86 protein-coding genes and 1 tRNA gene (1 of these 87 running past the window's edge) are annotated in these 115343 nt (G+C 38.2%); 37 read left to right on the forward strand and 50 right to left on the reverse strand.

Annotated elements, in window-relative coordinates; translation table 11 throughout:
* Positions 1–11183 (reverse strand): DUF8202 domain-containing protein (locus LVD47_RS01995; RefSeq protein WP_236973847.1); only part of this gene is annotated, 11183 nt, incomplete at its 3' end.
* Between the two features lie 285 nt (positions 11184–11468).
* Here LVD47_RS01995 and LVD47_RS02000 point away from each other — a divergent pair.
* A complete protein-coding gene (locus LVD47_RS02000) occupies positions 11469–14510 on the forward strand; it encodes a sensor histidine kinase (protein WP_236973848.1) in 3042 nt (1013 codons plus the stop codon).
* Here the strand turns inward: LVD47_RS02000 and LVD47_RS02005 are convergent.
* Positions 14498–15142 carry a response regulator transcription factor gene (locus tag LVD47_RS02005; RefSeq protein ID WP_236973849.1) on the reverse strand — a complete coding sequence of 215 codons (645 nt, stop codon included), beginning with the start codon at positions 15140–15142 and terminating at the stop codon, positions 14498–14500. The genes LVD47_RS02000 and LVD47_RS02005 overlap by 13 nt on opposite strands.
* Positions 15143–16408: 1266 nt before the next feature.
* On the opposite strand from LVD47_RS02005, the gene LVD47_RS02010 reads away from it, so the two are divergent.
* From LVD47_RS02010 to LVD47_RS02040, 7 genes are all read left to right on the forward strand, one after another.
* The gene (locus LVD47_RS02010; protein WP_236973850.1) at positions 16409–17518 is read left to right on the forward strand and encodes an efflux RND transporter periplasmic adaptor subunit; all 1110 of its coding nucleotides are present in this window, start codon (positions 16409–16411) and stop codon (positions 17516–17518) included.
* Between the two features lie 42 nt (positions 17519–17560).
* On the forward strand, positions 17561–20680 hold the full coding sequence (locus LVD47_RS02015) for an efflux RND transporter permease subunit (RefSeq protein ID WP_236973851.1): 3120 nt from the start codon (positions 17561–17563) through the stop codon (positions 20678–20680).
* A 1-nt stretch (position 20681) separates the two neighbouring features.
* Complete coding sequence (locus LVD47_RS02020; protein WP_236973852.1) at positions 20682–22145, forward strand: efflux transporter outer membrane subunit; 1464 nt, start codon at positions 20682–20684, stop codon at positions 22143–22145.
* An 822-nt stretch (positions 22146–22967) separates the two neighbouring features.
* Positions 22968–23339 carry a helix-turn-helix domain-containing protein gene (locus LVD47_RS02025; protein WP_236973853.1) on the forward strand — a complete coding sequence of 124 codons (372 nt, stop codon included), beginning with the start codon at positions 22968–22970 and terminating at the stop codon, positions 23337–23339.
* Positions 23340–24082: 743 nt separating this feature from the next.
* Positions 24083–25333, forward strand: coding sequence for an RNA polymerase sigma factor (locus tag LVD47_RS02030; protein ID WP_236973854.1), 1251 nt, complete (start codon positions 24083–24085; stop codon positions 25331–25333).
* A 147-nt stretch (positions 25334–25480) separates the two neighbouring features.
* Positions 25481–26188: a dihydrofolate reductase family protein gene (locus LVD47_RS02035; RefSeq protein WP_236973855.1), complete on the forward strand. Its 708-nt coding sequence runs from the start codon at positions 25481–25483 to the stop codon at positions 26186–26188.
* Positions 26189–26475: 287 nt separating this feature from the next.
* Positions 26476–26874 (forward strand): YciI family protein, encoded by a 399-nt coding sequence (locus LVD47_RS02040; RefSeq protein WP_236973856.1) that lies wholly within the window; start codon positions 26476–26478, stop codon positions 26872–26874.
* A gap of 77 nt (positions 26875–26951) precedes the next feature.
* On the opposite strand, the gene LVD47_RS02045 is transcribed toward LVD47_RS02040, so the two are convergent.
* The 13 genes from LVD47_RS02045 to secA all read right to left on the reverse strand — a co-directional run bounded on the left by LVD47_RS02045 (position 26952) and on the right by secA (position 40671).
* The gene (locus LVD47_RS02045) at positions 26952–27155 is read right to left on the reverse strand and encodes a hypothetical protein (RefSeq protein ID WP_236973857.1); all 204 of its coding nucleotides are present in this window, start codon (positions 27153–27155) and stop codon (positions 26952–26954) included.
* Positions 27156–27336: 181 nt separating this feature from the next.
* Positions 27337–28086 carry an MbnP family protein gene (locus tag LVD47_RS02050; RefSeq protein ID WP_236973858.1) on the reverse strand — a complete coding sequence of 250 codons (750 nt, stop codon included), beginning with the start codon at positions 28084–28086 and terminating at the stop codon, positions 27337–27339.
* Positions 28087–28152: 66 nt separating this feature from the next.
* The gene (gene gldD, locus LVD47_RS02055) at positions 28153–28752 is read right to left on the reverse strand and encodes a gliding motility lipoprotein GldD (RefSeq protein ID WP_236973859.1); all 600 of its coding nucleotides are present in this window, start codon (positions 28750–28752) and stop codon (positions 28153–28155) included.
* Entirely contained in the window at positions 28745–30160 is a 1416-nt protein-coding gene (gene gldE / locus LVD47_RS02060; protein WP_236973860.1) for a gliding motility-associated protein GldE, read from the reverse strand. Before gldE ends, gldD begins: the two co-directional genes overlap by 8 nt.
* Positions 30161–30237: 77 nt before the next feature.
* On the reverse strand, positions 30238–30696 hold the full coding sequence (locus LVD47_RS02065; protein ID WP_236973861.1) for a single-stranded DNA-binding protein: 459 nt from the start codon (positions 30694–30696) through the stop codon (positions 30238–30240).
* Positions 30693–31802 (reverse strand): A/G-specific adenine glycosylase, encoded by a 1110-nt coding sequence (mutY, locus tag LVD47_RS02070; protein ID WP_236973862.1) that lies wholly within the window; start codon positions 31800–31802, stop codon positions 30693–30695. Before mutY ends, LVD47_RS02065 begins: the two co-directional genes overlap by 4 nt.
* Before the next feature lie 86 nt (positions 31803–31888).
* Positions 31889–32425 (reverse strand): RNA polymerase sigma factor, encoded by a 537-nt coding sequence (locus LVD47_RS02075; RefSeq protein ID WP_236973863.1) that lies wholly within the window; start codon positions 32423–32425, stop codon positions 31889–31891.
* A 177-nt stretch (positions 32426–32602) separates the two neighbouring features.
* Positions 32603–33688 (reverse strand): LptF/LptG family permease, encoded by a 1086-nt coding sequence (locus LVD47_RS02080; protein WP_236973864.1) that lies wholly within the window; start codon positions 33686–33688, stop codon positions 32603–32605.
* Between the two features lie 52 nt (positions 33689–33740).
* The gene (gene tgt / locus LVD47_RS02085; protein ID WP_236973865.1) at positions 33741–34874 is read right to left on the reverse strand and encodes a tRNA guanosine(34) transglycosylase Tgt; all 1134 of its coding nucleotides are present in this window, start codon (positions 34872–34874) and stop codon (positions 33741–33743) included.
* Positions 34875–34880: 6 nt separating this feature from the next.
* Positions 34881–36275, reverse strand: a complete 1395-nt coding sequence (gene rodA, locus LVD47_RS02090) for a rod shape-determining protein RodA (protein WP_236973866.1) — start codon at positions 36273–36275, stop codon at positions 34881–34883.
* A gap of 2 nt (positions 36276–36277) precedes the next feature.
* Positions 36278–36697 carry a hypothetical protein gene (locus LVD47_RS02095; protein ID WP_236973867.1) on the reverse strand — a complete coding sequence of 140 codons (420 nt, stop codon included), beginning with the start codon at positions 36695–36697 and terminating at the stop codon, positions 36278–36280.
* Between the two features lie 7 nt (positions 36698–36704).
* A complete protein-coding gene (gene deoC / locus LVD47_RS02100) occupies positions 36705–37334 on the reverse strand; it encodes a deoxyribose-phosphate aldolase (protein WP_236973868.1) in 630 nt (209 codons plus the stop codon).
* Positions 37335–37362: 28 nt separating this feature from the next.
* A complete protein-coding gene (gene secA, locus LVD47_RS02105; protein ID WP_236973869.1) occupies positions 37363–40671 on the reverse strand; it encodes a preprotein translocase subunit SecA in 3309 nt (1102 codons plus the stop codon).
* Positions 40672–40801: 130 nt separating this feature from the next.
* Between secA and LVD47_RS02110 the strand changes: the two genes are divergently transcribed.
* The gene (locus tag LVD47_RS02110) at positions 40802–42538 is read left to right on the forward strand and encodes a T9SS type B sorting domain-containing protein (protein WP_236973870.1); all 1737 of its coding nucleotides are present in this window, start codon (positions 40802–40804) and stop codon (positions 42536–42538) included.
* Here the strand turns inward: LVD47_RS02110 and LVD47_RS02115 are convergent.
* The 9 genes from LVD47_RS02115 to LVD47_RS02155 all read right to left on the reverse strand — a co-directional run bounded on the left by LVD47_RS02115 (position 42527) and on the right by LVD47_RS02155 (position 50446).
* Positions 42527–43201 (reverse strand): hypothetical protein, encoded by a 675-nt coding sequence (locus LVD47_RS02115; protein ID WP_236973871.1) that lies wholly within the window; start codon positions 43199–43201, stop codon positions 42527–42529. The two genes, LVD47_RS02110 and LVD47_RS02115, sit on opposite strands and share 12 nt — an antisense overlap.
* Positions 43202–43465: 264 nt before the next feature.
* A complete protein-coding gene (locus LVD47_RS02120) occupies positions 43466–44359 on the reverse strand; it encodes an NAD kinase (RefSeq protein ID WP_236973872.1) in 894 nt (297 codons plus the stop codon).
* Positions 44360–44361: 2 nt separating this feature from the next.
* Complete coding sequence (locus tag LVD47_RS02125; protein WP_236973873.1) at positions 44362–45726, reverse strand: BamA/TamA family outer membrane protein; 1365 nt, start codon at positions 45724–45726, stop codon at positions 44362–44364.
* Between the two features lie 235 nt (positions 45727–45961).
* Positions 45962–46618 carry a CBS domain-containing protein gene (locus LVD47_RS02130; protein WP_236973874.1) on the reverse strand — a complete coding sequence of 219 codons (657 nt, stop codon included), beginning with the start codon at positions 46616–46618 and terminating at the stop codon, positions 45962–45964.
* A gap of 37 nt (positions 46619–46655) precedes the next feature.
* Positions 46656–47618 carry an NINE protein gene (locus LVD47_RS02135; RefSeq protein WP_236973875.1) on the reverse strand — a complete coding sequence of 321 codons (963 nt, stop codon included), beginning with the start codon at positions 47616–47618 and terminating at the stop codon, positions 46656–46658.
* On the reverse strand, positions 47615–48832 hold the full coding sequence (locus LVD47_RS02140; protein WP_236973876.1) for a PP2C family protein-serine/threonine phosphatase: 1218 nt from the start codon (positions 48830–48832) through the stop codon (positions 47615–47617). The genes LVD47_RS02135 and LVD47_RS02140 overlap by 4 nt, the downstream gene beginning before the upstream one ends.
* A 22-nt stretch (positions 48833–48854) precedes the next feature.
* Positions 48855–49193 carry a nucleotide pyrophosphohydrolase gene (locus tag LVD47_RS02145; RefSeq protein WP_236973877.1) on the reverse strand — a complete coding sequence of 113 codons (339 nt, stop codon included), beginning with the start codon at positions 49191–49193 and terminating at the stop codon, positions 48855–48857.
* Positions 49194–49373: 180 nt separating this feature from the next.
* Positions 49374–49826, reverse strand: a complete 453-nt coding sequence (gene dtd, locus LVD47_RS02150) for a D-aminoacyl-tRNA deacylase (protein ID WP_236973878.1) — start codon at positions 49824–49826, stop codon at positions 49374–49376.
* A gap of 5 nt (positions 49827–49831) precedes the next feature.
* Entirely contained in the window at positions 49832–50446 is a 615-nt protein-coding gene (locus LVD47_RS02155) for an SOS response-associated peptidase family protein (RefSeq protein ID WP_236973879.1), read from the reverse strand.
* A 493-nt stretch (positions 50447–50939) separates the two neighbouring features.
* Here LVD47_RS02155 and LVD47_RS02160 point away from each other — a divergent pair, with 493 nt between their 5' ends.
* Complete coding sequence (locus tag LVD47_RS02160) at positions 50940–51986, forward strand: COX15/CtaA family protein (protein WP_236973880.1); 1047 nt, start codon at positions 50940–50942, stop codon at positions 51984–51986.
* Between the two features lie 11 nt (positions 51987–51997).
* Positions 51998–52783: an alpha/beta fold hydrolase gene (locus tag LVD47_RS02165; protein WP_236973881.1), complete on the forward strand. Its 786-nt coding sequence runs from the start codon at positions 51998–52000 to the stop codon at positions 52781–52783.
* 545 nt (positions 52784–53328) lie between these two features.
* Here the strand turns inward: LVD47_RS02165 and thrC are convergent.
* The 6 genes from thrC to LVD47_RS02195 all read right to left on the reverse strand — a co-directional run bounded on the left by thrC (position 53329) and on the right by LVD47_RS02195 (position 62753).
* Entirely contained in the window at positions 53329–54627 is a 1299-nt protein-coding gene (thrC, locus tag LVD47_RS02170) for a threonine synthase (RefSeq protein WP_236973882.1), read from the reverse strand.
* 11 nt (positions 54628–54638) lie between these two features.
* On the reverse strand, positions 54639–55574 hold the full coding sequence (locus tag LVD47_RS02175; protein ID WP_236973883.1) for a homoserine kinase: 936 nt from the start codon (positions 55572–55574) through the stop codon (positions 54639–54641).
* A complete protein-coding gene (thrA, locus tag LVD47_RS02180; RefSeq protein WP_236973884.1) occupies positions 55574–58036 on the reverse strand; it encodes a bifunctional aspartate kinase/homoserine dehydrogenase I in 2463 nt (820 codons plus the stop codon). Before thrA ends, LVD47_RS02175 begins: the two co-directional genes overlap by 1 nt.
* Before the next feature lie 347 nt (positions 58037–58383).
* Positions 58384–58827: an rRNA maturation RNase YbeY gene (gene ybeY, locus LVD47_RS02185; RefSeq protein WP_236973885.1), complete on the reverse strand. Its 444-nt coding sequence runs from the start codon at positions 58825–58827 to the stop codon at positions 58384–58386.
* 48 nt (positions 58828–58875) lie between these two features.
* On the reverse strand, positions 58876–59271 hold the full coding sequence (locus LVD47_RS02190; protein WP_236973886.1) for an ATP-binding protein: 396 nt from the start codon (positions 59269–59271) through the stop codon (positions 58876–58878).
* A 5-nt stretch (positions 59272–59276) separates the two neighbouring features.
* Positions 59277–62753: a DUF4175 family protein gene (locus tag LVD47_RS02195; protein ID WP_236973887.1), complete on the reverse strand. Its 3477-nt coding sequence runs from the start codon at positions 62751–62753 to the stop codon at positions 59277–59279.
* 238 nt (positions 62754–62991) lie between these two features.
* Here LVD47_RS02195 and LVD47_RS02200 point away from each other — a divergent pair, with 238 nt between their 5' ends.
* From LVD47_RS02200 to LVD47_RS02235, 8 genes are all read left to right on the forward strand, one after another.
* A complete protein-coding gene (locus tag LVD47_RS02200; RefSeq protein WP_236973888.1) occupies positions 62992–63204 on the forward strand; it encodes a PspC domain-containing protein in 213 nt (70 codons plus the stop codon).
* Positions 63205–63893: 689 nt separating this feature from the next.
* On the forward strand, positions 63894–64205 hold the full coding sequence (locus LVD47_RS02205; RefSeq protein WP_236973889.1) for a DUF3467 domain-containing protein: 312 nt from the start codon (positions 63894–63896) through the stop codon (positions 64203–64205).
* Positions 64206–64222: 17 nt separating this feature from the next.
* Positions 64223–65428, forward strand: coding sequence for a pyridoxal phosphate-dependent aminotransferase (locus LVD47_RS02210; RefSeq protein WP_236973890.1), 1206 nt, complete (start codon positions 64223–64225; stop codon positions 65426–65428).
* A 419-nt stretch (positions 65429–65847) separates the two neighbouring features.
* Positions 65848–67485, forward strand: a complete 1638-nt coding sequence (locus LVD47_RS02215) for an ABC-F family ATP-binding cassette domain-containing protein (protein ID WP_236973891.1) — start codon at positions 65848–65850, stop codon at positions 67483–67485.
* Between the two features lie 87 nt (positions 67486–67572).
* Entirely contained in the window at positions 67573–67821 is a 249-nt protein-coding gene (locus LVD47_RS02220) for a hypothetical protein (RefSeq protein ID WP_236973892.1), read from the forward strand.
* Positions 67814–68236, forward strand: a complete 423-nt coding sequence (locus LVD47_RS02225; protein WP_236973893.1) for a type II toxin-antitoxin system VapC family toxin — start codon at positions 67814–67816, stop codon at positions 68234–68236. Before LVD47_RS02220 ends, LVD47_RS02225 begins: the two co-directional genes overlap by 8 nt.
* An 88-nt stretch (positions 68237–68324) precedes the next feature.
* The gene (locus LVD47_RS02230) at positions 68325–69296 is read left to right on the forward strand and encodes a coiled-coil domain-containing protein (protein ID WP_236973894.1); all 972 of its coding nucleotides are present in this window, start codon (positions 68325–68327) and stop codon (positions 69294–69296) included.
* A 14-nt stretch (positions 69297–69310) separates the two neighbouring features.
* Positions 69311–69553, forward strand: a complete 243-nt coding sequence (locus LVD47_RS02235; RefSeq protein ID WP_236973895.1) for a type II toxin-antitoxin system ParD family antitoxin — start codon at positions 69311–69313, stop codon at positions 69551–69553.
* A 90-nt stretch (positions 69554–69643) separates the two neighbouring features.
* Here LVD47_RS02235 and LVD47_RS23960 read toward each other — a convergent pair whose 3' ends face one another.
* The 7 genes from LVD47_RS23960 to LVD47_RS02270 form a co-directional block, all read right to left on the reverse strand.
* A complete protein-coding gene (locus LVD47_RS23960) occupies positions 69644–70483 on the reverse strand; it encodes a bifunctional helix-turn-helix domain-containing protein/methylated-DNA--[protein]-cysteine S-methyltransferase (RefSeq protein ID WP_236973896.1) in 840 nt (279 codons plus the stop codon).
* Between the two features lie 250 nt (positions 70484–70733).
* Positions 70734–71141 (reverse strand): VOC family protein, encoded by a 408-nt coding sequence (locus LVD47_RS02245; protein ID WP_236973897.1) that lies wholly within the window; start codon positions 71139–71141, stop codon positions 70734–70736.
* Positions 71128–71511 (reverse strand): iron chaperone, encoded by a 384-nt coding sequence (locus tag LVD47_RS02250; protein WP_236973898.1) that lies wholly within the window; start codon positions 71509–71511, stop codon positions 71128–71130. The genes LVD47_RS02245 and LVD47_RS02250 overlap by 14 nt, the downstream gene beginning before the upstream one ends.
* 26 nt (positions 71512–71537) lie before the next feature.
* On the reverse strand, positions 71538–71975 hold the full coding sequence (locus LVD47_RS02255; RefSeq protein WP_236973899.1) for an SRPBCC family protein: 438 nt from the start codon (positions 71973–71975) through the stop codon (positions 71538–71540).
* 30 nt (positions 71976–72005) lie between these two features.
* Positions 72006–72491, reverse strand: a complete 486-nt coding sequence (locus LVD47_RS02260; protein WP_236973900.1) for a GyrI-like domain-containing protein — start codon at positions 72489–72491, stop codon at positions 72006–72008.
* 11 nt (positions 72492–72502) lie between these two features.
* On the reverse strand, positions 72503–72943 hold the full coding sequence (locus LVD47_RS02265; RefSeq protein WP_236973901.1) for a VOC family protein: 441 nt from the start codon (positions 72941–72943) through the stop codon (positions 72503–72505).
* Between the two features lie 47 nt (positions 72944–72990).
* Positions 72991–73911, reverse strand: a complete 921-nt coding sequence (locus LVD47_RS02270; RefSeq protein ID WP_236973902.1) for a VOC family protein — start codon at positions 73909–73911, stop codon at positions 72991–72993.
* A 251-nt stretch (positions 73912–74162) separates the two neighbouring features.
* Here LVD47_RS02270 and LVD47_RS02275 point away from each other — a divergent pair, with 251 nt between their 5' ends.
* Complete coding sequence (locus LVD47_RS02275; RefSeq protein WP_236973903.1) at positions 74163–75464, forward strand: ScyD/ScyE family protein; 1302 nt, start codon at positions 74163–74165, stop codon at positions 75462–75464.
* Positions 75465–75548: 84 nt separating this feature from the next.
* Here the strand turns inward: LVD47_RS02275 and LVD47_RS02280 are convergent, their stop codons facing one another.
* The 3 genes from LVD47_RS02280 to LVD47_RS02290 form a co-directional block, all read right to left on the reverse strand.
* Positions 75549–75860, reverse strand: a complete 312-nt coding sequence (locus tag LVD47_RS02280; RefSeq protein ID WP_236973904.1) for a Rossmann-fold NAD(P)-binding domain-containing protein — start codon at positions 75858–75860, stop codon at positions 75549–75551.
* Positions 75832–76476: an NAD(P)H-binding protein gene (locus LVD47_RS02285; RefSeq protein ID WP_236973905.1), complete on the reverse strand. Its 645-nt coding sequence runs from the start codon at positions 76474–76476 to the stop codon at positions 75832–75834. The genes LVD47_RS02280 and LVD47_RS02285 overlap by 29 nt, the downstream gene beginning before the upstream one ends.
* Before the next feature lie 63 nt (positions 76477–76539).
* Positions 76540–77109: a Crp/Fnr family transcriptional regulator gene (locus LVD47_RS02290; RefSeq protein ID WP_236973906.1), complete on the reverse strand. Its 570-nt coding sequence runs from the start codon at positions 77107–77109 to the stop codon at positions 76540–76542.
* 359 nt (positions 77110–77468) lie between these two features.
* Between LVD47_RS02290 and LVD47_RS02295 the strand changes: the two genes are divergently transcribed.
* Positions 77469–80705 carry a SusC/RagA family TonB-linked outer membrane protein gene (locus LVD47_RS02295; protein ID WP_236973907.1) on the forward strand — a complete coding sequence of 1079 codons (3237 nt, stop codon included), beginning with the start codon at positions 77469–77471 and terminating at the stop codon, positions 80703–80705.
* 18 nt (positions 80706–80723) lie between these two features.
* Positions 80724–82478 (forward strand): RagB/SusD family nutrient uptake outer membrane protein, encoded by a 1755-nt coding sequence (locus LVD47_RS02300; protein ID WP_236973908.1) that lies wholly within the window; start codon positions 80724–80726, stop codon positions 82476–82478.
* A gap of 112 nt (positions 82479–82590) precedes the next feature.
* On the opposite strand, the gene LVD47_RS02305 is transcribed toward LVD47_RS02300, so the two are convergent.
* Positions 82591–84921: a T9SS type B sorting domain-containing protein gene (locus LVD47_RS02305; RefSeq protein WP_236973909.1), complete on the reverse strand. Its 2331-nt coding sequence runs from the start codon at positions 84919–84921 to the stop codon at positions 82591–82593.
* A 185-nt stretch (positions 84922–85106) separates the two neighbouring features.
* The gene (locus LVD47_RS02310; RefSeq protein ID WP_236973910.1) at positions 85107–85907 is read right to left on the reverse strand and encodes a hypothetical protein; all 801 of its coding nucleotides are present in this window, start codon (positions 85905–85907) and stop codon (positions 85107–85109) included.
* A 377-nt stretch (positions 85908–86284) separates the two neighbouring features.
* Here LVD47_RS02310 and LVD47_RS02315 point away from each other — a divergent pair, with 377 nt between their 5' ends.
* Positions 86285–86500, forward strand: a complete 216-nt coding sequence (locus tag LVD47_RS02315) for a hypothetical protein (protein ID WP_236973911.1) — start codon at positions 86285–86287, stop codon at positions 86498–86500.
* Positions 86501–86507: 7 nt separating this feature from the next.
* Here LVD47_RS02315 and LVD47_RS02320 read toward each other — a convergent pair whose 3' ends face one another.
* Positions 86508–87554 carry a tetratricopeptide repeat protein gene (locus LVD47_RS02320; protein WP_236973912.1) on the reverse strand — a complete coding sequence of 349 codons (1047 nt, stop codon included), beginning with the start codon at positions 87552–87554 and terminating at the stop codon, positions 86508–86510.
* Between the two features lie 166 nt (positions 87555–87720).
* Here LVD47_RS02320 and LVD47_RS02325 point away from each other — a divergent pair, with 166 nt between their 5' ends.
* The 3 genes from LVD47_RS02325 (at position 87721) to LVD47_RS02335 (ending at position 90360) form a co-directional block, all read left to right on the forward strand.
* Positions 87721–89142 (forward strand): glucosaminidase domain-containing protein, encoded by a 1422-nt coding sequence (locus tag LVD47_RS02325; RefSeq protein ID WP_236973913.1) that lies wholly within the window; start codon positions 87721–87723, stop codon positions 89140–89142.
* Positions 89139–89846, forward strand: coding sequence for a hypothetical protein (locus LVD47_RS02330; protein ID WP_236973914.1), 708 nt, complete (start codon positions 89139–89141; stop codon positions 89844–89846). Before LVD47_RS02325 ends, LVD47_RS02330 begins: the two co-directional genes overlap by 4 nt.
* A gap of 82 nt (positions 89847–89928) precedes the next feature.
* A complete protein-coding gene (locus LVD47_RS02335) occupies positions 89929–90360 on the forward strand; it encodes an OsmC family protein (protein ID WP_236973915.1) in 432 nt (143 codons plus the stop codon).
* Between the two features lie 999 nt (positions 90361–91359).
* Here LVD47_RS02335 and LVD47_RS02340 read toward each other — a convergent pair.
* Positions 91360–91788, reverse strand: a complete 429-nt coding sequence (locus tag LVD47_RS02340; protein WP_236973916.1) for a DUF1801 domain-containing protein — start codon at positions 91786–91788, stop codon at positions 91360–91362.
* 152 nt (positions 91789–91940) lie between these two features.
* On the opposite strand from LVD47_RS02340, the gene kduI reads away from it, so the two are divergent.
* The gene (gene kduI / locus LVD47_RS02345; RefSeq protein WP_236973917.1) at positions 91941–92774 is read left to right on the forward strand and encodes a 5-dehydro-4-deoxy-D-glucuronate isomerase; all 834 of its coding nucleotides are present in this window, start codon (positions 91941–91943) and stop codon (positions 92772–92774) included.
* Positions 92775–92785: 11 nt separating this feature from the next.
* Entirely contained in the window at positions 92786–93556 is a 771-nt protein-coding gene (locus tag LVD47_RS02350; protein WP_305067717.1) for an SDR family NAD(P)-dependent oxidoreductase, read from the forward strand.
* A gap of 656 nt (positions 93557–94212) precedes the next feature.
* On the opposite strand, the gene LVD47_RS02355 is transcribed toward LVD47_RS02350, so the two are convergent.
* Positions 94213–95058, reverse strand: coding sequence for a hypothetical protein (locus LVD47_RS02355; protein ID WP_236973918.1), 846 nt, complete (start codon positions 95056–95058; stop codon positions 94213–94215).
* Positions 95059–95265: 207 nt separating this feature from the next.
* Here LVD47_RS02355 and LVD47_RS02360 point away from each other — a divergent pair.
* Positions 95266–95338, forward strand: a tRNA-Phe gene (locus LVD47_RS02360).
* A gap of 116 nt (positions 95339–95454) precedes the next feature.
* Positions 95455–95973 (forward strand): methylated-DNA--[protein]-cysteine S-methyltransferase, encoded by a 519-nt coding sequence (locus LVD47_RS02365; RefSeq protein ID WP_236973919.1) that lies wholly within the window; start codon positions 95455–95457, stop codon positions 95971–95973.
* Between the two features lie 57 nt (positions 95974–96030).
* Here LVD47_RS02365 and LVD47_RS02370 read toward each other — a convergent pair whose 3' ends face one another.
* From LVD47_RS02370 to LVD47_RS02380, 3 genes are all read right to left on the reverse strand, one after another.
* Positions 96031–97902: a RagB/SusD family nutrient uptake outer membrane protein gene (locus LVD47_RS02370; protein WP_236973920.1), complete on the reverse strand. Its 1872-nt coding sequence runs from the start codon at positions 97900–97902 to the stop codon at positions 96031–96033.
* Between the two features lie 37 nt (positions 97903–97939).
* A complete protein-coding gene (locus LVD47_RS02375; RefSeq protein ID WP_236973921.1) occupies positions 97940–101122 on the reverse strand; it encodes a SusC/RagA family TonB-linked outer membrane protein in 3183 nt (1060 codons plus the stop codon).
* A 510-nt stretch (positions 101123–101632) separates the two neighbouring features.
* Positions 101633–102829, reverse strand: coding sequence for an ROK family protein (locus tag LVD47_RS02380; protein ID WP_236973922.1), 1197 nt, complete (start codon positions 102827–102829; stop codon positions 101633–101635).
* 318 nt (positions 102830–103147) lie between these two features.
* Here LVD47_RS02380 and LVD47_RS02385 point away from each other — a divergent pair, with 318 nt between their 5' ends.
* From LVD47_RS02385 to LVD47_RS02410, 6 genes are all read left to right on the forward strand, one after another.
* A complete protein-coding gene (locus tag LVD47_RS02385) occupies positions 103148–104353 on the forward strand; it encodes an SIS domain-containing protein (RefSeq protein WP_236973923.1) in 1206 nt (401 codons plus the stop codon).
* A gap of 3 nt (positions 104354–104356) precedes the next feature.
* The gene (locus tag LVD47_RS02390; protein WP_236973924.1) at positions 104357–105373 is read left to right on the forward strand and encodes an amidohydrolase family protein; all 1017 of its coding nucleotides are present in this window, start codon (positions 104357–104359) and stop codon (positions 105371–105373) included.
* Between the two features lie 9 nt (positions 105374–105382).
* Positions 105383–106177, forward strand: coding sequence for a PIG-L family deacetylase (locus tag LVD47_RS02395; protein ID WP_236973925.1), 795 nt, complete (start codon positions 105383–105385; stop codon positions 106175–106177).
* Positions 106178–106968: 791 nt separating this feature from the next.
* Positions 106969–110079 carry a SusC/RagA family TonB-linked outer membrane protein gene (locus tag LVD47_RS02400; protein ID WP_236973926.1) on the forward strand — a complete coding sequence of 1037 codons (3111 nt, stop codon included), beginning with the start codon at positions 106969–106971 and terminating at the stop codon, positions 110077–110079.
* Between the two features lie 14 nt (positions 110080–110093).
* Positions 110094–111605, forward strand: a complete 1512-nt coding sequence (locus LVD47_RS02405) for a SusD/RagB family nutrient-binding outer membrane lipoprotein (RefSeq protein WP_236973927.1) — start codon at positions 110094–110096, stop codon at positions 111603–111605.
* A gap of 69 nt (positions 111606–111674) precedes the next feature.
* Positions 111675–112541, forward strand: a complete 867-nt coding sequence (locus LVD47_RS02410; protein ID WP_236973928.1) for a hypothetical protein — start codon at positions 111675–111677, stop codon at positions 112539–112541.
* Here the strand turns inward: LVD47_RS02410 and LVD47_RS02415 are convergent.
* Both LVD47_RS02415 and LVD47_RS02420 read right to left on the reverse strand, forming a co-directional pair.
* Positions 112536–113351: a class II fructose-bisphosphate aldolase gene (locus tag LVD47_RS02415; protein ID WP_236973929.1), complete on the reverse strand. Its 816-nt coding sequence runs from the start codon at positions 113349–113351 to the stop codon at positions 112536–112538. The genes LVD47_RS02410 and LVD47_RS02415 overlap by 6 nt on opposite strands.
* 140 nt (positions 113352–113491) lie before the next feature.
* Positions 113492–114427, reverse strand: a complete 936-nt coding sequence (locus LVD47_RS02420) for a carbohydrate kinase family protein (protein WP_236973930.1) — start codon at positions 114425–114427, stop codon at positions 113492–113494.
* A 259-nt stretch (positions 114428–114686) separates the two neighbouring features.
* Here LVD47_RS02420 and agaR point away from each other — a divergent pair, with 259 nt between their 5' ends.
* Positions 114687–115343, forward strand: partial view of a transcriptional repressor AgaR gene (gene agaR / locus LVD47_RS02425; protein ID WP_236973931.1) — the 5' portion only. It continues 126 nt past the right edge of the window; the window shows 657 of its 783 coding nt (coding positions 1–657); its start codon is at positions 114687–114689; the stop codon falls past the right edge of the window.

The following is a 115343-nucleotide window of genomic DNA, read 5'->3' on the forward strand; positions in this document are numbered from 1 at the left end:
ACTGCTGCCGTACCGTTTTCCGGATCGCACGATTCTACGCTCGATACCGTACCCGGTAAGCCCGTCGTATCCGCACAAACCACTACCGTGCTATCCATCGGCACACTCACATCTTCCAATGTATCCTGTGGCGGGTACACGATAATCGGTACAATCGTCGTATCGCAATTTCCTAAATCATCGCATACTATGATGCACGTCGTATCCGTGCCTGTATAACCCATATTCGGTGTGTATTCGATACAACCCGTCAAACCGTCTACTGCTGCTGTACCGTTATCAGGATCGCACGATTCTACGCTCGATACCGTACCCGGTAAGCCCGTCGTATCCGCACAGATCACTACCGTGCTGTCTTGCGGTACCGTCACGTCTTCTACCGTATCTTGTGGAGGATATACGATAATCGGTACAATCGTCGTATCGCAATTCCCTAAATCATCGCATACTATTATACACGTCGTATCCGTACCTGTATAACCCATATTCGGTGTGTACTCAATACAACCCGTCAAACCGTCTACTGCAGCCGTGCCGTTTTCCGGATCGCATGATTCTACACTCGCTAACGAACCCGGTAAACCCGTCGTATCCGCACAAATTACTGCTGAACTATCTACTGGGGTACTTACTTCAGGGATTGTATCTTGCGGTGGTAAAACAATAATCGGTACGATCGTAGTATCGCAATTCCCTAAATCATCACATACGATGATACACGTCGTATCCGTGCCTATATATCCAGTTGTCGGAGTATATTCTATACAGCCCGTCAAGCCGTCTACTGCTGCCGTACCGTTTTCCGGATCGCACGATTCTACGCTCAATACCGTACCCGGTAAGCCCGTCGTATCCGCACAAACCACTACCGTACTATCCATCGGCGTGCTGGTCTCCGGTAAGGTATCCTGTGGCGGGTACACGATAATCGGTACAATCGTCGTATCGCAATTTCCTAAATCATCGCATACTATGATGCACGTCGTATCCGTGCCTGTATAACCCATATTCGGTGTGTACTCTATACAGCCCGTCAAACCGTCTACTGCAGCCGTACCGTTTTCCGGATCGCATGATTCTACACTCGCTACCGAACCCGGTAAACCCGTCGTATCCGCACAAACCACTACCGTGCTATCTTGTGGCACCGTCACATCTTCTACCGTATCTTGTGGCGGATATACGATAATCGGGACAATCGTCGTATCGCAATTCCCTAAATCATCACATACGATGATACACGTTGTATCCATTCCAACGTAACCCATATCCGGCGTGTACTCTATACAACCCGTCAAGCCGTCTACTGCAGCTGTGCCGTTTTCCGGATCACATGATTCTACACTCGCTACCGTGCCCGGTAAACCCGTCGTATCCGCACATATTACTACCGTGCTATCTTGCGGCGTAACCATTGCTATCGTATCCGAAGGAAGAATTTCACAAAATTCAGTAGCAACAGAGCTAAAGAAATCACCCACCTCCGCAAAAGAGCCTATAAAATAATCTTCACTTCTTACATCTCCGGCATATACTTCGGATTCTTCACCATTTACCAAAGCCCGTAACCAAAATTGTCCAATAGGGGTTGCGGGAAAAGGGTCCAAAGACGATGTAAAATAGCTCTCTTCATCGTTGGCTACCGTAAAAAGATGCACCCCTGATGATTTTATTGCCTGGGCGGCATCATAGGCCAATTCCAAATTTTCCACCATATCCAAATCCGAACCTGCAACCAGGCTAACTTGTTCAGGACTATTAGGTGTTCCGTCCGTAAAAAAGAACATAAGATCCAAACCACTATGATCAAACCCACTGAGCCCTGCATGCCAATTCGTACCCGTATTTTCATAGTCCCAACAGTCTCCCCCGGGACAATTGGTCTCCAAAACATCCATGATTGAAGCCTTATTTGCCGGGGTAATCTCCGTCAAAGGAAGCAAATCTTCATAACCAATATTAAATGTACCTATTTTCACCCTGTAAGGATTACCGGTATAGTTATAGTATGCTATAAGACTGTCTATCATTCCTTCGATTCCCTCCGCTATCTCTTCCCGCTCTGACACCGTCAAACTCCCCGTATCATCCAGCAAAATACCGATGTCAAGAGGCATGCAGCCTGTATTATCAGCATCAGGATTTTCTGTAAATTCAAGTGTAACTGTTGCAGTATCTGCAGTACTATTCGTCAGTGTATTGGTACCATCAGTAAAAGAAAAAGAATTTGCATCAAGGTTAGCTGTACTCTCACTTGTGACTTCCACTTCTATCCAAATATAAGCATTCGTTCCCCGTGTAGAATTAGTAGCATCATTTATTGATAATCCCGATTCAAGAGTTATCGAATTCGAAGTTGTCGACCATGTTGGTGTTGAGGCCCATACACTCTCATTCAAATTATAACCTTGTTCTCCGCCGGATACTACAGTAACTCCGGTCGGTAAATTAATCTCCACATCTTCTTCCAATTCATAAGAGGCTCCGCTATCCGCAGGATTAATATAAACCATGTCAACAACAAACAAGGTTTTGTTGCTGTTCCCTGTAGTGCCAACTTTATTTACCATAAATCCGATAGCTACGTCCATCTCAGCTAGGGTATCAGTTAACGGGGTCACCACAATAGGCACGATGGTAGTATCACAATTTCCTAAATCATCGCATAGTATGATGCACGTCATATCCGTACCTATATAGCCCGGATCCGGCGTGTACTCAATGCACCCGGTCAATCCATCTACTACGACACTCCCGTTTGCAGGGTCACATGATTCTACACTTGTTACCGTACCCGGTACGCCGGACGTATCTGCACAAACAACTACTGCAATATCCATTGGTGTACTCACTTCCATTAATGTATCCTGGGACGGAAGCACCGTAATGGATACAAATGCCGTATCGCATACATTTGCCGTATCACATACTCCATAAACTAAAGAGTCTGTTCCCACAAATCCCATGTCCGGTGTATATTCTATTGTGCCATCAGGGTTCACTATTGTCGAACCATTCACCGGCACCTGCACTACGGCCACACTTGATGTGTCGATCGGATTAAGTCCGGGCGTATCGTTCTCCAGTACCACAATGTCTACCGGAGTATCCTCTGTCGTTTGTATCGTATCATTCATTGCCAAAGGTCCATCCGTACAGGCAGGTAAAATCACTTCATTAGAACGGGCTTCTTCGCTTTCCGCACATTCTCCGTTAGCATCCACTCCTACCAGGAAGATCGAGGACAGGCCTAATGAATCCACTTCCTGGATATCATAAGAGTTACCCACGTTAACCACTACATCAATATAGCTCACACCTACAGGTATCGTAGCATCAACCAAATTGAAAACCGTACTTCCTTCAGGTTCAATCGGCATTGCATTGCCATCAGGTGGATAATTTCCTGATATTACACCATCTTCATCCTCTCCTGTCACGAAGATTACGGAATCAATGACCTGGTCATAATCGAATGCCTGATAAATTTCAGCGCCGGTAATAGGATTACTATCGGTATTATTAATTTCCATCCGATAGGTTATTACCATATTATTTTGTCCGCAGCTTATACTGCCGTCTTCCACTTCTTTTACACTAAGTGCGAGTGTTGGAGCAGGCGGAACCGGAGCTCCTTCATAGTAGTTCAAATCAACTACAGAAGATTGGTAAGTATTCATAGGATCTACCCCATTGGTCACTTCGAATGTAATGTCCGTAGGGTAGGTTCCGGCTACTTCCGGGTTAGCCACGTCTATATACATCCAGTGCTCACCCTGGGGCAATGTCAAATTAGTAAGGTCGAAGTTGCTTCCACTATAATTAAGACTAGCCCCACCAATATCTCCTCCGGGAAGTTGTGTGCCGTTAAATGATCCCGGCACGTATTCCAATCCGGATGGGAGTAACTGGTGCAGGTCAATGGTTTTATCTTCACAAATATTGTTATTTGTTACTTTTATTCTCATTGTCGTTTCCCCACCACACGTAGCGAGTGTACTTTGGGTAAAGCTATGGGACACATATATATTATCCGGTGTTGGTTCGAATACTTCTGCACACTCCAGCGTTATATCGCTATACAATGCGCTTCGAAGGGTATTTCTTGTATTTACACGGTCTACCGAACATATGATTACAATACTATCAACAGCGCGATCAAAGCGTACATTGGCTGTAGATACATTGGGCGTAAAACCTCGCCATGAAAGTGTAGCCTCTGCAACATTTCCATTGATTTCAAAAGTATGATAAGAAGTATTATATGCATATGTCAATCTCGGGATTATCTGAGTGCCGTTGCAATATCCTACAACTTCAAAATTATTTTTATTATCCTGATAAGTATTGATGTTAGAGATCTGGAAACTGGCTTTCATGGGTTGGCTCAATCCTATTCTATGGTATGATTGTGCTGAAGTATTGTCGTATCTTCGTGCACGGGTCCATCTTCCTCCATATCGCCGTGGATTCCGCTCAGGCCAGTATTCAATGGTAAGATCTTCACTATAATCCGCATACATATTGGCATATAGTGAATCCCCTTCAGCATCAACACCTACTAAAATATCTAATTTTTCATTATTGACCTGGTTCTCCCATGGAGTGGTGTTATCATTCCATTCGTGGCCTGTTCTCAACGTATAAGTACTTCCGATACATTGTTCACACGGAGTGGCTTCATACGTCCCCCCAAAGGTGATATATCTGTTTTCGTTATCGCCATCAAAGTTGTAAGCAAAAACCCATTCTCCATTTGACTGCACACCGGGAATCATTTTTACATTTTGAGTAAAGTTTTCATCATCCGCTACAAACATTGAAATATTGGAATTGATTTCACTGGCGTATAACGATAAATCCGCTTGCAGGTAGGTACCACCTATCATATTTGTTCGCTGCACCAACCATTCCCTCGGTATCAGCATAATTCCGGTTTCGGCACCCAAGAGTTCTCCGCAGTCTCCTATTTCCGTTGGCGTATATGGAATAGTTGACGCATCGTTATTATCTCCAAATAATAAGTATCCCTCGTTTGAAGGCAATGAAGTTCTTGAAGTATCCAGGTTATTGGTTTCAAAATCATTGTCTTTGGCTATTGTTAAAATAGTCCCTGAATTAACACTTTTCGATACTTTCTGCTCAAACCCGGCGATATCTGACCGGGCCATTCCAAAAATATTATTGTTAAAAACAGTATTTTCCGTACCATCCCACACTAAAACAGAATCGGCTTCCGTAGACGCAAGGTAGTGTTCGGATTCTACCCTGGCCAGCGTTATCCCGTACTTAATAGCCAGGTAAGAATCTACTCTTCTTCTTTCCGTCGTAGTCAGAGAATCTCCTCCGTAAATAATCGTCTCACCGATATGTCCCACAAAACCAAAATCATCGCCACCCGGAGGATTTGTTCCCCTATTGGATCCAAATATATGGCCTCCTGTCATTTGTCCTCTGGAACTCAATGCCGTTATAGCTCCAGTCGCATCTCCATTCAACCCTTTACTCATTTCAGTATCTGTAAAGGTATGATACATAATGCTCGGAATATCCGGATCAAAATTTATATTGCCAGGATTGTCAATGACGGTTCCTCCTCCTGCATTATTCCTGCTGGCTATATTTCCATTAGCATAGAACCCTGGTGAATCCCAGTTAGTCCCGCTAAAAGTGGTATTGTCCCTACCCACATTAAAATAACGGGTTCCTGTCATTTCTTCCTGGGAAAAAGTAAATATATCAAAGTCTACGTTGCTCAACGTTGATACTTCAATATTACCCAACATCTGTTCGTCGTCCGTAAAATTAATCCCGGGGTTGAAATTAAAGTAGTCTTCCGAACCTTCCTGGTAAGACGGGAGTGGGGCAGTAGAAATCTGTGAAGAAACCGTGCCTGAAAAGAAATCGGTCCACGAAGTCACATCCATTCCCGTAGTATCCGCATCCTTATCCGCCCGGTACCAGTAGCTTAAGGCCCTAAGTACACCTCCTGGAGCATGCGCATACCCGGCAAAAGTGAAATACTCACCGTCATTAATGGTAACTGTAGCGGTGTTGTACACCACACCGTTTACGGTTACTTCACTCGTCATCGGGGTAAAGCTATCGGTATTGTCAAAGGTGCTATCTGCTGACTGTACCAAATACATATTTGATATTCCAACCGGCCAGGCCACCGTTACATCGCCAACTCCACCCGTATTCTGGGCTTTCCAAATGGACTCGAAGCGCGTATTGACTTCTCCATTTGCTCCTCCCGTATAACTCAAAGGAGTGGTAAGTCCCTGTTGCAGGCCATTGTCCCCCACTATTAAAAACTGACCCTCTGTAAGAGTATTAGCATTATCCGCATTGGTATTGGCAAGTGAACTTCCTGATCCGATAATCAATTTTTGTCCACTATTTATGCTCGTACTCTGCTTTTGATACAATGCAGAAATATTATCTCTTGCAATTCCAAATACATTATTGTAAAAAGCACTATCCGATCCGTCCCAAACTACTGCACCTGTAGAACTCAGGTAATTTCTATCCTGTTCTACACTTAGAGTATGTCCATATTTAATAGCCAGGTACGATTCCACCTTGCTGACTTCTTCATCGGTTAACCTGTTCGGGAATACTATCATCTCATTTTGCTGACCGTCTAATTGATACCCGGCATCCGCTTTTCCTACCATCAGGGCATTTCGATCTGTAGCCGTATTGACGTTTGAGATGTTGGTATCATACGTCTGGTGGAAACCGTCAAGGGTGATATCTACTAAATTGTTGCCACTTACGCCGGCTCCATTCTCCCAGGTCCCGCCTCCGATATAAGGACCATTAATAGTATATGTACTTTGCGGGTCGTATTCTCCAATAACCGGATAAAACAAAAAATTACTGTTTGTAAAATTATACAAGCCTGGATCATCCATAGCATTTCCGGATCCGGATGCTCCAAAACCAATGAATGGTGCTGTACTGGTTGTATTTCCGGCAGAGAAAAGTGCTCCAATACTTCGGTCAATGATATATCCATCACTAACCAATGGTGAATATTGCACCCATTTCTGTCCTCCCGTATAGGTTACGGTAGGGTTGAAATTCACTAATGTTGTAACATTTGAAAAATGCGGACGATAAGTATCTGTAGACTGGGACAATGGATATGGTTTATTATTGAACTCATTCCATTGCTGTATTGTAGCAGAATCAACTGCATTGGTAGAACCCGCATCTGAAAATAGTGTAGTATCCGCATCTGCTCTATACCAGGCTGCTGAAATCACACCTCCCGGAGCGTATTGAAATCCCGCAAGGGTAAAGTATTCTCCATCATTTATGGTAACGGTTGCGGTATTGTAATCAATGCCGTTTATTGTAACCACATTGGTCATTGGTGTAAAACTGTCGCTGCCATCAAAGGTAGAATCCGGAGATTGTACGAGGTACAAATTCACAATCCCCGCAGGCCAGGCCACCGTCACATCTCCTACACCCCCGGTATTCTGCGCTTTCCAGATCGATTCAAATCTGAAATTAACTTCCCCGTTACTTCCGCCCGTATACGCCAGGGGTTCATTCAGGATTTGCTTTAACCCATTATCCCCCACTATTAAAAACTGACTGTCCACAAGCGCGTTGGCGTTTTCTGCATTGGTATTGGCCAGTGAAGAGCCCGCTCCGATAATCAATTCTTGTCCGGCATTCACACTTCTACTCTGCTTCTGATGTAATCCGGAAAGCGCATCATATGCTATACCAAAGATGTTATTATTATTTGTTTCATTCGTGGTAGAGTCCCACACTACGGTGGAGTTACTGCTTAAATAACTTGGCACTCCGCTGCCATCCTCGCTGGATAAGGTAATACCATATTTAATCGCCAGGTAGGAATTGATCCGCTGCAATTCATCTCCAGTAGAATTCTGATGATCCACACTATAAGCAAATACCTCTGACAAGCCACCCTGGTGTACTTCGTTTCCATTGCCATTCAGGTCAACCCCTTCCGAACCTATGGCAAAATTGACCGCCGTTTGAAGAGACCCGATATTCGTCGATTCATTAGCGTAAACCTGGCCATTTACATTTAAATAAACACCATTCGTAGCTCCCTGCCAGTTCATTCCACCGATATGGGCCGGGCGGGTACTGGCCCCGACATTCTCATTAATAGCTGTACCATTATTCCTCGTAACGTAGTAAACATCGGTAGACCTTAAAAAATTAGGATCGTCATCCCCCCAACCATAGGCCGTTCGAAACCCTCCGCTTTCCGAATTAAGCATCACACCATACACGGAACCGGGGCTATCATCAGAAGGGAAATACACTTCGTCCTCGTTATAGAAAAAGTCGTTGGTCCCGTCAAAATAATAGAACGGGTTAAAGTTGAAATTATAATTTTTATCATCTGCGGCGTATGCAGCATCCGTTATGAGCAATGGCTGATAAGCTGTATCATTTGGCTGAAATACATCTCTCTCATTTCCGGAAATATCCATCCAGGAATCTTTTCGCCCGGCAGTGGTTACCCCATCGTCGGCTTTGTGCCACATTAATATTCCGTCCACCACACCTCCCGGAGCGGTCAGGGAAGCAGCAAATGTAAAATACCCACTAGCCGATGACACTTCTGCATACGCGTATTCTACGCCATTAATGATTTGTGTATTCGTCATAGGAGTAGCTACGTCCGACCCGTCAAACACCTCATCATTACTTTGAAGCAATGTGAGGTTTTGATAAATGTTGGGCCAGGCTATCCGTACGGTTTGTGTACTTCCCGTATTTTGAATCTTCCATATGGAACCAAAATGATAATTAACCCCAGCAATTCCACTGATAAGTTCTACCGGTGCTTTTGTTGAATCGTTATCCCCCCAAACCAGATAATGTCCATCTGTGAGTTCGGTGCCATTGTCTGCATTGGTATTGGACAGCCCGGTTGTAGAGATTAATACCTGTTGTCCTTCATTCGTGCTCCAGGACTGCTTTTGATTCAGGGCGCCCCCTACGTCATGGGCAATACCGGCAATATTGTGATGATACCCCGCATTTGCAGCAGCATCCCACATAGAAGTTAAATCCGAACTCTTGTAATCCCTCGTACCATCTGCAAAGGTGGTTCCGTATTTAATGGCCAGGTAGGTCTCTACCCGATCCATATCATTAGAATCCAGCGCCGATTCAAATACGATAGCCTCATTGAGTTGTCCGTTAAACGCACCAAAATTATTATCCTGGCCTATTCTCAATTCTCGATAGGGATCACCCAGATTTACGTTATTTAACTCATTGGCAGAATAGGTCGTTCTTATACCGTCTAAAGAGACCGTTGCTTCCAGGTATCCGGCATTTCCTCCGTCATTTTCCCAGGTTCCTCCGGAAGTAAAGTAAGACGCATCCATCATTGGGTCATCACTGAGTCCCTGGTATCCGGGTCCCCCGAATGTAAAGAATAATAAATGATCATCATTATAAGTATGAAGTCCCGGAAAGTCCATCGAGCCGTCAAACCCAAAAAACCCATTACCCGTTACTGTATTGACATATCCGGCCGCAAAAAGACTTCCCGTTGCCCGGTCTATCACATTGACCCCGGCATCAGGGGCAAATTCCATCCACTGGCTACCGCTAAAGGTCATGGTCGGGTTGAAATTAGCCAAGGTTGCGGTATCGGAAAATACCGGTTGGTCACTGGAGCCGGTTTGCAACAAGTCATATCCGGTTCCATTGAAGTCATTCCACTGGTGTACATTTTCTCCATCTAAAACAGTAGTCATTCCCGCATCTGAGAACATAGTCTCTACCGCATCTGCGCGATACCATGCAGCTGCTATGACACCTCCGGGGCCTTCCATATAGCCGGCCAAAGTAAAATACTCTCCGTCATTTATAGTTACGGTAGCAGTATTATAGTCAACACCGTTTATCGTCACTTCCGTGGCCATTGCGGTAAAATTATCCGTATTATCAAACGTACTATCCGATGATCGTACCAGGTACAAATTATCTATGCCTGCCGGCCAGGCCACGGTTACTGTTCCTACACCTCCCGTGTTCTGCGCTTTCCAAATAGCGCCAAAGCGAAAATTGGTTTCCCCATTTCCACCTGCTGTATATACCAGAGGTGTTTGCAATCCCTGCCTATGTCCGTTATCTCCTACCATCAGGAATTGGCCATCGACAAGGTCATTGGTATTGGCCGCATTGGAATCAAAGAGTGAACTTCCATGCCCAATCACCAATTTTTGGTTAGGATTGACACTTTTTGATTGTTTTTGGTGTAGTGCGGAGGAATTATCTCTGGCAATACCAAACACATTATTATGATTATCGGAATTAATTGTTATACCCGACCATACATTAGTACCTGCTGCACTGACATAGTCATATAGCTCAGAGTCATTGGCTAATGTCATCCCATATTTAATAGCGAGGTAAGAGCGTACTCTTTGCTTCTCAAGGGGTGAAAGATCTCTTTCATAGGCTATAACCTCCTGCATTAATGCTTCAGCTATCTCCGGCTGTGAACCCAATATCGAACCACTTGCCGTTTGGGAATTTCCAGAAGTAACATCATCGTTTCTCTCACCGTCGAGACCGTCCAGTCCGTATTTAATAGGTGCTACTCCCACAGTATAGGATACATCAACTAGATGATGCGTTCCATCAGCTTCAAACACTTGATCCGGGTCAGCCCTTAAATATGGATATAGACGCATTGCATTTGCAGCATGGTTTGCAAATACAGGATTATTTGCATTTGTTAAACCTGTGCCTGTAGTCGTATTTCCAAACCCTAAATAATCCCTAAAAGCTGTGGTTTCTTCTTTCTTCAACAATGTCAAAAACATTGAATTATTCAGCCCATCTGCTGTATATGGAGCGCCATCAGGCACTACCATAAATCTGGCATCTGCTCCCGAACCACCAAAGTCAATTGTCGGATTGAAATTGGTCTCTGCATTAGCCGCTACAGAAAAAGGCTGCCTGGACATATTAGTTTGGGTATAGTTATTTCCCGCACCCGAATGATCCGTCCAACTACCTGGCGAAAACCCGTCATCCGCTTTCAACCAAACTCGCAAGTCGGCAGATACCCCTCCGGGTGCCTGTCCAAAAGATGAACTCAGCATTGTAAAAAGAAATACTATTGAAAAGAGGGGGGTTGGGTTGTAAATTTTTCTCATATTTTCGCCGGTATTATTTATCCAAGGTTATTGCTCTTTAATACATTGCATATGGGATTTTATTGTAATTTTAATTTCCAATTAAAACACACATAAACAAAAATCACTATATATAAGCATGTGCTAAACAGCAAATTTTTTACTAAGTTAAAATTTACCCCTTATATGGATTTTAGGAAAAATTGAATTTTTTAATAGTAATTTTACTATGCAATACCAACATTTTACTATTTCCTATTTTAGTTGTTTTAGATAGTTTACACCTCGAACGCACAGTGTTAGATCATGAAACAAGTTATTATCAACTCAATAGTTTTATTATTTTTTTTTCAGGTAAACGGTTTATCATTAACAGATTCATTACTATACAACATAGAACATTTTACTGATGAACATGGTCTTCCACAAAATAGTATTAATGGAATTGGAGTTGATGAGTATGGATTTATTTGGCTGGCTACGGAAGGGGGTCCGGTCCGGTATGACGGACGTTCCTTTAAAGTATACAACACCGATGAATTTGGACTAAATTCCAAAAGGATTGCCTATTTAAGCTATGACTATCAATCAAAACGTTTATCTGCATTAAGCAGTTTAGCTGAAAAATTCCCTTTGATACGTGGACGCCCATGGCATATAGACTCTACCCTTGCACACCTGGATGAAATTCCCGAAATTGATCAAGTTCCCCGCTACGCAATAGGTCTTCCGCCTTATTACCCACAGCTTGGATTTGAAAAGTATCAAATAGATGCCAGGAATGGGGGTAATTTCATAATTTCTTATGATAGTATTTATCATTACGATCATACCCATAAAATCCAATCCCGAATAGCCTTCTCTCATAATGATTTTTTCCGATTTTTCCTTTTGGACCAGGAACTATTTCACCTTACTTCTATAGGTCAGGGTTATCAGTTCGAGTTGGACGGAACAATCAAAAAACTAACCATTCAGGGAGATCTAATAAAAGATCGTAAAGATCTGGAAAAAGTAAAGCTATTCTGGAATATTGCAACTGGAGAAGTATTTATGTATGTGGATCGTTCTTTCTATACTGTTGCATTCTCGAAGAACAATAAAGTACTACAAACTACTCTAATTCTTGACGAATTTGATTTTGACACCCAAAACATTTTTTCTGCTCATTATGACAAAATAAACAAAAGGATCTTCCTGGGATCAAAAACGAACGGGCTGTTTGTACTAACCCGAAAAAAATTCAGGACTATGAGTGGCGGAAACCTCTTGGAAGAACATATGTTCTACGGGCAGGCACCATACGGCAATGATAAGGTACTTACTAGCCAGGGCTATATTTTTTCAGATACCGGCATGGTCGAAATTCACCCTCAAATAAAAGAAGCTACACAGGATAGGCGTACCATGCTACGCGATAGTAAAGGGTTCTTTTGGACTACCAGTTCCTGGAAGTCTCTGTACAAGTTCAATCCTGACCTTGACAAAATAGTTTTTTACCGAGAAATGCCTGATCCTATTAGTTGTATTCACGAAGGTAGGAATGGAGAAATTTGGTTGGGAACATATTCAGGAAGAGTATTTGCTTATCAACCGGAAAGGGATACATTTCGCCTTCTCCATAAGACGGATAATGAAATAGTCTGTATCCACCAATCTGCAGTAGACACCATGCTGGTTGGAACACTCCAGGCCGGTGTGCTAAGACTACATATTCCTTCAGGGAAGGTTGATAGCCTGCCTGGACTTACAAAAAAATCAATTAGAAGCATATATCAGGATAATACAGGTAATTTATGGGTCACAACGTATAATGATGGGTTTTTTCTTCATACAAAAAATAAATCAATACAATTTCCTATAGATAGGTATGGACATCTCAGGTCTTCCCATTGTATTCTTGAGGACAATTCTGGTTTTTTTTGGATCAGTACTAACAACGGTTTGTTCCAGGTAAAAAAACAACAACTTCTGGATTACACGTCCGATACTACTGCAGTACCTCATTACCTATATTATGATAAAGCCTCAGGATTTAACACCAATGAATTTAATGGGGGTTGCCAACCTTGCGCCGTAAAAACCGGGAATGGTTATTTTTCTTTCCCATCCATGAACGGGGTTGTATGGTTTCGACCGGAAGAAATCTCCCCGGAAGTACCTGACCAAAAAATTATTTTTGACAATTTTATAGTAGATGGTAATTCAAAAAGCCTGTCTGATACCATGGTTGTGGAACACGGTTTTAAACAAATCAAAATTGATATTGCCACAGCATTTTTTGGAAATCTCTACAATCTAAACCTGGAATATAAAATAAATCACGAAAATACAGATGATTCACAATGGTTTCCACTGGAAAATGAAGCCATATTCCTGAACGATTTGCGCTCCGGCACACACCAAATAGCTATTCGCCAGACCAATATTTTTGAGCCACAGAGATATAATTACGCAAATATTTTTATTGCTGTCCCCCCTTTTTTCTATGAAACTTGGTCATTTTTTGTATTATGCCTTTTAGCAATCATAGTAAGTTTCTGGATATTTAATATGTGGCGATCCCGAAGAGTACGCGTAAAAAACTTGCTACTACAACAAAAGGTCAATAGTCAGACCCGATCACTGAAGGAATCTGTATCCGAACTGGAAAAATCAGAAAGTAGCCTCATAAAACAAACTAATTTATTGCAACATTTATCTGCTGCCATCTCTCATGATATCAATAGTCCATTAACCTTTGTAGTTCAATCCCTGAATACTATTTCCGGAGAATTAAAAGAAGAGAATCACCCTCTTTCAAACTATGTGCAAACCACTTACTTATCGGTATTACAAGTGTACCAATATGTAAAGAAGTTAACAAGCCAAACGAATTTAAACCTGTCCAATAGAAATCCTGAATTAAAAACTATAACGCTATATGATTTCATACAAAAGCGTATTGAGTTTTTTACACCACTTGCTAATGAAAAGCAAAATCAATTAGTCAATTCCATTGACCCGGAATATAAATTATACACCAATCCGGATCTTTTGACCGTTGTAGTCCATAATTTGATAGATAACGCCAATAATAACTGTTCTTCGGGAATAATAAACGTGTATCTAAATATAAAAAAAGAAGGTATATATATCTGTATTGCTGATACCGGTACCGGTATGGATCCCCAACAAGTAGAAGCCATTAATTCCGGGGCTCCGGTAACGGTAGTAGAAAGTGGTTTGGGCCTTCAGTTAGTCCAATATATAACCACAATTCTCGACTGCAAGTTTACCGTTAGAAGTCAAATTGCGAAAGGAACCATAACTTCCTTATTCTTTAGTAGAGAAAGTTATACGAAATAATCGTAGAGTCGTAATTTGTCTACTAATAAATTAACATTTGTTACCTTCAGCTTTTCAAAAATCTTGGTTTTATAGGTACTTACTGTCGAGGTGTGTAATTTCATTTGATCTGCTATCTCACTTATTCTCAACCCTTTTCTAAGGAGTTCACAAACCTCCATTTCCCGGTCTGTCAACAGGCTAAGTGGATTTTTTTCTGCATAAATATTTCCCTGACTTAATCGCGATTCCATTATATGGTCGCGCATTTTCTCACTGATATATTGACGGCCATTCAAGACAGAAAGAATAGCTTTACAGGTATCCTCCTGGTTAACTGATTTCTGCATATATCCATCAGCCCCTGCATCTATACAACGCAATGAGTAAACAGTCTCACTATGCGCCGAACAAACTAACACCCGGGCCCGGGGTTTGATTTTTTTTAAGTCTTTAATTACTTTCACACCTTCCCAGTCCGGCAAACCAATATCAAGGATAATTAAATCTATAGGCCTGGTCTGTAATATTTTTCTCGCCTCGGAAAGATTTTCAGCTTCGTAGGTTTCGGCATTAAGAGTTTTCCACGACAAATACTTTATCCCCAGCCGTACAATACTGTGATCGTCGATCACTAAAATTTGTGTTTTCATTTAAAGGTGTAATTACTTCATATAAACAAAACTTTACTTTATTTAGGGTATATAAGTAATTCTTCCAGGATAATTAGCTACATTATAAATCATGAATCCATAAAAGATCAAAGTTTGATTGATAGTTATAACATAAACAAATATACATTCAGATTTTTAATTATTCAAAGAACAGAACAAAAAGACTAATTAAAAAAACAGAGGCAAATTAAACACTTAAGCAACTACAGACCGTGTATTACACTTCCTTATTTGAAAATTAACAGGATACAAAAAAGGTAATATTGGTGACCGGAATATTTTTCTATTTAACGCGTAAAAAGCCCATTCAGGATTCGCCATTTACATAGTTGCATTGGGACCTTTCATCCTGATTATAAAAAAGAATGAAAGATCTAATTTGGACAGCATATGATAAACACAATTTTACACATCATATCCCCGAGGAACATGTGTGTAGTTTATCTTACTTCCCGGAACTTTTGCATTCTAAGCCTGCAAACATTTCCATGGAGTCTTTTTCCATCCGATCTTCCCGGAACATACTCTTCTTACCATTAATACCCTTAACCTTGTTCGAACTCTTTTACACCCATGCATTCCCCCAATAGGACCTCTTCCGGAAATGTCGCAATTACTTTTAGGGACATTAATGTGGGTATGCTTGTTAATGGCCTGATGGAACTAAGGTATATGGGGAATATAAAATGGATGGGAGAAATTATAATATTTTTTGAGATGCCTATAAATTGACCATTACCCCTGATCCCATATTGAGGTGGTCCCTTTTTTGTTTCAACAGGGATAAATAGTCATTGGATATTTACAGGTTTATAAAAGCCTGTTATATCATCCGATCGATTTGGATTTATCCATACATTTTTCCGAAAATAACGATTCTAAAAAGCAAACATTCAATTTGGCTCTTCTTGACAATTTCATTACATTTTGCTTTATATATCATTAATTGCCCCTAAATAATGGCATACAATACATAGATTATGGTATTGACCAGGTTGATTTAAGTCGCAATAAAGTCTATACATGGAAAACGATACAATTCCATGGGATTTTCCTGGGTTATCAATCTTCCCAATTATGCTAAATTATGTAAATCCGATCTTCTATCCGTAAACAGATGAGGGTACGCACCAATATTTTATGGCTTCCATCGACCGTCCCCAAATCCTAAATAAATGTGAAATCCGACACAGTAAACAGATTTATGATTAAATTGCGATTACTGATCCTAAACTATACACACAAGTGAAATCATTATATTGCGAAAAAAGGACCCTTCCCCTTGGAACCATTTATCCTTTGATACTAATTACATGTGCTTTTCTTTCCTTCTCGTGTAATACTGAAAAAGAAGCTCCCCCCAGTACACAAAAAGTAATTCCAATAAAAATATCCCAGGTGATAAGCACTGAGTTCGCCGACTTTGTAGAAGCCGTGGGAACCACCTTTGCGCACCGGTCTGCCGACATCACCTCCAATGTCACGGAAGTCATTGATTCAATATATTTCACAGATGGACAGGCCGTAAAGAAAGGGGATGTTATCGTAGTATTGAGAAGCGCTGAAGAGAATGCATTATTGGAGAGCGCCCGGACCAATCTCATGGAACAAGAAAGGGAGATAAAACGATTAACCGGTCTTGTGAAAAATGGAGCCGCCGCTGTATCTGCTTTGGATGCAAGAAATACCCAAAAAGCATTAGCCGAACAACAGATACAGCAATATCAGGCGCAGATATCCGATAGGATTATCCGGGCCCCGTTTGACGGGGTACTCGGTCTGCGAAATATTAATGAAGGGGCCTTGGTTTCACCTCAAAACCTTATCACTACGATAGATGATCTGAATACTATTCATGTCGACTTTACAGTTCCTGAAATATACCTCGGGCAATTGAAGCGGGGATTACCTGTGAAAGCGCGTTCACAAGCGTACCGGGATGAATCATTTTCCGGCTCCATCAAAGAAGTCGATACCCGCGTAGATCCTACTTCCCGGGCTGTAAAAGTACGAGCCCAAATACCGAATATAAATCAAATGCTTAAACCCGGTATGCTCTTGTATATCCAACTCGCCCTTGAAAAAGCCGCATCACCGACCATTCCTGAAAGATCTGCTATACAGGAAGGCCACAAGCAATATGTTTTTAAATTAAATAAAAATGAAGTAGAAAGAACTGAAATTCAATTGGGAAGACGGAAGCCCGGCTATGTAGAAGTCGTTTCCGGTCTCGCAAATGGGGATTCTGTGGCCACATCCGGGCTTCAGGATCTTGAAAGTGGAATGAAAGTAGCTATTCAGGGCAAATTTGATGGTCCGTCCGAAACCCAAAATCCAGAAAGGTATGCAGAATAAAACGATTGATATCGTCATGTTTCCAGGAAAAAGTATGCGACCATGAGGTTAACAGATACTTCTGTAAAACGCCCGGTTTTTGCTGCCGTATTGAGCCTTCTCATTCTGGCATTCGGAATTGTATGTTTTACCCGGTTGGAAGTACGGGAATATCCTGATATTGAACCACCCATCGTTTCGGTGGAAACGAATTATTTGGGCGCGTCAGCAGCCGTCGTGGAAACCCGGATAACACAACTTGTAGAACAACGAGTAAGTGAAGTGGAAGCTATTAAACTAATTAATTCTTCGAGTGTAGATGGCCGTTCAGAAGTTTCGATTGAATTTAACCTGGGTCGCGATATTGATGCTGCTGCCAATGATGTACGGGAAGCGGTTTCAAACTTGCTTGATAACCTCCCGGAAGAAGCAGATCCCCCGGAAATCAGTAAAGTGGAAGCCAATTCTTCCGCTGTTCTGTACCTCAATCTAACCAGTACCGAAATGGGTATGCTGGAACTGACTGATTATGCAGACCGATATTTAATAGATCGATTTTCCGTATTGCCCGGAGTAGCAAGGGTCCGAATATCCGGAGGGTCCCGCTATGCCATGCGAATCTGGATAAACAGGGAAGCCCTGGCCGCCAGACAACTCACTGTAGCTGATGTAGAAACTGCACTCCGCAATGAAAATGTCGAACTTCCTGCAGGTTCTCTTGAATCTTCCGATAGGCAGTTTACCGTGCGGCTTAATCGCGAATTTCAGGATGAAGAGGATTTTGCCAATCTCATATTACAGAGGAACCCGGATGGGCACCATGTCCTCCTGAAAGAAGTAGCTACCGTAAAATTAGGTCCCGAAGAGCATCGAATGAGTTATACGGGTAATGGAGAAATGCGGATAGGCCTGGGCATTATCAAACAATCACGGGCCAATACTCTCGATATTGCCAATGCCGTATACGAAGCCGTAGAGCAAATCAGGCCTACACTGCCCGATCATATGTCTATGACCAATAGCTATGATCGGTCAGTATTTATTGCCGAAGCTATTAGTGAAGTATACAAAAGCCTGGGTATAGCTATCATTCTCGTAATATTTGTAATCTATCTTTTTTTAGGGGATGTAAGGGCCACTTTTATTCCCGCGGTCACTGTTCCTGTATCATTGGTAGGTACCTGCCTGGTTCTCTTGTGGTTTGGTTATTCTATAAACCTACTCACACTGCTAGCACTCGTATTGGCCATTGGCCTGGTAGTAGACGATGCAATTGTAGTACTTGAAAATATATATACCCGGTTGGAAAATGGGGAAAAACCCCTGGTGGCAGCCTACCAGGGCGCCAGGGAAGTAGGTTTTGCCGTTATTGTGACATCGCTTGTCCTATTAGCCGTATTTGTTCCCATTACATTTCTTTCAGGGGATATTGGTAAATTGTTTACTGAATTCGCTGTAGCCATGGCTGCGGCGGTATTCTTTTCCACTCTGGTAGCCCTTTCGCTTTCACCTATGCTTTGTTCAAAAATCCTAAGGCGCAAAAAAAACCAGGGCAATTTTATAACCAGGGGTACCAACAGAGTTCTCCATTATTTACAGGAAAAATACCGATACAGTCTCAAACGCTTCCTGGTTCGCCCGGCAATTGCCATAGGTATGATAATCCTCTTTATGTTAGGCTGTATAGGCCTTTTCTTTGTGGTTCCAAAGGAATTCACCCCTGCTGAAGACCGCGGCATCTTTTTTATTAATTTGCTGGCACCGGAAGGTTCTACTTACAGCTATACCAAATCCTATATGGATGAAATTGAAAAACGCCTCATGTATCTTTACGATGAAACCGAAGAGGCCGGCACAATTTTAGTCCGTACTCCGCAAAACCTCAATCCGAATGTAGCCTCCTTTAATGACGGACGGGCCATCATTGTATTGGCTGATTTTCCCGACCGCAGATCTGCCTGGGAGATTATGGAAGAAATCAGGGAGAAATTATCCGATCTCACAGGCGTTAAAATTTCTATTAGTATGCGCCAGGGTCTTAGTTCCGGGAATGGCAAACCGGTTCAGTATGTATTAAGTGGTGATACCTATGAAGAGATTGCCGGTTGGCGAGATCAATTGCTGGGTCTCGTCGCCGATTACCCGGGACTCACAGATATTGATTATGATTATAAAGAAACCAAACCGCAGCTGCATGTAAATATTGACAAAGTACGAGCTGCAGAATTAGGGGTTTCTGTCGTAAATATAGGGAGAACATTGGAAACCTTACTGGGATCCCGATTGGTCACGACCTTTATCAAAGAAGGCGAAGAATATGATGTAATTATCGAATCGGACCTAAACCAGAAAAAAATGTTATATGACCTTAAAAACATATTTGTGCGTTCTGAGCGGACCGGTGGGCTGATTCCTCTCTCTAATCTTGTTTCCCTGGATGAGTTTGCTGATTCAGGAACCCTTAATCGTTACAACCGGATGCGTGCTATAACCATCGATGCCAACCTTGACAATGGGTATACACTTGGACAGGCGCTCGATCACCTGGATGAAGTGGTGGCCAACAACCTGCCTGAAGAGGTAAGAGTTGATTACAAAGGGGAATCACTGGATTATAAAGATTCCGGGCAATCAGTATTATTCATTTTCATTTTGGCCTTAACCGTGGTATATCTCGTTCTTGCGGCCCAGTTTGAAAGTTTTATCCATCCTTTAGTACTTATTCTTACCGTACCATTTGCCCTATTGGGTGCATTATTGGGCATCTGGATATTCGGACAATCATTGAATATATACAGTGAAATAGGTATGATCATGCTGGTAGGTCTCGCTGCAAAAAACGGAATATTAATTGTGGAATTTATAAATCAATTACGTGACCGGGGAATGGATTTTGAGACTGCCATAGTAGATGCATCCGTGATGAGGTTACGACCTATCCTAATGACAGGGCTAACCACAATAATGGGTTCCCTTCCACTTATCATTTCATTTGGGGCTGGAAGTGAGACCCGTTTGGTCATAGGTATCGTTGTGTTATTTGGTGTGCTGGTTTCTTCTGTTTTCACTATTTATACTGTTCCGGCCATGTACAAACTAATTGCAAAAGGAACTACCAGCCCAAATGCCATCGCTACAGAACTCGAAAAATCATTAATGAAAGAGGAATTAAACCCCGTATAAATTGAAAAGTATTGTAAGTATAAAACGTTTTATATTCTTATTATTACCCATCGTTTGGTATACCTCTTGCAATTTTGCCCCTGTTTTTAACAGACCAGAAGATCCATATAATAATTTCAAATACCGGCCATTGGTAGACTCATTGTCTAATTTGCCCCGGGATACTGCATGGTGGACCTCTTTCAAGGACACTACCCTCAACAACATTGTCAGGATGGTCTCCCTAAATAACAATGACCTCAAGGCCATATTGCACAATTTTGAACAATCCAGGGCTATAGCCAGGATCGATCGCTCATACTTGTTACCGGAATTTTCCCTGAATGCAGGTGCTTCCCGAAGGGTGGTTTCACAAAATGCAGTACAGAGTTTTCAGTCTAATAAATTCACAAATTATAATATATCTGCTACGGCCTTCTATCAGGTAGACTTATGGGGAAAAGTGAAGAATAATTATAAAGTTTCCGTTATTAATACGGAGATAGACTTGCTGCAATACTTTGACCTTTTATCCAGACTGAGGGCACAGGCTGCTACTATATATATGACCATCCGCCAATTAGACAGACAAATTGCTTTATATGATTCCACCATCATACTGAGGAAACGATCATTGGAAATTGCCACCCTCAACTATGAAGCCGGGGCTTCCGATGCCCTGGACCAGGCAAGAGCTGAAACCCAGTTGCGAATTGCACAAGCACAGCGCTGGACCTTTTTTAATCAGCGAGCTAATCTGGAAAACGCACTGGCCGTATTAATGGGAGTTGAACCATCTGATTTGACGATCCCTGTCCGGCCATTGGACTCTCTGCCTCTTGTCATTCCATCAAAACTCCCTTCGGAAGTGCTTCAAAAAAGACCGGATATCTGGGTTACTCTAAAATCCCTGGAGGCTGAAAATGCGCTGATCGGGGTGGCAAAGGCCAATCTTTATCCCTCGGTTACATTATCAGCTGATGCAGGGTACCAGGGGAGATCCATCGAACAATTATTTTCACCACAATCCTTCGCCTGGACTCTGGGCGGAGGGTTAATGCAACCGCTTTTTAATAATGGAAGAAATAAAGCACAGGTGGAAGCTGCTATAGCTCGCTACGAAAGAATGTCTGACCTTTATAGACAATCTGTTTTATCAGCATTTAACGAGGTGGAAGATGCCTTGGCCAATATTTATTATCTGCATAAACAGTATCAAAGGGCAGTACAAACCGTTGAGGCAGCCACAAAGGCAGTCGATCTTGCCAATCAGCGATACGAAGCGGGTTTAGTCTCCTATCTGGAAGTGGTGGATGCTGAGCGTACAGCACTATTGAATCAAGTTGACCTGGCCACTATAGTGGGAAATATGTATCGAAATGTAATTACCCTCAACCTGGTTTCAGGCGGAAGTTGGCAAAGTGGTGAACAACTATATTCAAATCCGGATTCGGTATATACTGCGAATTCGCTCTTAACAGATTAACATGATAATTCCCCGTAGATTAATGGATGCAGCCTAAAATTATTATGGAATTTCTGTGAGCCCGTGACAAAAAACGTAATCACCCCGAACGGATCTGGGACGGAGATTTTTAATCGATTCTCAGACAAAACTTACAATTTAAATATCATCTTATAATGTTTCCTGATCTTGGCTAATAGTATAGGTTCAGAGAGTGCGGAACGGGAATATACACTTGCAGCTTCCTGAATCTTTTTCGGGATCAATAAAAGAAAGCGAACTCAGTAGAATGCCTTGTCGATCCAACATTGAGAATTGGCATTATTGACTTACCACTTGAAAACAGCGATATTGTTCCTAAAAGATACTCTAAATAGTCCACTATGTATTCTACCCTTTCGTTCGAACCGGACGATTCTCAAGTGCTCTGAATCCTAAAATTTAATCAAAATCAGGTTAGTGTAATTGGTATTAAAAAGGAACAGGTAGGAATTTTTCTATATGCAAGATCGCTCTACATCCGGGACTTTCATTAATACCTTGCCTATACCTACTAGTATTATTTCACCCAGAGTCCTTTCGATTCAATCAAGAAAACCTAACGGTTGGCAGAAAATATGCTTGAAGATCTCACATTCATTAGGAGACTGGCAATATCCCTATCTTAGCTCCAAATATAGAGTAGTAGAACATCTATTGTCTGGTCCAGGTAATGATAATCAGTCTCTTTTTGAAATCTTTTGAATGGTTCCATCCTAATATTAAAATACATATTTATAAATTCCATTGAAATGAAACAAATATGTTTAGAATATTTTTGTTTTTTCGCCTCATTTTGGTTAAATGCAGGAGGAAAAGAACGAATTCATGCTTAATCTGGGCAAAAGATTAAAGCAATTAAGGGAGTATAGAAACCTGACTCAATCCCAGTTAGGTGCTTTAGTCAATAAAGATTACCAGTCCATTAGCCGTATCGAAAATGGGAGAGTAAATACTTCTGCTTATATGCTATTGAAGTTTGCCCAGGCCCTGAATGTTTCTATGAACGACGTTTTCACATTTGAAGAGGCTTCTAAATTTGATACCAAAGACGACCAAATCGGATGGTTAAGCGACCGAATCGTTCATGCTATCGAAAATGAATTATTTGCTGAAGAAGCTTTGAAAGTTGCTGAAGAAAAAATCCGTTATATAAAAAAACATAAGCACCAGTAATAAGAATCCTGAAATTCATATTTCTTTTTTGATCCCAAATGCACCAGTACCAAAATGATCTAAAAGATGATAGAATTGTATAGATCTTACACCCTAAAGGGAAAAGATATTTCCAACCTAACATTTGTCAAACGATAATCAGGCCCTACATTTTTCGCGGGATGGAGGAGGACCAAATATGATAAGAATTTATGTTCAATGCCTATTTCCGCCTGGCTGCGCCTCCCTCTTAAATATGCACCTTTACTCCACAATACCTGTCCTGTCCAAATGAGAGGGTGATTCAATATATTAATTAAAGGGCGCTAGTAACCTTACGTATCCCAGGTATTCTGACCCAATGAATACTGGGTTCTTTCTATTATTCCATTACCCATAGATCCTAGAATATTTTTATCATTCGCAAAATCCCTAAACCTGGGATAAAGATGCTATCCAGAGATTTGGTAGAAACTACTCCGGTTGTTTACATATGCGATGAATTCCTGGTAACAAATGTTAGTAAAGTGCTTCCAGATCCTGATTGAACAATTAATATCCCCGCCTTACAATAGTTTACGGAAATCGATGCCCTTTCCGTGTTCAATAAAGACTTCCCTGGAGAGTCCTATAGCGTGGGGACTTCTTTTTTTTTCAAAAATAATGACAGAAGCTTTTATTCGCCAAACTCAAGTTATATTAGCATATCGAATTAATACATTTCAAAACCTGACCCCTGGGAATATGTAAATTAAGAGACCACCATGCAGAATTCTCCGGAAAATATACATCAACACCTGGATGAAATCTACCGCAAAGAATCCCGACGTATATTTGCGGCATTGATTCGCCTGATTGGAGACTTTGACCTCGCAGAAGACGCCATGCATGAGGCGTTCAAGGCGGGGCTTGAGCAATGGGGAATAAAAGGAATCCCTTCTAATCCACGGGCCTGGCTAATATCCACTGGCCGGTTCAAAGCCATCGACCATATCCGGCGTCAGTCCCGGATCGACCCGCTACATTCTAGCCTTCTTCGAGAATTTGAAGCAGATTTTTCTGAAACATCCGGACTATCGGACACAGAGATCAAAGACGATGTCCTTAGGTTGATTTTCACTTGTTGTCACCCTACCCTGTCACTTAAGGCACGATCTGCAATGACCGCTCGTGAAGTATGTGGGATGACCACAGAAGAAATCGCCCATGCATTTTTGGTTACGCCCTCTACTATGGCCCAGCGTATTGTTCGTGCCAAGGCCAAAATTCGCGAAACAAAAATACCGTTCGAAGTTCCTCCCGTCCATGAATTACCGCACCGCCTCAGTGCAGTACTCCAGGTTATTTACCTGCTATTCAACGAAGGGTACTACGCATCATCCGGAGAATCGGTTATCCGCGTTGACCTTTCGGAAGAAGCCATTCGACTCGGGCGTCTTCTATATGACTTGCTACCCGAACCGGAAGTAATGGGATTACTAGGTCTTATGCTTTTACATGAATCTCGCCGGCACGCCCGAACCTCACGTACAGGAGACCTTATTCTTTTGGAGGACCAGGACCGATCGCTATGGAACAGTGATATGATCAGAGAAGGACTATCCCTGGTAAAAGGAGCTTTTTTATCCAGGCGGGCCGGGCCCTATTCCCTGCAAGCAGCCATTGCAGCCTTGCATGCCGAAGCAAAGAGTCCCGGTGCTACCGACTGGCCACAAATTGCCGGACTGTACGATATGTTGTTACGCATAAATCCCTCACCTGTTATAGAACTAAACCATGCTGTAGCAATAGCTATGTACAAGGGCCCTGAGGTAGGTTTACGACAAATCGATGACATTCTTTCTCGTGGGGAATTAAAGGATTACCATCTGGCAAATTCTGCAGGAGCAGAGTTTTGCCGGAGAACCGGACGAATAGAAGAATCAAAAAAGTCTTGGGAACGCGCACTTTCCCTAGCAAAGCAAGTCCCTGAACGGCGATTTATCGAACAAAAACTGCATGAGCTGGAAATGTAGGTGACTAACATAAAAAATTTTTAATAGGATTTGTCGATTTCATGGTTTGCCATTCGACTATAAGGTGATGGCCTACTTACAACAGATAGATTTATAGGATATAGCCTATACTCTATTTGGTTTTATTTATAAAAAACAAAGCAGAATATGACTGATACCAAAAAAAACTCCCACAAACTTGATGTTGATCTTAAAGTACCGCGAGTAAGGGTAGAGGGCTTTACCATCTCTCTTGACGGATATGGTGCCGGACCCGATCAAAGCATTGATCATCCACTTGGCATAGGTGGAGAAGAATTACATCACTGGTTAATTTCTACCCGATCCTGGAGGCAGATGCATGGAAAGGAGGGGGGTGCCGGAGGGGTTGATGATGAATTCGCAGCCAGGGGTTCCCGAAACGCCGGCGCCTGGATTCTAGGGAGACATATGTTCGGTCCGATTCGAGGGCCATGGCCGGATATGGACTGGAAAGGATGGTGGGGGAACAATCCACCGTACCACGTACCTGTATATGTACTTACACATCATTATAGACCTCCACTAGAAATGGAAGGAGGTACAACCTTTTATTTTGTTACGGAAGGGATCCATTATGCACTTGAAAGAGCCAGGGAAGCTGCCAATGGAAAAGAAATCCGTATCGGTGGTGGTGTTAATACCATTCATCAGTTTCTTAACGAAGGTCTCATTGATGAACTCCACATTGCTATAGCACCGGTATTCCTGGGGAAAGGGGAGCGACTCTTTGAAGGGGTGGACCTCCCATCTCTGGGATACAGGTGTGAAATATTTATGCCATCGGAAAAGGCCACCCATGTTATCATACGACGCAAAGAGGATCAAAATGATTAGATAATGGCTTATATCATGTAATCTTTATTGAAATAAGATATAGCCTGAATGCGAAGAATAGGTATAGTTTCAATTGAATATTGAGTTGAAGGTTCAATACAAGCCCCTTACTTCGGGATTACCCATCCAGGCTATCAGGTTTTTTGTTGGTTTTCGATATGAAAACACAGATCTTTATCCAACGAAAAACTAAAATTGTGCTTTCCTTATTGAAGTCAAATTAAACTATAATTCAAACAGCCTGATTCCTAAATATTTATCGTAATCAGGTTTTAAAAAAATTTAATATGAAATACATTTGCCTGGGATATATGAATGAAGAAATTTGGGAAACCATACCCGAAAGTGAACAAAACAAATTTATGGACGACTGTTTTGCCTACGATCAAGAACTTCGAAAGAGCGGTCACATGGTAGGGGGAGAAGCACTGGAAGATGCTCGGAATGCCGCTACTTTGAGGTGGAATGGTGCCAAGGTAACCGTGACAGACGGACCTTTTGCCGAAACCAAAGAACAGATAGGGGGAATCTTGATACTTGAAGCAAAAGATCTAAATCATGCTATCCGACTGCTGTCAAAACACCCCTCTTTACCAGCGGGACGAGGTGGAGGTAGCTGGGAAATACGGCCCGCAGCAGACCTTACAGCCCTTATGGTAGAGAGTCAAAAGCGACAAAATAAATAGAAAGTATTTCCAATTAAAAGAGGCTCAATGTTTGATCATTGAGCCCCTTTTTTAAAAATTATTATTTCTAAAAGATCCTATGAATTAGGTGCTTTCGTCTCTTTGAAATTTTTTCCGTCCCAACATCCTAACCATTCTACATCTTTTCCAACTTTAATATAATTGTTGAAAGCATTTACCGCAGACTTCTTCTCCTTTCTATAAATAGTAATCATTTGGTGTCCACTCTTTACATTGAAATAGTAATGGCCTTCACCCATCGTGTAATTTTTTTTTCTCATTACATCATAGTTTTTGTTAACAAAAATACAGTCCTTATATAATTCAGGTACTGAAAAATCTTATCGGTTTTTGAGATGCGCAACATTGATGTTTTACCAAAAAATTGCAGTTGCTTTTATTTGGCAAACAAACAAAAGCCCTTTATAATACGAAAATTATTTTAAATAATGAAATTATTTGCTAATTTGTTAATGATTGGTTCATTCCATCAGCGATCATATCTACATAGTTTTGTTGGTCACGCTGGTGTATCCTGGGAGCTTCCAAAAGGGGATAAGATTCCAAAACCTCTTTTAAATCCAAGTCTATACGAAGTACTTTGTCAGAGTTTTCCGATAAGCTTAAATTACCTCTAACCTGTATTTCTCTGTACGCCTGGTCTGACCCCGTATGTAAGGCCAAACTTTCGGACTCGCCACCACTTACTGAAAATTCTCCTTCGATTTTTGAAAATATGTAGCTTTCCCAAGGGGACCAGTATTCACTGCTAAAACTCAGCGGATGGTTACTAATAAAATTACTGGGCTCTGAGCTATTGAAGGCAGGCGCCACTCCCAGCCCAAACGATACGCTCGAATAATTACCATTTGGTAAATTATTGAAATTTAACGTCACACCCGGTTCTGGAATGGCATCACCCAGTATAGTCTGTAGAAAAGAAATATGGAATATATTGTCACCTTCAGTATCCAAATCCAGGTAGTTGGTGGAGTCAATATTGAGTTGAAGATCTGATAAATAATAACTTACCTTGGAAAATCTCAATGTAATAGAATCATTTAATTCATATTCTTTCTCCGGGGTTGATACGACCTGACCATCATACAACAAACGAAACTCAAGAGTCAGGCTTCCTCCTTTCTGAATGTCTTCTTTTTCACAAGAAAATAAAAACGCCAATGCAAAAAAAACAATTAATAACCTCTTCATATCTCGATACTTAACGCTAACAAAGAAACAATATTACTTGTGAATTGGTTTTAATTTAAAGGTACTTTAATACCAGGTAAAAGATTGGATTAATGTATCAAGATCTTCCCTTACATAAGCCAGCACAGGCCTCAGTGAATCGGGGTTAGGCCTTGTATTAAAATACAACGAACCCCTGATAAAATGGTTGGTGGTATCAGACAGAAAAAATTGATATGGTGAAGCAACAGGACCTTTAAGATCAAAGCTCATACCTACATGATTTTGCCTGTCGCCAAGAAGAGGTTCCTCCTGAATAGACGTAGCCATTTTGCTGTGTTCATATGCCATTCGGAATGATTCTTTAACCAAAGACGAATAGGTTTTTCGATTATCAATGGGATAATATGTATAATACACTGTTGCATCGAAATCGGGATAGACCAGATTAAACCAACATTCACTATCAATTTCTTCATTAAAAAACCGTTCTTTACTTTCAATAGTGGAAGAAGCTAGCTTTCTAAATTTAAAACCACAGTCTGGTTTTTCCACCCACTCATAAGCGTGAGCGGGATATTCCACTCTCGGATACATTCTGGGCTTGGGAGAATACGCCGGGTCATCATCAGCACATGCTGTAACCATTATTATTCCCAAAAATGCAGCTGTCAAATATCTAAACATCCGTCTTCGTAAGTTGTATTTTCTCAATGCGCTTCTTATTAACGGAAATGACTTTGAATTTGTATTCCCTGAATTGTATTTCTTCATCTTTCCTTGGCATTCTTCCCAAAACCTCTAATAGTAATCCTGCAATTGAATCCGATTCCCCTTTATAAAAGTCAAAATATTCTGAATCTATTTTCAATACACGACACGCATCATTTATTAAAAACTTACCATCGAATTCAAAAGTGTTCTTACCGATCTTTTTGTAATCCAATTCTTCTTCCATATCAAATTCATCTCTGATATCACCTACTACTTCCTCCATAATGTCTTCCAAGGTAACAATTCCCGAACTTCCGCCGTATTCATCAACTACTATTGCCATGTGTTTTCTTTCGAGCTGAAATTCCTTAAGCAGTTCATTAATACGTTTTGTCTCGGGAACATACAATACTTCTTTACGTAAAATCTTCTGCCAGTTAAAGTCCGTATCGTCCATATACTGAAGTAAATCCTTTACATAGAGAATCCCCTGAATATTATCAAGGTCTCCTGAATAGACCGGAATCCTGGAAAACCCACATTGTTTAACGATCTCATAAACTTCGGGAAACGGGGTTTTTTCATCGATTGACGTTATATCTGTACGGGTGGTCATTATTTGCTTTACATAGGTATCGCTGAATTTCACTATCCGTTTCAACAAACTTACCTCTGCCTCTGCTTTATTTGTGCGCTGGATTGTAATGTCTATCGCTGCATCTATTTCTTGTTTACTGGCCAGGGAATGTACTGTCCTGCGTCCTGACAACCTGTTTTCCATATTCATTGTCCACCTGACCATCTGGTGGCTTACCGGATGAAGTATCCTACTGACCATAGTCAGCGGCCATGAAGTCATCTTTGCCAGTTCCAGATTGTTGGTATTTGCGTATATTTTGGGTAAAACCTCACCAAAAAGTACCAACAATGCCGTGACCCCTAAGACCGTAATTAAAAACTCCATAGTAATGGCTATGGATGCATAATTATTTCCTATGAAACTCAGCCAATCACTTAGCCCTAATGCCCACTGAAATAACTTTTCATACGGGAATATAATACCCACCAAATATTCTGAAATGAGAACTATGGCAATATTTATAAAGTTATTGCTTATTAGGATGGAGGCCAGTAAATGCCTTGGGTTTTGCTTCAATTTAATAATCCGCTCAGATGACTTTGAGTTCTCGTGTTGAAGAAACTCTATATCATTGGGACTGATAGAAAAATAGGCCACTTCACTACCTGACACCAGAGCAGAACATAATAATAAAAACAAGAGTATTGATACGCCCAGAATAATACTCCATTGAACTGCCAATGCTACATTCGCTGTCTGAAATAAATAGGTTATAACTAAACTACAATGATCGGCTTCCAAGTTTTTGTTATTGGTGGTCCTTTAGAGCTTACATTCCATAAATGGGCTACAAAAGGCAAATTTATACAAACGCATAATTAAAAAGGCAAATCATCATCTTCATCGGGTTCATTGCCCGAAGATTGAGAACCTGAGTTGTTTACATTTTCATCCTGTCCACTAAAAGGGTCGTCATCGGATGAAGGAAACGATGAAGACATTCCTCCTGATTCTTTTCTGTCAAGACTGCGAATAATTCGCGCCACTATTTCTGTAATATACCGGTCATTCCCATCCCTGTCCTGATATTTCCTACTGGTTAATTTACCTTCAACATAGACCAAACTACCTTTTTTTAACTGTCTTTCTGCCTGCTCTGCCAGCCCTCTCCACAGTACTACATCATGCCATTCTGTCTTTGTCTGCCATTCGCCTGACTTGTCTTTATAATTTTCATTTGTTGCCATAGGGAATTTTGCTACTTTAGTACCACTATCAAGAATCCGCACTTCCGGATCTTTTCCCAAATTTCCTATGAGTGTAACTTTATTAATCATTTTTTTTCATTTAGTCCTAAATTACGAGAATTCTCTTCGAGAAACAAACGCAACGGTCTTGGTAGTGCAAATTTCCCTAATTTTTCTGACTTTACCATCGCAATTGACTTATTTTCTCTTATGTACTCAGGGATCGAATACAATTGATAAAAATTCAGTTCTATATCCCTGTGAGACAAAGTCCATTCCATTGACCCCAATAATGGCAACTTTGACTCGGTAACTTTATTTAATAAACTCTTCTTTCCTAATAATTCAGGAAAGGAATACAAACCTTTCCAGACACCAGTACCTTCTCTCCTGATTAATAAGATCGAGTCTTCCCGGGTATAAATTCCGAGATTCATTTGTACTTTTTTTCTCTTAATTTTCTTCCCTTTTACAGGAATCTCTTTTACACCATCCTCTATATAAGCATAGCATATCTCCTTTAACGAACAAGTATTGCACGAGGGGATACCAGGCCTGCATTGTAGTGCTCCAAAATTCATTATAGCCTGGTTGAATAAAGAAGGGCTTTCGGTAGTCACTATACAATCCATTAATTCCTGAATATATTTCTTAATCGAGGTATCATCAATGGGATCCAAAATACCAAAAACCCTGGCCACAACTCTCTTTACATTACCGTCCACTACCCCATGTGGAAGATTAAAAGCAAATGATGCAATTGCTGCTGCGGTATACGGACCTACTCCCTTTAATCGGATAATGTCCTTATAGGTTACAGGAAAATGTCCTCCCAGATCATTTACAATGTAATTAGCCGCTGTATGGAGGTTTCTTGCTCTACTATAATATCCCAGGCCCTCCCAGGCTGAAAGTACTTCATCTTCCGAAGCCGCAGCCAATGTATTGACATCTGGGAATTGATCAATAAATTCAATGAAATAATTCCAACCCTGGTTCACCCTGGTTTGTTGCAAAATAATTTCGGAGATCCAAATGGTGTATGGATCTTTAGATTCTTTCCATGGCATAGGTCGGGGGTTTACCTTCGACCACTCCATGATTCCCCTGGAAAAAGTCTCAACTTTTTGCTCGTCCCATTTATCCATGCGAGAAATATACGAATAAAAAGAGCCAATGAAAACAGTTGCTTCCATTGGCTTGTATTTTCCACTTTTCCCATGTATTGAGAAGAATGATCAGTAATATATAATTAGATTTGCGTTTGCCAGTCAGTCTATAATTAAGACGCCCTGGACTTTAACTCATGAATATTATTATATTTTGACTTAATTTCTTCTTTAAGTTCTTTGCGGGCAAAGTATATTCTACTTTTTACAGTACCTAAAGGGAGGTCTAGCTGGTCGGCTATTTCGTGATATTTATAACCCTCGTAATAAAGTTTAAAAGGTTCTTTGAGGGAATCGGGAAGTTCTTCGATAATATCGAATAACTCTTCCATGAATATTTTCACTTCCCCTTTATTAAATATATCTTCCTCACCGCTATTAATGTAATAAAGGTTACTGGTCTGGTCAGAGATCGTATTATATCTCTTTTTCCTTCTGTAATTATTAATGAAAATATTTTTCATTATTGTCATCAACCAGGCCCTGAAATTGGTACCCGGCCGAAATTTATCTTTATTACTAAAAGCTCTAAATGCCGTTTCCTGAAATAAGTCATGCGCGGCTTCTTCATTTTTAGTCAATGAAAAAGCAAAACTTCTCAATACTCTGGTTTGCTCGTCAAATTTATTCGAAAATTCAAATCTGGACATAGTTCTATAATTTTCTTTCGTTGATAATGTAAATATACAATCTGTTTAATTCTTTTCCTAATTTAGTTAAACAAAAAAGTCTTAATTATTTGTTATAATCCTTAACTATTTACTAAATAGGTTGTGTAACAACGGTTTACACCCAATATAACGTTCAATTGAAAATGAATATTGTTGTTACTTCTGCGCTTTCTTGAACAGGAGAAAAGTAATTGCCCCAAATACGATATTGGGAATCCACACGCCCAGAGCTGGATGGACAACATTGGAGTTCGCAAATGTGATACTAAACTTGGAAAGCAGGATAAAAGTAGCACCAATCAGTATTCCCGTAGCCAGGTGCCAGCCTAATCCCCCCCGAACTTTCCTGGATGCTACACATACAGCAAGAATGGCGAGAATAAAGGACGTAACTGCATCTGCCGTACGCCTGTGGATTTCAATCCAAAATGAATCAATAGCGGAAAACCCTTTTAGTTGTTCTTCTTCTATCCTATCGAGGAGATCAAAAGTCGTATAAGTCCTTTCTATATCTTTTATCCGGATAAAATCCCCGGGTTTGATATATAAGGTCGTATCCAACCATTTATTTTTAAATTGTTCTACAGATTGGTTGTCACCATCAAAGGACCGGATTGAATAATCGTAAAGCCTCCATTTAAAAGGAGGTTCATCTATCTCCATTTTATTGGCTTTTATTATTTCCGTCAATGCCCCGTCTTCCATCTTCTCCAGCTGAACATCATAACCGGTAGTATCCGAATGCCTGAATGTTTTAATATAAATCATTGATTCGGGTGTCAGCATTTGTTGAATGTTTTTATCCCTTACCTCGCGGTTATTTTTATCAATATAATCTGCAAGAAATATGATTCTGTACTGTTCGCCAAATGGTATCAACAAATGGTTGGCGACAAAATGTAACCCTGCTACAATTATACCCCCTACTATATACGGATACAAAAACCTCTTAAAACTTACACCCGCATTAAGAATGGAAAGGATTTCACTGTTTTTTGCCATGCGGGAAGTAAAAAAAATCACACTGATCAGGATAAAAATAGGCCAAACGGTACTATCTATATACATGATAAATGGAATAAAATATTCGCTGATTACTTTTACCGCGGGGATATCCGCATCCATTATCTTCTGAATCTTTTCACTCAGATCAAATACAACAGAAATAGCAGATGACAGCAAGACCGTAAAAAAGAATGTTTTGAGAAACTTTCCCAATATATATCGATCTATAATTTTCATCTACTATACTTTTTGAACCTGTTTTAGTAAAGTAATTCGATCCTGACGTAAGTTACAAACGTTGGCTATATATTTTCAACGCTTTGTCTTTCCATCCAGAAAAGTCCCCGGCAAGTATATGGTGTCTCGCTTTCTTGACAAGCTGAAGATAAAAAGATAAATTCTGGAGAGAAGCAATCTGGGGTCCCAGTAATTCTTTGCTCAAAAACAAATGGCGTAAATACGCTTTAGTGTGTAATCGGCTAGTGCTTGCAGTACTTTCATCATCAATAGGGGTAAAATCTTCTGCCCATTTGCTATTCTTGATATTAATGATTCCCTGATTTGTGTATAACAACCCATGGCGGGCATTGCGGGTAGGCATGACACAATCAAACATATCAATACCCAAACTTATATTCTCAAGTAGATTTTCCGGTGTTCCTACACCCATTAAATACCTGGGTTTATCTTCTGGAAGAATGCTGTTGACTGTTTCTGTCATAGCATACATTTCATCAATAGGTTCTCCAACCGATAAACCACCTATAGCGTTAATATCTGCATTTTTCCCGGCAATATATTCTGCCGACTCCTTTCTCAAATCAGGATAAACACTACCCTGTACTATAGGTGCCAGGGTTTGTTCTGTATGGTATAAATCTTCCGTTCTATCAAATTGCTCTATACATCTGTCTAGCCACCGATGAGTCCTGTGCATTGAGGACCTGGCATAATCCTTTTCGCAAGGGTAAGGGGTACATTCATCAAATGCCATTATTATATCGGCTCCTATTTTTCGCTGGATATCAATCACTGATTCCGGTGTAAAAAAGTGTTTGGAACCGTCTATATGACTTTGAAATTCTACTCCCTCTTCAAATATTTTCCTGCTCTTACCCAATGAATAAACCTGGTATCCTCCGGAATCTGTCAACATAGGTTTTTCCCAGCCACAAAACGAATGAACACCTCCTGCTTTTTCCAACAGATCTGTTCCAGGCCTGAGATACAAATGATACGTATTTGCTAAAATGATCTCAGCAGAAATCATTTCTTCCAATTCGCTAAAATGAACACCTTTTACAGTGGCAGCAGTACCAACGGGCATAAATATGGGTGTATAAATAACACCTCTGTCTGTTTTTATGGTTCCGGCTCTTGCCGCAGACCTGCCATCCTTTGTTTCAATCTCAAATCTACACATCAAAAATTAATAACCTTTTCCGGAAATATTTAAAAATACAGCAAACATAAGGGAAAAACCCAACAAGGAAGACCCTCCGTATGAAATAAACGGCAAAGGAATTCCTATAACAGGAACTAAACCAATAGTCATACCAATATTAATAAATACATGAAAAAATAAAATACTGGCCAGCCCAAAACCGAAATTAGTTACAAAACGAATATTGGATTTTTCCGCAACGTAAAAGATACGCATTATCATAATAAGAAATATACTTAAAATAACAAGTGAACCTATAAAACCCTGTTCCTCACCTACGATACAAAAAATAAAATCAGTAGTGTGTTCCGGAACATAGTTTAATTTAGTCAGTGTACCTTCCATATATCCCTTACCGGTAACCCCGCCAGAACTAATAGCCATTTTCGATAAAATAACATTATAAAGGCTGCCACGAGGATCACACTTTTCAGGATGTAACCAAACATTAAGTCGGTCTTGCTGGTGTGGTTTGAGAATATTATTAAATGCAAATGATGTCGTGTATGATAAAGAAGCCAACCCAATAAATACGGCTGATACTATAGAAACAAGTTTCAACTGGCCTTCTTTTACAGATAAAAAAGCAAATACCAGAGCTATACATATATCAAATACCAGTATCAATAAATGCAGGTCATTGTAAAAACATACTACATTAGCAATACTCAAAAGAAATATGCTCAACAACCAATACCTGGTAAATTTAAATTGTGAAGCAAAAACCACCATTAAAGTCAAAAGAAGGAAAGCCAGTGTACTGTATACGCTAAAAGACAAGGTCAATATAAATACCGCACCCAATAAAATCACAGTGACAAAGGGCCATATTGACACACCATTCCGGAATAAAATTATAAAGAATGCAAAAAAAACAAGGGCGGAACCCATATCGGGTTGCAATAGGATTAGGATCACCGGGGCCAGGATAACAGTGATCGAAATAACAATAGACCTGAAGTTATCAAGCTTTACAGAGGGGTTGGCCAAAAAATTACTTATTGAAAGACACGTCGCAAATTTTGCGATTTCCGAAGGTTGTAGCGAAAACCCTCCCAGGCTCAACCATGATTTTGATCCGTTTATTTCAGTACCAAACAATACTACCGCCAGAAGTAAGGCTAAACTACCCAAATAAATAGGCAATGAGAATATATTCCAAAATTTCTTTTCTATCAGCATAACCGACATAAAGACCAGAATACATGCTATGGTCCAGTACGTTTGCATACCGACCGGAGAATTAATATCGAACCAATCAACTTCTCCAAATGAATTAGCAGGGGTAGCTGCTACTTTAATAAACCACCCGACTATTAGTACGCTAAAAAAAATACCGCATAATATCCAATCAAAAGATTGTTCCCGCAGCTTGCTCACAATTACTTCAATTTATGCCTGCACTCATAAACGTCCTTTACTGTAACAGTAGTATTTTCTACTACTGAACTTGGAAAATCCTCCCTCAAAGTAGACAGTAGTTGCATTGCTTTCGCCTTTGATACAAAATTTCCAGCATACAACTTGTAGTAAGGTTGATCGTGTTTCCATTCATGAGGAATATGATCATATTCTTTTATGAATTCAGCTTCTATTGTTTCCATTTCACGCCGGTCTGTCGTAAAAAAATATAAAACACGGTACCCCGGAAGTCTGGATGACATCTTCATTTTATTGGCAAAATTACTAATGGCAGTTTGCACGGTTGATGATTCTTCAAAAGTAACATTTTGTGCACTCAGCTTTCCGGTCCCTGCTACAGTAAATAATAACCCTAAAATCAAAATATAGTATCTTCTCATAAAATTTTTAAATTAAACTACTTGTGCCTATTCTATCTGCTCCGCTGGTAATCATAACTTCCGCTTCCTCTAATGTGTTTATCCCTCCGGAGGCTTTTATTTTCATATCATCCCCCACAATTTCTCTTAACCTGGAAACAAACTCAGGAGTAGTCTTCCCATTAACACCCGTAGCTGTTTTTATATATTCTACACTGTGCTTTATAGCTATTTCTACAATTCTCTTTAATTCGTCCTCGCTCACCAGTTCATTCTCCACAATCAATTTTAATTTAGCATTTTTTAGTCTGCAAATACTTACCAAACTATCTATTTCACTATCCACATAGTTCCATTTCTCGTTCTTTACCGCAGCCAAATTCAATACGGCATCCAATTCATCAGCCCCATCACTAATAGCTTCTTTTATTTCTTCCACTTTACTTTTGTAAGATTCAAACCCATTGGGGAATCCGATTACGGAACAAAGCTTTATACTGTCCTCTTCTATTGCTCGGTTGATGTGATCGAGAAAATAGGGGGGAATACAGACAGAATAGTATCCCTGATTAATAGCCTCTTGCACAAAAGTATCAATATTATGAAAGTTGAGAGCCGGCCTTAAAAGGGTATAATCGATAAGGGATTTTATATTCATCAAGCAATTTTAATACAAAATAAGGTTTTTATGCTTTACCGTGGCAATGTTTATATTTTTTTCCACTTCCACAAGGACAGGGATCATTTCTTCCAACTTTCTTTTCAGTCCTTACAAATGTCTCTACTTTTTGCCGTTGACCACCTCCCGCATTTTCAGCAGCCCTTCTGGCTGCTTCTTCTTCAGGGGATCTGTTGGTACTGGTCTTTGACAAGTCCGTCTTTTCAGATCTAGCTTCTTTTACATCCTGAGGAGCTTCAATCATAATCTTTCCTCCCAGTATCCATCCTGAAACCTCTCGATTGATTTTATAAATTAATTCTTCAAAAAGATTGTATGCTTCCATTTTATATATGACCAACGGATCTTTTTGCTCAAATGCAGCAGCCTGAACAGATTCCTTGAGTTCATCCATATAACGAAGATGTTCCTTCCAATTTTCGTCTATAAGAGCAAGTGTTACTGTTTTTTCAAGATCTCTCATTATACTTTCACCCTCCGTATTAACTGCTTTTTCAAGGTCAGCAGTTAAATTCAATACTTTGCTGGACCCGTCAGAATAAGGTAAGGCAATTCTCTTGTATTTATTTCCTTCGTTCTCATATATACGTTTAATAGTAGGGAGTAAAATACGTTTTACATATTCTTCTTTCTCTTCATAGAATTTCCATACATCCTCCCTGAATTGGCCTGCAACCTTATCAACACTGTTACCCGAAAAATATTCTTCATCAAATACCGGGTCATAACCAATTTCACGCAGTGAAGCTTCCCTAAAGGATTCAAAATCTCCTGCAGATTTATGTTCGTAAACAAGGCTATCGACGAATCCATCCACCATATTCTTGAGGTCAACCACAAGCCGGTCCCCTACCAGGGCATTTTCCCTCTTTTTGTAGATAGCTTCCCGCTGGATATTCATTACATCATCATACTCGAGGAGTCTCTTACGTATTCCGAAGTTGTTTTCTTCTACTTTCTTTTGGGCTCCTTCAATCGAACGGGTCATCATTTTATTCTGAATAACCTCTCCTTCCTTAAGACCCATCCGATCCATTATCTTGATCGCTCGTTCATTCATAAACAAACGCATCAAATTATCCTCCAGAGAAACAAAGAACTGTGAACTACCAGGATCTCCCTGTCGACCTGACCGGCCCCGCAGCTGGCGATCTACCCGTCTTGAATCATGACGCTCTGTACCTATGATGCCCAGTCCACCGGCTTCTTTAACCTGATCCGATATTTTAATATCTGTACCACGACCCGCCATATTCGTAGCAATGGTTACTTTCCCTGGTTTTCCCGCTTCTGCTACAATTTCCGCTTCACGCTGGTGATGTTTGGCATTTAATACATTATGAGGAATATTTGCCCTGTTGAGCATCCTGCTCAGTTTTTCTGATGTTTCTACTGAGGTCGTACCTACAAGTACGGGGCGCCCAATCTCAGTAAGTTTGGCAATCTCCTCAATTACGGCTCGATATTTTTCTCGTTCCGTTTTAAACAGGAAGTCATCTCTGTCCTCCCGAATAATTGGTTTGTTAGTAGGTACTACTACCACATCCAACTCATATATTTCCCAAAATTCATTGGCTTCAGTTTCTGCAGTACCGGTCATACCCGAGAGCTTGTGATACATCCTGAAATAGTTCTGTAATGTAACCGTGGCATAGGTTTGAGTAAGATCACCCACCTTTACATTTTCCTTGGCTTCCAATGCCTGGTGCAGCCCATCAGAGTACCTTCTTCCTTCCATCATACGACCTGTTTGCTCATCGACGATTTTTACCTGGTCATCCATTACCACATATTCTTCATCTTTTTCAAACAAGGCATAGGCCTTTAATAATTGGGAGACAGAGTGCAAACGTTTGGATTTTTCTGAATAATCCTGGATAAGCTCCTGCTTTTTGTCCTTAACTTCCTTTTCATCCTGATAGACCTGCTCTATTTTGTTAAGTTCCGTGGCTAGATCAGGCATAACAAAGAAGTTTTCATCGGATTCATAGCCGGACAAAAACTCTACTCCTTTCTCTGTAATTTCTACGTTTCTATTTTTTTCGTCTATAGTAAAGAATAATGGCTCATCTACTATATGCATGTGTTTGGATTGCTCTTGCATATAGTGATTCTCTGCTTTTTGTAAAATAGCTTTAATACCATCCTCACTGAGATACTTTATTAATGGTCGATTTTTGGGTAAAGCCCTGTAAGACCTCAGTAATGCCATACCCCCTTCTTCTTCACCGTATCCTAGTGATCCGGATTCTATTAGTTTCTTTGCTTTCGTAAGGTATGTCGTGGCAAGCTTTTTTTGCTCGTTTACCAGTTTTTCTACTTTGGGTTTGAGATCAACATATTCTTGTTGGTCTGCATCCTTGGGAATTGGTCCGGAAATAATCAATGGAGTCCGTGCGTCATCAATCAATACGGAATCTACCTCATCCACAATCGTAAAATGATGCTTTCTCTGAACTTGTTCCTCTTTGGAACGGACCATATTATCTCTCAGATAATCAAATCCAAATTCATTGTTGGTCCCAAATGTTATATCGCATTGATATGCAGCTACTCTCTCCTTGGAATGCGGTTTATATTTGTCGATACAATCTACCGTCATATGAAGGAATTGATAGATTGGTCCGACCCATTCTGCATCCCTTTTTGCCAAATAATTATTTACCGTAACCACATGCACCCCTCTTTCTGACAAAGCATTGAGATAGGCTGGTAAGGTAGCGACAAGAGTCTTACCTTCTCCCGTAGCCATTTCTGCAATTTTACCATCGTGAAGAACCATTCCTCCTATCAATTGAACATCGTAGTGGATCATATTCCATTCTACTTCAGAACCTCCAGCTATCCATCTTCTATTCCAAATGGCTTTATCCCCCTTTATCTGAACTACTTTGTTCCTCGCAGCAATATTCTTATCCAGCTCCGTGGCAGTTACCTCGAGTGTTTCTTTTTGTGCAAATCTCCTGGCAGTCTCTTTTACAACTGCAAAAGCTTCCGGTAATATTTCCAGTAGAATTTCTTCCAAATAATTATTCCGGTCCTCTTCCAATTCATCGAGCTGATTGAAAAGTATTTCCTTTTCACCAAAGTCTTTTTCCTCTATCGCACTTTTTTTCAAATTAACTATCTCAGTGTCGATATCGCTTAGGTATTCCGATATTTTTTTCTTAAATTCTATAGTTTTATTCCTAAGTTCGTCATCAGATAATGACTGATAGGCCTCAAAATGCTCATTTATTAAGTCGACCTTTGGCATGTACGATTCAACATCCCGATCCTGCTTGGTGCCAAAAATATTTTTTAGAAATTTTAACATTATATGATTTTTAAAATAATTCTATAGTTGAACAAACGACAAAGTTAAGGAAGATATACGCTTCAAACGAATAAACAGTTCTAATATAATAGTGGGACACAAATCCGTAGTTTTATTAGTAGTAACGAATATGAATAGATTTTTTATTTCTTTTTTATCCATTTTATTCATTTCAAGTGGAAATCAACTTGTGGCACAAAGCGAAATCAACTTTGTGTGCTTTACCGTTGATTCGATTTCATGGGAATTTAATATCAATAACTGTGCTACAAATGACATAGAGAATTATGAAATATATACCCGGGAAACGAGCTCAGAGAACTTTTCCGTAGCGTTTGCAGGACCAGGACAAACTTCAACCGCATGGAAAAGTGATATATTGAAGTCACATGACGCTTTGTTTATTACCTACAACATGAATTGTCCTGCCGAAATGTCGGTAACATCAGACACATTGTCCCTTGAAAGTTTACGAACATCCGTACGTTTTGAAAATATTGAAGTTCAGGAAGATGGAAGTGTTTATCTAAAATGGGAAAGAAAACCCATAGATGGTGTACAATACAATGTAAACTCTATTGTCAATGGTAATTCAGAAGTAATTGCAACCGATCTCACTGAAAATGAATTTACGGATACGAGAAATTTGGCAAATACCGAATCCATTTTTTATTCTATAACTGCTTTCAAGGATGACGACTGTAAATACACCTTTCCCGAGCCTGACGAAGGATATTCTTATACTCCTTTTTTATCCGGGAAATTAATCGAATGCGAAGGAAGAGTTTCCCTGGATTTTGAACCTTCGAATTATTGGTTTGATGATATGGATTCCCGGACTTTGTTTATATCCGAAAACGGAAATTTATTTGACTCCATCTCTCTTGGTTTGGATACCGATTCCATAGAGTACACCAATATTTCCCCGGGAAATGTTTACCGGTTTTATGTTGAAGAAAAGAGTAGCGAAAATACCAGGCAATTGGCCCGGTCAAACACTGTAATTATTAATGCCGATTTTTTCGATGCTGTTCAATGGATTGCTATCCGGGAAATTTCATTTGATCCAAACAATAATTTATCAATTGAATGGCAAACCGATCCGACGGATGAGCCACCGGAATATACCTTAATCCAGGGAGCTTCTGAAAGTATGACAAATCCACTAATGGTCAATGAATTCGGAACAAATCAATATTCCTATGAACTGGATCAATTTGATCCTGATAACAATCATTACTCACTTTCCATAGAAGATAGCTGCGAAAATATAGTAACTTCTTTATCAAAAGAGGCCCTCTGGGTATCAGCACAGCTTCTGGGTGGATACGACCTTGCTATGGAATGGAATGTTCTGGGTGATGAAGAATTAACAATTGATCAGTATGATGTATATTTGGTAGAAAATGGTTCATCATCCCTGCTATCATCGGTAAGAAATTTTTCCGGTCAATTTATTCATAATTTTAGTGAAAATAACCCTAAGGACTCTGCTTGTGTGTATGTAATAGCTAAGGGTACCCTCGAGCATTCTGAATGGGATGAATCCAATGAAGTTGAGTACAGATCCAATACTGTATGTGTATACGGAGAAACTAAAATAATTCTACCAAATGCCCTGGCTCCAGGCTCGGGAAATGACTATTTGCCTATAATTAGTCCAAGGGAAGGGATCGTGGAGTTTGAGATGACCATTTACGATCGGTACGGGAACATTATTTTTCAATCAAATAACCCCAATGTGGGATGGAACGGATCTACTAATGGCGCAAATAATACTATAGACATTTATGCTGCTGTGGTAAAAGTAACAAATCAAAACGGAGAAGTTTTCTCTGAAACGCAGTCAGTAGTGCTATTGAGATAATTTTTTCTTTTTGTATTTAAATATCTTCCGCCGGGTTGAAACTACTGCCAGCGCATAAAAAGATAATTCACCAATTACATAAACAAGAACCCCTATGTTTAATGTAATAAAGGCGATATCAAAAAGGGATTGATTGTACGTCCCTTTTAAGGGCTCAACGACTAATAAATTAGCCCCGTAAATTCCTGCCGATACAATGACTAATGCTATACATAGTAACTTAATATGTTGAAAAATTCCTTCGTTTTTTTTATAGGTAATTTTTGTGAGGAGCGCCTGATGGAGAGTATCAAAAGGATTTATCTTTACTAATTCTGTGGCGACATACTTTGCATCATCCACAAATCCCGAATGAAATAAAGCAGATGCTTTCTTAAAAAGGAGGGATTCAAATATATTATCCCCTTGAATGTTCTTTAAATTATACCTAATTACTTCCTCGATTGTCTGATCAACTTCCCGAAGGAAAGTACCGTATTTTCCCAGATGAAACAGCGCTTGTAGATAGATGTTTTGTAATTCAATTTTACGCCTTATTTGAAGTAATTCTACCAACTCCCTGTTGTCCTGAAATTCCTGAATAATAATATCGTAATCCTGTTTGTCAAGATTGACAAAACTCGAGTAAAAATTTGATATGTCTACATTCGTAAGAAACTTCATTAGTTCAATATAATCTATCCACTAATCTTCATATCTCCTTTGTAATTTAACTATAATTATAGGAGTGAAAAATTACAAAGATTTTTGGTTTTTAGGCGATATAATTTGATAAAATCAATAAATATATTCATTCCGGTGACCGGAATATAGAAAAATCCCTACTTATCCTGTATTTCATATCACTTCTCTATTATATTTTCCTATTTATTAAATCATTATTGATGCGTAAATGTTGTAAGAAGAAGAAGAAAAAATGTGATAATATCAGGTTGCTCTGTTCCTCAAATCTTTTCCCCACATTAATTTATTTCGAAGTGTCTTGAAATAAGATAAATTTTCCAATTGGATTAAATTAATACGAAAATCTGCTTTTCTCACCTCCAGTTTATGCGATGAAGTCATTAATTCATACCTCGAATCCAAAGTACACAAAAAATTATCAGCTCTTCCCTCCACTTCAAATCTCAGGCATACATCCTCCGGAAGTACTACCGGTCTTACATTTAAATTATGCGGTGCAACTGGTGTAATTATGAAATTATTACTTCCGGGAGCCATAATTGGCCCTCCGCAACTTAAAGAATAACCCGTGGATCCTGTTTGAGTACTTACAATCAAACCATCGGCCCAATAGGTATTGAGAAATTCATCATTTACATAGGTATGGACAATAATCATCGAGGAATTGTCTCGTTTGTGTATGGTAAAGTCGTTTAAGGCAAAATTTTCATCCGGGAAAAGTACCGGAGTAGAATCCAATTGGAGAATAGTCCTGTCATCTAATAAAAAAGACCCTTCAACCAGGCCATCAATAGCTTCATCAATTTTCCCCTTCTCCACACTTGATAAATACCCTAACCTGCCTAAATTTATTCCCAATATAGGAATGTCGAGATCTCTTACTAAAATCGTAGCATTGAGTATGGTACCATCCCCTCCCAGTGAAAGTAAATAGTCATAATTCTCTTTCCGCAGTTGATAATAATCATGTATAATTTCTACTTCTCCATCCAGATTCCCGGCTGTTTTGATAAAGTGATTCCTAATGTCTTTGTAAAACCCTATTTTGATATTTGATTTATTCAACTTGTCGATCAATTGGAAAAAATATTTTTCATTTTCCTCTTTCAAGACATTAGCATAAACGAGTACCTTCATTTTTATATAGTTCGATTGAGGTGAAAGAATACACCAAATTCATTTTTTTGATTCATGCTGGCTTCAATAATCAATGCCAATTGATTATACAATAAAATATTGAGACCTAATCCGCCACCTATCATCTCCCGATTGATAAATTCACTGGTTTTGTAATATTGATCCCAGACATACCCATAATCAAGATTAAGCGAAAGATAAATCTTAGTATCCATTTTTTTGTAATTTAAAAAGGGCATTAGCTTACCAAAGTCAATATCTGCGTCTATTATTTTTCGCATAACACTTGTTTTGTAAACAGCCAAAGCTGTACCTTCCACCTGGTAATATTCATACCCCCTTACATATTCAGGTTCACCTCCCATACGAAATAGATTATAATAGGGATATTTTCTGGTGGTAGGCAAAAATGTTCTGAATACCAGTCCATTGTTCCAGGACCAATTATCATTGATCTGTTTGTGGTAATAAGCATCTGCCTGGATTTCCCAGGACCTAAAGTTGTCCGATTCCACTATTCCGTTTCTAGCTAATAACAGATGTGCATAATATCCTTTTGTTGCCAGGTATTTATTATTTCTTCTTTCAATCGCATAATCGATTGCCAGTCTGCTATATCTTTGGATTGTGTTACCGGATAAATATTCAGGGTTGGAATCAAATAATTCATCATCAATACCGTGATAGTAAAATCCCATTATTAATTTATAATAGCTATTGTAATGAGGTCTAAATATCGTCGAAAACGTCGATTCAAATCTGTGTCGCAAATACTTGTTGTCATTTCTAACAAAGGAAGGAATCCCATCTTCCGTAAAGAAACTTACTTCTTTATTTGAAGCTAAATACGATTTGAATTCAAAATTCCAGTTTTTTTCTTTATCAAAAAAGGGACTTGTGTAATTAATAATAAATTTCCTGTCAAATCCCCATTGTCCCAACAAATCTAATTCATCCCCGTTTCCAGAGAGATTCTTTAGTTTTAAATTTAGCCCCAGATTTAGGAACTTTATATCTCTATCGTGTTCATTCCACCAAACATTTAGATTCCGAGCAGCCAATTCTATAATAGGTATAGGAATGACATAAAGCCCCTCCTCCACATGAATTACTACTTTAATATTATTGTAGTTCTCTTCATCAAAAAAGATATTTGCTTCTACATCAGTAAATAAACCTGTATTAATCAATCTCTCTTTGCTTATCTGCAACTTATTATTTATTTGGTTCATTTTCAAAGAATCACCAACGTGAAGTTCCATTTCACGTAGCATTCTAAGGTCGGTTGTTTTTTTATTTCCTTCGAACACTATTTGCCGGACCAAAATCTTCCTGGATTCTTCTGCATTTTGACCATTGAGTGTCAATCCATAAAAGAAAGAGATTAGGATAATTACCTGATATGTAAAATTAGTGCTTATGTGTATATTCTTTTGGTTTTCAAATTATAACAACCTGTTTGAATGATATAAACTCAAAATAGGACAATTTCATTGTAGATTAATAAACTACTAATTAAAAATTAATGAAGATAATTAGAAATATCTATTGTAGATCAGTTAATTAGATCTACTTACACGAATAACGGTAGTAAAGGGCAAACTAAACATTAAGATAGGATATAAGAGATTCGTATCGATCCTTTAATTGATGGATATATTGATCATTCTCAAAATACGCTTTTACCGTATAAGAATATCTCTCTAGCGTTTGTAAGACGCTATTGATATCTTTAATATCCGTTTTTAGTGTTATTTCTATATTGGGAAAGTTTTCCATGGATACTAAAACAGAAAATAAATGGACATTTTCCATTTCCAGAATACGGATAAGTTCAGATAATTGAAAATCTTGTTGGGGTACTTCAATCACTAAAAGACTACCATCTGAATTCAACCCAAATCTCGATATAATTTTGGTAAATAGGTCCTCCATGGTAATTATCCCCATAAAAGATTCATCGTCTTCTAAAACAGGAATAATTGTCAATTCTTCATCAACCATAGCTTTGGCTGCATCCAGTAAATGATCATCTTGCCTGACAAATTTTTTTACTCCCTTGTTGACAAAATCCTTCATTATTGTGCCTGGATGGGCCGCTTTAAGTGTTTCTTCACTGATAATAGTTAAAAAAGCTTTGCTTTTGACAATTGGTAGGTGCTTTATTTTAAATTGATTTAAAATATCTAGTGCTTCATCGACGGTATTTGTGATGGAGACATTAATAAAATTTTTTGATAAAGCATCTACCGATAACATTTGATCACTGGTTTTACTTATTATATATAACGTTTAACTAGGACATTAGCTTCCTTCTTTCTATCTCAAATTCTGAATCCGTAATCAGTCCTCTTTCTCTTTGCTCCTTTAATCTTTTCAAATTACTAAATAATTCTTCCCCCTCTAAGGGTTTTTTATTTTCTTGCTGATTGAGTATATCAACTTCCTGGGGTTGAGATTCTTTTATTTCATCCTCACTAATATCAACACTCTCTGTGGGTTTAGGTTCTTCAGTGACGGTGCTTTTTAATATGAATTTATTCCTGGCAAATTCCTCCCACTCTGGTTGTATTCTGGCATAAGCCAGTTTTTCATGTTTTTTAATCCTCTCAAAATCATCAAATCCATTTTTAACAGCTTCACTAATATGAAACATTGCTTTATCAGGCTTTTCAATCTGGGAATATGCACATGCAATATTGAAGTGAGCAGCTACATTACTACTATCAATGTCCAATACTCTTTTAAAATTTGAAATAGCTCCCTCAAAATCGTAATCTTTAAACAAGTCTATCCCTCTTTCTTTGTGTTTCTTTAGTTGGGTTAAAAGTTCTTTATACTTTTCTTTTTTATCTCTTTTACTCACTCTCCTTGTTGGCCGGTAATTCGTTTTTGATTTTCGTTTATACCTTGATTCCTGGCTCCTTCGCTCTCGCTGGCCAAACCTTCTATTCTCCCTTCTTTCATAATCAGGAGTTTCATTATTCGAATTAAAATTCTTTTTTCTTCTATGTTTACGAGTTTCATTATTGCCCCTATCATTATTATATTTCAGATCAAATACTTCTTGATCCATCGTAAAGAAAGTAATAGTATCAATCAAGCTAATTAACGCAGTTAATAAACCCATCGTAAAGAAAGTGAGTATAATCATAAAAATTCCCAATCCCCTTTGGCCGAGATAGAATCTATGTAGTCCTATCATTCCACCAAAAAAGGATAATACTGCTGTCAATGTTTTGTCCTTTGCCCGTTTCATGTAATTCCGTCTGGCTTTATTTTACACAATAAAACAGTAATATCATCCAGGATAGGTTCATTTTCTTTAAATTTTTCGATGAACTGCTTGATTTTATCCCTTATCATATCAATATTTCCGAATGGAAGTTTCTCCAGATTGGTCATTATTGTATTGTAACCCATCATCTGGCCATCGGCATTTCTCAATTCCTCAAGTCCGTCTGTATAACTAAGAATCACCGTTTCCGAATCTATAATTTCTCTCCCTATTGATACTTTTGGTAGTTCTTCCATAACCCCCAATGGGATAGTTCCTTCCTTCAAAAATCGTATTCCCTGTCGGGCCGTTTGCATAATAGGGTAATTATGTCCGGCATTTATATACTTAAGCTCGTTGGCTATTACGTCATAAACTCCCAAAAATACAGTAACTAATCTTTCACCTTGCGTAGTTTGGAATACTGCTTCATTTAATCCTCTTACCAATGATTCTATATCAGTGAAATTTATACTCAGCCTTCTTAAACTTGCTTGTAGGTTTGCCATCAAAATGGCTGCCGGTATCCCTTTTCCAGCAACATCAGCGATACAAAAAATACTCATCTTACTCTCCTGAATATGAAAGAAGTCGAAATAGTCACCACTTATCTCATTATGAGGAATATAGATGGTTTCAAACTCCAATTCCCGGGTATCCGGTAGCTTCTGTGGCATGAGAGACAACTGAATTTGTCGGGCCAATGATAATTGAGTTTTATAATTCTCCCGTTCTATTTTTTCCTTGAACAACCTTTTATTTTCAATAGCAATAGCTATGAAATTGGTAAGGGTTTTTAAGAATTTCAATAAATCCTCATTACCTATACTTACGTTCTCACAATGTGATAGAGCTATCAATTGCTCTTTATGAAAGACAGGAATTATAATATCTTTTTCTAAGGAGTAATACGTTTCTCGGTTACCACTAGTAAATTGTTTGAAATACTGTTGATAATCCTTTAACTTTCTGGATTTATCCGTAGAAAACACTTCCCATCCCTTTACGGCATTGACGCATAACGTAACATCAGAAGAAGAAAACTGTAACTCCAATGCTTCGCAATATTTCTTAAATAATGTTTTAATTGAAGCATTATTATTTATTGCTTCTGTAATTGACATTAGGCAATTAAGCTGCTCATCACGCCTGTTTACCTCGTGATGGTAATCAGTATTTTTAAGTTCTAAACCCATAAAATATCCTTTCACATAAAATCTATCTTAATTTAGGATTTTTATGATGTCTTTTACTATCCCGCGTTGATTTTTTATTCAAATTTTTAATTAACACCTCCTGGATATTAATATCCATTTGATTACAAAGACATGTCAAAACGAAAAATACATCTGCCAGCTCATCTTCAATAAGTTTTTTGTGGTTACCAGGGTCTTCTTTAAAACTTTGCTCTCCGTATACCCTGGACATTAATCTTGACAATTCCCCAACCTCCTCCATTAATATCAACATGTTGGTTTTTTCCTCAAAATAACGAACACCAAATGATTGGATCCAATCATCTACTTTTGACTGATAGTCATTACAGGTTAATTCCATGTGTATATATTTATGATAGATTGCTTAATATGTCAATGTACTGGTTTGCATTCTAATATTTTACTACTACAAGCAAATAGATAAATTGGATTCTTTGAATTAAACTGATTTTGACAATAATTCTTGTTTCAGACCGGAATAAGTATTATAACTTATTTAGAAAAGGGTAACCTGTGCCATTTATTCTCTTCGTTGTGAATCAATACTTATCGTTACAGGGCCGTCATTTATCAAAGAAACTTTCATGTCCGCACCAAAAATTCCTGATTTGATTTTTTGAGGATAATTTAAATCTAATTTATTTAGAAAGGTATGATAGATCTCTTTTGCTTCCCCTGGAGTTTCGGATTCTAAAAAAGAAGGTCTGTTCCCTTTTTTTGTTGAGGCATACAATGTGAACTGACTTATAGCTAGAATCTCTCCATTAATATCCTTTACCGAAAGGTTCATTTTATTATCTTGATCGGCAAAAATTCTCATATTAATTATTTTTTTCACCAACCAATCCAAATCCTGAGGATTGTTATTTTTTTCCACTGCGAATAGAACTAATAGTCCTTGTCCAATTCTACTGTGTATTTTGTTTTTTATTGTCACATTTGCTTCTACTACCCTTTGTATTACCACTCTCATATTAACTATTGGTTTACCATATCTTCATGCATTTCGAAATCGAATGGTACATTATAATGATCAGAAGAGTTGATAAAATCAAATATTTTTGTTTCTGGATTTAGCCATTGATTAACAGTTTTCCCTGGTTCCAAAAAAAGAGGAATTCTTCTAAATGGATATTTTCCTTTACTGGTTACTTCTCTTGTAAGTAGAGCGAAAGCAGATTCTCCATTTCCAATTTCCTGCCATAATCCTGCCATAAAGAGAACCTTATTATCCCTGTGCTTTATTTTTATTTGTGGCCCATTAACGTTTTGGTGGACAAAACGATTGACCGGTATTACTAATCTATTTTTTACTAATAGTTTCCGCAAGCTTTCTTGCTTATTTATGGAAGGTATATAGATATGAGTAAGTTTTACTGGTTTGTCGCCATTGAGGGAAATATTTTTTACTGCAGGATTTATTCCCCACGAAAGCATAAAAACCTTAGGTTGTTGAGATTCAACAATTACAGGAAATTGATTTCCTTTTTTTATATTGAAATTTCTTAATAATAGTGGAGAAAAGTGGATTCCATTTTCCAGTAATTCTACAATGGTATCATTGTCTGAGGTGTAATTTAATAAGTCTCCCATGGCTAAATATGTTATTTTGAGACAAATTAAATATTTTTATAATATGAATTACAACTTATAAACATAATTATTTATAATTATCTATAAATAACTATATTTCAGTTTTATATAAATTTATTTTTCCTCATCTATTGTTGAATACTGCGTGAATAACTTTACCAGTTATTCACATTTCTTATAGTAGCAGAATTGAATTGATAAAAATTGTTCATGGATCGAATTTTATGCCTTAATTATGCACATCAATTTTCCCCGTACCAATATTATGAGATCAATTATTTTTCAAACTAACAACTAACATTTAGATGTGTAAAAAGGTAACTTCATTTAGCCAAAGGCACATAGAGAAGTATATTTGTGTTTATAATGTCGAAAAAATTGTTGAAATCTTGTGTTGCAAACATAAAGTGATATTTATACTAACATATTAACATGTATAATGATGATGATCCTTTATTTTTTTAAATTTTTATATCATTAATAATAAGAGAAGATGATAAAAGAAAAAATTGATTCATCAGTAAAAATTTGGCTATGGACTGGTTTTATAATGATTCTAGTGCAAGTACTTATTGGCGGCGTGACTCGTTTAACGGGAAGTGGATTATCTATTACAAAATGGGATATTATTACCGGTACTATTCCTCCCTTGGGAGTATCTGAATGGATAGAGGCTTTTGATGCCTATAAGGCTACACCACAATATCAAAAAATTAATGAAGGAATGTCTCTTTATGAATTTAAGTTTATTTACTTCTGGGAGTATTTTCATCGTTTGTGGGCGCGTTTAATGGGTTTTGTGTTCATTCTACCCCTGATTTATTTTCTTATCAGGAAGATGATTCCTGGATGGTTAAAAACTCGACTATTAATTGTTTTTCTACTTGCTGGTTTAGTTGCTTCTTTTGGTTGGATCATGGTAGCCAGTGGATTAGTGGAAAGACCATGGGTTAGTGCATATAAATTGAGTTTTCATCTTACTCTGGCGGTGGTGTTGTTAGCTTATCTTTTCATTACTATTTTGAATTCCTATAAAATTAATACTGTAAAAAATTCTAGATTGTTTCGTTTTAGTGTTTTACTTTCTATTGGTATTTTTCTACAGATTTTTTTAGGGGGTATGGTAAGTGGTATGAAGGCTGCGCTGTTATACCCTACGTTTCCAGATATGAAAGGGAATTTTGTTCCCGATGTTTTATATCATTCTTCTTATTGGAGTGTTGATAACCTAATTCATTATGAAAAATCACCTTTTTTTCCGTCACTAGTTCATTTTCTACATAGAATATGGGCCTATGTATTAGTGATTTTAAGTAGTTCTTTTATTTATAGGTTAAGAAATGTTCAATTGCCCCGATATTTGAGTTATTCACAGATAATGTTGATAATAGTTCTAATTATTCAGATAATTTTGGGTATACTAACAGTTATTAACAGTCAGGGTACAGTACCTGTAGGGTTAGGTGTTATGCATCAAATTTGTGGTATTTTATTTTTTGTTACCAGCTTGATTTTTAGTTTTGGTTTTAGAAAAGGATAATTTCAATATATTTGAGTTCTAATTTGGAAGTTATGGTGGATTTTGAAATTAAATCAAAAGGGAAATTTACATATATAGAAGAAGGACCAGTAGATGGTGACGTAATAGTTTTATTGCATGGTTTGTTTGGAACGGCTAGTAATTTTGATGAGACTATAAGAGCGTTTAAGGATGGTTACCGGGTATACCTACCGATTCTTCCTATTTTTGATATGAGTGTGCGAAAATTGTCGGTATATGCTTTAGCGGAATTTGTTAAAGAATTTACAGATTATTTTGAGTTGGAGAATATTCACCTGGTGGGTAATTCATTAGGGGGCCATCTGGCTTTATTATATGTTTTGAATTTTGGTGATTCCGTTAGATCAATGACTCTAACAGGTAGTTCCGGACTCTATGAAAGTGCATTTGGTAATTCTTTCCCGAGAAGGGGGGATAGGGATTTTATACGTAATAAAATCAATTTAACCTTTTACGATAAAGATACTGTTACTGAGGAGATGGTAGAAGAAGTATATGGTATTACTTCCGATAGAATTAAGTGTCTGAAAATGGTAAAGACAGCTAAAAGTGCGATTCGACATAATGTGGGTGGCCAATTAGGAGATATAAAAATTCCGAGTTTATTAGTTTGGGGTAAACAAGATACCATTACACCACCTATGGTAGCGGAAGAGTTCCATGAGAAACTATCTAATTCGAAATTGGTGTTAATTGATAAATGTGGTCACGCTCCAATGTTGGAAACCCCAGCTGAATTTAATTTGGCGTTAAAGGAATTTTTATTAGAATTGTAAGCTATAGCTTAATATTTATCCCTGAGCCTGGTCAAATTTTCTTATTACAAATAGTATTATTTTTAGACTGTATTACTGGTATGTACCAGTAAACAAAAGATAATGTGAATATTATATATTATTCTTTCATTTAGAATGTTTGTATTTTATCTTTTGACTGAAGGGAGTAACTATCAAGATAGGTATTTCGCATAGATGTTTTATTGATTATAACGTGTATGGGGATTTAGACGTAATAATTATGGTATGTATATCTTTAGTATTTCGCGATTTCAGGAAGCGAATGAAAGGTGGATTTTATAGAATTTTTTTCTTATTCCTGTTAGTTTACAAATTTCTGATTGAATAATGGAGAATGAATCTCGGTGGGATTGTTTGTATTTTTATGAGTATCTAGTGTAGTAATATCAAATTTTTTTATTGAATATATTTATTTGACTAAAATAATCATATTATAATTTCAACCTATAGTTTAATAATTTATTTATATAGGTTTAAATTATGATTTTATAATTTTGTAATAGTTTTATAATTAGGGATTTAACTTATTTTGATAGTAGATAATTTTTGAAATCGTTATAATTATTGGATAATTGTTTTTTATCTGATTGTTTGTCTAAAGTGTATTGAATGGTTGTTGGGTAGGGGATGGAAAAATCTATATATTTTTGAATTTCATTTTTAAATTTTATAGGATGTGCCGTTGATAATACTATGGTATTTTCTTCTTTGAATTGTGTATTGTATTCTTTTGCTGCTGTATATCCTATGGCTGTATGTGGATCGAATACATAGCCTAGTTTAGAATTTCCCTCTACTATAGTATTTATTGTTACCTGGTCATTATATGAATATCCTTTTATATCTTTTTTTACTTTGTTCCACGTGGAACCATAGAAATCCATAATTCTATTGAAATTGGAAGGACGACCAATATCCATTGCATTGGATAGAGTGTGATGAGCTTCAATTGGATTGAATTCTCCTGTTTTTAAATACTTTGGCACTACATCATTAATATTAGTAGCAGCGATTAATTGATTTATGGGAAGACCTAAATTTTTAGCTAATAGTCCTGCAGTGAGATTACCAAAATTTCCAGAAGGGATGCAAAAATTTATATTTTTTTGAGAGTGACTCAATTGTTTGTAACCCTCGAAGTAATAAAAACTTTGCGGTATTAATCTTGCTATATTAATTGAATTGGCTGAACTTAGATTTATGGAATTATTTAATTCAGGATCTAAAAAAGCAGATTTTACTATTTGTTGACAATCATCAAAATTTCCATCAATTTCCAACGCTTTAATATTGTGTCCCCAAGTGGTAAGTTGCTTCTCCTGGAGAGTGGATACTTTTCCTTTTGGATATAATATTACCACGTCTATATTATCTTGATTGAAGAAACCAGATGCTACTGCCCCTCCTGTGTCTCCTGAAGTCGCTACCAATACAGTAACTTTTTTTCCTGATTTTTCCAGGAAAAAATTCATTAACCTACTCATAAATCTTGCTCCGAAATCTTTGAAAGCTAAAGTAGGTCCATGAAATAATTCTAAAATATGAATGTTTTCGTCGACGGTAATTAGAGGAGCTTTGAAATTTATAGCATCATCAATAATTGATTTTAACGTATGGTTTGGAATGCTATCTCCCATTAATTGCTTAGCGACCAGGTAAGATATTTCCTGAAAGGATAAACTTGGTAGTTTTTGAAAAAATGATGAAGGTAATGGTGATATTTCCAATGGCATGTATAATCCATTATCTTCAGGTAAACTTTGTAAGACTGCGGAAGAAAGATTGACTGTTTTGGATTTATTATTTGTACTGTAAAGTTTCACGTGGAACAATTTTAAAATTTGTAAGAACCTTCAGGATTTACTTTAGATATAATTACTGTAGAATCGATTTTCGCGTTTGAAAAAACTTCTTTCATTGCAAAAGCTATGTTTTCAGCATCATTTGAATTCTCGGATAATGCAAAGATAGAAGGCCCTGCACCAGAAATACTACATCCAATAGCATTATTATTGAGGGCTGCAATTTTAACCTCTTTGAATTTGGGAATTAAATATGCTCTTTGAGGTTCAATAATTAAATCTTCAAGGCAGGATCGCATGAGGCTGAAATCGGATTGATACAGACTAGAAATGAATCCAGCTAAATTAAATGACTGATCTATATGGTCTTTCAGGGTAATTGTTTTCTTAATTATTTCCCTGGCATTTTTTGTAAGTATTTCTATGTCGGGATGAATTAAAGTTATAAACAAACCACTAGGAGAGGGTAACCTTTGATGGAGTAATTGCTCATTATTCTTTACTAGAATTATTCCACCCAATAGGGAAGGAGCTACATTGTCTGCATGGAATGAACCATCAGCTATTTGTTCTCCTCGAACAGCGAATGGTAGTAATTCGCTTTTGGTTAGTGGTTGTTTAAGTAATTCGTTGACTGCGAATGCACCTCCAACTGCAGATGCAGCACTGCTTCCAAGCCCACTTCCTATAGGCATTTTCTTGATTATTTCTAATTCAATACCAATGTCAGTCAGACCAAGATGGTTCAATACAGCCTGACCAGCTACAGAAGCTGTGTTTTTGAAAGGATCTGTTGGGAGTTTGCCATTGTCGTTGTGAATTTTATAGATAGAAACTCCTTTAGATTTATTCGTTTCCCGTGCAATAATTTCATCACCAGGAGAATTTAATGCCAAACCCAAAATGTCATAACCTACTGCTATGTTGGCTATAGTAGCCGGGGCAAAAACTTTTATACCTGCATTCATTACGAAGGACTTATTTGACTTTCAATATTTATTATTTCAGCGAAAACTCCAGCTGCAGTAACTTCAGCTCCTGCACCAGGTCCTCTTACAACCAATGGTCTTTTATCATAACGATTAGTTGTAAATACAATCATGTTGTCACTACCTTCCAGATTAAAGAAAGGAGATGATTCCGATACTTCTTTTAAAGATATATATACATTTTGATTTTCCATGGTTGCAATTACCCGTAATCTTTTATTATTGGATATATTCTTTTCTTTCAACTTTTCAAAATAATCATCTTTCTCAGAGAGAATTCTGAAAAAGGAATCTATATTCTCTGCTTCCATACACTCTTGGGGTACAATGTCTTCAACCCTTACCGACTCAGGTTCGATTCGCATGCCAGCTTCTCTGCTAAGAATAAGAATCTTTCGTTTCACATCAGTTCCACTTAAATCAACCCTGGGATCAGGTTCTGTAAAGCCGAGTTTTTGTGCCTCTTTTACAACATCACTAAACTTTTTATCACCCACAAACTCATTGAAAATATAAGATAAGGAGCCGGAAAGAACGCCTTCGATTTTAGTTATTTTATCTCCGGAATGGATTAAGTTTTGAAGCGTGGAAATAACAGGTAGACCAGCACCTACATTCGTTTCAAATCCAAATGTTACATTATTTTTTCTGGCAATTGTTTTTAGATCGGAGTATTCATCGTAAGAAGAAGAAGTGGCGATTTTGTTTGGAGTTACAATGTGAATACTATTTTTTAGAATTTTGTCATAATGAATTGAGATCTCTTTGGTCGCGGTATTATCTACAAAAACAGAATTAATAAGATTCATTTCGTTCATTTTATCTGAGAAGGCATGCATATCCATTTTCAGGTTAGATTCGCTTAACAAATCTTTCCATTTACCGATATCAATTCCTTGCTCGTCAAATATCATTTTTTTGCTGTTGGCCAGACCTACTACCCTAATTTCCAATCCCCGCTCTTTTCTCAACAATATGTTTTGATCACTAATTTGTTTTAGTAACGTACTCCCAATAAGGCCACTTCCTACAACAAATAAGTTAATGACCTTGAGATTTGACAGGAAAAATCCTTCATGTAGGGCATTTAGAGCTTTATTTTCATCTCCTCTGCTTACAACAACAGAAATATTTCTTTCAGAACTTCCTTGTGCGATGGCAACAATGTTGATCCCATTATTCCCCAAGGACCTCATCATCTTTGCAGCAACACCGGGTGTAAATCTCATATTGTCACCTATAATGGCCAGGATTGATAAGTCTTCTTCAATATGCAAATGATCCAAATCTTTACGATCAAATTCACTTTTGAACTCTTTCTTAATAGCCTTTATAGCCTTTTTTATCTGGAAAGGCAATATTGCAAAACTTATACTGTATTCAGAAGATCCCTGGGTGATCATAATAATATTGATACTGGAATCAGCCAAACACCTAAATAATCTGGCTGCAGTACCGGGAACTCCTACCATGCCATTACCCTGGAGGGTAAGTAAAGCAACATTATTAATAGATGATATACCTTTGACGGGATAGTCCGTATAATTGGTTTCTGAAGAAATAAATGTGCCCTCGTGATCTGGATTGAAAGTGTTTTTAATAACCAGTGGAATATTTTTATCCATTGCAGGTTGCATGGTAGGGGCATAAATAACCTTAGCTCCAAAATGTGACATTTCTACTGCCTCCATAAATGACATTTTGGGAATAGTAAAAGCCTGGTTTACCCTGCGCGGATCACTGGTTAGAACTCCATCTACATCTGTCCAAATTTCAATAATATCTGATTGTAATCCCGCTCCTAATAGCGCAGCTGTGTAATCAGAACCCCCTCTTCCCAATGTAGTGCTTAAACCACCCTTGGCAGATGCAATGAATCCTGTAACAATTTGTGTTTTCTTGTGTTTGGTATAATATTCTTTTATGTTTTTGTAGGTTAGTTTTAGGTTAACCTGTGCTGAGCCAAAATTTTTATTTGTCTTAATTATTTTTCGAGCATCTAAAAACTCTGAATCAATATCCAGATTTTCCAGGTATTTCGAAATAATAAAAGCAGAATTTCTTTCGCCAAAACTCAACACGTAATCCATTGTCCTGGGTGATGCCTCCCACACCAAATAGATCCCGTATAAAAGATTTTCAAGGGTTTCATTGTTTTTATTAATAACAGCAGAAACATTTTCTTTACTCTTACCATCAAAAAGTGAATCAACAACTTCATTGTGTTTTTTCAAAAACAGATCTAATTCACTTTTATAATCTGCATTTCCTTTACTGGCTTTATCAGCCATGGAAATAAGCAAATCTGTAATTCCGCCAATGGCAGAAAAAACAACAGTAAATTCTATTCCCTTGTCTGCGTAAGACTTTAATATACTACCTACATTTCTAATTCTTTCAGCACTACCTACGGAAGAACCTCCAAATTTTAAAACTCTCATAAATGAATTTTATCGATGAAATTATCTAATTTCAATAACTTATAAACAATTGTATTACAAATCAAGATAGAAGTAAAAAATCAAACAAATTTTTATATTTCTATTCATTGTTAATGCTGAATAGATGAATTATTCAGAATTAATCCGCCAAATTATTAATAAATTTTCAAGGAGAGGAATAAATGGTTGTAATTAATTATTTATAAACATCAGGAGTATAACCTTATAAACATAACCCAACGAATAATAATAAATTATGAATGACCAAAAATAATTTAACAAGGTATAGCCGGTACAAATAGGTGCCGGAGACATAATGAATTAGCCTTGTCGCACGGATCATGAAATTATTTAACATATGATTGTTTCAAAATCAAAAGGTATTCATCTTCTTTCTTACGCATTTGCTCTTGGTCCATATCCGTTTTATCATTATATCCACACAAATGTAAAATACCATGGATGATTACTCTATTCAATTCGTTGGTAAATGGTTGGTTTAATATGTCAGCATTTTCATGTATTCTGTCTATACTGATAAATAAATCACCGGAAAGAGGTGTTTGCTGATAAGGAAAAGTAATTATATCCGTATAATAATCGTGATCGAGATATTCTATATTTATTTCTAAAAGATAATCGTCAGAGCAGAAAATAATATTTATATCACCTATTTTGGATTGATTCTCTTTAAGAATAGTACTTGTGATCCAAGAATTTAAAAGGTTTTTCTCTAAAGGAAAAGAAGAGACGTCTTCAAAAAAATACCGAACATTTTCTATTGAATTCATAACTAACACCTGAGTGAAAACCACAAAGATAGATTAATACATAAATGGCTATATCTTAAATCTCAATATTACGCATTTGCCATCGTTTGTGAATTTAAAACTGTCAGTTAAATTCCGCATCAAATGGATTCCTCGACCACCGGGCGATAAAATATTTTCTTTTAATGTGGGATCTTTTACTTCGTTGAAATTAAATCCACTTCCCTGGTCATTAATCCTTATTTCCAGGATTTCATGATCCATTGCCTCCGTTATTGAAACCGTTTTATCACTATCAAATTTATTCCCGTGAATAATGGCATTATTTACAGCCTCTAAAATAGATAATTTAATGTCTATAAATTTCTTGGGAAGTATGCAATAATTGGCCTCTAATCTTTTGAGGAATGAATCTATTAATTTTATATTTTCCAGTTCAGAAGATATAGTTAATTTGCTTGCCAAATCGGTTAATCAGTTTTTAGTTGTTCGTAATATTCTTCGACTAATCTCTTATAATAAGGTTTTAAAGAAGGAGAAAGTTTCTTGTAAGGGGAAATTTCTTCTCTTCTCTTTTCTAAGTACTCCCGAAGATCCTGAGGTAAGCTTTTTGGAATTTCATTTGCTGATTGTGATTTTCTCTTTTCGTCAAGTTCTTGTTGACGTTCTGCTTTTTCAGCTTCTAGTAAACGGGTCATAATTTCCTGCTGTCGTTCCAACATTTCATTAGTGAGGTTTTTATTTACCAAGTCCGTTTCCATTTTATCCATCATATCAATTAGTTCCTGAAGCTGCTTTGAACCCTGGCCCTGTTGCATTTTTTCGTTTTGCTTGTCTTGAAGCATTTTGCGTAAAGCTGCTTGTTCTGCTGCAATTTTAGCAAAATCTTTACTGGAACCCTGTTCCCCCTTTCCTTTATTCCCCCTCTGTTTTGCCAGGTCTTTCATTTTTTGAGTAACATTCTTTTGCCCTTTAGTGATCCTGTCCATTGGCTCTGAGCCTTCCCCTTGACCCATACTATTGGGGTTATTACACATGGCAGAAGAACTCGACATTTGCATTTGCATGTTTTCCATTGCTTCGCTAAGAAGCAGGGCTAAATCATTGACATTTTTCATTGTTCTTCTTTGATCATTAGAGGCATCGCTCTTTTTGCGTTCTTCGAGTAACTCCAGGCTTTTAGAAATGTGATTATCAATTACATTAACTTTATTAGTAATGCCGGATTGTATTTGAACATTTCGGTTGGCTAAAGAAATAAGACTGTCCCTTATTAGTCCAAAGTCATTTTTAAGCTTAAATTGTTCCTGGACTTTTTCTACATATTGGGGGGTAGCTGTAGATAGATGGTCTATATCTTCAATAAGTATTTCCTGGTCAAATGAAAGTTTTACAAGATTCTCTAAAATTTGCCGTACCAGATTCATGTCTTCCTGCATTTGTTGCTGCTGCCCACTCATCATACTTGAACTCATGGACTCGCTCATCTCTTTCATTTTTTTCGAAGCATCTTTTTGCTTTTGCCCTGCTTTTTGTTTTTGTCCAGAATTCATATTCTCCATGCTTTCTTTCTGATCTTTTTTAATTTCCTCTGAAGGAGTTTTTGGATCATCCATTTCCATGGGGTTTTTGAGGTCCTTATTTTTTTTGAAGAGTTCCTCCATCTCTTTACTGAGTTTTTCGAATTCCTTATTTAGATCCTCTTGCTTCTTTTTGGAGTCACTATCTTGTTTCAGAGAATTTTCATTTTTGTCACTTTCGTTTTTATTTCCAGGTTTTTCCTCATCATTTGCAGAGTCTTCTTCATTTACGTTATCATCGTTCCCTTCCTCGTCTTTATTCTCTGAAAACTCATCTTGCTTGTTATTTTCTTCAAAAGTCTCTTCATCCCCCAGGTTTTCCTCAGCAAGTTTTTCTTGTTCCTCAGCTAGCTGATCCAATTTTTGCATGGCATCCTGCATGTCACTTTCCATTTCCAATTTTTTATACAGCTCTTCCAGACGTTTAAGATCCATCTGTGATTGTTCCATTTGATTATTCATCTCCTGCAAGGCATCAATCGCATCTTCCTTTTTGAGCTTGCTCATGAGCTCCCTGATCTTGTTGAGTAGCTTTTCCATTTCGGGATTTTGCGCCTGCTCCATAAGCTTTTGGATTTCCTCATTGTTATTGGGCTGGTTTGGATCTTTAAATTCCTCCTGGTTAGCAGCATTTTTCTCTTGAAGGTTTTTGGTTTCTTCCAGTGCCTTTTGAATATTCTCTTGTTGATCGAGCAATTTTTCCAATTCTTTCTTCCGCTGCCAATTGAGGTCTTTTTCCTGAAATAATTTATTTCGAAGCTCTTCCGCACTTTTTTGAAGTATCTCCTGGTCTTTAAGAATCTTTTCCAGATTACTTTTAATTTCTTCCTCGTTAGATTCTTCTAACTGTTCGAATTCTTCAACTGTCTTTTTGGTCCAGCTTTGAATACTTGTTTTAGTGGATTTGGATCCATTGACGGCATCGTTGTCATAAACTTCAAAATAATAGAGAAAAGATTGGCCGGGTTTTAATTCTGTTTTCGTAAGATCAATTATTTTATCATACGTACCTGCTTTTCCCATATTTTCTTCCAGTACTTCCTTTGTAAAGATAAGTTCGTCTGAGGACGCCTGATTTTCAGCAATAGCGTAATTAAAAGATAGTTCTTTGATACCATAATCATCAGAAACTTCCCCTACGGCGTAGGTGACTTTTTGTTGGTTGGAATCAACTTGCTTTTCAAGGCTTATTTTAGGATATTGATCCCGTACCGTCTCTATATAATAACTGACGGAATCAGCTTTTAAAATATCGGCACTATTAAATACTAAATTATAATCACTATTTCTGTAAACTCTTTTTGTAAAAATAGAGGTATTGTTGGTGGTATTCAATATGGTATCTCTATCCTCTCCACCAAATGAAAGTACCAAATCAGACATGTTTTCTGTGTCAAAAGTCCAGGATATTTTTGTCCCTTCCGGAACAGTTATATCCCCTTCATTTTGAATTTTCTTATCGTTTATTTGTGTATAAGAAGGAAAATCCAATTCAATACCCATATTGACTAATGAAGGCTTTTTAAGTACTTTTATATTATAGTTTTTGGATTCAAATCCATTGGCACTAAATTGAAAATCAAGTTCATTGCCTATATTCTTAATGATATATTTAAAGTCGCCATCCTTATTTTTTTGCATTTTGTATTTAAATCCATCAATACTTATAAAAGATTCTGATGGCATGGCATTTCCGATGGTTTTCATTACAAGCGTAATGTCTTCAAACTGCGGCACTTCAAGATTGCTATTTTGAAGTACAAACTCAAATGGAGCTTCTTTTTCAAAATTTGTTCTGTTGTGCAGAATTCGATATGAACTATCTGTTATGAGGGTCGGTGAGCTAAAAAGCAGGGTTATGAGAATTAAAAACGGAGGAAGAGCGTATTTGATATATTTGCGATTCCTTTTTAAATCAATAGCCTTGGGAAATGGAACAAGTTTAATCTCCCTGGTTTTCTGTTCTACACTGTGGTATAGCAAATCATTATCAGAATCTGCTGATGACTGATGTGAAAGGTGTAAAATATTTAATAGCTTGTCTTTTACCTCTGGGAAGTGATCACCAATAATTTTAGCGGCATCTTCATGACTAATAGTTTTACCAAGTTTTAACCATTTTATGGCCGGTATGCCCATCCAATAGGTAAAAGAAACTGCAAAAAATCCAATGAAAGAATAGAAAAAAATCGATCGGGTAAGTGTTGAAAAGTAAAATTGGGATTCAAGTAAATTGAAAAACAAAAATAAAACCAGATTGGCCCCTGCAAATAATAGAGACCCTTTGATCAATTTATTGGCATAAAATTTCCTGATAAATTGATCTAATTTTTGAATTAACGCTGTATATCCTTTTGAACTTTTCATATCACACTATTCTACTCTTGATCCAAATATTTAATATAACGGATTATCTAATCAAAATACTATAATCCAGCTGTTTGTTCTTACTTTTAACAGGAATTTTAGAAACTTAGGTTCCTTTAATAGAAACAAATTTGTCAACTTCCAAATAATATTATTAATTTAGTTTTACTAAATACGGCATTGAAACAAATTCGAATATTAATTGGAACTTTTTATAAAAAGTTATCGTTAACGTAACATGAATTTACGGGATATCTTCGAAAAACCAGCCTTTGGCGTTTGTTCTACGGTAGCAGATCAATTTGGTCTGGCTGTTGACCGGGTTAGAATCTATTTCGTATACCTTTCACTTTTAACATTTGGTTCTCCAGTTGTAATCTATTTATTCGTTGCCTTTTGGATCAATTGGAAAAAGTATATTCAAGGAAGAAGACCTCTTCATTATTTATAATCCTGTGGAATTATTCTTTCGGTATTTTATTATCTAAAACAAAGGAAGTTTTCCTATCGTACGACCAGGTGTAAATTGTCTGACAATTCCCTCAGAATAAATAAACTATTAGAAATCTTATCATATCCCATTCCTTTTGGCAATCTTTTTTACTAATTAACTATGGCGAATATAAGGTTCCTTAAATAGCGAGTATTGTATCTGAATAAATAATATTGCTATCTGTATCTGAAGGGAAGCTACTTTTATATACAGATCTGGAGTATGGATATTGGCTATTAGCCTGAGGTGAATGGCTGCTTGTGAGCCATTCAGGAAAACAAATACATAATAAGCCAGCACAGCCGGCAATTAAGACTATTAATTGTAAAAATTTAAATTTCATACGTCGGTTTTTGAGATGGACTACAAATATATAACCTTTTGATAACACTTAAAAATATTTGATTAACAATTATTTAGGTGCTAAATCATAAAGTAAAATTGTAATCAAAACGACACAAATACGATTTGCTGATTTGATATAAAATGAATGAATAAAATATTTGCTTTTAACATTATGACCAAAAATATATCCAATTTGATTATGAATAAAAACTCGCAATGAGACCCCTCAAATGAAGAAAAAAGTCAAATCATTCGATTCTCAGCAATTTTTCACCTAATTTTGCCCGTAAATATCTAGGAATATGGATGAAAAGAAATCTCAGAATCAGATGAATATAGAAATTTCAGAAGAAATTGCTGATGGTATATATTCCAATCTGGCCATAATTTCCCACTCCAATCAGGAATTTGTTGTAGATTTCGTAAGGATGATGCCTAATGTGCCCAAGGCCAAAGTAAAAAGTAGAATAATTTTAAGCCCTCAGCACGCTAAGAGGTTAATGAAAGCGTTAGAGGATAACTTAAATAAGTACGAAGCCCAACACGGAGTAATAAATGAGGGAGGCACAAATATGCCACCTATGAATTTCAATATTCCCAACGCGGAAGCCTAATTAAGAATTTTAAGTTTATGGACAGGATCAGTCAGAGAAGCTTAAATGCTTTTCAGTCACCAATACGCAAGTTGTCAGTATTTGCCAATGAAACCAAGGCCAATGGAGTGAAAATATATCATTTGAATATAGGGCAGCCAGATGTCCCGTCACCCATTTTCCCGGGTTCAGTTCTCAATGAATGGACACTGGACCATTTACCATATGGAAAGTCAGAAGGGGAAGATAAAGTCAGAAAAAAATTTAAGCATTATTATAATGCATGGGGCATAGACCTGGAAGAAGAAGATATATTAGTTACTACCGGGGCAAGTGAGGCACTATTGTTGACCTTATATGCCATATTGGATCCGGGGGATGAATTAATAGTACAGGAACCATTTTATGCAAATTACAATGGAATCAGTAAAATGGCCGGTGTAAATATAAAACCTATATATACACCATTTGAAGAAGGGTATCCTGTTCCCGATGTAAATTTATTTGAGGAGGTAGTAACGGATAAAACAAGAGCCCTCCTTTTATGTAATCCAAATAATCCTACGGGGAAAGTGTATTCCCGAAAGATGTTGGTTGAATTGGCTGAGTTGATTCTCAAATATGACTTGTATTTGATTGTAGACGAAGTATATCGAGAGTTTGTTTACGATGAAGAATTCTTTTCCGTGCTTCAAATGGAACACATACGAGAAAGAGTTATTGTTCTGGATTCTATTAGTAAAAGGTATAATGCTTGCGGTGCCAGAGTAGGTTGTATTGTAAGCCATAATCGATTAGTTCAGGAGCAAATATTAAAATTTGCCCAATTACGCCTAAGTCCACCTATGTTGGCCCAGGAGTTCGCTGAACGGGCTATAAATCCACCAAAAGAATACACAGATGAAATTTTGTCCATCTATCGGGAAAGGAGAGATTACGTCATAAGCAGATTGGAAAAAATTCCAGGTGTCACGATTAATAAACCAGAGGGGGCTTTCTATATTTTTGCCCGTTTCCCTGTTGAAAATTCTGAACATTTTTGTAAATGGTTATTAACTGATTTTAGAGCTGAAAATCAAACAGTGATGTTAGCACCGGGCAATGGCTTTTACAATACTCCGGGACTAGGTGTAAACGAAGTACGTATAGCTTATGTACTCGAATTAGAGCAATTAAAAGTTGCTATGGATTGTCTGGAAAAGGCTTTGGTTACATATCCATTGTCTGCTATTCCTGTACGATAGTCTTTCAAAGGATTCAATCCACAGACTGTGTGTCACATACATTATATTTGATCATTTATTAATTTTCTTAATCCGCTATATTCATGACAAATACATGAATATAGTCAGGATAAACCTCTATAATCGCAAAATACTTATCATCAAAAATAAAGAATAAGCGATTAATGAAAACAAAGGAAATTACTATAAGTCTTTTAAAATGAACATTTTACAATTCGCCGACTCCCTTTACAAATGGTCTTGTGAACTTTCAGGGGTAAGGCTTTCAACGTAACTAATCTGGTTTTATAGTAATTAAAAGAGGCTCAATAAATATACTTTAAGTATGGAAGGCCAATCTAACTTTAGGCACTTCTTATATTGTATTTCAGACAAATAACCTATTTTTGCGCTTTGGTTTAGAAAATACTAAGTAAAGAATGATCACGGTAAATAATTTAACACTCAATTTTGGGACCAGGGTACTTTTTGATGAAGTAAATGTTCAGTTTACTTCTGGGAATTGCTACGGCGTAATCGGAGCCAATGGAGCTGGAAAGTCAACATTTTTGAAAATAGTCAGTGGAGAGGTAGAGTCTACCAAAGGCAAAGTTGAAATTACCCCAGGTGCCAGAATGGCCGTACTTAAGCAGGATCATTTTCAATTTGATAATAATACAGTACTTGATACGGTGTTGATGGGGCACCAACCTTTGTGGGAAATTTCGCAGGAAAGAGCGGACATATACAATAAACCCGATTTTTCAGAAGCGGATGGAATGAGAGCCGGGGAGTTAGAAGAACAATTTGGAGAAATGGGAGGTTACGAGGCAGAAAGTGATGCCGGGAGTTTATTAGGTAGCCTGGGCGTTAAAGAAGAACATCACCACAGTTTGATGAAGGATATTCCTTCCATCCTAAAGGTCCGGGTTTTGTTGGCACAGGCATTATTTGGGAACCCTGATATTTTATTGCTGGATGAGCCTACCAATGGTCTGGATATAGAAACCATTACCTGGTTAGAGGATTTTCTCGCAGATTACCCCAATATTGTTTTGGTAGTCAGCCATGACAGGCACTTCCTTGATGCAGTGTGTACTCATATCGCCGATGTGGATCGCAAAAAAATCAAAGTATTTAGCGGAAATTATACTTTTTGGTATGAAAGTTCCCAATTAATGGCCAAACAAATTGCAGATAAGAACAAAAAAGTCGAAGATAAGAGAAAGGCAATGATGGAGTTTATTGCCCGTTTTAGTGCCAATGCATCCAAATCCAGGCAGGCAACAGCCCGGAAAAAGGCGTTGGACAAACTTACCCTTGAAGATATAGAACCCAGTCACCGGAAATATCCGGGGATTATTTTTCAACCCTTGCGTGAACCCGGGAATAATATCCTAAGTGTTTCGAACTTAGAAAAGTCAATAGAAGGCAGGACCTTGTTTTCAGACGTTAGTTTTACAGTAAATAAAGGAGATAAAATTGCTTTTTATAGTAAAGACCCGTTGGCAGTAACGCACTTTTTTGAGATTATAAATGGCAATGAAGATCCTGATAAAGGTTCATCGGAATGGGGCGTAACAATTACAAAGGCTTATCTTCCAGTAGAGAATGGGGACTTTTTTGATAAAGATCTCAATTTGATGGATTGGTTGAGACAGTGGGTGCCGGACCATGTAACGGATGTTGATGAACCGTTTCTAAGGGGGTTTTTGGGAAAAATGCTTTTTAGCGGGGAAGAAATTTATAAAAAGACAAGCGTCCTGAGTGGAGGAGAAAAGGTAAGGTGTATGATTAGCAGAATGATGTTGCAAAACCCCAATGCGATTGTTTTGGACCAGCCAACTAATCACCTGGACCTGGAAAGCATCCAGGCATTTAATGAACAATGTGTAGAGTACAAAGGTATTGTATTGCTTTCTTCTCATGACCACACTTTTATGCATACTGTGGCGAATAGGATAATAGAACTTACCCCGAATGGTATAATTGACCGGTTATCAACAGTCGACGACTATCTTCAGGATGAAAGAGTAAAGAAACTGAGGGCAGAAATGTATGGCGAGGCGATGGTGTGAACTACAAAAGCCGTTTCTTGGAATATAATTCCTGTAAAAGTTTATTTGAAGTTATAACTTTAGATGAACTTTAATTATATTTGTATTATGATGCATCATATTATATCCACCAAAGAATTGAGGGAAAATCTTCCACGTGTCCGTGTTGCTTTGTCTAAAGGGGAAAGTTATACTCTTGTCTATAGATCCCGCCCCATTGCCACGCTTGAGCCTATCCGGGATAAACCCGACAATAAAGTACGTGTCAGTGGTGGCACACTTCGTTTACAGGCTGTCAGCGAACAGCCCTTGACACCGGAATATCTCAACAAACTGGCAGAAGATAAATATGAATAAAACGGTTTTCTTAGATGCCAACGTGCTGATATACTATTTGGATGAATCCTCGGATAGACAGGGAGATGTTGTTGAGAAATTGCAGTTTTTGATAGGAGAATCAAGTGAATTATACACTTCGCATCATGTAATCGAAGAAGTCCTTCACATCATTTTCAAATTAACCGGAGATAAGAGCCTACTGCGCAAAGCCGTACGACAAATAGAGACAATTCCTAATATAAGGCTTATAGAACCCCCGTTAAATTTTGATTTTGCCACAAAATATGCCGATTTATTTACGTCTTCAAAAGTGGGGATCAATGATACATTGTTAATTCAGCTTATGGTAGAAGGAAAGATATCTTCTCTTTTTACCTATGATAAGAAAATGCAGCGTGAGATCAGTTCGTTGGAAATCGAAGTAATTCCTTAGCATTTTGAAAAAATTAATTTATGTCTAATAGTATCATTAGTGATAAATATTTAAATTTGAAATGCATATCAAAAAAATCAAATAGATTATGGGCATTACCAAATCCAATACCAAAGCAGAGATCATGGAAGCATACCGTGAATTGGTTAAAGACTTAGATGCTGCACGCAAGGAAAATTCTGTTGCCCAGAAAAAGCTTGAAGAATCCAAAGAAATAATAGAAAAGGTTAAAGCGGAAAGCTCTCCGGCTAATAAAAATAGCTTTGCGGAGTTGAAGTCCTGGGTAGTGGGTGAATTGGACCAAATCGAGGAAAAGATCCTATTGGAAAAATCACGGTTTCAGGAACTAAACAAAGCAGTAGAGTTGGAAAGGAAAAACCTGGAGGAAGTCCACAAAATTACAGCAGAAGCAGATAGTTTGGAAGCCCTGCTACTCACGCACCGTAAAACAAAACAGGAGCTAGATGTGGAAATCAAAGAGGAAAGGGAAAATTTAAAAAATGAGATCGAAGAGCAACGAAGAAAATGGGAGCGAGAAAAAGAGGATTATGAATTTCGTCTGAAGGTAGAGCGCAGGGATGAAGAAGATGCCTATAACCAAAAGAAAATTGCCCGGGAAAAAGAACTGAAGGAAAAGAAAGAGGCGTTTGAAAAAGAGTTCCGGGAGAGAGAGAATAAAATTCTGGAAAGGGAAAAGGAGTTTGAGGAATTAAAAGCAAAGGTGGAAGGATTCGGTGAGACGCTCAGCGAAGCCCTACAAAAGAAAGAAAAGGAAATAACACAAAGACTGGAACAAAAGCACCAGTATGAGATGCAACTCAAGACCAAAGACCTTGAATCGGAAATTCAATTGCGAAAAGAGCAAATCCTTTCATTGGAGGCTAAGGTCACAGAGCAAAAGGAATATATAAACTCCCTTGGCACGAAATCTGATTCAGCTTCGCAGCAGGTAAAAGATATCGCTATGAAAGCTATTGAAAATTCCCGGTCGGCAGGATGGCCCGATTTTACACAGTGGGAACGAAAGAAAGAAGGGAACGGGGGATCAAAGGGTGAATAATAAAGAGGAGAGTTATGAATATCAGCTTCACGGAAAAACAGGAAAAATATATTGCAGAACAATTGGAATCAGGTGATTTCAAAAATGCCAGAGAGGTTGTCCGGGATGCTTTGCGCCTACACGAAGTTTACAGGCATCGTATTATTGAAGAACTACGTGTGGAAATAGCCAGAGGCTGGGAAGGACAAGCCAGTGCTAGAAAACCATCTGATATTGTACGGGATAAACTCAGTTCTCTGGAGAAACAGGCTCTATGAGAATATATTATCAGTTATCTCACACGGCTGATCTTGACCGTGAAGAAATTTTCCCTATTATTTACAAGAAATATAAGTACCTGTAAAGGATTATATTTCCCTTACTGCTTCCCAACCAATTATAGCTTTTTTACGAGCATCGCCCCAGCGGTATCCGTCCATTTTCCCAGTGGACCGTATAACCCTGTGGCAAGGGATGAGGTAAGCTGCGGGATTGGCTCCTACTGCGCTTCCTACAGCACGTGATGCACTGGGGGAGTCAATTTGTTTTGCGAGGTTCCCATATGTCGTGAGTTTTCCGAAAGGTGTTTTTAGTAAGGTTTCCCAGACTTTTAGCTGGAAGGCACTGCCTTTTAAATGCAGTTTTATTTCTTGCATACTGTCCCAATTCCGATTGAATATAGAAATGGCATTTTGGTGTATACTATCGGGTTGGTGACGAAATTTGGCATTGGGGAAATCGGAATAGAGAGCGTTCAAAGCTTCTTCTCTATCGGTGAAAAATGTCAAATGACAAACGCCCTTTTGCGTTGACCCTACAATGATTTCTCCAAACGGGCTCTCGTAGAAGTTGTATTTGATCTCCAGGTTTTTTCCCCCTTCTTTGTATTCTGCGGGAGTCATTCCTTCGATATTCACAAATAAATCATGTAACCTCCCGGTACCGGAAAGCCCTGTCCGAAATGAAGTGTCAAATAATGTAGCCCTTTCCTCCCTGAGTATATTTTTCGCATAAGAAATACTGGTGTATTGAAGAAATTTTTTGGGGCTGGTTCCGGCCCATTCTGTAAAGATGCGTTGGAAGTGATAAGGGCTAAGATGTATTGCACGGGCGATTTCATCAAGCGATGGTTGATCTTTGAAATTTTGTTCAATGTACTTAATAGCTGCTTCTACCCGGTGGTAATTGATGTTGTCTTGAGCGCTCACGATTATTTTTTTGCAAAATTAAGGGAAGCAGCCTGCCCTAAAAACCCGAATCTTGCTGTTTGGAATAGGCAACTCGTTATAAGGGCTGAAGCTTGGATTGAGAAGGTTATAGTTTTATCCCGATTATGCTTCAAGAGACTGGTATCCAATAAAAGGGCAAGTCATATTTATTTCTCTTCCAATTCCTTTGGACCTGTAACTATTCGTCGAGCCCAGGTTATCAATTAAGCAGGAGAATCAATTTAACGTATTAATTTTGATGGTGAAACATCCACACTTTCCCATACCGATCTTTTAGCACTCCGAAAAGGGCATTTCCGAAGGCCTTTTTCAGGGGTTCGATGATTTTTCCACCATTAGAAAGCCGGGAATAGGACTCAAGTAATTTATTTTCATTGTCAAAACTAAGGGAAATAGCCATATCATTTCCAGGTTCGGCCGCCCTGGATTGTGACATATCCGTAGCCATCAGTGCGGCTTCGGAAAATAGGAGTTGTGAATGCATTATTTGTTGTTGCATACCTTCAGGACACTGTTCTGCAATGGGAGTTTCTGATACGGTCTGAAAGCTAAATTCCCCGCCCAGGCATTTGCTGTAAAAGGTCATAGCTTCCCGGCAGTTTCCATTAAACGTGAGATAAGGGCTAATTTTTATCATAATTATTTTTTCGTTTTCTTAATGAGTTTTCTCTAACGCGAAATTGTACAATTTCTGTAATCAAATCATATGGGATCGGCTTATCCAGGGGAAATTGTACTGCCCCTTTGGACCATTTATAATTTTCAAATCGATGTTGAAAAGCTTTAATTCCAGAAGGCGCCGGGTAAAATCCAATATGGTTTTTATATCCGGCAAAGTGAACGAGATTTTTACCGAGTTTGAATGTTGGCATTTGATAACTGATCACTTCCTCAGCTTCTGGGGCCGCTTCGCGAATAACATTCCTGAACTTTTCTAAAACTTTCTGAATATCTTCGGGGAAAGTGGCTATATATTCATCAATGGTATTATAATTTGTCTTAGTCATAATAAAGATTAATCATTTTCTTAGATTCAACGTTCTGCCAGATCCTTTAATTTTTCCAATGCTTTGGGCCAAAGTTTGCTAAACATTTCTTCATGTTCCTCATTGATGTCCATTTCAATTTTAACAATTGTTTTGCCATTTTTTTCAACAAATGTATAGTTTTCATAGGCTGGAGCCCATTTACTAGCCTCTTCACTTACAGTGTCTTCGACACCATTCTTTACAATACCTATGTGTTTTATGGAAATAAATTGGTGGTGGAGGTTTTGGGCTATTATTGAAACCATACCAGATCTATCAGGGCCCAGGAAAAGTATTTTTTCCCCTTCTGCCCAACTTCCTTCGAAATAAGACCCTTCAGCAAATTCACATGCCCATTGCACATATGTTTCTGAACCAAGCATGGTATCCCATACTATACTAACCGGTGCTTTTATTGGTTTTGAAAAGGTTATTGTTTTCATGTATAAATGAATTTTTTTGAAATAAATGCTTTAAATTAAAGGAACCCAAATCTCAATATCTCCGATTCCCTTTTCTTTATTATATCCCTCTCCGTATCGTTCGAAAAAATAATTAACTGAACCGATTAAAGACGGGTATGATTCCGGAAACCATTGATTCTTAATTAAGTCAAAAGTTCTACGCATGGTAGAGATGTGACCTATGTGATAAAATACGGCGTAATTATTTCGGTTCAATAATTTATACGTTAAAGGAGCAGGAAGCCTTTCCAGGCTTTGGACTTCAACACCACAAAAGCATTCCATTTTGATCCACGGGTCAGTATCAAAGGTAAGTCTGTAAACAAAATTGTTTATTTTCCCGGGGATTTGGTTTGAAAGCGGCATAGAACCAAAACAGAGATCCTCCGTGTTTAATGAACTTCCAAAAGCATATTTTTTACTGAATCCTGCCATTAACAAAGGCCCTATATTTGTTTCTATTCTTTCGGGAAGGAAAAGGGATTTTTTCTTCATCGACAGGTCTTTTATTCTTTACCTGCACAATTTATCATCCACTGAACGCCGAATCTATCGACGGCGGATCCAAAATAATCGCCCCAAAACATTTCTTCCATGGGCATCTTTATTTTACCTCCATCAGATAGTGCATGGAATAAGCGGTCTGCTTCCGAACGGGTATCGGGCTCAAGATTAATATAAACATTATTCCCAAAACTTAGCCTAAAACCCATTGATTCCGGAGCGTCTGTTCCCATCAGCATGTGTCCTCCGAGTGTAGGTAAGGCTACATGCATTACCAGGTTTTTATCTTCTTCCGCCAGTGGTGGCTGTCCTTTCTGTGGAGGCACATCGCCCATGCGCATAATACCATCACCATAAAATTCGGTACCAAAAACTGACTTGTAAAAGGTGAAAGCTTCCTCTGTGTTCCTATTAAAATTAAGATAGGTGCTAACCGTTGCCATAATTCATAATATTTTAAAGATTTAAAAAATAGTTGTCAGGAAAGGGATTATTCATTGTTGTAAATTTTTTGAATGACCTTGAGATCGAACTTCTTCATTTGCAAAAAGGCATTGGTGACCCTGGCTACCTTTTCCGGGTCTTTATCCAATAACATTATATGAAGTTCGGAAGGACATACTTGCCAGGAAACTCCAAATTTGTCTTTCAGCCATCCACATTGTTGGGCATTTGGATCTCCTCCTTCAGAAAGTTTATCCCAGAAAAAGTCAATTTCTTCCTGGTTGTTGCATTCAATCAGCAAGGAGATTCCTTCGTTGAAATTGAAGGGATGATCCATGGCGCTGTCCATTACCATCATTTTTTCCCCTCCAAGGCTGAATTGTCCGTGCTTTATTGTCCCTTTTTTGTCTTGGGATTCTGTTCCATCGTAGCGGGAAATGCCGTCAACTGAAGAATTTTCAAAAATATTTGTATATATGTTCAAGGCTTCTTCTGCTCTACCACATTGATTTCCGGTAAACATAAGGCAAGGTGTGATTTTTTGATTTACGTCTTTATGTTTACCCAGGGACAGCTGCCAGGAGACACCAAATTGATCCTGTATCCAACCGTATTTTTCACTCCAGGGGTATTGGTTAATTGGCATTAGAACGCGTCCATTTTTAGATAGATTTTTCCATAAATCATCGATTTCCTCAATTGTTTCGCAAACCACAAAAAACGAAATGGAGGGATTTATTCTAAAATGGGGGCCCCCGTTCAAAGCGATGAAGCGGTAACCGGACAAATCGAAATTGACCGTCATAACCGTTCCTTCCGGTTGACCGTGAACTTTCTGGCCTTCTGCAGGATATCTTGTAATAGCATCGATTTTGGAATCAGGGAAAAGTTTGGTATAAAATTCAGAAGCTTCATTTGCCTGGAAATCAAACCAGAGATGGGGAATTATTTTTTGCCTGGATTTCATCACTGTTAAGTATTTGGTACAAAACAAAGATAAACTGGCAAACGATAACTTGTCCAGTGTAATTACGTCAGATTGCCGGGGTAATTGCGACAAATTGATCTCAATTGCAATTAAGGGGGTATAGTTTTGGTTTCGTTTTAATTATAGTGTCTTTTTGAATACCCGCCCAGATATTAAAATAATCCTAAAAATATAATTAACAATTTGTATTTTAGGAGGCTATTGAATTATTAACCTTAAATAAATTAGGAATGAAACACCTTTTTACACTTTTAATGATTTTTTCAGCGTTTACGGCATTTTCTCAGAGTGAAATTACCATCGTAGCTGATAACCTCAGCCAACCCGTAGGTATAGAGCCTGGTCCGGAAGGGACTATATTGGTTGCTGAAGCGGGAACCGGCCAAAACGATGGTGGCGTGACAGCCATTCACCCTGTGTTGGGGCAGGTAAAGGTGCTTGATAGTATGCCCTCTTATTTTGATACCGTTTCTCAGGAAGTAGTGGGACCAATGCGGGTACAAATGTTGGATGAAACTATGGCAGCTGTTTTTATCAGTGAGGTACCTGGGCCATTAGGATCTTCTATTTTAATATATGATGCCCGGGATTTGCTTTTGTCGGGTGGAACACTCGGTCCCGATGATGCTTTGCATCAGATAAAAGTTGGCGAATATGTTTTAAGCCAGGGGTATGAAGCGAGTAATCCGTTTAGTTTGGTACACAACGGATGTGATATGTATATCGTTGATGCCGCTGCTAATGCTATAATCAGGAGAAATGGTTTGACAGGGGTAATGAGTGTTTTTGCGGAATTTGATCAGGTCGCTAACCCATTGCCATTTGGCCCACCAATGACTGATGCTGTACCTACCAGAATAGTAAGAGATACCAGTGGGTTTTTAGTTTCCTCATTAACCGGATTTCCATTTGCGGACAGTGTATCAAAAGTATATGCTGTTGATGATGAAGGCAATGTTTCGGTCAGGGATTCAGGGTATACGTTAGTTACTGATATGACTTTGGATCCTGAAGGAGATGGATTTTTTGCACTTCAAATGGCTACCTTCAGGAGTGATAGCACACCACCTTTTGTAATTAATAGTGCAATTATTACCCAAACGCATGCTGATGGAAGCAGGGATACAGTTGCTTCGGGCTTTGGCCCAAGCCCAGGTCTTTTTGTTGCAGGCGATGGTTCCTTTTATGTAACGAATCTCTTTGCAGGAACAGTGACGAGAATAGAACCCACGTCTACTTCTTTAACGAAACCAGCAGTAAAGATTTTAAAATCGATGCAAGTATTCCCTAATCCCGCGGAGAATGATATTAATTTACGGTACGACCTTAAGGAGTCTGGAGATACCCACATTGAAATATTCAATTCCCTGGGACAAAATATTGTTCGGAAGGAAATAGGCCACCAACAGTCGGGCAGCCAAAATATTAGGGTCGATCTTTCTTCTTTGAACAGTACTCCCGGTCAGGTTTACTATATTCTCTTGAAGTCGGGAAAGTCCTGGTTTCAAAGTGCGTTTACCACGGGTAGGTAATGGGTGTCAAGGAGAAATAGCTTGGACCAAAAATAAATTCTTAGTAAAAGGCAGAAGTTAACTTCTGCCTTTTTACATTAAGGATTATTTATATTCTGACACAATCATTTTAATTCCTTTTTGGTAAGATGTGGGAGTGTAATCAAATTTTTTCTCAAATTTTTTGCTGTCAAAAACATATGCGCGGTCATACTGGTAGACCATCTCTGAGAGTTCCTTCATAATGGGAGAAAATAATCCCAGCGTTTTAAGAATTATCTTTGGAGCTGACTGTACCCGGGATTTGACATCTAATTCATGGGCTATAAGATCTACCCATTCTTGCCCGGTTAATGGATTTGGAGCGGTAGGTAAATGCCATGTTTGATTATATGCCTCGGTAGTATTTCCCAGCACAGCAGTAGCTGTTCCTGCATCCGGGGTATAGGTGAAAGAATGGGGATGATGTAACCCCCCCCATCCATTGTGCCTTTTTACCCTGAGCCAGCGGTTTTATTACTGTTTCTGTGAGGATACTAGTGTTTTGTATTTGCGGTCCGTAAAAATCAGCAGACCGTGCAATAAGCGCTGTGATATGGCCTTTTTCTACTGCTTTTAATATTTCGTTGAGAATATAAGCACGTACTTTGCCTTTTTTACTTGGTGGATTAATGGGTGTTTCCTCTGTCATACCATCGAGGAATTTCTGGTCGTACATGTAAATATTGTCAAAAAACACCAATTTACTCTGGTGGTTTTTGCAAGCTTCAATTGTGTTTTTAATAATTACAGGCCATTTCTCTTTCCATGTTGAGATATTATAGTCCAGGCCAACAGTTAAATATACAATTGAACTTTCGGCAACGGCGTTATTCGTTTCCCTGGCATCCAACAGGTTGGCAGCGAACAATTGATCTGTTTTATTAACGGCTTCCGGATGTCGGCTTACCAATCTAATATTGTCTGTATATTTGGGGAGAGCTTTCGCCAATTCTTTTCCGATAGCACCTCCGGAACCCAGGATCGTTTGCATAATAGTGTTATTTGGTTTGTCGGACAAATGTACGGTTGCAGGTTTTTTTTCAGTTGATCTATATCAAGAAATTAATTTTTTGCGAATTCTACTCAAAGTTTCCGGTGTCATTCCCAGCAATGAAGAGATATAGTGTAAAGGGACTTCGTTGAATAATTCACTATTTTGTTTGAAAAAGTGATGAAACCTTTCTTCTGCAGTCATGGACAAAAATGAAAAGACGCGATCTTCCAAAATGTTAAAGCACTTGGCAATAAATAATTTTTCAAGATGGTTCCATTCGGGAACTACGTGGCCAATTTTTTCGTAATTTTTTCTGGAAATGGTAAATAAAGTGCTATCAGAAATGGCCTGAATATTCATTTTGGCCGGAGTGTGGAAAAGAAGACTTGATAAATCGGTTATAAACTGGTCTGTCCCGGAAATCCATTGCGTTATCTCTTTGGTGTTATGGTAGGTATAAGTGCGGAGGAAGCCGCTTTTTATAAAACTAAGCTTCTGGCAATAATTTCCCTCTCTCACAAAATATTCGCCTTTGGCAACAGACTCCAGTTGGAAAAAATCAACGACTTCACTAAACCTGTTGGTGTTGATGCCAAAATTATCGCGAATACATTGTTCTAGCTGGACCACCTGAATTTTATTTTAAGCAAGGTAATAAATCCTTTTGTGTAAAGCGCTCTATCGATAATTTTTGATGCATCAGAATAAAAGCTTTGCTTTCGAAGACATAAAAAGTTTTGAAAAATAAGCGTAAACGATTACGTTGTCATTTTTCTTAATAGTAAATTAAAGTTCTATAGTTGTAGTTTCTTTCAGAATTCAGTATCGAGTAACAATATGTTTTCAAAGCAAATTTTATTCTACATTATTTGCTTTGTAGACATAATTTTTACAGTAATTTAATTTTATATACATTGTGCGCGCACACTAAATAGTGCAAACGATTTATAGGATTATATTTTATGTTTTCTACGCTTAAATTCAAAATTATGGCAAAATTACTACATGCAAATAACTTATTTGCATTATTTAAAAATGTTATGTACTTGAAATGGAAAAGAAAGTTAGGAGTGTTCTTGTTGGTGGTTGTACTTGTTACACCTTTTTCCGTCCTGAAGGCTGGAAGTGTCAAGTCATTAAATACCATCAACAGGTCAGGAGTTGATTTTGGGGAAAATATTGATGTGTCTGGTACGGTACTGGACGAATCCGGAGAACCCTTAATTGGTGTGAATATTCTTATCGAAGAGACAGGGGTAGGGACATCAACAGATTTTGATGGTAAATTTTCATTATCGGATATCGATGAAAATGCTACACTGAAAATTTCTTACATCGGGTATAGAACAAAAACAGTGGCAGTAAATGGTCAGAAAAACCTGGAGATTGTTCTTTCCGAAGATAGCCAAACACTCGATGAAGTAGTGGTAGTGGGATACGGAACCCAGAAAAAGGAAAACCTTACGGGTTCTGTGGACCAGGTTTCAGCGGAAGTACTCGAGAACCGGCCATTGGTGGATGTTTCTACAGCCGTTCAGGGTGTAATTCCGAACCTCAATATTTCTACAGGAAATGGAGCACCAGGTTCTTCTTCTAACTTCAATATACGTGGATATACTTCTATTAATGGGGGCTCCCCATTAATTTTGGTGGATGGGGTTCAGATGGATCCCAATATGATCAATGTGTCCGATATAGAAAGTGTTACGGTATTAAAGGATGCCGGAGCGGCAGCGATTTATGGTGCAAGAGCTGCATTTGGAGTGGTTTTGATAAAGACTAAAAATGGTACCGAAGGGAAAACACGTGTTACATTTAATGAAAACTTTAGTTTTGCAAGGCCTACAATATTGCCGGATATTATTGACAATTCTTATGATCAGGCATTAGCAATCAACGAGGCAATGTTTAATAATGATGGAACTTTTGTCTTTTCTGATGAGCGGCTCAGCCGCATAAAAGCATATTACGAGGATCCTTCAGCCAACCCCTCCTGGGATGTGGTAAATGGGAATTTCGAATGGTATGGATTTAATGATTGGGAGGAAGAGTTGTATAGAGACTTTGCTCCCACTCAGAAACACTCACTTAGTGTCTCGGGAGGTAATGAAAGAACGCAGTTTTATACTTCTTTGGGGTATTCCAATCAGGAAGGTTTGTTTAAACAAGGTACAGATTTTTATAAGAAACTCAATGTAAACCTTTCCGTACAAGATCAGACTTTCACCTGGTTGAAATCAAGGGCGAAAGTAGCATTTGACAATAATATTATCAACAGACCCCATACATACAAATCTGATGAAACAGGTGCAAACAGGCTTGTTTTTTCAAGCCCACTGGCACTTCCTACTCTATATCCCGGTGACGATCCCGAATATATAGGGCGATATTTTCAATCGCCAGCATCAACACAATTGTTAGGTGGGCGAAATGAAGACAGGGTGAATCACGTATTGTTGAATACAGGACTTACAGCTACTGTCAATGATTATTTGTCTTTTGTAGGTGACTTTAGTTACAATATTTATAGAAACAATGAGAGCAATTACAGAAAGCGAATTCCTTTTTTGAGGAATGACTTTACTACTTTTTTTGGTGAGTCTAATAACGATTATTATGAATTGCAAAATGAGAATTCAAATTATTATTCTCTCAATGCATATGGTCAGTATGAGCGTACATTTTTTGACAATGTTTATACCAAGGCAATGTTGGGGTATAATCAGGAACTGAATCAAACGGATTGGTATAGCTCTCAACGATATAATCTCATCAACCCTGAGCAGCCAGCTATAAACCTTGCCACAGGAGACCAGGTAACAAATGGAAATACGTATGAATGGGCTTTAAGGGGTGCATTTGCCCGACTGAATTTAATTTTCGATGACAAGTATTTATTTGAATTCAATGGTAGATACGATGGTAGTTCCCGTTTTCCGGAAGATAATAGATTTGGGTTTTTTCCTTCCGTTTCTGCAGGTTGGAGAATTTCACAGGAACCTTTCCTTGTTGGTGTCAGCGAACTGAGCAACCTCAAACTGAGGGCGTCTTACGGAACATTGGGAAACCAAACCATATTATTCAACAACAGTCAGTTGTACTATCCTTATATACCGGGGATGTCTTCGGGTAGTACTGGGAACTACCTGTTTAATGATGTCCGGGACTTGTTGATTAATCCCCCGGGGCTGGTTTCCCCTTCTCTCACCTGGGAGAAATCGACAACGCTGGATTTCGGTTTTGATCTCGGTTTATTCAATGACCGTTTTGAGGCTACTTTTGACTGGTACAAAAGGACTACATCAGATATGTTGATCCGTGTTTCATTCCCGGATGTTTTGGGTGCTTCATCACCTGCACAGAACGGAGCAGAATTACAAACGAAAGGATGGGAGCTTTCTCTCAATTGGAAAGAAAGTTTGACAAAAAAATTCAAAGCGGGTTTTCGGGTTGTTTTATCTGACAACATTGCTGAAATTACCAAATACGAGAATAAAACCGGTGCCCTGGGTGATTATTATGTTGGACAACAGCTTGGGGAGATTTGGGGCTATGAGACGCAGGGAATTTTCCAAAGTGATGAAGAGGTGTCGGAAGCCGCAGACCAGACAGAATTAGCTGCTGATTGGCAAGCCGGAGATATCAGATATGCTGATTTGAATGGAGATGGCGTGATCAATTCCGGTGCAAATACAGTCGATGATCCGGGTGACCGCAAGATTATAGGGAACAGTACACCGAGGTATTCCTTCGGAATAGGATCGGATATGAGTTATGAAGCTTTTTTCATGAATATTTTTTTCCAGGGTGTAGGAAAAAGAGATTACTGGCCTACAGTTTCTGCCTTTTGGCCATTTGCCACTCAGTATTATCAGGTTCAGGAGCACTTTGTGACAGATACCTGGAGTGAGGATAATAGGGACGCGTATTTTGCACGGCCACTTGCGAGACAAGACAGAAACCGGCTAACTCAATCAAAATATATTCAGAATGCCTCTTATATAAGACTGAAAAACCTGACGCTTGGCTATAACATGCCGGACAATATTATTGACCAACTCGGTATTGAGCGATTTCAGGTTTACCTCAGTGGACAAAACCTTTGGGAGTATTCCAAAATTGGTAAACCCCTGGATCCTGAGATTAATCTAGGAAGTAACAGTGAATCACATTACGGATATCCTTACCAACGATCGTATTCTGTAGGATTTAATGTAACATTTTAATAAGTAAAAAGAGACATTATGACTAATTTCAAATATATTTTATTTTTAGTGGCACTCATTGTTGCAAGTTGCAATGATGATTTTCTCAACAGGGTTCCGGAATCAGAATTGAACAATGAGACGTTTTGGACATCTGAAGCGTCCATGGAAATTTATAACAACGGAATTTACAATGAAGCAGGTAACAACGGACAATATTATTTTTTAAAGGGGTATTACAGTGCCCCCTGGCAATCAGGCTATATAGGAATGGGCTGGGAAGATTGCCGGTCAGACAATGGAGCGCCTAAAGATGCAAATCTAAATAGATACCAGGTGGTTGCTTCAGGACAACATGTGATTGATGACAATCCGGATTTCAGGGGATGGAATTGGAGTTTGCTTCGAAGGATTAATTTCTTTTTAGCTAATTTCGACAAGACGCCCGTTTCCGAAGAAGTGAAAAATAAATATGCTGGAGAGGCAAGATTTTTCAGAGCATGGTTTTATTTTGATAAGGTAAAACGTTTTGGAGATGTTCCCTGGATTGATGAACCTTTGAATACCGAGTCTGAGGCCCTTTTTGCCGGAAGGGATTCCAGGGTTTTAATTATGGAAAACGTGTTGGAGGATATCAACTTTGCCATTGACAACCTTCCCTCTGATTGGGGAAAACCAGGGCGTTTTGATAAGTGGGTAGCTTTGGCATTGAAATCCAGAATATGTTTGTATGAAGGATCATACCGCAAATACCACGGTGTTGGAGAGGATGTTGATAAGTGGTTCCAAAACGCAGCTGATGCGGCGGAAGAAATTATCACAGAAGGCCCTTTCTCTTTGTTTGATAACAATGACCCGCAGAATGATTACAATATGTTGTTCAGACAATTGGATCTTTCGAATAATCCGGAGGTATTGGCTTTTCGAAAATACGTAATGGGAGTTAATGGCCACCGATACAACGGGTATCAAAGAGCCCGTGCCAATGGCTTGACAAAAGATATGGTAGAGGATTACCTATGTACGGATGGAAAGCCTATTGAGTTGTCTTCGGAATATCAGGGAGATAATACGATAAGGGCTGTATACGCCAACCGTGATCCACGTCTGAGACAAACTTCATTACATCCTGATGATGCAGAGAAGTATTTGAGCCAGGCTGATTTCGAGGCGGGCCCATATCCTCGTTTCCTGGGTATGGTCGGAGGCTGGAAAACGACTACCGGTTATACAATGATAAAATATTTTGATGTTCCGGATTTTAATAAGGGATATGGCCAGGAAGAAAACGATGCAATTTTGTTTCGTTTGGGTGAGGTCCTTTTGAATTTTGCCGAAGCCAAGGCAGAATTAGGTTCTATTACACAGGCTGACCTCGATAACTCCATCAATAAATTGCGGGATAGAGTGGACATGCCCCATTTAACCATGAATGTGGAAATGGACCCCAAATACGCTGACGAAGGATTATCGGCGTTGTTAATTGAAATTCGCAGAGAACGAAGAGTTGAACTGGCGTATGAAGGATTTCGATATGACGATTTAATGCGATGGGCAAAAGGAGCGTATTTAGAAAAAAGGGTGTTAGGTATGCGTTTTGAGGAAGAAACGGCAGCTGAATATCCAAATGCACAATTGGAAACGATTGAAATAGACGGAAAAAAATATATAGATGTTTACCAGGGTTCGACATTTGAAAATCGAACCTTTGATCCCGACAAGCACTATTTATTCCCTATTGCCAGAAGTGTTATTGCTCAAAATCCAACCATTGAACAAAATCCCGGATGGTAATACTAAATAGCGTTTAACAGTCTGTTTGATATATTATTCGAATTTTTTAGAATTGGAACCTGCAATGCTTTGAGTGTTGCAGGTTTTTTTATCTGCATTTTTTCACAATCACCTATCGAAATAAATGAATGGCCCAGGTGACAGTCTCGTATTGTCCATTCGAAAGAAGTAAAACAGCTTTGACTGCGTATACATCGGCAGGTGCGGATTGCCCATTTACAGTTCCGTCCCATCTGAAATCAGAACCCGGCTCTATGCTTTTTTTGGCAGAATAAACAATTCCACCGTACCGATTGTATATTTCAAGGTGTGAAACCCCTGCTATACTATCTGAAATGGGAATCACAAACACATCATTCTGCCCGTCTCCATTGGGAGTAAAGGCATTGGGCAGATTCCAATCATTATTTATTTCTTCACGGGAATTAATTTCAATCCATATAGAGTCATTGTATTTGCATCCCGGGGGGTAAGAAATGTCTACGAACAAGATACCCTTAGATTCTGCCGTCATATCCAATTGTAATTCACGACTGATTGTCTGATTCCCCAATACCCATTCTATTGACGATACCTCTTGGCTGGCATTGAACTCTAGCTGAATATCTTGACCCTGCTCTCGTGTAATTCGCTCGGGTATTGGTGGGGTTATTTGCAATTTTTCACTTCTGGAAACAGTTAGGGAAGTATCGAGACTGCAGCCATTATAGTGCAATGAAAAATGGTGGACTCCTTCAGTGAGAGAAAGACTTTTTGGACTTTCAAAGGTATCAACATGGTCTATTGTGATCGTATAAGCTGTGGCCGATACTTCGATTGGGATACTGGCTGTCTTTGCTTCCGGGCAGATGGTAAGATCATCTTCATCCCAGGATATTGATAAGTGGTCCATAGCCTTTAATTTGTATTCGAGGCTTTGGGAACATTGGTTTTCATCGGTGACCCGGAAAGTATGGTTGCCTGCCGGAATATCCGAAAAGAGGGAATCCGGGGACTCTATACTCCCTTCGACCCAAAGATACTGGTACGTACGGCTCTCACCAGGGGATACACTTATACCTACTTGTCCCCTGGATTGTCCGCATCCGGGTTGAACGACAGCTCCCGAATCGATGCGAACATCAAAATTACCAATAGCAGCACCGGGGGATAAATCTAATGAAGAAGCAATAATGCTCCCATACGAATTGGTCACGGTCAATGAATATTCCCCGGGGGGAATGTCCCGGATGACAATGAGCGAATCCGAAAAAGTAGAATCCGGGATGCCGCTACTGGGTAAGGAATATGTATAGGGGCCATTGTTACCTGTTATTTTTATTTCCAGGTTGTGATGTTCCGGAGAATTTGAAGAACAGAGTACTTCGGTCTCGACGTGGAATTGTTGGTCGTCAAGTAAGTAGACCATGCCATCATTACTGTAGTGGTCCGTGGGTACATTGATGATCTCAAAGCTTATTTCTTCTCCATTTGTTTCGGTTGGCGGGCTTCCCGATATACGGACATTTCCGGAGCCAGATACTTGTGGGACAACACAGAGTTCGAACAAAACTTCCCCGTCCGGTATGGTCAGGGTGTCACTCCATTCCGGTTTGGGCCTTAGGGTGAATATTTCTTTGTCCCCGATTCCGGATACACTCCGTTGGGCAATTGGATCCAGCAGGGGATGCAGGGAATTAATTCTGTGGTACTTCAGGGAATCCCGGTTCCAGTAAAGCGGGATGGTAAAGTCTGTGATTGACCGCATATTCTTTGCGGTAACGGGGATACATACTTCCTGGTCGCGGGTCCCGTATACGGAGTCAATGGTGATTTGGACGTAGGGAAAGGGATAAGGATAGTTTAGTCTGCGTGCAAAATATTGACATTTCGATGCCGGGTTTTTGGACTTCAAATTTATATCGTAGAAGCCATCCGTTCGGGTAAGATGGAGTTGTATCGTTCGGTTGTCATAGTTATTAAAAGATATTGTCTGATCCAATTCATCTTTTATATTTATTTCTAAAAAATCGGTGATGGGGAATTCTTCCGGCCAATTGGTAAACCGGATCAAACCAACATCTTCTTTCCCGGCATATTCAAAACTCCCATTGGGCTGATAAATTTTTATTCCCTCTTTAATAAAAACTGATGTGCAGTTTCCTTCGATAAAATCATCGGGATTGGTAGATTCTATATTATCAACAATGACCGGGACAAGATGTGAAAAGGCCTGTAACTTACCAAGTTTACCTAAAACCTCATGAATAGGTATGTTTTCCTTCCGCCCGTCCCATGAAATAACTTTATCGGAATCGGATGATCTAATCAAATTTCTGAATTCGTCAAGAGATAAGACTTTTTTTGTAGGTAGTTCTTTGAAAAGAAAAAACCGGATCCCCCATGGTGTGGAGGGATCCGGATCGTTGTAGGTTAATCCTGAAATATCTAATTCTGTTTGCAAATTTGTTGAATCACATAAATGTAAGTAGAAGTCATTTAGGGGAATTTTTGTATTGTCTGAATATACTTCGTAGTAGTTCAGCTTAAGAGATCCTGTTGTGTTACAACTTTGCCCGAAAGCTATGTTATAGTAATAAAGGCATAAAAAAGCTCCTAAAAATAATCGGCTCCACATAAACTTTATGGTTATGGACAGGGATCAATTGATTCTGATAGTGTTGTTAAATTAAAATCGACAGAGCAAACAGGGTCAAGTGGAGCACTAGTATGAACAACTGCTGTTTGGAACCTGCCGTTGTCAAATTTGATTTTTAATAAAGTGTCACTACAATCTGGCTCATACGATGCTAGGCCTTTGGACCATAATTGTGTATCTGAAACATATTCGCTTTGTGAACCGAAATCTGTTTTATTACTTAAATCAACACCAACCCAACCTCCGTTGGCGGTAAAACTACCTGATTCCATTTCATGTCCGGAACCCGGATAAATGACTTGGGCGCAAATTGCACCCACATACAACCCAAATACATCTGTGAATTCGGCATAAACAGCTACACAAGGGCTTCTAGTTTCAATGTTTCGAACAGGTATTCTAAAAGTTTCTGCTTCTAAAGTCGTTACATTTTGGTCGGTCAATAAATCTTCAATGGAATTTTTCAACGAGATCTTTTGACCATCAAAATCAAATTTGATCATTTGCCCTCCAATGGAAACCAATTGATCCTTATTTAAGGCGTTGCTTAGCCCAAAATAATTGTATTCAAGGTTTAATCTTCCATTTTTAAAAGAGAAGTAGTTTTTTATAATCTCAGGATCCATTGATTCAAAAAAAGCATCTTTTTTTTCGCTAATAATCGTTGATAAGGGTACAAAATCCTGGGGAGTGTCAAATTTTCCCGGATTTACTAAGTAGTCGGCAAATTCCTGGGCATTACTAAATTCCAGATAGGTTGGTGTAGGCGATATTCCATCTTTGAGCCCCACATCATCTTCTTTTTGACAGGAAAAAACAAGAAGGGCTAATAATAAAAATGTTAGTTCTTTGTGGTAAAACTTTGTGGTAAAACTTTGTGGTAAAACTTAGTAGTGGTTTCATCTTTAATATATTTAGGTTTTGAAAATTATTGTTAATGTATGTAATTTTCATTGTTATAACAAAATTAAAAAGATGGAATTGTTAAGTTTAACCTTCTATTAATATTTTATTGCTGCTAATAGCAGTTGACTTCATTTTCGTTTTTGCTTCAAAACAAAATTTATGGGTTGTATTGTTTTTGGAAATGGAAATGTGGAAAAGTGCATGATTATCCAAGAGTGCTTTACTATTCTTATGAATTGGATTGCTTTTAGATGCTATACCCGTGGCGTTTTGGTTTGACCGGTTCGATGTGCGGGGGAAAATGGACAATATCGAAGAAGAAAACGTAGATATAGCCGGGGTTACGTCGAGGCTTTCTGATGATGAAAGTGGCCATTTCCCTCCACAGACAGTGGTCAAAATCAAGTGTTATGGGGATAGTTCAACATTTAAAGAAATGTTTGTTCAGAAAATTATCCGTATTAGCATAAACTCCTAAAGCATCATTAATTCCCCAATTTCCCACGGACCGATTGGATGGCATTACCTATATTAGGAAGTTGAGGGTTCAAAGATTGGGTTTTGGTATAATCATTTAGGGCCGATTCAAAGTCCCCCGTCATTTCATGGCATATGCCTCGGTAAAAAAAATGTTTAGGGTTTTCTTGGTTGAGTTCTATGAGAGTATTAAAGGTTTTTTCAGCTAATTCAAAGGAATCCTGATCCATCAATATCAGGCCCTTGTTGTAATAGGCATTTGTATAATCCGGGGAAGTCTTTATGATTTGGTCGTATACATTTTTGGCTTCTTGTAATTCGTTGTTTTCCTGTAAAAATAAAGCGTAAGAGTGTAGAAGGTTTTGGTTTTCCGGAGCTATTTGCAAGGCGCTTTGATAATATTCAGTTGCCAGTTTATTGTTCCTCCCTGTTTGCAGGTTGGCCAATTCCACCCAGGCTTCTAATTGGTCTGCGTCTAGTTGAACCGCTTCGCTAAAGTAGTCAATGGCTTTTATAGTGTCTTTTTGTTCACGTGCAATAATTCCAAGGAGGGTATAGGCATCCGAAGACTGCGGATTGAATTGTAAAAGTTCTTGTGTGTTGTCAATGGCTTCGTCATATTGCTTAACAATAAGATATGCTTCACTGAGTTTTTTTCGAAGGTTAGTATCTTCAGGCCACTTTCTGACGGCGAGCTTTAGTGTGTTAATAGACTCCATGGATCTGAAATAATCCATTTCTATAGCTGATTTTAATAGATACCATTTCTGATGGGTAGAATCTAATTTAATGGCATTGGACACATCTTTGAGTGCCGCATCAAAAAGATTTCGATGATATAACAGACGGGACCTGGATATAAGGATTGAAGCATCTTTCGGATTATTTGAAATTATTTCGTTCATAATTTTCAGACTATCCATTTCTGAATCAGGGAATGAAGAGGTTTCATTTTTGGTATCTTTAGTATCACATCCGAATACAAAAAAACACCAGAAAAAAATAAGATACTTTCTTGCTGTAAAGTACGGGATGTATTTTAAATAAATATTCATATGATTTTAATTCGTTGCCCTTAAGGAAGTTATAGTGGAATCAATGTAATTACGGATAAAATAACTATATTTAGTGTGCAACCGCAAAACGCATTAAAAAAAATTGTAATATATTTGGGCTTTGGCACAATTTTAGTAACCACAACGATTGATAAATAGTTTATTTATGATCAAGCAATGTACATTTTTATTTTTACTTGTCAGTGTACAGTCATTTGCATACAACAATGCGGATGTACTTAATTATATAGAAAGGTACAAAGAGATTGCCGTTTCAGAGATGCATGTAAATGGAATTCCTGCAAGTATAAAAATGGCTCAGGCGATTTTGGAGTCCAATAGTGGGAAGAGTGATTTAGCTACCCAGGCTAATAATCATTTTGGAATTAAATGTGGTGGGGCATGGAATGGAGACACCTATTACAAAAAAGATGATGACCGTGACAGAAGAGGTCGTCTGGTTCCTTCCTGTTTTCGAGTATTTGAAAGTGGAGAGGATTCTTTTATTCAGCATTCTATGTTTCTTAAGGATCCCAAAAAAGAGTATCGATACGGTGAATTATTTAAAATTGATAAGACAGATTACAAATCATGGGCATGGGGATTGAAAAAATCCGGCTATGCCACTAATCCGGCGTATGCTAATTTGTTGATAAACCTGATCGAAAAATACTCCTTGTATACATTTGATTATTATGAAAAGAGTAATATCAAGTATTTGAAAAAGGAGGATCTTATCGTGAAAGCCAAAGATATCAAGGCTCATGATAAATTAAACAAAACGGGTTCGGAGCCGCGTTTGGAAGCTCAGAGAAAATCGCCTTCCGGAAAAGCTCTTAAGAGTGACCAGGTATTAGTTAATGATCGTATGGCTGCTATAGTCCTTGAAGGGCAGACTGTTGAATCGATATCCAGACAGTTTGATATTTCGGAAAAAAAAGTGGAAAAGTACAATGATTTGGAAAGTAAAATTAAGAAGGGTCTCAAACCGGGGTCTTTTATTTTCCTGGAGAAGAAACGAAGGAGTTACAGGGGGGCGAAGGATTACCATGTGGTAAAGGAAGGGGAAACTTTGCACCAAATCTCGCAGCAATATGGGATCAGGCTTTCAACGTTGGTAAGGAAAAATAAGATTGATGAGGACATGGTACCTATCGCTGGGGAGAAAATTAAATTGAAAGGACGGTCTGTTCGATCCAGTGAAATTCCCCTTACTTATGACGATGTCGTTATTATGGAGTCTGACAAAGTAACAGAACCAACCATAGTTTCCCAGTCTGAAATGGAATCTCCAACCCTCGTTGAAAAGGAACCAACTAGCCGGCATGCCCAGGATCAAAAAACAGAAGCCAATAAAAAGAGGGAAAGTTCAATTGATTTTTCAAAAGAATTGGTAAGTACGGTTGAACAAAAAGAAGATCAAAGGGGTAGTAAACAAGAGAACTATATTAACTATGAAATTCAAAAAGGTGATACACTTTACAAAATCAGCAGGCAGTTCAATTCTTCAGTTGATGAAATTAAGTTGCTTAATAAATTAACTACAGACAGTATTCGTATAGGACAAATATTAAAGATAAAAAGTTGAAACATTTCTTTAAGCTTGTTTTACTCAGCTCATTTGTTTTCGTACTTCTACTTTCATTAAGCTACAAGGCGGAAGGACAATCTATGTATTTTGGAATCAAAGGGGGACCTACCGTTGCATATCAACAATGGAATGGTTTTCAGGGTACAAATCCATTGCTTACATACCACGTAATGGCTCATTTGGAATCTTATGGCAAAGAATCTGCATTTTATTTCAACCTTGGGATTAACAACAAGGGAAGAGGCTTGCGATATAATGATTATATAAACCCAATTAGTGGTAATGTCATTCGAGGAGGGTATGTTAATGTGGTGTTTAAAAATATCGAAGCTGGGACGGGAATCAAAAAGTATTTTGGGGTCAGTGGAGATTTTGAGTTTTTCTATTCTTTTGGTCTAAGGGGATCCTATACATATGATGCTAAATATGGAAGAATCAATTATATTACCAATGATGCCATACGAAAATGGAATTATGGCGTAAGTGCCGGAGGAGGAATCCGGTTTATAAAATCGGAATTTGTACGCCCTTTACTACACATTTCATTTAGCCCGGATTTATCGCAACAGGTGAATATTCCGCCACAGCAATACGATAGCCCTTCAGGGAATAGATTTACGGTTCCCGAACAACAAATCAGAAACTTAAGCCTGGAAGTGGGAATTACTTTACAGTTTCTACGAAAGGTAGTTTATGAGTAAAACTTAAAAAGTAAAGTTTTTCAGTATTGAAGAATTAATGTATTTTATGCTGAATAAATTAATAATCAAAAAGGAATAGAATATGAAACGCAAAGCAACATCGATTTGGAATGGCAGTTTGAAAGAAGGAAATGGAACTCTTGATACCCAAAGTGGAGTGTTGGAGAAACAACCGTATACTTTTAACGCAAGATTTGTTGATGAATCCGGCAAAAGTGCTACGAATCCGGAAGAGTTGATAGCTGCTGCTCATGCTGGTTGTTTTAATATGGCATTTAGTAATATGTTGACGCAAGAAGGACATACACCCGGGAAACTCACCACTACTGCGACTGTATCATTGGAAAAAAAAGACGGAGGTTTTGCTGTTACAAGAAGTGCTTTGAAAGTTGAAGCAGAAGTTGAAGGAATAGCTCCGGAAAAATTTCAGGAAATTGCTGGAAAAGCAAAAGAAGGTTGCCCAATTTCTAAAGCTTTATCCATAGAAATAACACTTGACGCCACCCTTACATAATATTTAATTAATCGCAGAAATTTCTTCTAAATAAATAGTTCCTTCAATGGTCCTCAATATTAAGTTGTTGAGAAATCCATTGCAGGAACTATAATTTTTTGGGTTGACTCCTGCAATAAAGTCAAAACTTTGATGTCAAAAATAAAAACTAAATAGAGTCTATTGCTGACCCAAAGCTCTTTAGCTTGGGGGGTTGTGTCAAATAATCGACAAAAAATAAATGATAGAATGATAAAAAATAACCACTCTCAATCATTTACATCTATTTATACGCAGATACATGTTTAAAGTCACAGAAGAAGTAGAAAAATTTTTACGAATTTGTAAAAACAAAAGATTTTGCAAACTCATTTTACAAGCGCATTTTGCAATAAATTGCCCGCGGAGTATAAAACAGTAAAATAGAAGCTCTATTTGGAGGAAATGCATCCCGTCTTGTCAACAGGGAAAGATTGCATTCCAAGTCTCAAAAATTCCATTTCAAATATAATATACAGGAAAAGTGTGTAGATAAAAAACTATACGAAATCGATGAATTAATTGTTGGCACTCGCAAAGAAATAACAGTTTATTCCAACAAATCAATATAAGCAACCTAACTCCTAATAAATTATCGCTACAAGTCAATCACAACAAAGAAAATAGTTCCTTCAATGACCCTCAACATTTTGTTGAGTAGTACATTGCAGGAACTATAATTTTTTGGGTTGACTCCTGCAATAAAGTCAAAACTTTGATATCAATAATAAATACTTTAAGGTATTTATTGCTGACCCAAAGCTCTTTAGCTTAGGGGGTTGCATCGATTTAAAAGAAATTAACTGGAGAACCAGCATTAACTTCTTTCCGTCGTGTAAAAAAACCGCTTTTGACTCTCGGTTAAATTTTACTATTACAATATTCGAAAAACTTTTTCAAATATCTATATTTATTTCAATATATTTTTAAAAAAACTAATTTAAATAACAGTAACCCCGCATTTTTGACCAGTAGAAGGGCTTATGAACGTGCACTTTTTCTGGTCATAAGTTGATAAGAGTGTCTAATAATTTCGCGTAAAACTTTTTCATTTACATCTTCCAACTTATTAATATACAGACAACTTTTTCCGATTTTATGTTTTCCCAATTTATCAAGAAGCTCATTATATCTTTCAACCCCAGGCATAATATATAAAGAAAGGTTTTGCTTCCGGGGAGAAAATGCAACGGCCATCCAATCACCTTCCTGGCCACTCTCATATTTATAGTGGTAGGTTCCAAACCCAACAATGCTTTTTCCCCACATTTTGGGGTCTTCTTGTGTGACCTCTGAAAATATATCCAATAGCCTCAAGCCGTCTTCGCGCCGCTTTTCATGCTCTATTGAATTCAAAAAATCAAGCACATCACCATCGTTCAGTCTGGTTTTCAATTCGTATGTGCCCATAGAAAAAATTTAAATAGTAATGCTGTAATATAGTTAAAATATTGCATTATTCATTATACTCTTTTCAAGTATTTTTAGGATAAAGTCTTATAGATCTTAGATTTGTTACTATATTCATTGAAACTATTTTTTCTACTGGTAAAAATAATTAAATGTCTTTTAGTACCCGATATGCCCGAAGTCCTGAAGAAATTAAAAATATGGACACAGAAGAACTGCGAAAGCACTTCCTTATTACTAACGTATTTGACGTAGATAGAATCAACTGGACCTATTCACATTTTGACCGGTTCATGACCGGCGGTATAATCCCTACAACAGATGTAGGGCTTGATACGATTCCACCATTACGCTCTGAGTATTTTTTGGAAAGGCGGGAACTTGGTGTTATTAATATCGGGGAACCTGGGTCTGTACTGGTTGATGGAGAGGAATTCGAATTAGGGTATAAAGAAGCTTTATATGTGGGACAAGGTGCGCAGGCAGTGATTTTTAAAAGTAAGAAACCGGATAATCCGGCAAAGTTTTACCTTAATTCTGCTCCGGCCCATAAATCTCATCCCACTATAAAGGTGACAGAGTATGAAGCTGAGCTTGTGACATTGGGCTCTCCCGATACATCAAACCATCGTACCATCCGAAAGCTTTTGGTGAATAGTGTGGTAAAAACCTGCCAGTTGCAGATGGGAATGACAGAATTAAAAAACGGAAGCGTTTGGAATACAATGCCGGCCCATGTGCATGACCGGAGGATGGAGGTGTATTTGTATTTTGAATTACTGGAAGACCAGTCGGTTTCGCACTTTATGGGAGAACCTTCTGAGACAAGGCATATCTGGATGCAAAATGAGCAAGCGGTCATTTCCCCACCATGGTCAATACATGCGGGGGCAGGAACCAGCAATTATACCTTTATCTGGGGTATGGCCGGGGAAAATCTTGATTACGGAGATATGGATAAGGTCTCTATTAATCAACTTCGTTAATTCAGGAATAAATGATGATGACAAAATTATTTGACCTTACGGGAAAAACGGCTTTAGTTACTGGATGCAAAAGGGGGATCGGAAAAGCAATGGCAGAGGGGCTCGCATCGGCAGGAGCAGATATTATTGGCGTGTCGGCTACATTGGAATTGCAAAACAGCGATGTAGAATTGTCTGTCCGGAAGAAGGGACGGTTATTTTATGCTTATCAATGCGATTTTTCAAACAGGACTTCATTGTATACTTTTATTGAAAGGGTAAAAGGCGAGCATAAGAAAGTCGATATCCTGATTAATAATGCAGGCACTATCAAAAGAAAGCCAGCGGTTGAACATCCTGACGAATATTGGGATGAAGTGATTTCCGTGAACCAGACTGCACAGTTTATTCTTACACGGGAATTCGGTAAATTAATGGTTTCGCGTCAATTCGGAAAAATCATTTTTATAGCTTCCCTTCTTACTTTTCAGGGAGGCATCACTGTTCCAGGATATGCTGCCAGCAAAGGAGCTGTCGGTCAATTAACCAAAGCTTTCGCTAATGAGTGGGCCTCATATGGGGTCAATGTAAATGCCATAGCGCCAGGGTATATAGAAACTGATGTTACTTCGGCATTGCAGGAAGATCCGAAGCGCTACAATGCCATCCTTTCCCGGATACCGGCAGATAGATGGGGAAAGCCTGGAGATTTTATCGGTCCGGCTATATTCCTGGCTTCGCAAGCATCTGATTATATGCATGGTACCGTAATGACAGTGGATGGGGGTTGGATGGGTAGGTGATGGAAGAAGAACTAATTAGTCTTTCAATAAACGTCTACACCAGATAAGAAGGATGGTGAAAGCTTCTCGTGTTTATCTCCTATTTCAAACAGGATGTGTCACGGTCCTTTTATCAACATAAATACAATTATCTGTACAGAACGGTACAGTATGAGTAGTAGGCTGTCCTATCCTGCTGATCGAAACTGGTTTTTTTAACAGTATTGCTTTCCAGGATATATTCAAAATGAAAAGTTTAATTCCCCTTAAAGAAGTGCCTTGGGAAAAAGCGTTTGACATGAATACTGACGGTTCCGGCAGTCTTACATTCCCGAAATGTAAATGATCGGGGTTCCCTGTTTTAATCTCATGATGATAAATGTCAGGACATGGAATTTGCGCAGATCGTATACCACATAATATTTATTCTACAAATTTGGGAGATGACTCGAACCTGACAATTCACGGTTTTATTATACCTAGCCATTAGTATTGATTTGTCACCTCCTGCTAGCGGTGGTAATGACCATAGCTATGGTCATTAGATCAAATACGCAATAAAAAAACTGGGTAGTATAGGTGGTTTATCCTTTAGGTTGAAAGAAGGATAAAATACGGCTGGATCCGTTTAATGGATTTTGCACAATGAGATTCTATTCGAACATAGAGTAATCTATTTAATTTACTACAAATGCTTCCTCTGAAGCCGGGTAGATCATTTGTGCTTTCAAATTCTCAAATGCGACAGGGAACATTTTTTTGAAATGTTGATTTCTTGTATAGAATAAAGTGATAGCAAGTGCCCGCTGATCAATGTATTCTTTGGGTATCCCCATATATTTTTCGAGATCCTGAAGGGTATATCCTCCCAGAAGACATAGTTTACCTGCACTGGGAAGGTTGTTTTCATAGAAGTCGGGTTTTATGGCTGATTTTGCACTTTCATACAATCCACTGTTAAAAAATTTCAATGGCTCATAGCTACCTTTCAATAGGTGTGGAATAGAGAAAATTAAGGTTCCGTCTTCTTTGTGGGTCTCCGAGATATGAAGACTTTTAGGGAATTGGGGCGAAGGGAAAGCATGGTTGTAAAAAACATATACAGGAATTTTGGGAAATGGTACGCTGTAATTTTCTTTTGACAAGCAAAAAAATGCTGCGTACGCCCCACTTAATAGAATAGCCTGGTACGGAACGCCATCCATTCCCTGATCGATAAATTCTTTGTCTACTTTAAAAAGGCTTATCTTTTTGTAGAACAAGTCCCGGCTATCTTGCGGCACACAATGAATTAATGGGAAGTGGTTGTTTATAAAGTCTTTTTCCTTTTGATCAAGTCCTATTTTGTTTTTACGATGGTGCCAGATATTGATATCTTTATTAAATATATATACCAATGCCAGGAGAATTCCACTAATAAATAGAATAATAACACCAGGACCGAAGCTCCAGTATTTGTAGCTAAAAAATCCAAGACCACTGCCCAAGAGAAGAATTATCGCCAGGAAAAAAGAGAGTTTCATACGTAAAAATGAAATTAAAGTTTATTTTTCTTTTGGTGAACTAAAAAAAGAGTATAAATTTGCCTTTCCAAAAAATAACGTTGCTTAAAAGAAGTAACTAATTTGTATAATAATTATTGTCTGCTAGCGTGTTTAAAACGGATTGAAATAAACTATTTGAAATAGCAGATGAATGGGTAAAAAGAAAACAATAGAGAAATACAAGTAGGTACCTTAGCTCAGTTGGTAGAGCACAGGACTGAAAATCCTGGTGTCCCTGGTTCGATTCCTGGAGGTACCACTTTTGGAGAGCTGTGAATTTCACAGCTCTTTTTTTTATAATCTTCCCGTGGGTTTGTGGAACTTCATGCACAAATTTTTCCTTGATTAAATGAAATAATTCATATATTTAAGTGTATGGATTACAAAGGGTTGATAAAATCTCCGGTAGGAGATATTAAATTGCATTGTACAGACATAGGACTTACTTCTGTACAGATAGTACCAGGCAGTGATACAGAAACAAAAGTATACCACTTTGACCCGCACTTAAAAGAAGCTGTTTCACAATTAGAGGCTTACTTTAGTGGCGATCTCAAGGAATTCAAATTGTCCATTGACTGGACAGGAAATTCTTTTTTCTTTTGTGAAGTTTGGAGGGCACTCCAGTCGATTCCTTACGGGAAATATCGTACATATGGACAAATTGCCAAGTTTTTACGAAAACCCAAATCAGCCCGGGCAATTGGGAAAGCAAACAGCAGAAATCCAATTGCTATAATAATACCGTGTCATCGGGTGATCGGCACCAATGGCAAGTTGACGGGATATGCTTATGGAAATGATGTTAAGAGGAAACTACTACAACATGAGAACCCTGCCCATTTTTCGAACCAGGGAGCCTTGTTTGAGGATATCTCTTTAATTAAGAAATAAAAAAAGTCTGACCTAAGGAAGATCAGACTTTTTGAAATGTACGATTTCCAATTTTATTTATTGTTGTACCAGTTCTCCTTCCCCTTCGCCATCAATCCATTTATAAGGCGTGATTCTCTCATTCTCTCCCGGGTACCCTCTATTTTGGTTAATGTGACCCAGTGTATTGGCATTAATAGCCCCTGCGGGAATTGGCCAGAGAACAAGGTGAGGTGCGGCCCTGTAATTGTAATGTGGGGCTCGAATTTCTTCTCTGTAAAAGATGTTTTTTTCGATTACGCGGTCAAACCAGAAATTATCTTGAGTCATATTTTCCAGGCTATACGTTTTGCCATTATATGCGGTTTTACCGGTATTAGCGAAAATAAAAGCTATTCTGGTCAGTTCGGTCTTTCTCGGTTCCTCATAGAATAGTTCTCGAGCTCTTTCATTGAGAATGATATCCATATTTATTTCCGTGGGATCTATTGAAGAAGCTCCTGCTCTATTTCTTACGGCATTTAAATCTTCAGCTGCACTGACCATATCCCCTTTCCAGAAGTATGCTTCTGCTCGTAATAAGAAAGTCTCGGCAAGACGGTATAAATACCAATCTCCGCGTCCTCCGTCAGGTGTTAGGTCTGTTGGGTCTTCTATGAACAATTTGTAATGTGGCCAACCATACCACGACCGGATAGTATCTGTACAGAGTATTCCTCCATTGTCATCGTATAATTGAAGGTTTTCTCCATAATAGGGGTCATTACTTTCTTTAAGGCTTGGGTGATTGTATACTAAATTCTCCATATCCAGCCAATTACCTTCAGCATGTCTGAGGTCATTTTCATCAGTCCAAATATCTGTATGGTGATATGGCGTTGCCCGGCATCTGCCTATTCCCCTGCCAATGTTTGTGACTAGGTCAATTTCGACGCCTGAATTTCCAGCAGGTACATCTCTCATGCCGGCTTGACCAGAAGGAGTTTTAATTTTCCCGGTACCTCCCCAAAAAGGAACGGTTTGTCTCATAATTGAAATACGGCTATTCCCATCTTCTTCAAACCCTTCCCGAGCTACCATTACATATATTCGTTCTGTATTCTCCAGCAGGGATTTATTTTCTTGTTGGTGTAAATCCCATACTACGTTTTTTGATGGATCTCCAGCATCTATTCCAAATCGTTCTGTCATTAAAGCATGGTGACCATCATTTATTATGGCAGAGGAAGAGGCGATAGCATCGTCAAATTCACCCAGTGCCAAATTCACCTTTGTCAAGATATGGTTTACGGCGGCCTTCGTTACGTCTCCAATGACATTTGTTTCCCATTCAGGTTTTACCCATTGGGCAGCGAATTCGAGATCTCTTTTACACTTTCTCAAGATACTTTCACGGGTGACAGAATTGAAATCCAATCGTGGGGAGGTAATTTCACCCAATACCATAGGTACATCGCCAAATTGATGAACCAATCTATAATAAGTCCTGGCGATGTGGAAGTATGCCTTTCCCAAGACATGGTTTCGTTCTTCTTCATTTTTATATTCTGCATCGTCAATTCTGGAGACGACAGCGTTTGCGTACCTAATTCGTCGGTACCCTTCATTCCAGAACCAACCAATTTTATTACAATCAGTACTATTCAGACAGGCATCCGGTAAAATTTGTGCGGGTAAATCCATTGCCGGTCCGGTTTTGTCAGTTGTGCCTTCAACGGCGACATCCGAAAAAATATTTTCTGTGATCATGGGGTTCCCATCACCATAGTACTCGTGTCTTACATTCCTTAAACATGCTACTAAAGCAGCATCAAAGCCAGCAGCGTCTACAAAAGCATTCTCCGGAGCAAAGAAGGAAAGTGGCTTAGGCTCTAAAAATTCTTCCTTGCAACTAATGGAGGTTAGAATTAGCCCAAGTGTTAGAAAGCTATATATATAAATTTTTCTCATTGTCTTTGGTTTTTCATTTTTAAATCAATAATGAATTTTAGAGAGTAAGATTTAATTTAAAAGTGTAAAAGGTCGGAGTGTATCCTTTTTGTTCCGGATCCATCCAGGACCATGTGGGAGCCCAGACAGTAGGGTTTTGAATTACAGCGGACAACCTGCATTGCTCTATTCCTACTGTGCTTAAAAGGGAAGTTGGAATTCTGTATGAAAGAGCAATATTGTCTAATCGGATAAAAGAATTGTTTTCGTAGACTGTAAATCCTGTTTCATAACTTTCTACGCGTGCCCATTCATTATTCGGGTTTTCCGGTGTCCAGTAAGGCACATTATAAGAGGAACCTCTATCGTAAAATACATCATTGTTTTTTTTATGGTTATTAGCTGAATAGTAACCTAAGTATGCGTAAAACTTCATCGATAAATCCCAATTCCTATATTGTAGATCATTTCGTAGTGAGACCCTATATTGTGGTTTAGTGTAGCCCTGGAATATTTTATCATCATTAGTGTATACCCCATCTCCATTGGTATCCTGAATTTTGAAGTCACCGGGAGCCCTGGCATATTGTTCAGCTTCCTCCCGCTCATTTTCCTGCCAGATACCCAATACTTTGTAGTCCCAGATTTGGTCTAGTGCATGACCTATAAACCATCCATTTGATTCATCATCCGTTTCTTTTTGCCCAATTACAGTTCCGTTTTCATCGGTTACATCTACCATATCCCCATAGAGATGTACAATTTCATTTCTATTAAATGCTATAGAAAATCCATTTGTCCAGGAGAAGTTTTTATTGGAAATATTCACTGTGTTTAATGTAAATTCAAAGCCCCTATTATCCACTTGGCCCAGATTGGCAAATACGGAATTATATCCTGTTACATCTGGTAAGCTTCTTTCTATCAGCAAGTCTTTTGTCTGCATATAATAGACTTCCAGATTTCCATTTAGACGGCCATTATATATGGAGTAATCGAGACCGAGGTTATAGGCACTTGTTCTTTCCCATTTTAAGTCTGCATTAGCCAATCTTGTAGAGTATAATTGAGAAACATATGTTGGTGTCCCATCGATTACCTGTACATATCTGCCTGAATTCAAGTTAGATAATGCTGAATATCTACCTATGGACCGATTCCCATTGGTTCCAAAGGATAAGCGTAATTTAAATAGGTCTAGTGCATCAACATTAAAGAAAGGTTCTTCGCTAATCAACCATCCCAGGGCAACTGACCCAAAGTTTGCATGTGGATTTTTCTGACCAAATGCAGAATATCCATCCCTTCTAAATGAACCGGTGAACATATACTTAGAATTGAAAACATAATTTAATCTTGCCATTAAGGCATCACCTGTTTCATATTGATCATCACTTGTTATTTCCACATTTTGAGTGGCGGCACCAATTTGATTGTATCCTAATACATCACTTGGTTGGAAGCCGTTTCTTCGAACCCGATCCTCCCATCGTTGGAATTTTTCTGCATTTTGAAGTAGGGTTACGTCGAAGCTGTGTTGGCCAAATTCCCTGTTCCATTTAAGTATATTATTCATTTGCCAGGAATAAGAACTGTAATTTCTTCGCTCGGCCCTACCTCCTTCATTTCCCCAATCGGGGTGAGCTGATGACCAATGGTTATATTCCCGGTCCCAAACCAATCTAGGTATGTATTCCGAAGTAAATGTAATTCCAAATGGTAAAATTACTTTGGCATATAATTTAGAGTTTAAAGCATTTTTATTGAAATACCTGTCAAGGTACGTTAGATCTAGCCAGGGGTGCCTTGAGGATGAAATATTTCCAGTAGGGGCATATGCGATTGTGGTACCATCTTCTTCATAAAAGGAGGAATAAGGTGTAACATTTACAAGGTTGTCGCTTGATACTATTGGAGATTCATCTTTAATTGCAAATTGCGTATTTGTACCCACCTTTAAATAATCTGTAATAGTTGCTTCAAAATTCAACCTCGTACGCAGAGCTTCCCATTTATCATTATATCTGTGACCTTCATTGTTTACATAGCCTAAAGACCAATAATAATTAAGTCGGTTACTACTTCCTGAGATACTTATATTATGGTCATTTCTCATGCCGTTTTGATATTCATAATCTTTCCAGTTTAGTGTGCTATTGCTTTTGTAATTAGCAATCTCCACAGGAGAAAATCCTATTCTATTTAGCCAGATCCCCGTTAGGTCTTCGGCTTGTGAAGAACCATCATAGGCTTTCCATTGATCAACTGTTACCCCACCAGGCAAATTGTTTGGGTTGTCGTAATATCCTGGACTATTTAACTGATGTCTTTCATTACTTTCAAAACCTGCTATTCTCCAATCTATAAATTGATCACCGTTCATGGGGTCTATTTCTTTTCCTGACAGGCCTACAAAACCAACACTGGAAGAAACATTAATCCTCGGCTTCCCTGATTTGCCTCTTTTTGTAGTAATTAGTATTACACCATTGGAGGCACGGGATCCATAAATAGCTGCGGATGAAGCATCTTTTAAGATGTCAAAAGTGGCTATATCAGCAGGATTTATGTCTGCTAAATCCCCGGAATAAATCATTCCATCCAATACCACCAATGGAGCATTCGCTCTTGCATCCCTATTAGGGTCATCATCTGTATTAACCCTGACTGTAGTAGCTCCTCTTACCTGAAGATCATGAGCTTCACTAATGCCTTTAGGGCCTGCATTAAAGCTTACATTCAACCCCGGCATACTGCCCCTGAGCATGTCGGTTATATTCGCAGTTGCTTCCGTAGCGAGCTTTTCGGCATCGATTTGTGAAACGGCTCCGGTGAGGTCTTTCTTTTTTACCGTTCCATAACCTACTACGATAACCTCTTCTAATCCAATAGCGTCCACACCCAGGGTTACGTCTATGGTCTCCTGATCGGCGATCTCAATCGTTTGCGAAGAATACCCTACATAAGAAAATGTGAGCTCTTCCGCACCTTCTGGTAATTCCAGGGTATAATTGCCTTCAAAATCTGTACTGGTTCCGGCTATGCCGTCGTCGACGGAAACCGTAACGCCGATCAGGGGTACCCCATTCTCGTCTGTAACAGTGCCTTCCAACGTGCTATTGTTTTGTGCGTACAGACCAAATGAGCACAAAAAAAATGTCCCAAGTGCCAACAGTATGTCCCGGCCCGGGAGGGATAATTGTCTGGAAGGGAATTTAAAGTTTAAACGTTTACGCTTCATTCCAAAATTTTTTCGCGGTTCATAAATAGTTATTAATTGATTTTACTATTCATTAAAGGGTAATAATTAATAGTAAATCTAACAATATGTTAATCAATTTGAATTAAGATTAAATGGATAGGTATAGTTCAGTTATGATCTTAAGTTCTTGGTATGGTATTGAAAAGATACCAATTACTTCAACTGAAAGAACAATTAAATTTCCTACATCTAATTCCCATTGTATTTCACATATATTGACAGGTAAAACTATAAAACTTATTTTAATAAAACAAATAATAGTTTGATAATAGTTTTGTTAGTAGAATATGGTAAGGAATATTGCGAGGTTTCAAAAAATATTAATAGGTTTAAAGGTGTAAAAATAACACAATACAAATTAAAATTTTTAAAAAATTATATAAATGAATAAAATATTATTTATTATTTATTTTGATTTTTCTTAACAATTGTTAAGTCGTGAGTGGTTATATTTTTGGGTAGGGATATAGGTTTTATATGCAGGCAGGATCACTTTCCGTAATTGTCCATGACAAGTGAGGCCGCCCCTATAAGTGCTGCGCGGTCTTTGAGGTCGGAAACCACCAGTTGAGTGTTTTCCGAAAGTTTGGGTATGCAGTGTTCGTTTATGGCTTGTTGCATCGGAGCTTCCCACAACCTACCTACCTGAGCACCAATGCCACTTAGAATTATAAGTTCTGGGTTCATCAGGTGTATGAGAATAGCCAACCCCCTGCCGATTTTGTATCCCATTTCGGATAAAAGGCTTATCGCAAATCGATCTCCTTTTTGCGCATATTTGAAAATATGGTATATTGTTTCTTTTGGTTTTTGTAGATTAATAATTTCCATTGTAGTTACCTCCTCTTCGCCACCCCGAGCCTTAGCTTTTTCAATGAGGCTGTACAAAGAGGCCTCGGTTTCCAGGCATCCTGTTTTCCCGCACTCGCAGATTTTTTGATTGTCGAATAGAGGAATATGACTCAATTCTCCGGCATATCCATTTTCGCCACTGAATAGTTGACCTTTTAGAATCATGCCAAGGCCTACCCCCCACCCTATATTGACAGTCATGACATTTTTGCTGTTTTGTGCAGCTCCAAATCGCAATTCACCCAAGGCAACAAGGCTGGAATCATTCCCTATATAGACGGGAGTGTTGACAGCGGAAGATAAATGGTCGACGATATTTACACCATTGGTTGGGATAAAAGAGTGGTTAATCCCTTTCTTTACATTTATAAAACCCGGCATGCTAATTCCCAGGCCGACCAGTTTGTCTGGGCAAGTGTTGCTTTTTTCAAGAACGGAGCAGGCGAAATGGGTAATTTGTTTTAGCGCTTTATCATTATCCAGTAGCGTCAAAGGTAGTACTTCGTCAATTATTATCCGGCTGTTTCCCAGGTCTGAGATCACCATTCTTGTTTCGACCTGGTCGATGGCCATGGCTGCTACATACATTTTTTGAGTTACTAAAGAGTACGTTTTGGGCTTTCGTCCTCCCGTAGATGTTGCCAGGCCATTTATTCTTACTGTTCCTTCTTCGATTAATTTATCAATTATTCGCGTAGTAAAGGGAATGCTTTTATTAATTTTTTCACTTATTTCAGTACATGACAGTATTTCGTTGAAATACAATTGTTTAATGATCTTCTTCTTGTAAATTTTGTCTTTCCCCAAACCATAATCTTTTCTAAAAAATAACATACTTTTTAAGTATTTTACAAAGATGGCAATTTTTATTAATTTATTATATAAAAAACATGGATTTAATGATGAATGTCGTTTAGCTAATGCCCGAGTTGTTATTTCAACTTTTCTTTCTACCAATGAAAAATTTTTAAAGATTATATTTTTGTTGCTATTGTGTAAAAGGCATCAAAAGCAGATTAACTTACGAAACGTTGTTGTTTTAGCTATTTTTGGCAAGTAAAATCAGAAAACAAAAATATAAATGAAGTAAAAACTTTTGTTTTATTGTGTATATTTATAATTTTACCTTTTGAAATTAATATTGAAAGATATATGGTGGAATACTTAGGTTTTAACGAAAATCGACTCAGAGATATAAACGGGTACAATACGGCAAACGAAATTGTTAGACAGCCCCTACTTTGGAAAAAGATTTACAAAGAAATCTCTATAAGAAAAAATGAAATTTTAGCATTTTTTCACGGCATAAAAGGTGTTGATAAATGTAATGTAATCCTTACCGGTGCGGGTTCTTCGGCTTATATTGGAGAAGTACTGGAAAGCGCATTTATAAAAAACATATCTCGCTACTCCCGGGCAGTGGCAACCACGACGATTGTAACTCATCCGGAAATTTATTTTACAAATGACCGACCTACGATTATGGTGTCTTTTGCCCGGTCTGGAAATAGTCCGGAAAGTGTAGCTTCTATTTCAATGGCCAATGAAATGTGTGAGAATGTATTTCACATAGTAATCACGTGTAATCCCTCGGGGAAAATGATAGAAGAAATGGATTTGGAAAAAGACTATTTGCTTTTGTTGCCGGAAGAGTCCAATGACATTGGATTAGCAATGACCGGTAGCTTTACTGGGATGCTTTTAGCGGGTTATCTTATTTCACGATTGGCAGATCTGGAGATACTGGAAACTGAGATTAATTTAATTGCTGAATATGGAGCAAATGTTATTCAGGACAATTTGGGTAGGTTAAAAGATTTATCTAACCTTGATTTCAATAGAGTTGTGTTCCTGGGGTCAGGTCCCCTTCTTGGTATAGCAAGGGAGGCGCACTTAAAGGTTCAGGAATTAACAAATGGTGTAGTAATGTGCAATTACGATTCTTACCTGGGGTTGAGGCATGGTCCCAAAGTAGTGGTAGGGCCTAAAACAATTGTTGTTTTTTTAATTTCAAACGATCAATATGTTCAACAATATGAAAAAGATCTTATCAGCGATATGGTAAATGAGTCTTTGGGGTTGAGAAAATTAAGTTTTTCAGAGAACAAAGAACCGGAGTTGGACATTGACTTCCAAATATACCTGTCAAATGAAAATCGACAATTAGACCCTTATTTGTATTCAATGGTGAGTATTTTACCGGCACAGGTTCTGGGGTTTTTAAAATCGGTACAATTGGGTTGTAGCCCGGATTCCCCATCAGAAAACGGTGCAATTTCAAGAGTAGTGCGGGGAGTCAAATTATACAATTACCAAAATCAGGTGCGTGTTGTCGGCAATGATTACAAAATAAATTAAGAAATGAAAAGATCCAAATGGTATTCTGATAAGGATTTTTTAAATGTTCAAAAAATAGATGCCCACATTCACATGAACACCAGGCATTCGTATTTTAATGAAGTAGCACGTGAAAATAATTTTACTTTATTAAGTATAAATACTGAAGTGCCTGAATATCCCCTGTTGCCTGACCAACAGGAAATCATCCTGGAACAGCAATCACATTTTGATCAATCAGTTTTTCATCTGACTTCATTTGATACTTCAGGAATTTCCGAGGAAGGATGGAGTGAGAAAGCCCTGGAATATGTAAAGGAGTCTATTGATAAGGGAGCCTGCGGAGTAAAGGTATGGAAAAATATAGGTATGGACTTGAAAAGGGAAGATGGGAGTTTTGTAATGATTTGTGACAGGGAGTTTGACGAAATTTTTGGATACCTGGAAGCCAGGAGTATTCCAGTTTTGGGCCATATAGGTGAACCTCGGAATTGTTGGCTTCCTATTGAAGAAATGACGGTTGATAACGATAGAAATTACTATTCCCAACATCCCGAATTCCATATGTACCATCATCCCGAATATCCTGGTTACAATGACCTGATAAATTCCAGGGATCAGTTGTTAGAAAACCACCCGGATTTGTTATTTATTGGTGCGCATTTAGGCAGCCTTGAGTGGAGTGTGGATGAAGTAGCAATCCGGCTGGATAAATATTCCAATCTTTATGTTGATCTGACAGATAGGATATGTCACTTGCAATACCAGTCTTTTAGTGAAAGGAACAAAATAAAAGACTTTTTTTATGCCTATCAGGATCGCATTATTTACGGAACCGACCTAGAATTTTTTGATGGCCATACCAGAGCGGATGTATTCAGAGAGTCGCAAAATGTCTGGATGAGGGATTGGAAATATTTTGTAACGGATGAAGAGATGGTAGTCCCGGCTCTCGATTCTCCAGTTGAGGGGCTAAAGTTGGAAGCCTCTGTTGTCGATAAAATATACAGGGAAAACGCCAAGAAATGCTATCGTATCTAAATTTTGACTATGAGAACAACACTATTATTTTTCGGTTTGATGATTTTGTGCTTTAAAATGACTGGGCAGACATCTAATCCGGATTACACAGGAAAAACTATTTTAGCTGTTTTTGCACATCCCGATGACGAACTATATGCAGCCCCAGTTTTGGCAAAATATGCTTTTTTAGGTGCTGAAGTACATTTGGTTGTTGTCACTGATGGTAGATATGGTACGGGTCAGACAGATCTGAAGCCAGGCAGTGAATTGGTGGAGTTGAGAGAAAAAGAACTGGATTGCTCTTGTGAAAATCTTGGAATTGAAAAACCAATTACTCTTGGTTATCACGATCAACTAAAATTGCAAGAAGGTTTTTTTGGCCATGTTCCTTATGTACAAAATCTTCTGAAACAACTTGATTCTATTGTAAATAAATTGGACCCTGACGTAATGCTTACCTGGGGCCCTGACGGAGGGTCTAATCATATGGACCATAGAATAGTAGGTGCTTCGGTCACGCAGATTTACCTCAATTCCTATAGGAATAACTCGATGAAATTGTATTATGTAGGAACACCAATCGACAATCTCGACGCTGAGGACCGACTATTGCGGGGGGTTGATCAAAACTATTTGAATGTCAGGATTCCTTATGGATCGAGAGAAATCCAAAAAACCATATCGGCCGTAAATTGCTACACTTCTCAGTTTTCCCCTGAAAAAATGAAATCAAGAGCAAAGTCTATCCAAGCCGGCCCAAGTACTGTTTATCTTAGAGAACTTGGGGTGCCGGAGGATATCAGGTCCGATTTTTTTGAATAATCGACTCTATTTTCGAATACAGAAATGACAAAGTATTTTATATCTCTTCGTGATTCGGAGACTGAACGTATCTTGTTAAAAAAAAAAAAAGCAAGGCATATTGAAATAGTAGTAGAAAATCTTGTGAGACCTAAATTCTGGCCACCAGTGATTTAAAACTTCAACAGACAAAGAAAAAGTTTGGGTATGGAGTGTTCTTTTATTAACAGAGAAATTTTGGGGGCAGAACAAGCTAAATACTATCGGCATAGGGTATAATTAGGCTGTATGATGTATGAAAATAATAACATATCCATAAAGTTTCAAATCCTTTCGTTATTTGAATTTAGTAAAGCTATAATAATGATTTTTCCTGGTAGATTCGAGTCTACGTTTCCTATGTATTGGACTGCACAATATATCATTGGACGAAATTAATACAGGTTTATAAAGGCCCGCTTTTCCTATAATTTATATGTTTTCAAACCGAATGTCTCAAGAATTCGATTAAAAACATAATCTAATATTTCTGGTGTATTGATGGATTGTCGAGGTATTAATAGCAATTATGTTTTATTTACCAATTTATTTAGGTTAAGAAAATGTTGCGAAAGTTTAAAAAAGTTTTAGTCTTTTAAAATCTTTTGTTATATTCAACTTTTGTTAAAAATATTTGCGTTTTGTAATTATTCGTGTGTATAATTTGATTATTAAACGTAAAAACGTAAAAAAATTAATAATAAAGGATTATGAAAGCTCTAAATTTTATGGTTCGAAAACGAACAATTAAACAAAGTAGGCCAATTTTGCCTATGATTTTTTTATTCCTATTTTCTGTTGGAATGGCTTATGGCCAATCCAGGGAGATTACCGGGTTGGTTTTGTCGGATGAGGCCGAAGAGCCGTTAATCGGTGTCAATGTACTGGTCAAAGGGACTGGGAATGGAGTTGTCACAGGATTTGATGGCACGTATTCTATCATGGCGGAAGCTGATGATGTTTTAGTGTTTTCTTATGTGGGATATAAAACTCAGGAAATAGCGGTCGGGGAGAAAACGGATATCGATGTCTTTATGGCTACGGATGCCGCAAAACTATCGGAAGTAGTAGTAACAGCGTTTGGTATAGAAAGAGAGAAGAAGGCACTGGGGTACTCCGCACAGGAAATTGATGGAGGGGAATTGACGATAGCCCGGGAAGCGAATGTTATGAATTCCCTCAAAGGTAAAGTGGCCGGTGTGCATGTTAATTCCTCATCAGCCGGTGTCGGGGGTTCTTCTTTTGTAACGATACGAGGAAACAGTTCTATCGGAGGAAACAACCAACCGCTCTATGTGGTAGATGGTGTGCCAATAAATAATGATAATCTGGGTTCTGCCAGTGTATGGGGAGGAAGGGACTACGGAGATGGAATCCAGAATATTAATCCCGATGATATAGAATCAATTTCAGTTTTAAAGGGTCCGAATGCAGCCGCATTGTATGGGGCAAGAGGTTCAAATGGTGTAATCTTAATAACTACCAAGTCTTCCAGCAAGAAAGGCTTGGGCATTTCCTTTAATTCAAATTTGACCTTTGAAACTCCTAATGTGCTACCTACGTTCCAGAATAAATACGCAGGTGGGTATGATGACGATTTTAGTGCATGGGGAACAGCGACCATCGATGGAAGCGAATACCCCCAATATCCGGGATGGATGCTCGACCAGTGGGGGCCTGAAATGGACGGACAATTAGTGAGTTTGCAGACCCTGCCCGAATTAGGTTTGGTGTCATTAGTACCACAGCCAGAGGATAACATTCGAAATTTCTATGAGACGGGCCGCACATTCACTAATTCGTTGGCTTTGAGTTCAAGTACAGATAAAATTAATTTCAGATTGTCTTTTTCGAATTTGGCCAATAACCATATTGTTCCTAATAGTTCATTTGGAAGAAATACAATTAATTTGAATGTCGGAGCAGATATCACTGATAAGTTGAGAGTAGAATCCAAGGTGAACTATATCAATCAAAAGGGACACAACAGGCCTATGATTGGACAAAACAGTGTTGAGAATGTTGCTTCCGGGTTAAATATGTTGGGAAGGCACGTGGATCTCGATTGGTTGAAGCAATACAAGACAGAAGATGGAGCATATAGAAACTGGAAGAACAATGGTCCAGCAAATCCTTATTGGGTTGTTAATGAGTTTCAAACCGAAGATGAAAGAGATCGGATAATAAGTTACGTTTCAGCCAATTATCAATTTACAAATTGGTTGAATTTAATGGCTCGAATCGGGAATGATTTTTATACTGATGTAAGAAATGAAAGAGTTGGTCAGGGTACGCCGGGAAGTGCAAGAAGGGATGGAATTGTATCCAAAAACGTATACCATGTCAAAGAATTGAATATGGATGCAATTTTAACCGCCAATAAAGATTTTTCCAATCAATTTTCAGGATCCCTATCCCTGGGAGTAAACCGTTATACGAGCAAATTGGAAAAGGAAGGATATACGGGTAGTAAGTTGGATATTCCAGGGTTGTATCATATTACCAATACATTAAACGTAGTTACATCTCCGTATTTTTCCCAGAAGGAAACGAACTCTGTCTTTTTTACCGGACAGGTGGGTTACAATAATTACCTGTACCTGGATGTTACCGGAAGAAACGACTGGTCTTCGACCTTGGGTATTAACAACTATTCATTTTTCTACCCATCTGCGAGTTTGAGTTTTGTATTTTCAGATGCATTTGATATTGATCCCAAGACTCTTACTTTTGGAAAGCTTAGATTGTCTTATGCGCAATCTGGAAATGACGCCAGCCCATACCAGACTATTACCGGGTATGCCATATCTCAAAACGGGTTTAAAGGAAATCGATATGCCAGTATTACCTCTAGTGTAAAGAATTTTAATCTCAAGAATGAATTGACAAGTTCTTTCGAAATTGGTGGTGATATACGACTGTTTGAAAATCGAGTAGGAATTGATTTCACGTATTATAACTCTTCCACGACAAATCAAATTTTGCCTGCGGAAGTTTCTGCAACAACAGGTTATAACTCTATCCTGGTCAATGCGGGAGAAATCACAAATCGAGGGGTTGAATTGCTGCTTTCGCTAACCCCCTTTTCATTTGACAACTCATTTCAGTGGGATTTTACCCTTAACTTTTCAAAAAATAAATCCCGGGTAGAATCTTTGGTTGAGGGCATAGAATCGTATACGTTAATAAGTACTTTTGCCGCCAATATAGAAGCAAGACCAGGGGAAAGTTTTGGAAATATAGTGGGGTATCCATATAAAAGGAATGATGCAGGTGAATTAGTAATTACGGAAAATGGTTCATTCCAGGCTGATGAAGAATTCGAAATACTTGGAAATATACAACCTGACTGGTTAGCGGGTGTCACCAATACATTTTCATATAAAGGATTTCGGTTAAGTGGTTTGATCGATATCCGAAAAGGTGGGCAAATGTATTCCTTTACCCGGTATGACCAGACCGCCAAAGGTACGGGTAAATTTACAGAGGACAGGGATAATTTGATTGCTGAGGGAGTAGTGGAGAATGAGGATGGAACGTATTCTAAAAACACCCAAGTGGTGGTTGGAAATGCTTATTACGCTCAAAAAGCATGGGGAAATATAGGTGAAGAGTTTGTCTTGAACTCTGATTATGTTTCGCTCCGGGAAGCGAGTTTGGGCTATCAATTTAGTCCTTCAATTTTAAACAATACTCCGTTTACAAAACTCGAGTTGTCTGTAGTAGGCAGAAACCTTATGTACTTATACAGAGATCCAAAAGTGAAATTAATGAATATAAGTCCAGAAACAGCTTTTGCTCCGACAGCTGCTGCTCAGGGATATGAATTTGCTTCAATTCCTACTACCAGAAGCATTGGGGTTAATTTATCAATAACATTCTAAAAAATAACTTAATTATGAAATTGAGATATATATTATATGCGTCATTATTTACGGTTGTAGGGTTTAGTATATTAAATTCATGTACTGAAGATTTTGAAGAAATAAATAGCGACCCACTTCTTATAACCAGGGATCAGGTTAATCCTGATGCAATTCTCACCTATGTTTTGAAGCCCTCTGTTTTTTCAATCGCAGATTTTGGAAGAATAGGAGAATATGCTGGTTATGTTAGTAATCCTGCTTCCGGATTTCCGCTGCAAAACATATTTGGTTCTTTTGCAGAGTATAGAAATGGAATTATTAACATTGAAGAGGTGATTCGGCTTACAGAGGACAATCCTTCATTATCTAATAAAAATGCGATTGCTAAAATTTGGAAAGCGTGGCTATATTACCGGATGACAGATAATTTTGGGCCTGTTCCATACAGTGAAGCTGCTCAGGACTTCAGGGAAGTTATTACGATGCCTAAATACGATAGCCAGGAAGTGATTTATAAAGACATTCTAAATATTCTTCGTGAGGCAGTAGCTCAATTGAATGTTGATGAGGATCTGAAATCTTATGGAACTGCAGACATTATTTACGAAGGAGATACAGAGGGGTGGATTCGATTTGGTAATTCGCTTCGATTGCGATTGGCGATGAGAGTGCGCTATGTAGAACCAGGCCTCGCATCCGAGCATATCAATGAAGTGGCTAACTCTCAACTAATAACGACTAATGACCAAAATGCAGACGTAGTATCTGAAGGGGAGGAAGCGACTATCAATGATAATAGAAGTCCTATATTTAATTATATTCAAAACAATCAAAGCAATCCATTGCACTTTACGATGACGGTAAGTGAAAATTTATTAAAAAGGGATGATCCCAGACTGGATATTTATATGCGGCCATCCAATTCGGCGGGATTTAGGTCCAGACCATTCAATATGGTCAAGGAAGATCAAAAGCCAAGGTACGATGGGGATAGCATTACTGCAGTGGGAGAATATTTTCGAGCGGCAGAATTTACATTTAATATTTTGACGGCTGCAGAGGTTCATTTTTTATTAGCTGAGGCAAGTCTGGCGGGTATCATATCCGGGGATGCGGAAGCTTATTTTCAAGAGGGTATAAAGTTGGCTATGGAATTGTACAATGTAGGCCAGGACGAGATGGAAGAATATTTGAATAGTTCTGCAGCTGAACTGGAAGGTTCCGAAGAAGAAATGCTGGAAGAAATAATAACCCAGAAGTATTTGGCAAATGTCTATGAGTGTCATGAGGCATGGGCGGAATACAGGCGTACCGGATATCCTCTCATGTGGATTGGGGAAGGTCCTTCTGATACTGGTGGAGAGATACCCCGAAGACAAAAATATCCATTGGATGAATATGCAAAAAACAAAGAGAATGTGGATGAGGCAGCTTCAATGTTGTCAAATGGTGATGACCCGATGAGTAGAGTATGGTGGGACGTGAAAGAAGGTCTCCCTTTTGATCACCCCAGGCAAGGACAGTTTCCGCCGGAGGTGTATTGATTTATAGATTTTGATAGTCGCATAAATTGCGATACAATTTTAAGCCGGACATTATAGATAAAGGAAAATATGAAAAGATTAGTAGTTATTCTTGTCGTATTTTCCTTTTTTCTTTGGGAAAGGAGTATTTCGCAGGAAGTCTTTGCTGAAGATTTTGAAGTAAGTGAAATAACCGATGTTTTTACTCAATGGAGTGATGTTAGGAATAGCAAAGGCATAGAGTTGAGTGAAGATGTACCTGCAGAGAGTGCGGGAAATAAATCGATGGCGATAACGTATGTTTCGGGTTCTGACAATGGTGCTCATTTATATAAGAAACTTCCACAGGGATTTAAACAAATTCATGCAAGGTTCTATGTGAAATTCCTGACGAGAAATGCGCCATTGCATCATTTTGTAAGGATAGGAGGATATTTTCCTTCTACTTCCTATCCTCAGGGGACCGCAGGAATGAGATCTAGTGGTGATGATTTTTTTAGTACTGGTATTGAGTCCCCGCATGTAGATGACTGGAACTGGGGATTTTATTCATATTGGAAGGATATGCACGGTAGTGGAAATGGAAAATTTTGGGGAAATACATTCCACCCCCAGAGTTCTCTGGAGTTGCCATTAAATGAGTGGGTGTGTGTCGAATTTATGGTTCGCTTAAATGACCCTGTGGGCAGTAGTAATGGAGAACAGGCCTTTTGGATAAATGGAAAAAAAATTCTACATATAAAACCTGGTGTCACGAAGATGGTTAGGGAAGGTGGAAGGTTTTTGGAATCCAAATCCGGAGAGATTTTTGAAGGTTTTCAATGGAGGACAACTACTGATTTGGAGATTAATTATTTCTGGTTAAATTATTATATGACTGGGGGAGTAACAGGAAGTGTGGACAAAGTATTGATTGACGATATTGTAATTTCTGAAAGATATATAGGGCCGTTATGAATTTATACAATTCAACTTATCTTCAATAAGGCTTGCTGTAGAATTGGTCGCATGGGGGAAGACCTTTCTCAGGTCTATTTCATTGTTATTTAATAATCGGGAGGATAAACTTTTTATGAAGTTATTTTTAATTTCAGTAGCCAGGTTTATTTTGCAAATCCCTCGTGAAACGGCTTCGGACAATTGTATGTGCGGTATACCTGACGACCCATGTAAAACCAAAAATGCCTGCGTTGCTTCTTTTATTTCTGATAATCGCTGCATATCAATTTGAGGCGGCTTTTTATAGAAACCATGTGCTGTCCCAATAGCCACAGCGAGTGCATTTACGCCGGTGTCTTCTACAAATATTTTTGCTTCTTCAGAATTTGTCAATCCTCCACTTTGATCCTGTCCGAGTTTGGCAATAAAGCCCAGTTCAGCTTCTACGTTTGCCTCATATGATTCAGCTATTTTTACCACTTCCTGTGTGATTTTTATATTTTCACCGAAAGTTTTTTCACTTGCGTCTATCATTACTGAGTCAAATCCTGCATCCAACACTCTCTTTATTAAATTTATTGAATGACTGTGATCAAGATGGATCCATGCCTGTACTCCGTATAGGTCCAACGCAGATCTTGCCATTTTAACCGCTATTGGCAGGCCTAGATAGTCTATAGAAGATTTGGTCAATTGAAGAATGACGGGTTTTTTAGAGGCCTGAGCTGCTAACATAATTGATTTCAAGGTCTCAAAATTATAGAAGTTGCAGGCTAGTAGGGCTTTCCTGTTTTGTTGACATTCTAGTAGTTTATCTTGAAGTTTCATCGAGAATTATGCATTAGTAGAAAAATATATGGTAAAAACCGCTTTTACCTAAATTGGCAATGAAACAAAGCTAGTAAAATAATTAAACGAAAGATAATTTATTGTATAAAAATATTAAAAAGAAAGTGAAAGTTTAATATCTATATTGTTTTATTAAATTTTTCTTTAGCTATTTTTTCTCTTTCGTGTTTGCTTTCAAGGGCTTTTGTTCCGCCAGCTTGAGTAGTTGATATGGCAGCTATTATACTACCGAATTCCTGACATACCTTCAAAGGCATTTTTTGCAAATATTTATGTATAAAACCGGCATTAAAGCTATCTCCGGCACCAATAGCATCAACTACATCTTCATTGAGAAAAGCTGGTAAATCATACTCCGTATTATTAGAAAATAATTTTGACCCCCGGTTCCCTTGCTTAACAACTGTAATATTCGAATAGGGCTTGATCACTTCAAGAGCTTCGGGAACGGTGTCTGCACCAGTAGCGTTTACAAGTTCGATTTCATTGGGAAGGAATACATCGACATTGGGAAGGATTTCCTTAAGACTAATTTCCCAGGTTTCATGAGGGTCCCATTGCATATCAAAGGATGTAGTCAGACCCCATTGTTTTGCTTTCCCAAATAAATGGGGGATCTCCGCTTTCAAAAGTGGTTGCAAAAAATATGAGGATATGTGTAAATGTGAAAAATGAGAGAATAAATTAGTGTCAATATTATTTTTGGATAGTGTCTTCATCGACCCGGGGTACGTAACATTGGCCCGATCCTCATATGCATTAAGTATAACTGTAAGGCCGGTTGAATGGGTTGAAGATTCACGAATCCATTCGGTGTTTACATTATGTTGATGCAGTGTGTCAATAATCATTTTGCCGTAATAGTCCTTCCCAATTACTCCGATAAATGAAACATCATTTCCCAAATTTGATAAGTTGGATGCGAAAATAGCTGAAGAACTTCCCATCGTTATATTCATTTGATCGGCAAACACTTCCTTTCCAATGGAAGGGAAAGCTGAAAATTTATCAAGAATGATATCAATATTTAACTCTCCAATTACCAGGACTTTCATAAGCGTTTTAGGTTTGCTTTTACGAATTAGAAATTATTCGAAAGATTAATATTTGTCAAATTTAGGAAAACGAAAGCAATAAAATTAAAAAACATAAGATGCTTTTTCTCGGTGAAAATAATTCTACCTATCTTTTACCACGTTATAAGTATATAAACAGTTTTAACGATTCAAAGATTTAAAGCTTTTATCTTTTTTTATTCTTCTTTTAATGTAAAAGGTATAAGTTTGATCATTGGAATTATAAATATTGAAAGGTATGAGTACAAGGGAAAATAAGTCAACGGTAAGTCGCCGAATTGCTATTTTGGATAAGCTCAACAAGGAAGGGCAGGTAAGTGTAAGTGAGCTTAGCGAACTTTTTGATGTAAGTGAAGTTACCATTCGAAATGATCTTGCTCAATTGGAAAAGAAGAATATGCTACTGAGGGCACGTGGTGGTGCTATGAAAGTAAAACAAAGCTATGTAGGATTTGATTATCCTTTATCCGATAAACAAAAGCAAAACCTTCAAGAAAAAATTGATATAGGGAAAAAATCATCCGAACTAATAGAAGAAGGAAATACAATTATTTTAGATTCCGGATCAACTACTTTTGAAGTAGCAAAAAACTTTGACGGGTACAATGATTTGACGGTTATTACCAACGCTTTAAATATTGCTACTTATTTGGCGAAGAGCAAAACAAATGTCATAGTTCCCGGAGGAACCCTGAGAAAAAATTCCCTTTCCCTTGTAGGGATTTTGGCTGAAAAGGGTTTTAGGAATTACTTTTGCGATAAATTATTTCTCGGGGTCGATGGTTTTGATATTAACCATGGAATATCAACACCGAGCATCGAAGAAGCTCATTTAAACCAAATAATGATCGAAATATCGAAAGAAGTAATAGTGGTTTGTGATTCCAGTAAATTT

It is taken from the genome of Membranihabitans maritimus (assembly GCF_021729145.1).
Lineage (GTDB): Bacteria > Bacteroidota > Bacteroidia > Chitinophagales > Saprospiraceae > Membranihabitans > Membranihabitans maritimus.

What these genes read in the sequence shown, in the direction of transcription:
- LVD47_RS02000 (WP_236973848.1), top strand. Translation starts at nt 11,469, where the DNA reads ATGAAACAAGTTATTATCAACTCAATAGTTTTATTATTTTTTTTTCAG.
- LVD47_RS02005 (WP_236973849.1), bottom strand. Translation starts at nt 15,142, where the DNA reads ATGAAAACACAAATTTTAGTGATCGACGATCACAGTATTGTACGGCTG.
- LVD47_RS02015 (WP_236973851.1), top strand. Translation starts at nt 17,561, where the DNA reads ATGAGGTTAACAGATACTTCTGTAAAACGCCCGGTTTTTGCTGCCGTA.
- LVD47_RS02025 (WP_236973853.1), top strand. Translation starts at nt 22,968, where the DNA reads ATGCAGGAGGAAAAGAACGAATTCATGCTTAATCTGGGCAAAAGATTA.
- LVD47_RS02030 (WP_236973854.1), top strand. Translation starts at nt 24,083, where the DNA reads ATGCAGAATTCTCCGGAAAATATACATCAACACCTGGATGAAATCTAC.
- LVD47_RS02035 (WP_236973855.1), top strand. Translation starts at nt 25,481, where the DNA reads ATGACTGATACCAAAAAAAACTCCCACAAACTTGATGTTGATCTTAAA.
- LVD47_RS02040 (WP_236973856.1), top strand. Translation starts at nt 26,476, where the DNA reads ATGAAATACATTTGCCTGGGATATATGAATGAAGAAATTTGGGAAACC.
- LVD47_RS02045 (WP_236973857.1), bottom strand. Translation starts at nt 27,155, where the DNA reads ATGAGAAAAAAAAATTACACGATGGGTGAAGGCCATTACTATTTCAAT.
- LVD47_RS02050 (WP_236973858.1), bottom strand. Translation starts at nt 28,086, where the DNA reads ATGAAGAGGTTATTAATTGTTTTTTTTGCATTGGCGTTTTTATTTTCT.
- gldD (WP_236973859.1), bottom strand. Translation starts at nt 28,752, where the DNA reads ATGTTTAGATATTTGACAGCTGCATTTTTGGGAATAATAATGGTTACA.
- LVD47_RS02065 (WP_236973861.1), bottom strand. Translation starts at nt 30,696, where the DNA reads ATGATTAATAAAGTTACACTCATAGGAAATTTGGGAAAAGATCCGGAA.
- mutY (WP_236973862.1), bottom strand. Translation starts at nt 31,802, where the DNA reads ATGGAAGCAACTGTTTTCATTGGCTCTTTTTATTCGTATATTTCTCGC.
- LVD47_RS02075 (WP_236973863.1), bottom strand. Translation starts at nt 32,425, where the DNA reads ATGTCCAGATTTGAATTTTCGAATAAATTTGACGAGCAAACCAGAGTA.
- LVD47_RS02080 (WP_236973864.1), bottom strand. Translation starts at nt 33,688, where the DNA reads ATGAAAATTATAGATCGATATATATTGGGAAAGTTTCTCAAAACATTC.
- tgt (WP_236973865.1), bottom strand. Translation starts at nt 34,874, where the DNA reads ATGTGTAGATTTGAGATTGAAACAAAGGATGGCAGGTCTGCGGCAAGA.
- LVD47_RS02095 (WP_236973867.1), bottom strand. Translation starts at nt 36,697, where the DNA reads ATGAGAAGATACTATATTTTGATTTTAGGGTTATTATTTACTGTAGCA.
- deoC (WP_236973868.1), bottom strand. Translation starts at nt 37,334, where the DNA reads ATGAATATAAAATCCCTTATCGATTATACCCTTTTAAGGCCGGCTCTC.
- secA (WP_236973869.1), bottom strand. Translation starts at nt 40,671, where the DNA reads ATGTTAAAATTTCTAAAAAATATTTTTGGCACCAAGCAGGATCGGGAT.
- LVD47_RS02110 (WP_236973870.1), top strand. Translation starts at nt 40,802, where the DNA reads ATGAATAGATTTTTTATTTCTTTTTTATCCATTTTATTCATTTCAAGT.
- LVD47_RS02115 (WP_236973871.1), bottom strand. Translation starts at nt 43,201, where the DNA reads ATGAAGTTTCTTACGAATGTAGACATATCAAATTTTTACTCGAGTTTT.
- LVD47_RS02120 (WP_236973872.1), bottom strand. Translation starts at nt 44,359, where the DNA reads ATGAAGGTACTCGTTTATGCTAATGTCTTGAAAGAGGAAAATGAAAAA.
- LVD47_RS02130 (WP_236973874.1), bottom strand. Translation starts at nt 46,618, where the DNA reads ATGTTATCGGTAGATGCTTTATCAAAAAATTTTATTAATGTCTCCATC.
- LVD47_RS02135 (WP_236973875.1), bottom strand. Translation starts at nt 47,618, where the DNA reads ATGAAACGGGCAAAGGACAAAACATTGACAGCAGTATTATCCTTTTTT.
- LVD47_RS02140 (WP_236973876.1), bottom strand. Translation starts at nt 48,832, where the DNA reads ATGGGTTTAGAACTTAAAAATACTGATTACCATCACGAGGTAAACAGG.
- LVD47_RS02145 (WP_236973877.1), bottom strand. Translation starts at nt 49,193, where the DNA reads ATGGAATTAACCTGTAATGACTATCAGTCAAAAGTAGATGATTGGATC.
- dtd (WP_236973878.1), bottom strand. Translation starts at nt 49,826, where the DNA reads ATGAGAGTGGTAATACAAAGGGTAGTAGAAGCAAATGTGACAATAAAA.
- LVD47_RS02155 (WP_236973879.1), bottom strand. Translation starts at nt 50,446, where the DNA reads ATGGGAGACTTATTAAATTACACCTCAGACAATGATACCATTGTAGAA.
- LVD47_RS02160 (WP_236973880.1), top strand. Translation starts at nt 50,940, where the DNA reads ATGATAAAAGAAAAAATTGATTCATCAGTAAAAATTTGGCTATGGACT.
- LVD47_RS02175 (WP_236973883.1), bottom strand. Translation starts at nt 55,574, where the DNA reads ATGAATGCAGGTATAAAAGTTTTTGCCCCGGCTACTATAGCCAACATA.
- thrA (WP_236973884.1), bottom strand. Translation starts at nt 58,036, where the DNA reads ATGAGAGTTTTAAAATTTGGAGGTTCTTCCGTAGGTAGTGCTGAAAGA.
- ybeY (WP_236973885.1), bottom strand. Translation starts at nt 58,827, where the DNA reads ATGAATTCAATAGAAAATGTTCGGTATTTTTTTGAAGACGTCTCTTCT.
- LVD47_RS02195 (WP_236973887.1), bottom strand. Translation starts at nt 62,753, where the DNA reads ATGAAAAGTTCAAAAGGATATACAGCGTTAATTCAAAAATTAGATCAA.
- LVD47_RS02200 (WP_236973888.1), top strand. Translation starts at nt 62,992, where the DNA reads ATGAATTTACGGGATATCTTCGAAAAACCAGCCTTTGGCGTTTGTTCT.
- LVD47_RS02205 (WP_236973889.1), top strand. Translation starts at nt 63,894, where the DNA reads ATGGATGAAAAGAAATCTCAGAATCAGATGAATATAGAAATTTCAGAA.
- LVD47_RS02210 (WP_236973890.1), top strand. Translation starts at nt 64,223, where the DNA reads ATGGACAGGATCAGTCAGAGAAGCTTAAATGCTTTTCAGTCACCAATA.
- LVD47_RS02215 (WP_236973891.1), top strand. Translation starts at nt 65,848, where the DNA reads ATGATCACGGTAAATAATTTAACACTCAATTTTGGGACCAGGGTACTT.
- LVD47_RS02220 (WP_236973892.1), top strand. Translation starts at nt 67,573, where the DNA reads ATGATGCATCATATTATATCCACCAAAGAATTGAGGGAAAATCTTCCA.
- LVD47_RS02225 (WP_236973893.1), top strand. Translation starts at nt 67,814, where the DNA reads ATGAATAAAACGGTTTTCTTAGATGCCAACGTGCTGATATACTATTTG.
- LVD47_RS02230 (WP_236973894.1), top strand. Translation starts at nt 68,325, where the DNA reads ATGGGCATTACCAAATCCAATACCAAAGCAGAGATCATGGAAGCATAC.
- LVD47_RS02235 (WP_236973895.1), top strand. Translation starts at nt 69,311, where the DNA reads ATGAATATCAGCTTCACGGAAAAACAGGAAAAATATATTGCAGAACAA.
- LVD47_RS02245 (WP_236973897.1), bottom strand. Translation starts at nt 71,141, where the DNA reads ATGATAAAAATTAGCCCTTATCTCACGTTTAATGGAAACTGCCGGGAA.
- LVD47_RS02250 (WP_236973898.1), bottom strand. Translation starts at nt 71,511, where the DNA reads ATGACTAAGACAAATTATAATACCATTGATGAATATATAGCCACTTTC.
- LVD47_RS02255 (WP_236973899.1), bottom strand. Translation starts at nt 71,975, where the DNA reads ATGAAAACAATAACCTTTTCAAAACCAATAAAAGCACCGGTTAGTATA.
- LVD47_RS02260 (WP_236973900.1), bottom strand. Translation starts at nt 72,491, where the DNA reads ATGAAGAAAAAATCCCTTTTCCTTCCCGAAAGAATAGAAACAAATATA.
- LVD47_RS02265 (WP_236973901.1), bottom strand. Translation starts at nt 72,943, where the DNA reads ATGGCAACGGTTAGCACCTATCTTAATTTTAATAGGAACACAGAGGAA.
- LVD47_RS02270 (WP_236973902.1), bottom strand. Translation starts at nt 73,911, where the DNA reads ATGAAATCCAGGCAAAAAATAATTCCCCATCTCTGGTTTGATTTCCAG.
- LVD47_RS02275 (WP_236973903.1), top strand. Translation starts at nt 74,163, where the DNA reads ATGAAACACCTTTTTACACTTTTAATGATTTTTTCAGCGTTTACGGCA.
- LVD47_RS02285 (WP_236973905.1), bottom strand. Translation starts at nt 76,476, where the DNA reads ATGCAAACGATCCTGGGTTCCGGAGGTGCTATCGGAAAAGAATTGGCG.
- LVD47_RS02295 (WP_236973907.1), top strand. Translation starts at nt 77,469, where the DNA reads ATGGCAAAATTACTACATGCAAATAACTTATTTGCATTATTTAAAAAT.
- LVD47_RS02300 (WP_236973908.1), top strand. Translation starts at nt 80,724, where the DNA reads ATGACTAATTTCAAATATATTTTATTTTTAGTGGCACTCATTGTTGCA.
- LVD47_RS02320 (WP_236973912.1), bottom strand. Translation starts at nt 87,554, where the DNA reads ATGAATATTTATTTAAAATACATCCCGTACTTTACAGCAAGAAAGTAT.
- LVD47_RS02325 (WP_236973913.1), top strand. Translation starts at nt 87,721, where the DNA reads ATGATCAAGCAATGTACATTTTTATTTTTACTTGTCAGTGTACAGTCA.
- LVD47_RS02335 (WP_236973915.1), top strand. Translation starts at nt 89,929, where the DNA reads ATGAAACGCAAAGCAACATCGATTTGGAATGGCAGTTTGAAAGAAGGA.
- LVD47_RS02340 (WP_236973916.1), bottom strand. Translation starts at nt 91,788, where the DNA reads ATGGGCACATACGAATTGAAAACCAGACTGAACGATGGTGATGTGCTT.
- kduI (WP_236973917.1), top strand. Translation starts at nt 91,941, where the DNA reads ATGTCTTTTAGTACCCGATATGCCCGAAGTCCTGAAGAAATTAAAAAT.
- LVD47_RS02350 (WP_305067717.1), top strand. Translation starts at nt 92,786, where the DNA reads ATGATGATGACAAAATTATTTGACCTTACGGGAAAAACGGCTTTAGTT.
- LVD47_RS02355 (WP_236973918.1), bottom strand. Translation starts at nt 95,058, where the DNA reads ATGAAACTCTCTTTTTTCCTGGCGATAATTCTTCTCTTGGGCAGTGGT.
- LVD47_RS02365 (WP_236973919.1), top strand. Translation starts at nt 95,455, where the DNA reads ATGGATTACAAAGGGTTGATAAAATCTCCGGTAGGAGATATTAAATTG.
- LVD47_RS02370 (WP_236973920.1), bottom strand. Translation starts at nt 97,902, where the DNA reads ATGAGAAAAATTTATATATATAGCTTTCTAACACTTGGGCTAATTCTA.
- LVD47_RS02375 (WP_236973921.1), bottom strand. Translation starts at nt 101,122, where the DNA reads ATGAAGCGTAAACGTTTAAACTTTAAATTCCCTTCCAGACAATTATCC.
- LVD47_RS02380 (WP_236973922.1), bottom strand. Translation starts at nt 102,829, where the DNA reads ATGTTATTTTTTAGAAAAGATTATGGTTTGGGGAAAGACAAAATTTAC.
- LVD47_RS02385 (WP_236973923.1), top strand. Translation starts at nt 103,148, where the DNA reads ATGGTGGAATACTTAGGTTTTAACGAAAATCGACTCAGAGATATAAAC.
- LVD47_RS02390 (WP_236973924.1), top strand. Translation starts at nt 104,357, where the DNA reads ATGAAAAGATCCAAATGGTATTCTGATAAGGATTTTTTAAATGTTCAA.
- LVD47_RS02395 (WP_236973925.1), top strand. Translation starts at nt 105,383, where the DNA reads ATGAGAACAACACTATTATTTTTCGGTTTGATGATTTTGTGCTTTAAA.
- LVD47_RS02400 (WP_236973926.1), top strand. Translation starts at nt 106,969, where the DNA reads ATGATTTTTTTATTCCTATTTTCTGTTGGAATGGCTTATGGCCAATCC.
- LVD47_RS02405 (WP_236973927.1), top strand. Translation starts at nt 110,094, where the DNA reads ATGAAATTGAGATATATATTATATGCGTCATTATTTACGGTTGTAGGG.
- LVD47_RS02410 (WP_236973928.1), top strand. Translation starts at nt 111,675, where the DNA reads ATGAAAAGATTAGTAGTTATTCTTGTCGTATTTTCCTTTTTTCTTTGG.
- LVD47_RS02415 (WP_236973929.1), bottom strand. Translation starts at nt 113,351, where the DNA reads ATGAAACTTCAAGATAAACTACTAGAATGTCAACAAAACAGGAAAGCC.
- LVD47_RS02420 (WP_236973930.1), bottom strand. Translation starts at nt 114,427, where the DNA reads ATGAAAGTCCTGGTAATTGGAGAGTTAAATATTGATATCATTCTTGAT.